We start from the raw sequence: 115,343 nt of genomic DNA, 5'->3' as shown, positions 1-115,343 counted from the left end.
GATTTTTTATAAATAAATTTATCCATCTTATTCACCTCTTATCACCCTACTACAGCCAAATCATAATGGCAGCAGACACTAAAAAGAGTGTCATTATTACATTAACCATCTTTTCATGTTTCTGCAAAAAAGTTTTAAAGATTGCACCGAAAAGAACCCATGTAATAAATGCTGAAAATCCAATGATAGTTATAAATAGAGCACTTATTGTCAACACAGACTTTGAGTTATAGAAGGGCAAAATAAAGTTAGGAAAAACAGTCATTGTAAATAGTACAACTTTAGGATTTAAAAACTGCATAATGAAACCTGATTTAAAGGTACCACCTTTATTTCCAGTTGAGTCTGATGAATCCATTTTATAAATTTGATAAGCGAGATAAAGCATATAAATACTTCCGATAATCTGCATAACCATTAATATTTTTGGTATAACCGTTATCAGTGCTGTATTCAACATAGCAGAAATAATAAGCAGGGCACCAAAAGCAATAGTCGCACCATATGTATATTCCAAGGCTTTTTTTACCCCGAAATTATGTACTGTAGATAGTATGACGATATTAGTAGGTCCTGGTGTAAATGTAACAATAAAACAGTAAATTATAACAGAAGCAATATTCATACGAAAACTCCTTTTAAGGTATTATCATATAATTATTACACCTGAAAACTAATTACATATAGTATATTATTGCAGGACTATATACAGCTTTTCTTCGAATTAAGAAAAAACGCATTGGATAAATTCTACCCAATGCATTTATTGAAATAAATATTATTGTACTTAAAGTCTTTGTTTGTTGAAGATAACTTATAGAACTCAAAGTATAACACCTGAGAATTCCCCTTTTAATACTTCTTTTTCATTTTGATTTTTACATACAAAGGAAGCGATAATAGCTGTTCTATTATTTGCTTGCGCTTCGTATTTTTCAATTTTCACTTCACAAATAATTGTATCTCCCGTATAGACAGGTCTTAAAAATTCGAAATTCATATTTCGAGCTAATACGTTATGATCTCCACCTACTTTTGTTGGTAGAGTTGCCGTTAATAACCCTTGAATAACAAGTCTTCCCTGATCATCAGGTGTTCTATGATGAACTCCTTCATCTCCTGAAATTTCTGTAAATAATTCAACATCCCTAATTGTGAAAGTTCGTTCAAACGAAATGATATCTCCTACGTTTAATGGCATTTAAATCTCCCCTTTTAATTAAATGAGAAAATCTTGAAGTTTCCAGTCTTTCGGTTTAATGTTCTTGTCCATCCAACTCTTTTGTGGTGTTTGGTATGAAGTGGTAGCGATTAAATAATTATTATGCCAGCTGGCAGCAGCCGAACGAATCATTTCATCGAGCAGGATTTGGATAAATTCTTCTGGCTGAAGCTGAAAAGAGTAGCGTGCAAAATCTTGGAACCAACCACACTTGAGTAGGTAGCTACTGACTTCTTCTTTTGCCAAACCGTTTTTTATGATTAATGTGAATGAAAAAATTCTTTTGCAGGCATGCCATGAAATTTTTTCTGGTGTCTTTAGCCACTTTTCAAACCGTTCTCTTGCAGCATCAATAGAAGCCTTAGGATTCTCTATTTCAGATCCATGTCCTGAATATGCATGTTGAATCCTGATTGTCGACAACTGATCCAAACTTTCAAGTGATCGTTGGATAGACGAGACACCCTCTCGAAAGACATTTAGCCAACCGATGTCATTTTTATGAAAGAGATCCCCGCATATTAACATCTCTTCTTCAGGTTCATATAAAGAAATATGCCCTAACGTATGTCCCGGTGTGTGTAAGACTCTCAGAAATCTACTTCCTGTATGAATCTCATCATTATCCGAGAGCTTTGTATCCACTCGATAAGGTTCTACAGGTTGATCTAACCATTCTGCACTACAAGATTCAGGTTCACAAGAATTAATCAAATCGGCGTCCCATTTATGAGCAGCAATCTTAACACCATAATTTTTTTGGAAATGATAATTGCCTCCTACATGATCACTATGATAGTGCGTATTCACAATTAGGTGTAATTCTTCTGGTGATACGCCTTCTTGTTTAATTAATTCCTCGGTCTCCTTCACATCACTCCCAAAACCTGTATCAATTAGGATTGGTAGTTGATCTTTAATAAGAATCATATTGGCACTCGGAAATTTTCTTTCAAAGAAAATAATACTAGATTTACCCATTAGTTATTCCTCCTAAATCTTGTGAACTATTCGATTCTGATTGAGCTTTCGTTCAATTGAATTTTATGTATTTTCAAAATAACTCATCTTTAGTTAAGAAATTCTGGATCTTCTTTTTGAAATTCGCCTATAATTCAACTTAACTTCCTTCACAAACTTCTAATTTACATCAATATCAAATACCAAAGTAGTTTCACCATTTTTCCATTTCCCTACAACTTCATATACATAATAGCCTTCTTCAGAAGGAACTGTTAATACATTTTCGTCTAATTGAACTTCTTCAACTAATCCATCTTCATTCCATTGATACACAGTAATAGACGTAGTTTTATTCTCAAGCACAATTTCTATTTCACTATTCTTTTCAACAGTTAAAGTGTCAAATTGGTCTGCAACTTCAACTGGATAGAAATGGTCTAATTTTTTACTTTCTACCGCTTCATCCTTGTATGTATAGAATCCTTGTATCAAATTATATTCTTCATTATCAATAATTACCTTACCCTCTAAATACATTGAACTTGCTGTATTTCCAGCAAGTTGACTACATCCCACAAGCATAAAAGGAGTTAAAAATAATAATAAAAATCTACTCATTTGAATCATCCTTTTCTAACAGTTGTTAATAAATACTTCGATATACTATTAAAAATACCTCTTTAATATACAAACAACTTCAATATTAAATCACCTAACCTTCTTAGATTAACGCTCACCTCGTATATAATTACTCCTATTGAATAATTCACTTAATGGCATAGGCAATGAACTAAAACATATACATTACATAATATAGATATAGGTATGAAATATAAAAAAAGGATGATGTATAAAATGACATTGTTGATATTGTGAGTATTTCAGTAATGGGAACCCCTTTAGGTAACGGAGGAATACCTGCAGATTGGGAAGATGAATACTTGGACATTGATCGTTGGGAGAATGATGGCGGTAGTAGTCTTCGGACAAGAATTGATCGCATTCGTGAATGGAAAAGTAATATCTTCTAAGCATACTACAACTCATAAATATTGTCAGAAGATGCCAATTAAGCGTCATTTCAGAACAAAAGAAAACTCATTTACAATTTATCATTGCAAATGAGTTTTTTTCACTGAATAACAGCTAGCTCTTTAATTAAATATTACTTTTTATTATTTTGCTCAAGGAATTGGTATATCGCCATCATCTCTTGTTTATTCAACTCACGAATACGACTAAAAATTGGAATATGTGCAACTGCCTCAAGATTTAAGCCTTCAGAAACAACATCACTTACATTGCCAGTTAACCAAGTTTGCACGGTTATGCCTTCGACAATTTCCTTACGCCCTTCATCATTGATACCACTTTCATAACAACTTACACATGGTACCGATAATTTATATACGCCATCATGGAGTCCATCTTCGGAAATTACTTTCTTCCCTTTACAGAAAGGACATTGATGACTTTTTTTAATTTTATTTATGAGAGTAACAATTTTTTTGTAACCTAACGCTTCATAGACATAAGTAAGCTTTTTGTATTTTCCATTGGTGAAATATTTATCAATGATCGTTTCTCTCGTTTCGGTAATATTGTCAAAATCACAAATTGTAATTCGATTACTTTTGCTGATGGATTCGATATTGCCGCTAATACTGCCCCAGAATGGAAGGACATTTTGTAAAACCATTTCATAATGGGCAAAGCTTCCCTGCTCCAGCTCAAACATTTTTAGAGCAACTTGTGTATCTCTAGGTAATAGTGAAACATCTTCTGTCAAAGTCATGTCACTACCGACGATAGCCTTTAGTTTTTCAAATATCGGTAACTTACCAACTGTTTTCATAACTTGATCAATAGGTAGCTTAATAATTTCACGAATATCGGTGTCGTTAAATTTTAGCTTTTTATGATGATTTAGAACGGTTCCTTTACAGATTGGACAGGTAATCATTTCTTTGCTTGCTTTCATTTGCTCTTTAATGATTGATTTCGAAACAACTATATAACGTCCGATGATGAGATTAAAGCCTTCCCATGTCCTTCTCGCCTTTCCTGCTTTATCATAAAATGACTTTTCCCAATAGCCATATAAAAAGGTATGCTTTTCATCTTCCGTCATGTCATTATAACTTTTAGTTAGATCCTGACCGAGTTCATTCTTAATCTCATCAAACAGAAATTCCAATTTTGGATATTGATAGTATTTTAAAACCTCCATTACTTCTGGATAGAATAGTCCATCCCAGAATGGCACGTTTTTATCTTGAATAACAATGTCAATATCAAATTTTTCAATCACTTGTCGGCCCGAGCAGGAAGGACAATGGTTTTCTTGATTATAGAAATCAAATCTATTCGTATTTTTATTGGTCGGATGAGAAGCCACAATATGGTTGATCAAGCCACCCATTTCATATAGAAAACTATATTGACTATACAAATGCCGTTCGAAATCAATGGCGATGACTGGTGCAATAGTTTCAGATTCGTATTCACCATAAATCAAACGTGCCATTGATGATAAGCTTTTTAAGATACCACCCTTATAAACGTTTTCAGCATTGTTAAAATAGGATATATGATTTTCTGTTAAGTAAGTTACGCCATTTTGTTGATTGAGTGTTGAAGAAATTTGTATTGGAGCAACTCCTTCTTCACTGTTTTTTCGACGATAATATTCTTCATGACTGACAACATCTAAATGTCGCACAGGTGCAAGCTGTCTTTCACCAAAATCAACTATAAAATCAGAGTTTTCAAGCATATATGCATTATGTTCAATCATTATTATGGAGACTGATTCATCTTGCAAAATGCTTCTAAGACTATCGATGAATTGATTTAAAATATTTTGTGATAAACCTTTTGAAGGCTCGTCAAAAATAAAAAGAGTATGTGGATTTCTAGAGTTGGTAAACAACTCAGAAACTAAATGAACACATTGAAATTCACCCGTCGATAAGGACTGTGTTTTTCTTTCTAAAGTCAAATAACCAAGACCAAGTTTGATCAATAAACTCAAGCGTTTATGAGCGATATCACCTTCTGGGAGTTCATCAATAATGTCTTCAATCGAGCGCTGAAAAATATCATCAATATCTTCACTATATTTTATGAGCTTTCTTTTAATATCAAGAAACGTCGCAACTGTTGACCGGCTCGTTATCGATTGGTTTCGTTCCTGCCCAACCATGACAATTTTATCTTTTGGATATCGCTTCAAAAAGTCTTTAGCCATACATTCATTAACAAGAGTCGATTTTCCACATCCTGATTCACCCGTAAAGGTTACAAGTCTATTTTTAGGAATCTGAATTTCTTCCATTTGAATATTACGACAGTAGAGCTCCTTGAATTGATAGTACTCTGTTGGAAATGCATCATTTCGTTCCCAAATGATTGGTTTTGGACGTGGTGATTCTTCGACAATTTTCCCGCCGTATTTTCCACTACCTGGACCGAAGAACAATTGCTCATCCGTTGTGTCTAGTACCGTGTCAGAATGATCAATGAGCCAAATTTGATTCTTATAGCCTAATTGTTTAATCTGTTCTAAAATTTTCAAAAGTGTTTGGTGATCAAGGCCAACTGATATTTCATCAATAATAATAACGGTATTATCACTGGCTGCCATGAATTCTGCCAAGTATAGTCGTGTTAATTCTCCTCCTGACAGTGTACCCATAATACGATTTAATGTTAAGTAACCTATGTTCATATTGATCATATTATTGAGAATATGTTGTTTACCTTCACTAATATTTAAAACTTCTGCAAGTGAAATAATAGATTCAATACTTAAGTCGTTAATATCGGCAATATTATGTGGTTTATCAAATAAATCAATCATATATTGCTTAACTTCTTGATTATAGCGCTTCCCCTGACACTTAGGACATTCGACATTTTTAGTTGTTCCACGACCTTTACAACTTGGACACCAACCTAACTCATTATTAAATGAAAAAACTTCTGGAGACAGATTGAATTTTTCAGCAAGAGTAACACGAATGTCTTTAAATACACCTGTATGTGTGCCAATTGTAGAACGTGGATTAGAAGAGATAGATGATTTTCCAAGGAAAAGGACTAAAGGCATTTCTTCCATCTTGATGGCACTAAAATTTGTATCCATAATTGTAGGAAATAAATATTGATATTCAGCTTTTGGTAATAAAGAAACGAGACGCTTCTTGGATTCTTCGCCAATTGTTTGACAAAAAGTCGTTTTACCAGATCCAGACAAACCAGCAATTCCTATCGATTTATCTACTTGTAGTACGGCATCTAATTTGTTAATATTATTTGCAATTAATTGATTGATTTTCATAGTGATGCCCTCTCGATTCTATAAATTTAATAATGCCATTATTGTAAAATTCCAATTGAATTTGTTGTGTTTTTTGAATCGACATTCACATCCTAATTGTATAGGAAGATTTCTAAAACCATTTTGAAGAAACAATGTAATGGGTCAAATCCAGCAATTCGTGATCCTTTATTAAACGTAAGACATTCCATTAAACATGAGGCATTGGACACACTTAAATTGCTCATTTAAATTATTTTTTGTTTTTCCATAAGGTGAGAAATAAAAGGGCTTCTTTCTTTAGAAATGCCTATTATCATAAAGAAAGAGCACAATTCTAGCTACAGAATTGCGCCCGATTGTTAAAGAATAGTTAATTAGTATGAACGATTAATATTTATCATTTCTATTTGATTGATATTTTCAAGTACCCATTCAAAATGGTTAGTACTGAATATCAGAGAAGCTAGATAATGAAGAAATCATTTTACAGTTCTGCTAATACTTTTCCGAGCTGATCACCCATATTTGTCCAAGCATATTTAGCTCCCTCGATAGCTCCTTGGCGTGCTTTTGTTTCTTCACTAAATCCAGATTGATCTAGATGTAGATGGATAATTCCATCTGAACCTTCTTTCAAAGTCCATGTAATAGTTGTACTTTCCCCGGCACTTAACCAAGTGTAAGATAATGTATGAGGCTCGTCCACTTTAAGTACCTCACAGTCTACAATTCCATCCCACCACTCATTTGGCTCAGCTCGGAATTGAAATTTATGTCCCACGATTGGTTTGAAATCATTTTTCCATATCCATTTCGCTAGTGTATCCGAATCTGTTAAAGCATTCCACACCTGCTCTATCGAATTTGTAAATTGAAAATCTAATGATACATCTGGTTTCATTTTTTGTTCCTCCAATATAATATTTAATTTAAAAATTCTTTCTTTCCAGAATTCTTCGTAATAAGATACCCAATCTTTTATTTCTTTCAACGGAGTGGCATTCAAGCGATACCTCGTCTCTCTACCAACCCTTCGAGCGATTACAAGATCAGCATCTTTAAGAATAGCCAAATGCTTAGAAACTGCTGTACGGCCCATTTGAAAATGAACCGTTATCTCATGTAGGGGTAATTCTTCAACATCTGATAACATTCGAAGTAATTTTCGTCTTGTTGGATCAGCAACAGCTTCATAAACATCCCTTACTTGGCTTTTATCGTTCAAAATCACCCCCACCTTTTCATTATTATTTCCTGTAATGTCATCGATTAAACTTCATATTACCCTAATAGGACACCTTATAGTGTCACATTGATTATAGGACACCAAAAGGTGGCATGTCAAGTTCACGCTACTATTTCAATATCTGACCATTTTATAGAACAAGTACTGATATTCATGGGGACTTATCGCACAATAATTCCGAATTTACCTGAAGATACTGGGAATAATAAAATCTTATAGAAAATACGAGGTGGTGAAATATGAAAAAGATTATGCTTCTGTTTTTTTTTTCATCTTGTTCCCTGCTCTTTTTTATGGTACCTGCAATAGCACATGATAAACCAAGTCCTTATGAAAAGATATATCCCGAGATTGGATACAAAACCGTAGTAGCTGCTTTAAACGAATTTGAACAACATTATAAAGAAAAACTGGAGTTACCACTTAGAGTGCCACCAATAAGTTTTACTCATTATTTTTGACGCTTTAATGATTTAGAAGGTGACAACAATGATTCATTTGAATTGGTTTATATTAATGATAAGGCTTCTGAAAATCATTATAAAATCGGTATTCGACCTATCGAAGCGAAAATTCCTAAAAGAAAGAAATATGTACTGAATACTTATGAACTTAAAAATGGAAATGAAGCAACATTGATGAGAATTTCCGGTTTTAATGTACTTGTTTTCGAGAGAGGGAACTGGCAGTATATGCTAAGCATAGATAAAAGGGTTTCAGATAAGGTGACACCTGAAACTTTAGTGGAAATAGCTAATTCTATTGACTATCCAAATGTAAAAGATTGATCGTAATTCATGCAACAACAGTCTGAATAAAAAACTAAGTTAGATCTAGTCAGTCTAACTTAGCTTTATGTTGATTTGTCTTGTTGGCATTGAAAACTGCATTCCATATTAACAATCATATTAGTCTCTATTTTGACTTATGAAATAACTAATAACATTAAAAAAACTAATGCCAACAATCGCTATAAATACATAGAAAGTAATCGTATCTCCACCTAAATTAAGTTCGTCCACAATAATACCATCCACAAATAATAATTGAGTAGAAAATAAAACGTTGACGATGGATATACTTACAACTGTAAATGTATTAATATAGCGTTTCCGAACTTTTGGTAAGATGATTGCTATAAAAAGAAGTATTGATATCAAAAGAATTGTTATAAAAAGTGGCCTAAACAGCGTAAATACCCCATCAATTTCAAACATTTCATATGTATACATTATGTTACTCTCCTTTTATTTTCCCTCTGATGGTACTTAGATAAAACGATAGCGTACCCTGCATTATTCATACAGAATACGCCAATCTTTACTTATATTTTTCAATAAACCCAATGTCGTCAATTGGCCAAATCGTTATATCGGCATTTCCTACTATTTTATTCATTGGAACTAAACCAACGATTCGGCTATCTGTGCTATTTCTTCGGTTATCCCCCATTACAAAGACATAGCCTTCTGGTATTACAGACATTTGCGTATATTCTTCTAGTGTAAAGTCTTCAGTTAGTGGACCTCCATCCAAGAGACTGCTTTTATATTTGTTTAAATAAGGCTCATCATGCGGTTGTCCATTTATATATAATTGGTCGCTACTATACTCAATCTGATCCCCTGGTAAGCCTATTACTCGTTTTATATAGTCCTTGTCTTCAGTTGCATGAAACACAATTATATCAAAACGATCAGGATGACCAATTTTACTGACTATCATTCGTTCCCCACTTTCTAGAGTAGGCATCATTGATTCGCCTTCTACAATAATAGGAGTGAATAGAAAGAAGCGAAATATAAACGCTAGTCCAACTGCAATGAATAAGGCTTTTGTCCATTCCCAAAGAGAATTTTTTTCTGCTTTCACATTTGTCATTTATTTCTCTCCTTTTAGTATCACATATAAGTATGCCTTTTATGGAGGATTTCATTAGTTTCACTCTTTGCCATTTATTTAATATATGAATAGAAAAACACTTCATTCATTTAACCCTTATATATACCGGCTTCATTTAGTAAAATGGTCCAAAAAATTTTTCTGATAATATTTCATTCCATAACTTCTTCCTTTTACAAAACAATTGATTTACATGATAAGATAATAATGGTATATAATCCGTTTTCGATGTGATTAAACTATTTATTAAAAGGTAGAACAGATTTTGTGGAGAGTTACCTTAACAAATAACAACTTAGAGAGGTTTTTAAAATGAAAAAAACGAACATTCTAATGGCAAGTACGATGAGTCTTTCATTACTATTAAGTGGCTTGTCAGCAACTAGCTCATCTATAACACCAGAAACAACATCTATTACGGCTGGTGCTGAATTGCATAGACATATTACTAAGGTTAGTGCACCTGTAAAGAAGATTCAGACTTTGTACATATCAAACGTTCGTGCGAATGCAGGGACTAAATATAAAGTGATTGCTTCAGCGAAAAAAGGCAAAGTTTTCACTTCATATGCTACAAAAAAAGTGGGTTCTACAACTTGGCATAAGGTAAAGGTGAATAACAAAACAGGTTGGATTTCTAGTACTGTCGTCAAAAGCTATTCAAGTAAAACATTGAAAGTACCTTTTGTAAGTCAATTATCACCTGTGAATGCTCCATTTGGCTGTGAAGGAGCAAGTTTATTGATGGCTTTACAATACAAAGGGTATTCAAAAGTCGGCTTACGTACATTTTTAGATAATATGCCTAAGGACAAAGGTGGCAATCCGTATAAAGGTTTTGCTGGTGGCAATCCTTATGCTAACCAAAATGGTGTATTCCAATCCATCTTCCCAAAACCATTAACGACTTATGGTAAAGAATCTAGCAGTAAAGTAGCAAATGTATCTGGCTATTCTACTACTCAAATCAAAAAAGAATTAGATAAAGGCAATCCAGTCGTAGCCTACGTTACTTTAGATTTTAAAAAGCCAGTTTGGGCCAAGTGGAAAATGGGCAGTGCAGGTACAAAGAATATCGTTGATAATATGCATGTTGTCACAGTCATCGGATACAACAGCAACGGCTCATACTATGTGGCAGATCCAAATAGTAAGAAGGAAAAATATTGGGTCAGCAAGACGAACTTTGAACGCGCATACAATGCTCTTCAATGGGGCGTTGTAGTACGTTAAAAATAGTTAAAACAAGCACACTACTAAACTTTTTGGTAGTGTGATTGTTAATTTTAGTTTTCAATTAGAGGTCTTTATTTTAAATAGCAAGGATGTTATTGCAACATATCATGATTAATGCTTAAAATTAATACCGGAGGACTAAAGTATTCTCCTACCACATCAAAAAAATCATACTGTGCAAATATCCCCTATGTTTTAATTATTTCATGACCTTGTATTCCTAATTGTCGAAAAGTCCTCTGCCTCTCAGGTTTGCGGAAACAGGTTCCTTTCCTATTTCACGTGCCCATATAGATAACTGCCCTATGTGGTGAATTTCGTGGACAATTACATGTCGTATAATCTCTCCGTGTGTACATTCAATGACTCGCTGCCTAATTGGCGCATCTCTAGAGCTAATTGGTTCTTCATTGAAATCAGTTTCTGAAAGTTTCCGAGATTCCTTTTCGTTTGTCCAAGATATCACAAATGGTTTCACTTTCTCATGGTATTGAGCTGAAAGGTTTTTCAATTTTTGTACACTAGCATAATCCTCAAACAATGGCTCCTCAGGCACTGGTTCACCTCGTAAACCTAAAATCCACATATATTCCACATCTACAATGTGAAACAGGGTATGTAGGATACTTTCGAATCCACCGACCCGATTCTTTAATAGTTCTTCATCCGATATGTCTTCACACCATGTAAACCACTCATCACGAACTTGCCAGTTATATTGAAACAGTTTCAACATCACAACAACCTCCATCTTTTATAATTGCATTATTTTTACATACAGCAATCGTTTATACTATGCAACATCTAAGTGAGTCAAAACAAATTCATAAAGATAAAACAACTAGCAATATGGGTCTCGTTACTAGTAATAACAGTGAAATTCATTAGTGTATACGAAATTTCAAAAGGATAGATAAAGCGATTAAAAAATGCTTTATCTACCCTTTTATTTTTCTCATCGATTTTCTACATATTTTACTAGATTTCCTATTCTTACACTCTTTGTGGCATCTCCAATGCCCAGGACTAACAATATAGAACTTAAATAATGTATTAAAGAAACTCTAAATCTAGTCATTATTATCTACCCTTCATAAATTCATAACTGAATTCATATTAACTTATAGACAGACAATCCGTTAGGCTGAGTGAGGATGATATAGTGAGTTTAATTTATGTTATTGGGTATGTTTACACTGTAGGTGGCTTTAGCCTTGGTGGCATAATTGCGTGGATATTAAAAGGTGTACAAAAGAAAATTGATATTACTTACGGTATTTGTGCAGGTTTAACTCTCGGTTTGTTAAGCTTTGAGATTGCTCCTGAGGCAATCATTCTCGGAAGTTGGATCACGTTTATCCTTGGTTTCTTTTCAGGTGTGATATTGTTTCAAATTGCTCATAAAGTTTTGCATGTTCTATTTGGCGCTACTAAAAATCATGGAAAAAATGGAGCATTACAAACTGGGATATTGTTAGTGCTAAGCATTACATTTCACAATTTACCTATCGGAATTGTGCTGGGAGCAAACCAAAACAGTGTAGTCAAGGAATCGCTGTTACACACTATCCTACTTCATAATATACCTGAGGGCATAATTGTATTTACCCCTTTATTTATAGCTGGTCTTGGAGTATGGACTTTGTTCTTTTTAACTTTGATTATTTCTCTCCCAGTTGGCATTGGTGCTTACATAGGTAATTCAATTGGTATTGGCAATCCAATGTTTTGGTCGTTTGCTATTAGTTTAGCCGCGGGCACAATATATATGGTCACAATCAAAGAAGTATTACTTGAGTCTATTAAAGATTATTCTGGTATTTTACTAATCGCTGTCCTGAGTTTTTTTGCAATTGGTGGATTTCTTTTTCTTATTTAACTTTTAAAAGAAAAAAATGCTAGTGTGAGTTGAAGTGATATCCACAAAGTTAATAGATCTTAGAAATAAAGCTGGTCGATCTCCCTGACCAGCTCGCTAAAATTATTTAACTAGCACCAAAATAATTAAAAATACAGGTAAAAGAAGTAGCTGTAAAATATTTCTTATCAATACCCCATTATCTTTATATAAACGCCATCCAAATAATAAATCCATACTAGAAAATAATGCGATGAAAGCACCAAAATAAAAATAGCTGATGGCTACCATATTTGATTGATAGATATTTACTAAACTTAGAGCAACTACAGATATCACTATTGAAACAATTATTTTAAAAGGAGTCTGTTTCACTCGTACTTTAGGAAAGGGAATTTTAAACACTCTAATTAAGAGTGTTTTGATTAAATATTGAAAAACTAAAACTAGTCCTAGTCCTAGAAAAATATTTCTCAATTCATTATTTTGTTCTTCGATTTTTATTAAATCTTCAAGTATTAATAGGTCATTTAGTTGAAACATTTCACGTGTTTCCCAATTTTGCACAAATAACTCATGCGTTTTATTCTCAAATATTTTTAATTTTATTTCTTGATCTTTATCAACTATTATTAAATCTGCAATAGCCGATAATTGTTCATTGTCTATTTGTGCTTTTTCATTATTTTGTATATGAGTGATAATGGAATGTATATATGAGGAATCGGTTACTTTTTGTACATTAAAATAGGCTTTTGATCTTTTGCCATAAAACTTTTCATTTTTTGTTTGGTTATTTTCAAGACCTAGCGTATAAATCGCTTCAATCTGTTGACTTGATACTCCTTCTAACGCCATTGATGCATTCTGATATGGACTTTCACTATTATTCGGACTTAATGTAAGTACTGTGATTAAAAGCACAAAACAAGTCACAATGAGGATAAAAGGATATTGGAGGCGTGGCCAAAAATTCATCTTTGTATCCACCTCTTCAATTTTTTGTAGTAAGTTATCATAAGTTTCTTGCTGTTTACGTAAATTACGAGGAGGATTCTTTAACTTATTGAATTCTGAATCAAAGTTCTGTGACATATGTATATCCCCTTTCCTCATATATCTTCTGCAATGCCTTTAATGCTCTAGCAGTATTGTTTGTTACTTGCTTTTCAGAGCACCCAAGAAAATCAGCCGCTTCTTTGACACTCAACCCGTCAATCTTCCGTAAAACAATAGTTTCTCTATATGGGAGTTTTAATTCTTTAAGTGTCTCATATAAAGTGGCTACTGCTTCTCCCCGTTCTAGAATATCGCTGGGCGTCTCTTTTTCAACTCGATCATCAGCATGTACAAATGGTATAAACTTTACAATTTGCTTGCGTCGAAAATGATCATAGACAAGATTACGCGCAATACGCTTTATCCACGTTTTCACATCCGCTTCTTCACGAAATGTATCAAACTGCTTATACGCCCTATAAAATGTTTCTTGGGTCAAATCCTCTGCCAATTCTTTGTGCTGAATAAGATAAAATATGTATTGATAAATCGCATCATTATGCGTTTGATAAACTTGTTGAAATGACATTTTGTCCATAAAACCCCTCCCTCTTAACTATAGACGAGTGAGCTAAAATTACTACTCAGTTTTATGTAGTTTTTAATTAACTATGCTTACTACTCATTTCATTTGCCTCCTTTCTATACTTTCAACTAAGCTCATAAACTAAAAAAATATGTTTTTATAACAAAGAAGAGAATTAAAAAGGAGAAGGTTATTAACCGTCAGTAAAAGGTTTTTAGCTTTTTCTCTCGAAGTATAGAACTAGGATAGTTACATTAGTTTTATTAGAGAATTACTCTTTGTACATTTAACTTAGATGGTAATAGTACAATCTCATACTATGTTAGGAGGATTTATTATGATATTTGATAATCAAAATAAAACAATAACAACAAATAGGCTAGTACTGAGACTCTTTCAAAAATCTGATGCAGAAGATGTTACTAAACTTTGTAATAATTATAATATTTATAAAAATACATTGTACCTACCCTTCCCATACTCTATAGAGGATGCTATATCATGGATTGAACATCATCTAGATAATTTTAATGCTAATAAATCATTTGAATTTGCTATAACAGATAAGAGTACTGGCGAATTGTTTGGAGCTATAGCACTATCTAACAATCAACAGTTTAATCATGGTGAAATCGCCTATTGGATTGGTGAAGAATTTTGGGGAAAAGGATATGCTACGGAGGCAGCGCAAGCTATATTACAATTCGCATTTGATGAAAAACAATACCATAAAGTTTTTGCTCGTTACTTCAATTCAAATCCAGCCTCAGGAAGAGTTATACAAAAATTAGGTATGAAACAAGAAGGTATATTAATCGACCATGTGAGAAAAGAAAATCGATATGAAGATCTAGTATATTATGGGATTTTTAACTCAAGAGGGGTATTAAGGAAGACTCAATTACAGTGATAGATACTATAAGGAAGGCAAAAAAAACACCTGCAAATTTGTGGTGTTTTTTTATTACACTAAATAATTCCTACTCTAATGGAATAATGCCTCCTATCTACTTTAGATGAGTTAATACTTAGGTGATTTCTTCTTAAAAGATACATCAACATAGTAAGACTACTTTTTCGCATATAATTCTCCACTCTAGGCTTACCTCCGAATACTTTTGTGCAATCTTTCACAGAATAAATCAATGTTGGTCTTGATTTAAATTAAGATGGGTATATTGCAAAAATGTTAATTATCGCTGAAATCCTATAAGTAATAAAGGAAATATTCCACCTTACGTCGAAACTGCATTAATAAGAAAAGTTTGAGGAGGTAATATATGCGAAAGAAGATTTGGGTATTATTTGTTTTTGGTTTTATGTTGCTTACAGCTTGTTCAAATTCGAATGGTTTTGTAGAACTTCAACATGCAAAAGCTAATACTGATACACCTAAGGAAAATGAAAGCAAATCTGAAAATTCAACTCAAACAATAAAAAAGCTTAAAAAAGAAATTGCTGTTTATAAAATGGAAAAAGAAAACTTCGCAATTATAAGTAACTTATCTAGAGACTTTGTTCAAGCGCAAAAAACAGGTAATCAAAAGCAACTACAAGCATTAATGGCAAAGGAATTAACGTTAAAAAATAAAGATAATGGGTTATATGTCATCATTGATAATGTAGATTGGCTTTTATATACTCTTGACGGTAAAAACTATTTAGATGATTGGGTCATTCAAGGTTATGATTATAATAAAGATAATCAAACATTTAACATCTTTATTAGAGAATTTTATAAAAGCAATAATGTAGAGCTTGTTAGTCCTCCAACATTCTTACATTTAGTATTTAAAAAGGTGAATGATGAATGGAAAATCGTTAATTTAGAATTCGACGTATAGATCTGAACCGAGATAATGACAAAGGGCTACCCTAAAAGTTGTTTTCACCGACTTTTAGAATAGCCCTTTTTATACCTATAAATTTATATTAAAATTTTCACTTAGCTCTATAAACAAACATTCTGCTCGTTATTCCCATGATGACAACGAGCACAAGGAAATACAATGGCATAATTATTAAAGAACCTGTATGCAATTGGCTCATTCCCCAAATAATCATTGTAACTAATAAATAATAGCCTAAGCTAAATATAGCTCCTGCCGTTCCAACAACATCTTGAAAATTTACAAGTGCCAAGCTGAGGCAATTAGGTAGAGCGATTCCTATCCCTAGTAAGAGCATGAAAATTGCTACCAGAATTACTATTGCGTAGAATACTGTGGGATTCGTTCCTGTAAGTACAATAACTGACAAGAGAGTTGCCCCAACTATCATTACTAGACATCCTATATAGATTATCTTTTCTGGTATATAAACAGCTAATAAACGTTTTGATAAGTTAGCTCCTATTATTGAAGACAAGGCTACTACTATCCCTAAAAAACCATATAAACCTGGAGACATTTTAAAATACTCAATAAAGATAAATGGTGCTTCAGCATAATAGCTAAACAATATACCGTTTGTACCTCCTATGAGCAATCCAAATGCAATAACCTTCGAATCAGAGATGATCCTCTTTAAAACAAGAAAAATACTTATTTTATTTGTAGTAGAAGAGGCTTTTGTTTCGGGTAATGCTGTAAATGCATACACAAAGATCCCAATACTCATTACAACTAATGTGAAAAACACTGCCTTAAAACCAAAGGCTTGATCTACCCAACCGCCAACTAATGGTCCTACTGCGGGAGTAAAAGCAATGACTGCAGAAATTTGTGCGAACATCACATGACGTTTATGGCCATCAACGCTTTCACGAAGAATCGTTTGCGTGACAACTGAACCTGTGCTTGCTCCAAATGCTTGAAGAAATCGGCTAATTAATAAAAGTTCAATTGAGTTCGCCATAAAACATAAAAGACTACCTACGCCATATGTTACAATTCCCCACAGCATTGCAGGACGACGACCTATTATATCAGACAACCATCCCCAACAAAACACCCCTAAAGCAAAGCCTGCAAAGTATATACTCAGTGTCAATTGAGTAGCATTGCTGCTGACATTTAAAGCCTTAGAAATATCGGGTAACGATGGTGTATAAATTGTTTCACTAATTTGTGGAAATGCCACAAGAATAATCATTAACATTAACGATGGTACTGAGACTTTTTTCATTTCTAATAACCCTCCTATAACTTAGAAAATCTCAGGTATTACAAATTATCGTAGCTATGGAATTGGAGGGACCATCATTTTAACTCGTTCAAAAAATAACATGAGCTTACACCTACTTTAATTATTTTGATTACGTATACCTATAGGAGGGTATTAACACTTATAGAAATTAGGTTTTTCAAACATATAATCTATTATATGTTCCCTTTTTTAGTAATACAATATGAATAGGTAATTTATATGGTAGTATACTTAAATGAATTTAACATTTTCCTTTACTTACACGTCTCCATTTTTCTCTTTTATCAAAGTATTGTTGAGAACACATAAATTCTGTTATTTAATTGTGTTGATTCACATCTATACCTATTACAAAACAAAAAATACCCCAGCATTAAATGCTGAGGTATTTTAATTTACTCATTATTTGCGATAAGAATTGATTAGACTTTGCTGCCATGATTGGAATTTATCTTTATAATGACTAGACTTTTCTTTAAATCCTTGCCATCTACTTGCCGTTTTTTGCTTCATATGAGCAAATCTTAATTTGAAATTGGGTTTGAATTCAGGTTTCTTAAAGAGTTTTAACTGACCTGTTTCAAGTTCTTGCTCAAGTATTTCAATCGCACGATCTATATTCGCCTCTTTCAATCCTATTCGTGAATCCAAAAGAAGCAAAGGGATCATACATAGAATCACGAGTACAAGTAAAAGCAGAATTAGCATATCTCAATCCCCCTCCGTCATAAATTTCTTAATTAACATGTATTTCCCTTTTTTGTATACCTAGAAACATCATTGGGAAGTTCATCATTATTTATTCGTCGAAATTCAGATTATTAGGGCGATTTAGAGTATGGTTAGTGGATGATGACGATTAACATACAAATCATTAATAAGTAAATAATCATTTGTACACTTAAATACAACTTATATTTTTGTTGTACCTTTGAATCATGATGTTTACGAATGAATATCCAATCGAAATAAAATTTGTTCAAAATAGCTAATGTTAGGATAGATAATAGTACTAGGATGTTAATTGGATGATAGTAAAGAGCTAGATATATAATAGTGAGTAAGCTAATAATCCAAATGACCAATTTAACAACACGATCTCGATTTTTTCTTTGAAGTTTTGGAATGCTAGGAATAAAAGTATTTTTAATCGCTATATATTGTACTAAAATTACTAATGCTGGAATAACGTTTACAATTATACTCAAATAGAACTCTTTTATATTTTTTTGTACAAAGACTGAATTTAGTAAATCCTCATCAAATTCCCTAGTATTTTCTTTAACCTGGAAATATTGATTAGTTTGCATGTCTCTTAAAACTGATGGTTCTCCTGGTTTTTTATAGATTTTAATATGCCATTCCCGTCCATCTACTGCTACCAAAACGAAGTCATTAAAAGGTTCCAGTTCATTCTTATTTATATGCTGAACTTCTTTTAAATGACTAAAATAATGGCTGAATGTTGAAAGTTGTTGTTGATCTTCAATAGTATTCATATCCAAGTAAAGTTTTGAAGCTCTTGCAAGAAAACTGTCAAAACTTATATTATTAGGCCAATCAACATAATATATGCGTTTTAGCTCCACTGTAGAAGTAAAATTGTTTAATGGCTCAGTAGCTGTTGTTAAAGCTGTCTTTTGTAAAGGCCCATTAAAAGTTGTCAGAAGTAAGATGATACAGACAACAACAGTAGACGCAAGTACTACAGGAACTTGCCAATTTACTTTCTTTGTAGGTATCCTGTCAATCCGATTCGAAAGTTTTTCAAGTGTCTGTAACTTCTCTTGTTGTGAACGCTTTATTGTATTTAATTTCTGTAATTTGTCATCTAAACGATCCATCTTCATGACCCCCTTCTTGTAAAATCTTTTGTAGTGCTGCGATTGCACGAACTGTGTTATTTTTAACCTTTGCCTCCGTGCATTCAAGGAACTTGGCAGTTTCTTTCACTGATAATCCTTCGATTTTACGTAATATAATGGTTTCTCTATGATTTAATTTCAACTTTCTTAATGCCCCGTAAAGAATCGCCATTTCCTCACCTGTTTCAAGTACTTCAATCGGCGTTTGTGTATCGTCTTGATAATCCATCTTATGAGTAAGAGGTATGAACTGAATTAATCGTTTCTTGCGATAATGATCATAGACTAGGTTTCTCGCTATTCGCTTTAGCCAAGTAGTGACAGCGGCTTCGTTCCGGAACGTTTGAAATTGCTTAAATGCTTTAAAAAACGTTTCCTGCGTCAAATCTTCAGCTAGTTCCTTATTATTGACCATGAAAAATATGTATTTATAAATGCTATCACTATGTAAAATATAGAGCTTCTTAAACGGTTCCTGCATCATCAAATCCCCCCCTTTCATTCATAGACGAACGATTTTGTATTCGGAATCAATTAATCATGAATTTTGAATTAGATTTTTTATTTCATAGCAAATAAAAAGAAACTATTTTGAACAAAAACCGTTCAAAATGTTTCTTCTAAATGAACTGTTAAATTAACTTTATAAAAAAATATTAATAAAAAATAAAACAACATTGCACTATGTATGCCTTTATTAAATCGATTTAGACATTGATATATTCGTAATTTCATAGCCTAACTTTTCATATAATCCACACGCAATTTTGTTATGGCCAAATACATGTAGTCCAATTTTGTATATACCTAGCTTTTTAGCAATAATTTCGGCTTCTTTCATAGCTTGCTTACCATATCCTTGCCCTTGATGTGGCTCATAAATGATAAAGTCGTAAATAAAGCCTTCATTTGTAGTTGATGTTTGAGCAATCCAAATCATTCCTACTAATTGTTGGTTGTGAAAGATAGAGAATAAATGATTGTGCTCTGATTTCTCATCTTTTGGCAACAGACGAGAAAATTCTTTTTTAGAGAGATCAATTGCTTCATCTTCACTCCAATTGCCTGATGTCACTTTGTCTTTTGCAAAGTCTTCAATAGCAAAAGACAGATACTGCTTAAATTCTTCTTGTTTCATAGGTTTTAATGTAATCACTTATTCCCCCCCTAATATTTCGATAATTCTACCTTTTTATCATAACATATTAAAATACTATAAAAATTAAACCGCACATTATTAGAAGGCTGCTTAAATGAAGGGGATGAATTATTAGAGGCTATTCAATTATCTCAAGATATAAAATCCCTTTCGGATACTTAAATAACCACCTAAACCGTTGGAAGATCAACGTTCGAGGTGGTTATTTTTGCTAACCGCACATACTTATGGAACGGTTCACCGTAACACCGGTATCAGCAATCAAGATTAATATATTTATTTTTTGAAAATTGTTCCTGAATAAATACTATTAGTTCTTACCCCTGGTTTAATTTCTCCATTAATAGAATAAATATTATTACCCATTAAAACTAAGCCTTCACCACAAGGAGCATCAAATGGAACCTTTCCTACTGACCTCCAAGTATCCTTTTTTGCATTATATATTAAAATATCTTTATTCCAGTTAAAATCAACAGGATCAGTATTAAAGTATTTAGTTCTAAAAGCTAATAACTCTTCCCCTTGTAATGTGCCTAAATTTTTAACTGCATGATCATATATTTCTTTATTAAATCCGCCTATTACCATCATTTCATCTTTGTTTAATTTGACTGAGTTTGCTCCCAATAAAGATATTTCTTTCTCACCTAAGTTTACTGAAGAAACTTTTGACCATATATTTTTTTCGATATTATATTTATACCCATCTGTATAAGCAACAGATCCTCCACCACTAAATACATATAGACTTCCATTTAATATTTGAGCTACACTTTGATTTCGAACAGCTTCTCCTGGTATTGGTGCTAATTCTCGAGTTTTTGAAGTTTTTAGATCATATTCATATAATTTATTACTCTCTTTTCCATCTTGCTTACCAAGCCCAATATACAATTTTCCGTCTTTCTCAGTTGCTACTCCATCACTGATAGTAAATGGTAAATCTCCTATTTTTCTTACTTTCAACTTTTTATTTTGGTCAACAGTTAGCAAAGTAATATCGTCTGCATATTCTTTTTCAGGGCTACCTCCAATATAATAAACCCCTTTTTCCGTCGTTATGGAAGAACCATAGCCTATTTCATGATCAAGATTAGTATGTTCTACCATCGTTAATTTATTATTACCCTTTTTTAATACATATATATCTGAGTAATGTTTCTTTGCCCCTCCATTTAAAACTGATTCATACGGGAAATTTGCCCCTCCCCCAACGATTACATAATCTTTGTAAGATCCTGATAACAATCCTGCTGTACCAACATTCTTGTCAAATCCCTTTTGCGCCTCTAGCTCTCCTGCATGTTCCCATGCTATTCTTCCTACCGATTTCTCACTCTCAGAAGCACTCGCTTTCCCCGCGACATTACCACCTAAAACCAACATTGATGCAATTGCTGCTACCAAAACCTTTTTATTCAAATTCTCTCCCCCTTGTATTTTATATAAATAAAAATACTTATGAGCCAATTACGTGTCCTTAAGTATTATATTTAACATAGAAAACTTGTTCAAAATAATATTTAATCGTTTAATTTCACCATTCAATCTTGCGAATCCCTAATAATTGATTTTGAATATTCAGATAAATGAAGTTAAAAAAAACGTTTTTTAAAGTCATATTTTGTATTAGAAAACTATTACGAACAGCCCAAAAAGTAATGCCTATTCGTAATAGCTTGATAACTTAAAGATTTACCTTCTAATAATAATCTTTTCTTTGAGTTGGATTGCTTCTTCATTTGCTTGGAATTGTTCACCATAAACATTATAAACTGCAAGATTATCTTCAAACTTAAGTTCAGCAGTATATGCACTTGGTTTAATATTTGGGATGGTTCCTTCAAAAATGAAACGAGAATTCTTTGTTTTTTCCACTAAGTCAAATTGTATATTTTCTCCACCAATAATGCCGTTAATACGTTTGTTTCCGATTAACATAACAAAATCATCAAATACAACTTCTAATCGGATTTTCTCCCCTGGACGATAAGGCTTTGGCTTTTTAGATAAAAGAGTAAATGATTTTATTACTGGCTCTGGTGCTTGCTTGTATTTCTGCCATTTTAAATACTCCATGTTAAATTTAATATAGTCCATTTTAGTATTGGCTGTTCCTTCGTAAAACAGACCGATATCACCGTTTGATAAATTGGTGAGACTAGAATATCCATAAGTATCTGGTTTCACGAGTTGACTATATTTCCAGTTAAAAGAATATTTCACCTGACCATTTTCATATGTCCCATCTTCCTCGATTAAACCGACCTTAACAGTTCCATTTACTCTACTAACGTTATCACTTGCGCTGGAGAAGATTACTGCTTCCTTACCATCAACCTGTCCCGTATAACGAATAGCTGATATTTGACTGTATGGTGCAATTAAAGCTTTCTCAGTTACTACTTGTGAATCCCAGCTTTCTCCACCATCAAAGCTTGTAGCAATTTGTGCATAACCCGAGTAATTCCGCATGAATAACTTAAGTTGTCCATTCGGCATTTCTACAACTTGTGATTCTGTAATTTCATGGGCAGAATTGGTAAAGTACCTTTCATTAATGATCTCTTCCCCAACTACCCTTCCTTCATTTGGAGATTCTCCTCGAGTCCATGTTTTACCGTGATCATCACTATAAATAAGCGCACTAGCTTGTCTGTTATATTCATTTAAAAAATAAACCGGAAAAACTAGCCTTCCTTTATGAGGTCCATTGTTCAACTGAATTCCATTTCCTGGACCTGTTCCTAAAAAGATCATCCACTCTTCTTTTACCTCATCATTTAAATCAATAGGTTCTGTCCATGTTGCTCCCTCATCATCGCTGTAATATAGTTCAAGATAAGATGTTTTAAGAGGTTTCAAAGGAGAAGTTTGGCTGAAATAGTTATCTGTTTTTTTACCATTTACATATAAATTTCGATTTTCATCAACTGAATACTCGGTTAGTTCACCAGTTTTGTTATAAATATTTCCTTCTTCCCTAATCGTGTACTCATTCTTATTTTCATCTGTTAGTACCATGTACTTTTTACCTTCTATAGTTTTAAATCCTGTCCCTTTAAATGCATTTGTACCGAATCCCCCCATTAGTCCACCCCCATGAGGAAACCCATCAACAAGTGCAAAGATTCTTTCATTCGTTTCATCCTGTAAAAGTGACAAGTCAATATTAGATGCTTGGTCCGGGTAATCATTGATAACGATCCCATTTTCTTCCCATGTCATTCCTTGATCATTACTTCGGCGAATTACAGCATCAATATTGTTTGGAGAATCTCCCCCGTGGACAACTCGACGGTCTATACCAGCAAGAAGTGTTCCTTTTTTACTATAGAGTAAGGCAGGTATTCTATAATTATTGGAATCCATAAATCCTGGATAAAAAACACTTAACGGGTTTGTTATTTGTGCTGTATCAGGCATAGGGTTTACTAATAATTCAGCTGATGTCTCCCCAGTAATGGTAGTCAATGCCTCATTAGGAAGTGGCTCATCGAAAATCTTAACAAAATCAACATTTCCACTAAATTGATATTGATTGCCTGATGACCTTTCTGTTCTTCCTATTTGTGAACTATTAGGTGCATAAATGTTGCTTAAAAATTTCCTCGGAGACTGAGAATCCTCTTTTATTAATTCACCATCTAAAAAGTACTTATACCCTTTTTCTTTATCTAAAACCATCGCAAGGGTATAAACTTTATTTTCTTTCAAATTCACCTGGGCTTTAACATGCACATTCTCCTTTGATGCCCCTGGTTTCTCAAAGCGATTCTCGCTTCCTATAGTTGTAGGGGATATATATAAATGAAAATGACCATCAGGGACTTGATTATTACTTAAAGAAAATAGTGACATAATGGACGAGCCTGTATATTGAAATCTTACAATAATTGTTCCTTCATCCATTCTTTTTAGCGTATCAACTTGATTATTTAAGTTAGTAAAGTATCCGTCTTTAATCCTCTGATTTTCTATGTGTAAAATGGGTTCAGTAGATGACATAGCAGAAACATAATTCTCCTTTGCAAAAATGAAAATAATTAAAAGGAATGAAAATACGAACATTGAAATTCTTTTCATCAAAATTCTCTCCCTTCCTATCTTATCTTTGAATTCATTTAACTGATTGTGTCTTTACATTTTTACAGCATCTTCTCAATAACGGCCTTTGCAGTTAGTTCTTTGTTGTGAACTGCTTCTTTATTTGTTCTTTTAAAATATTCAAAATAGAGCAAATCTAATAGATAAAGCTGTGCTATTTTTGCAGTTAAACTCCCCCCTTGAAGCGGGCCTTCATTCGCACCGCAAAGCAATGTGATATCCGAAAAACTTGTCAAAGGAGATTTAGCAAATCTAGTGATCGAAATGATCTTTGCTCCGCTTTCTTTTGCTACTTTTGCCACTTCAATAGTATCTTTCGTTGAACCAGAATAGGAGATTAAGATAGCTACGTCTTTCTCTGTCATTAAAGCAGCGGACATAACTTGTAGATGTGAATCTAGTGAACATTCCGTTTTATTCGTAATCCTCATAAACTTATTCTTCGCTTCCATTGCTGTCATTAAGGAAGAACCTACTCCAAAAAAATGAATTCTTTCTGCTTGAACCATACTTTCAACCGCATTGGAAATATCATTTTCAGTAATTAAGTTATACGTTTCTGTAAGTGCATTTACATTTGAAGATAGTACTTTAGATGCTAGTTCCCCAATTGTGTCTTGCATTGTAATCATGCTGGAGAGTTGTGGAGTTTCGTTATCCAGGGAAATGCTATGAGCTAAAACAATTTTAAATTCTTGGTATCCTTTCAGATCCATCGTTTTGCAGAATCTAAAAACACTTGATTCCCCCACATTACATGCATCTGCCAAATCAGTGATTGACATGTAAAGAACGTCTTTTATATTTTCAAGAATATAATCAGCTACTTTTTTTTCAGTGTTAGTAAATGAATTGTACCTTGAATGAATGAGTGAGAATATATCCTGGTTTGCCATGTTGGAACTCCTTCTTCTTATTTATTTCATCTTAAATGTAGTGAGACTGCACCAAGAACTCCAGCTTTATTTCCAAGGGAGGCTTTCATAATTTTCACATCTGAAAAGCTCTCCATAGTTAACTCTAGAACTTTACTTGATATCATCTTTACAAGATTTTCTTGATCCATAACCCCACCACCTATAATAATAGCTGGGGGGTTAAAAATGTGGATAAGGGAGCTGAGACCCAATGCTACTTCTTCAATCCAATCGTGAAGAACCATTGCTAGGGGTTTATTCCCTTGACTAAGCTTGTCAAAAATGACACGACCATTTTTAAAATCAGGATGTATTTCCTTTGCTCTTTTTATCAAAGCTGTTGTAGAAGCATATGTCTCATAGCAACCAGCCTTACCACAGTTACACTTGTTTCCTGAAGAATGGGTAATAATGTGCCCGAATTCGGCTGCCAATCCATTATGGCCTTTATAAATTTTAGAATCTATTACAATGGCACCACCAATACCTGTACCATATGTTAAACAAAGAAAATCATTAAACTCCTTTGCGACCCCAAAGTACTGTTCCCCTAGTGCAGCTGCATTTACATCGTTTTCTACTTTAACAGGAACCTTAAATTGATTCTCAAGAATCTCCTTTAATTTCGTACCTGTGTAGTCAGGAATATTCTCATTGGCATAAATGATCGAACCTTCTATACTATTAACCTGCCCTGCAGTGCTTATGCCAATCGCATCAAAGTCCTGGAATTCACTTATTATCTTAATTAGTTTTTCAACTAAATATTTTCCGCCTTTTTTACTTTCCGTATCGAATTCTTTAAATACTTCTATCTTGCCATCTTTATCAGAGATGCCAACTTTAATAGATGTTCCACCAATATCGGCTGCCAATATTTTCACTTTAGTCATCCTCTACACATATCCTTTGTGCAGAATAAACTCTTTTTTTAAAAGGGCCTATTCATTAAAAAGTTTTAATTCTTAATAGCCTTAATAAATCTTTTTGTAATTTCCATTGGTCTAGTAATTGCAGTACCAACTACTGCTGTATGAACTCCTAAATCGAAAACACACTTCAGTTCCTCTGGTGTCCAAATTCCACCTTCAGCAATAACCGGAATCGGGAAATCTTGAACTAATAGTTCCATCAAAAGTAAGTCTGGTAATTGATGATGCTTTGTATAATCTGAATAACCACTTAATGTTGTGCCTAGGCAATCAAATCCTAATTCATACGCTTCTTTTGCTTCCTCATAATTAGAGCAGTCCGCCATGAAAATGAGGCGATAAAGTTTGTTGTAATTCCTGTGAAAAGTGGCTAAGTTCCTCTGAAACCTCTCGGCACATAAAAAACACAATCCTTTCTTTGACGGTACCCTTAAGAAAATACTTTTAATACGTTTCATTTATTTCCTAGATATTGCACTCTTCTGAAAATAGCTTTTGTTTTTTACAGTGGTGCCTTTCATTCCTGAAAGATACCACTCAACAGTTATTACTTATTGATTATCTCTGATAATTCTACTTTTCTATCTTCAGCTAATGACTTAGTACATGCATCTGCTGTCGCTATTGCTTCAAGCGCCGCTACACCATTTGTCAATTTTTCAAATTCCTCCGTAACTTCCCCACCTTTTAGAATATCGTGTAAATAAATCATTTCTTTGTCAATACATGTTTCAAGCCATAGTGGTGCTCTTGTTCCAGGTTTACCATAAGCAATTGCACCATCCATTCCACGACCAGTATAAATGTCTGTCCGGTCATTATCTTCTTCCTCACTATCATGTATTAAGAATGTACTCTCTCCTAGACCATCTACATGTAATGTGCCTCCACAGTGGAATAAGTCTAATTTAATTGCACCTTTTGTTCCTTCGATTAACACATAGTGTTCTCCCCAACGGAAAGCTGAGCCATATTCCATTGTTGCATACCTTTTATTATCAAATTCTAAATTTAAAATCAGCATATCATCTTCATCGCCCCAATTCTCATGTTCGTGAGCAACATTTCCACCTACCATTGTTACTTTCTTCGGCATTCCACCCATAATAAATTGTATACAATCTAATTCATGGATGTGGTGATATAAATGCCCTCCTGATTTATCACGGAATTTCTTCCAAGATACTTCTTTTTGAATTGGTTCCCATCCAGTTCTAGCTGCCTTACAATAAAGAACGTCACCAATCACACCATCTTCAATCAATTTTTTTGCATGGTGAACTCCATTAAAGAAGTTCATAATGTGTCCTGCCATAAACATTACATTATTTTCTTTACAGGCATCTACCATTGCTTTACAATCTTCATAAGATAGAGAAATCGGTTTCTCACAAAATACATGTTTACCGTTTTCAGCAGCTTTTACTACTGGTTCACGATGTAAATAATTTGGTGATGCAACTATAACACAATCCACATCTTCTCTTTGCACTAATTCATCTAGGCTTCCACATACATTTGCGCCTAACTCTTCAGCTACCGATTCTGCATTATATGGATCAAATACTGCTGTGATTTTTGCATCTTCTATTTTATTCAATGACCTTGCTAAATCTGCTCCAAAATATCCAGTTCCAACTACTGCATACTTTATCATTTATATCACTACCCTTTTATTGTAATAATTCTTCAATTGTAAACGACATGTACCGTGTTACATCTTTCATGTGCAAATCGTTGCGTGACCATGAATCAAATTTTTCATAGAATAATACAATGTCATTATTTGGTGATTCGGTTAATGCTGAATATGAAAAACCATATTGGGAGTAATCTTATTGCTGATATTCTCGGATATCTCCATTTTCACTTTTGAAGCTTGTTCATAGTTTTTCATGGTGATTTCCGTGCAAATGAGATCAATTAAATAAAGTTGAGTGATTTTGGCTACTAATGAACCGATGTCTAATGGGATTTCCTTTACAAACGTCAGTAAAATATAATCCGCGTACTTTGCAAATGATGAATTCACCATAGTTTGTTAATACAATTACTGTAGCATTCTTTTCATTTGTTATTTTGACAGTATCGACAATATCCTCTGTGCGGAATGTTCATCTAATTAGGTCGCCCTCATTATCTGGAAGTGAGGATCTGTGACGACTTAGTCATCCTCTGCCTATAACCTTTAGATACCTTTTGAAAAAGGACTTATTTTTGATCAATTGACTTGAATTGCATGAATAAATTTTTTTGTTATCTCCATTGGTCTAGTAATCGCTGTACCCACTACTGCTGTATGAACTCCTAAATCGAAAACACACTTCAGTTCCTCTGGTGTCCAAATTCCACCTTCAGCAATTACGGGAATAGGAAAATCCTGAACTAACCGTTCAATTAACTCTAGGTCTGGCAAATGATTATGCTTTGTATATTCGGTATAACCGCTTAACGTTGTTCCTAAGCAATCGAACCCTAATTCATAAGCCTTTTTTGCCTCTTCATAGGTTGAGCAGTCCGCCATGAAAATTTGTTCTTTATATTTTTTCCTGATTTCAGGAAACACTTCACTTATTGTCTTTCCATCTGGTCTAATCCTTTTTGTAGCATCCAATGCAATAATATCTACCCCCTCCTGATAAAGAAGTTCAATCTCTTTATTAGTCGGTGTTATAAATACATCAGACCCTTCATACACCTTTTTAATAATTCCGATGATAGGTAATCCAACCATTTCTTTTATTTCCTTAATATCTTCAACACTATTTGCTCTAATCCCCTTAGCCCCTCCAAGCATTGCAGCATATGCCATTTTACTCATAATAAAAGGACTATGAAGAGGTTCCTCTGGAAGTGCCTGGCATGAAACAATTAGTTGTCCATGAATGAGATCAAATATTTTCTGTTTTTTATTCATTTACATACATCTCCACCATCTCCACTTATAAAAATATTACTTATCCGATCCAAGTGTAATTCCTTTTGTAAAATACTTCTGGAAGAAAATAAATATAAGTAACATAGGAATTGCTGCTACAGTAGCACCAGCCATCTTATAAGCAAAGTTTGGATTTAAGTCTTGCATCAAGGTTGCAATACCTACCATTAATGTTTTCGAATTTGCATCTTGACCGACTATGAGTTGCCATAAGTAGTCATTCCACACCTGAACAAAGTTAAGAATAAATAGTGCACCAATACCTGGTTTAACTAAAGGTAGCATGATTTTATAAAAGATTTTAAATTCACTAGCTCCATCCATTTTTGCTGCTTCCCTTAAAGATTCTGGGATTGTATCAAAGAATCCTTTTAGTAAAAACACCCCAAATGCAGTTGCGATGTTAGGAAAAATCATCCCACTAAGAGAGTTAACCATACCAAATTCTTGAATAAGTCTAAATAATGGAACTATCATAACTTCTTTTGGAATCATTAGACTTGAAATAAATATAACGAAAATAATATTTTTCCCTTTAAATTTAAGCTTTGAAAATGCATAGGCTGCTAGTGTACTTACAATAATTAAGGCAAACGTAGAAACCAAAGCTACAAATAAACTATTATACGACCATGTAAAAGCAGGCTGATTGTTAAAAACATCCGTATAGTTGCTCAAAGTAAAGGTTTTTGGAAACCAATCTGGCGGCATTTTAACAACATCGGAGCTATTCTTAAAAGAACTTGTCACAAGCCAGTAAAGAGGGAAAAGACTTATGATAGCAAAAAATAGTACAATAAAATTGGATACTATATCAATTTTTTCTTTCTTCTTGGTCTTATTTCTTAACATACTTTATCACCCCTAATCCTTCTTAAACATAGCTTTTAGCTGTGGAATCGATAGTGCTAGTGTAATTAAGAACATAATTACACCTACAGCAGAAGCTAGACCAAGCTGATTATACTTGAATGCATTATTATATAAGTAGTACATAAGAGTTGTAGAGGAATTGTTTGGTCCCCCACCAGTTAATAGCTGGATAACAACAAATATCTTTAGGACCGCAATAATATTCATAATAATAATGTAAATGGTTGTTGGTTTAATCATTGGAATGATAATCTTAAAGACAATTTTGACTCTATTTGCCCCATCTATTTCAGCTGCTTCAAAAAGTTCCTTTGGGACCCCAATCATAGAAGCTATGTATAGGATGATAGCCTGACCAACATTCGTCGCAAATGTTACGAATATAATCACGGGTAGTACCCACTTTGGATCACCTAAAAAATTAACTGTTGAAAGTTCCATTTCCCTTGCCATAAAAGGGATTAGACCATTGGCAGGATTCAGTAAGAAACTCCAAATCATACTCATAACAACCATGGAAACCATTACAGGGATATAGTAGGCTCCCCTTATAAAGGACACATATTTAGCATTTTTATCAAAAACAGCAGAGGCAACGAAAAGTGCAAAGACAACTGTTAATGCCACAATGCATATGACAAAAATCACTGTGTTAATAGTAGATTGAACGAATACGGGATCACTAAATAATTTCCGATAATTTTCAAACCCAATAAATACTTCATCTTGATAGCTTATTTTAAATAAACTTAATCTTATTCCATCAATGATAGGATAAACTAGGAATACTAGAAAAAGTAAAATTTGAGGTGCGATAAACAGGTATCCTGATATATTTTCTTTATAAGAATCTTTAATGATTTTCATTAGCATCATTTACCTTTCTACAATTTTAAGCCCCAAAAAGAAGGGGCTTAAATTGTTGTAAAGTCATATACATTTAAGGCTACTTATTGTAAATAACCGAATCAGCTTTTGATTCTTCAATTACTTTATTACCATTTGTTTGGTAACCCTTCACAGCATCTTTTGCTGATTTTGCACCAGTATATAAAGCCTGTAGTTCTGGGTAAAGAACTTGTCGTAATTGGCTGTAACCTGGTACATTTCCAGTAAAGTTAAACGCGTATTGATCGTTAGCAGAATATGCTGCGAAGAAAGGCTTTTCTGCACTAAATTCTTTAACAACAGATGTTCTAACTGGCACTCCATTTTTAGAAGCCTTCACAAGTTCAGGATCCGTTGAGACAAATTTCACAAAATCCTTACTAACTTTAATTCTAGTTTCGTCCTTCGTATCAAAAACAGTTGCACCTGTCACATACGTGAATGTTAATGGATCGCCACTTTCAGAAGGAATATTAGCAAGTCTAATATCAAATTTAGGAGCTTTACCACTTTCCATATCAGCTTTTGCATTATTGAATAAGATTGCGTTAGTAAAACTAATTGCAAGCTGTTGATTTTGGAACATCGCGTTCACATCATTTGAAGAAACAGATTCTACACCAGGGTTTGTTAAACCATTATCGTAAATTTTCTTTAACCAATTTGCTGCTTTAACACCATTTGCATCATCAATAATTAACTTGCCATCTTTATCAAAGAATTGATTTCCAAACATTCTTAAATAAGCAAGATTCCAAGTATCTCCTTGATTATTCAGAGCAAATAAGCCCATTGGGTATGCATTTGAATATTTGTCTTTTGGTAATTTCTCTTTTAAAGCATTTAGAATTTTTTCATAGTCTGCTAAAGTCCAAGTTTTGATTTCTTCTTCTCCACCAATGTACTTTTCAAGTCCTGCAGCTTTAAACATCTCAGCGTTATAAGCTAAAGTACCTGGGTTTTGTGAGAATGGGTAGAAGTAAATATCATCACCAAAAGTAACATTATCCCAATGACTTTGTGCAATATCTTTTTTAGCTTCATCATCAACGATATCATTTAAAGGTACTAAGGCGCCTCGATGAGCATAATCCCCCATAGCGAAAACGCTCTCAAAGAAAACATCTGGAGGAGTTCCACCATTAAGATTTACATTTAAAAGCTCATCCCTTTGTTCACTTGCAACTACCTCTACATTTACCTTAACCTTATGATCCTTGTACTCATCAGCAAATCTCTTTGCTGCATGCTTGAAGAAACTATCATAGTCAGCTCCCTCTTCAGAAGCATCTAAAACACCTTTCCACTGTGGAGTTAACCAAACTTTTATTTCTACCTCATCATTTGAAGCAGATGATCCCCCAGACTTACTATCTTCTTTTCCTGTACAACCTGCTAATACTGAAAGTACAAGCGCAATTGCTAAAGTCATTGTCAGAAAGCGCTTTCTAAACATGAACTACTCCCCCTTATCGATCCAATTAACATAGTAAAATGCTTTTGATTTTATTAAAAACAAGATGTGATAATAGCTTATGTCCTTCTTCATCAAGATGCATGAAATCAATCTTATTCATTGATACAAATCCCTTTGTATCAATTAATTCTGTACCTTGAATCTCCAATAGTTCCATTAAAAACTTTGGCATTTCCTCTGATTTAACATCACATTCTCTTCCCATTGATTGACTTACTTCAGTTTCGTAATATCCTTTTTCAATAGGAGGAGGCGCAATGACTAATACTTTTGGAAAGCTTCCCTTTAGAGCTGCTGGAGTATTTTTGACTTTAGATGAAAGCCTTGCAATTCCTTGAGCTATATTATAAGAAGTTAAATGAAACCTTTCCTTTGTATCATTTGTACCAAGCATAATAATGACAAGCTCTAATGGTGCATGGCTCATCAAGCAAGGATGGATGTAAGTATAACCATTTAATCCTTCGAATAATGGATCATCTACTACACTCGTTCTACCTGATAATCCTTCCTCAATTACTTGAAACTCATCACCTAGCATTCCAGCTAATAAGCTAGTCCACCTTACACCTTCTGGAAACCTCTCCATAGTTCTAGCATTAAAGCCCCATGTATTAGAATCCCCAAAGCATACTATTCTCCTTTTCATTTTGTTACCTTTAAATAGGAAGAAATAGCTTTGTCAATCAACTCTTTAATTTCGTTTATTTTGTTTAGGTCTTCCCCTGATACTGCCTCTAATGGTCCTCTTACACTTCCAATATTAATTCCTCTTAATTTTAAGACTTCTTTAATAGCGGAGTACATAGAACCATTTAATGAACATAAAGCGATAATAATGTCATTGATATCTCTTTGAATTCTTCGAGCATCATTGAAGTTTCCCGTTGATACAAACTCTTCTGCCATTAAGAAAAGTTCTGGCATTACTGCATACGTTCCGCCTATTCCTCCATCAGCACCAATTAATCTCCCAGAAACATATTGTTCATCTGGTCCATTAAATACGATTAGATTTTCTTCAACCGCTTTGAATCTTTCAATATCCATTACAGGCATTGAAGAATTCTTGATCCCAATGACCTTTGAATTTTCTAATAATTCCTTAAATAGTTGAATAGACAGGCTATATCCCGTTGTTTGCGGAATGTTATAAATAATAAATGGTAGTTCAGTTGAATTCATGATTTCTGTCCAATACTTAAAGATTGAACTTTCAGGCAATTTAAAATAGATTGGTGGAATAGCAGATAGTGCATCATATCCTAATTCACTAGCATATTTTGCTAGAATCACACTTTCTCTAGTGGATGGTGCTCCAACATGAGCGATTAACGTGCATTTCCCTCTTAAACTTTCTGCAACATATTTTAATGTCGCTTTTCTCTCTTCCAGGTTTTGATAGATGCATTCTCCTGAACTACCACCAACGTAAAGTCCTTGGACTCCTTTATTGTACAAATAGTTGCACAATTCTTTTGTTCGATTCTCTGAAATTTCTCCTACATCATCATAACAAGCATAAAAAGCAGGAAATATTCCTTTAAATTTTTCTAAGTTCACTTTGACCCCACCTAAACTTAATGTAATAACTTCTTATGTTAATTAAATGCAAAATAAATAATTCCCTCTATCCCCCCTTAGGGCAAAACTCCATTTAGACTTTTAATTCTTGCCTAAATTTACCCTGTTAGCGCTTACGAGTAATCATATAACATAGAATGAGATATGTAAATAATTTTCTGAATTTTTTATATTTTTGAAAAAAATTTTCAAAATGAAAAATATCCCACTCTAATTTCATTTCGTAAATATTCCAAATTATATCTTTAAACACAAATAAAAGCTGAACTAATACAAAAATTAGTTCAGCTTTAATAAAATTTGTTATAATGTTGCACATTGTATGGAGAATAAATTCTTGTTATTTGTGTATTACTTTAAGCTCACTTTTAATTAAATTTTACTTTTAATAGGTTCATATTCTAACAGCATTCCTTCATATACCACTTCAAATCCGGGTAAATTTCTAAAATCATTTGGTGTAACTAATGATGTTCGTTTATCCCAAAAGATAATACCCGCTCTATTTAAAACTTCCCCTACAAACTGAGAACAAAAAAATGAATTCCGTGGTTCAATAGGTTCATTAAATGCCACACCTACTATTCCTAGTAAATTATAATAATAAAGGTCTTTATTTTTCTCGAATTTATCTATTATGCTCTTCAATTTTTCTAATTTTTCTTCATCCACTTCAAATTTATATAGTACACATTTTGTTTGTGGGAATGCTCTATATATACCTTCTAATACATCTTCTTTCACAAAACCACTATTTATAGGGTTTCTTGGATTCCTTCTTCCGAAACTGTACATTTCATTTAAATTCAAATCAAAAGCGATGGATGCGTGATTGTAAGGAGCTTTTGTATATTGTTTTATGGTTTTCGAAAAAAGAGTACCCGTATCTGTTAATAGAATATAAATATATTTCTTTTTCAAATTGAGTTTCCTCCACTTTACCATCTAATTGATATGAGATATAAAACCAAACAAAAAATTTAGATAATTTCTCATTATCGTAATTTCCAAGATTCTTTCTTACATGAAATAACTAACTTAATTCCACTAATCATCAATTGCTAATAAAAATTAAACTTTTGTATAAGTGCGATACCAAAACGTGCATTCAATAATATTAACTCAAATCCTATTTACATTCTTTAGTATGTTGGTATCTTTATTATAATTACGAAATCTTAAAAATACCTTAAGTCAAATAAAAGAATTCTTAAAATGAACTTGTAAGATTTAGTTTGATTTTTATTCAAATTTATCTTATCCGTTTAGCCACATATGAAAAGAACCTATTTTGAACAAAGATTGCTCAAAGTAGGTTCTTAATTATGGCTATTAATATTTCCAAAAATATAGTTAAATCATTCTATACATTATGCTTTCACAATATGAATTGGTCTCCCTATAATTACCTCAGCTGCTTCCATTGTAATCTCACCTAAAGTTGGATGAGCGTGTATTGTTAATGCGATATCTTCGGCAGTCATACCCGCTTCAATCGCAACAGCCATTTCTGCAATCATATCAGATGCACCAGTACCAACGATTTGAGCTCCAATTAATAAATTATCTTCTTTACGTGCAACAAGTTTCACAAAACCTTCAGTTGCATTTAAAGCTAATGCACGGCCGTTTGCAGCGAATGGGAATTTTGCTGTTTTCACTTCGATATCTTCTGCCTTTGCTTGCTCCTCATTGAAACCAACAGTTGCAAGCTCTGGATCTGTAAAGCATACGGCAGGTATTGCTAAATAATCTACGATCGAATTTTCGCCAGCGATTGCTTCGGCAGCCACTTTACCTTCATAAGATGCTTTATGTGCAAGTTGTGTACCAGATACGATATCTCCAATTGCATAAATGTTAGGTACTGAAGTACGACATTGTTTATCTACTTTTAGTAAACCGCGTTCAGCGAATTCGATACCTGCTGCTTCAAGACCTAATTGATCCGTATTTGGACGTCGACCTACAGTTACTAATACATAGTTAGCCTCAACTGTTTTTTCTTCTCCATCAGCTTCATATGTTACAACTACGCCGTTTTCATTTTCTTCTACGCCTTTAGCCGATGCGCCAACCACAACTTCTACGCCTTTTTTCTTTAAACCTTTTTTCACAACTTCTGTCATTTGCTTTTCGAAACCAGCTAAGATGTCTTTACCCCCTTCAATGATTGTTACTTGAGAACCTAAATTCGCATAAGCAGAACCTAGTTCAGTACCGATGTAACCCCCACCAATGACAACTAATTTTTCCGGTACTTCTGGTAAAGTAAGAGCATCAGTTGAATTAATTACTCGTTTAGTGAATTTAAATGTTGGAATTTCAACCGGTCGAGAACCTGTTGCAATGATTGCATTTTTGAATGTGTACGTTTGTTCACTGCCACCATCAATTACACGTACTGTATTTGCATTTACGAAGTATGCTTCACCGTTCACGATGTCGATTTTGTTGCCTTTTAATAGACCTTTAACGCCGCCTACTAATCTAGAAACTACGCCGCTTTTGAATTCTTGCACTTTTGCCCAGTTAAGTTTTACTTCTTCTGCAACAACACCCATATCACCAGAATGCTTTGCTTGCTCAAAACGGTGACCTACTGAAATCAGCACTTTTGATGGGATACAACCGACATTCGAACAAACTCCTCCTAAATACTCTCTCTCTACAATAGTAACATTTTGCCCCTTTTGAGTAGCGCGAATGGCTGCCACATATCCTCCTGGACCTGCACCAATTACAAGCGTATCAATATACTTCATCTACTGTATCCCCCTCATGATTTGCTATAAAATAAAAAACGTTATCCCAAAAATTTTTATCTTTTACACAATTGTGGTGGCCTTTTGTTGCAACTTTAATTACTTGTTTAAAGTTGCTATCATTTAATAGGACATCCACATTTGAAATCGCTACTTTTTTATCCTGAATAGAGTGTACGGCAAGAGATGGAGCCTGTTGGTTTTTTAATATTCTTTCTAAACACCATTCTCTTCTAGCTTTTAAAAAAACACCTCCCCGTAAAAGAAACCAGCTGACAAATAGCCATCCAAACGGAATATATGGAAGTGATACTTTCTCAGCCATTGAATTGCTAATACTTTTTAATGATGTAGGCATTGAATCTGTAATAAGTGCTTTAATCCTCGAATCTGTAGAATTCACAATACTTGCAGCTACCCCACCCATTGAATGCCCTAAAATATAGATTTTTTTACTATTAATATCTGGCCTCTTCGATAAATAATCAATCGTTGCTGTTATACTTTGGACAAACGATTCAATACTCACTTGTTTTTCTGATGACTCACTTTGCCCATGACCAAGAACATCTACAGTTATCACGTCAAAACCGTTAGCTAATAAGGGATCGACATATCGTAACATGTCTGATTTATTAGAACTCCATCCATGTACCAATAGAAAGCAACCTCTTGCCTGCTCACTTTTAATAAGCCATCCTCGCATTGTTCCAATACTCAGCTCAATTTTAATGTCTTCATAAGTTGAATTCGGGTATTTTTTATCCACCTTTACTTTCGGTGTGAAAATATGCTGTATGATATATCTCCTCAAAAATAAAATAATTACTACGAAAGCAATGAATACTATATATTTCATAATAATCCCCCTTAAAAAAGATACCTTTCAGTCTCTTTTTGGTTATAAAAAAGACGGCTTTATTGCCGCTCAGTCGCAATCATTGAAATATATTGTTTCAAATTATTGCTTATGATCTTTGTTAATTGTACATCATTCTTTAATCGGTCTAATACGAGCCCACCTTCTAATGTTGAAACAATATATATCGCCGTATCGTATGGCTTTACAGACTGCTTCAACTCCTGATTACTAATACCATCCTCTATAATTTTAACTAACCAATTTATCATTATATCCATTGCTTCATTGATAGATGGCAGTAACGCATTCCCGTCTAAATCATCCATTTCTATAGCTGCATTAAAAATAGGACACCCACCTGCTATCGGTTCTCCTAAACTTAATTCTAAAAAGGACTCAACAAATGCGAATAATCTGTCCGTGGCATTCTCGTGTTGTGAAACACTCGCCTGAAAATGATTTTGCATTATTTCAGTAGAAAAATGAAAAGACTCGACCATAAGCTGCTCTTTATCTTTAAAATGGCGATATATCCCTCCTTTTTGAATATTAGTTTCCTGAATAATGTCATTCATCGATGTTGTCATGTAACCTTTTTTGTTGAAAATTGTAGCAGACTTCAGAATAATATTACGCCTTGTTAATTCACCTTTTCTCATTATAACCTCCAAAAAAGATACCCTTTAGTCTCTTTTAATATATAGGAAGTAAGATACAAATTCAAGCACTTTTTTACAGAAATCAAATATTAAGCTGTATCTGGTGCGAAGAATCTTCACTACTCGTTTTTTAACCTTGGCCTACCATGAAAATTAAATTGAAATCATTTTCATCTCTAGATTTCTCTTATAATAAATTGATATTCCAAATGGATATTTATGTTAAAATAATTTCAATGATTGTGACAAAAATATTTTAACTAACGAAGAGGTGGAATTATTATGTACGGATTAATTGCAATTTTTGATGAAACAACAGAACAGATTATTAAAGATATTTGGAAAGAGTTAAAAGAAAGGTCGATTTCCTTTTATGCATATGAAGTGGAAAATAGGATACCGCACATTACATTAGCAGGCTATAATGACTTAAACCCATCTTATTTTACAAAACAAATGGATGTCTTTTATGAAGGTAAGCAGGCGATTGATATTACTTTTAATACAATTGGTTCGTTTCTTAATTCGGGAGCATTGTTCTTATCACCTACCGTTACAACAGAATTGAATGAATTTCATTTTAACCATCATAAAAATTTCGAACAATTTAATGATGACCCGAATTCATTGTACCTTCCGAATCGTTGGATACCACATTGCACTATAGCAAATAGATTGTCTCCAGAAAAGTTATCTAAAGCATTTGATTATTGTTCAAAAAGAAATGCTACTATAGTTGGACAGATAAAAGAAGTCGCTCTTATTGATGTATCTAATAAAAATAAAGCACCCATTATTTACTCAAAAAAATTCGGGAAATAGTGATATTCAGAGCTTGTGAAGGATAAAAGTTCTCTTACATTAGGTTGAATAGATGTCGATTTAATCTCTTTCATAAAACACGTCCCTTCTTGCAATAAACTGCCCCGTTATCAAAGCATACATTACCCCTGACGTACTATTTTTTCAAACATTCGTGGTCGATGTTTTTCAAAACCTTCTATTAATTCTTTTCCGAAAATAGTTATAGTTCTTTCCCAAGGGTCACCTAAATATCCCCATTCAAAATCCTTATGAATAAAAAAGTAATAATCGCCATTTGGGAAGATCGGTACTGTCCAATTATCGAATTCATTTTTTTGAAATTCTAGATAGGGATTTATCCAATGACACTCATGCTGCCAATCTAATGCATAAATATATTCATCTACTGACGTGCATTCTTGAAAAACAAGTAATGCTTTTTCCTCTAAGTCATCATAGGCATCCAAACCTTTATATTTTCCAAAGTATAGTGAAATATCGTAGATAATAAAAGGGGTTGGTACTTTAAAAGATGGAAGATTGGTAGTGCTTGGTTCAAACTTCAATTCGTCGAATATTTTATTCCACACTTTTTCATCCTCTGAATTTGTTAGTTCAACCCAGTTTTTCATTTAAATGACTACCTTTTTTAGTAGCGTCTATTATAACATTTCTTATCGAACTAACCCGCCCCGTTAGTTAAATAAAAAAAGAGCTGCCTGAACAGCTCCAAAATATTCTACTAAAGCCCCCGTTTACTTAACGGGCTATCATTAAATTATTTTACATATTTAACGGTTATTCAATTAAATATAGGACGCATAAAACTTCTTTCATAACTTAAAATACATTTATTATCTTCTGCAAATTTAATTGCTGCCTGACATTCTTCATCCAATGCCATTTTCATTCGGTATTCTTCGTATGCTGTTAAACTCGGGAAAGTGAATAAGGCATAAGCAATATTATTAGCACCTTCGTGTGGAAGAAAATAGCCATGATGTGTACCACCTAATTTATTTACAAGTGGAATCCACATCTTACCGTATTCTTCAAATTCATTTACTTTATAAGGGTCAATAACGTACTTCAAATAGCATGTTACCATTTTATTCCTCCTAAAATCTTTTTCTAATCATAACATATACTTCTCATTAAGATGCTATTAATCAGTAGCTGAACATAGTAAGGGATAATATTATTTCATGTTATGGTAACTACACATTGTGCAAATGAGAACTGGAGGAGGAATACGAATGGATAACTTATAGTTGAACCATCTTTATAAGGCTAAATTTTAGTTTGACGTATCTTTCTTCCAATATAAACCACACTAATTGTCCACTACAATAAAAGGGTGAAAACATGGAATATAAAATAGTCGTATCCATTATCGTATTCATTTTCTTGATAGTTTGTCTTGCATTTGCCTTTTCAATGTCGCCTTCAAAGGATATTAGCAACACTGTTATCAATATAAAGCAAAAACCAGTCATACTCATCACTGTAGACTCTCTTATGAGTCAGTCTATCCAAAAATCTATTCAAGAAAAAAAAGCACCTGCCTTTTCATTTTTAATAAAAAACGGACAATTCTACCCAAAAGTAATTAGCTCTTATCCCACAATGTCCGTTGCGATTGATAGCACTTTGTTGACTGGTACTTATGCTGATCAACATAAGGTTCCAGGACTTATTTGGTTTAAGAAAGATGAAAATCGCATTATTAGTTATGGGAGTGGGATAAGTGAAATTTGGAGCCTTGGAGTTAAAAATGTTGTCTACGATGGTATTGTAAATTTAAACAAAGTGCATTTGAGCAAAAATGTTCAGACCATTCATGAAGAGCTCTCAAAGAGTAACATTCAATCTGCCTCTATTAACGGACTTTTATATCGTGGAAGTTTTCAACATCAATTAAATGTTCCGAAACTAATATCAGCAATGGGACTTCTACCAAGTAAAATAAATACCAATGGACCATCACTACTTTCTTTGGGAACATTGTCTCAATATGATCCCAATAATGATCGTCAAAAGTTCGCCTGGAAAAGTATGGGCATAAATAATCAATTTACTGTTAACGAGTTGAAATTTTTAATTAAAAATAATAAAATGCCCGCATTTACTCTGGCCTATTTACCAGATGCAGACAAGGATTTACACAAAAACGGGCCAGAATATATAGAGCCAATTGAAAAAGCAGATCAATATCTTCAAGAACTACTCAATTCTTATCCGACTTGGGAAGAAGCGATTAATCAGGTAATTTGGATTGTGCATGGAGATAGTGCCCAATCTAAGATTATTAAAGATAAGAACATTTCGCTAATCGACTTAAATGATGTCTTAAAAAACTATACTTTTTGGGAACGTAAGAAGAATGGTGATATTGCAATCGCGATAAACGAGAGAATGGCGTACATTAACTTAATTAAAGAAAACATTGAAATTTCAAAAATAATAAAGACATTAAAAAAAGATAACCGAATTGGTATTATTGCATGGAAAGATGGAGGAACAAACTATGTTACTTCTCCAGAATCCGATAAGATTTTCACATTTTCATCAAATGGACCCTATAAGGATCTTTATAACCAATCTTGGAAGTTAGATGGTGATCATTCCATTTTAAATTTGGAAATTGATAATCAAGGGCTTATCGAATATGGCGATTATCCAGATGCTCTCGCAAGACTTAATGGTGCTCTGCATTCACATGAAGGTCAATTTATTATTGTAGATGCTAAGCCACACTTTGAATTCATAGAAAAACATAGTCACAACCATGCTGGTGGAGGAGCACATGGTTCTTTACACAAAATCGATTCCCTTGTCCCGCTAATAATCACTGGTACACATGAAAAACCTGAATACAATAGACTTGTTGACATTAAAAAATGGATTATTAAATTAACAAAGTGACTCCAATCCCAATCAATGTATCGAATAGGTATAAGCCGATTTGGACAGAAATGGACTTTGTTGTTTTTGATTATAATTGAAATATAAATTCTGTATAACCTGATATACGTCCCCCTCTCTCCCCAACTACTGCTGCAAACCGTTCTGGTAGGTTTTATTTTTAAAAACCTTCAAGTTCAGGTGCTTATTTCTTTAAAGAGTAGATTAACGAAACCGTTATTTAGAATCGAAGTTCAGAAAAAAGAACCTGAGCAAATGCTCAGGTTCTAATCTTTATGCATTAACTTAAAAATAAAGCTTACGATGAGTATCAATATTATTGAACCAAGTAAAGCCGGGAAAATATAGAAATCACTTAAGGTTGGTCCCCACTGACCTAATAATTTCCCACCTATCCAAGCTCCAATAATACCTGCAATAATATTGCCTATAATTCCACCTGGGATATCCTTACCAATAATCATGCTTGCTACCCATCCTAGAACACCACCAATAATTAAGAACCAAAGAAAACTAAACATGATATTTAACCTCCTTTCTAAACTTCACTATTCTGTATAGCTTAAGTAATAAAAGAGGAAATATACGAAAATAACTTTTGAAATATTTGCCTTTACTAATAGTGTAAATCTTGAGAAAGTCGGACCATATCTATACATTGAATACCATTTTCAAAAATTGGCTCTGCATAATGTCGTATAAAGAAGTCTCTATCTATATGTGTGATACGGAATCCGCATTTTTGGTAAAGAGCAATTTGTGAAATGCTCGAATTGCCTGTTCCAACTTCTATTGTCTTATATTTTTTTGACTTGGCAGTAGCAATGGAATGCTGAATTAGCATTTTACCTAAGCCTTTCCCTTGCTGCTCTTCTTGAATAGAAACATTCACTAACTCCGCAGTTTCGGGACGTGTAGGGATTAAAACATATACACCAATAATGCTATCTTCATCCTCCAACACGAAGCATTCCCCTCTTTGTAAATACTCTAATACAATCTCTTCGGAAGGATCGGCTTGTAATAATAAATCCATTGGTATATTGTCTGTCGCAACTAATCTTCTTATTTTCATTAAACTCACCTTCATTTCAAGTTTTTCCTGCACTAAACTTTTTAATAATTGTAACTTATTTTAAGGCAAAAAAGTCATTAATATCTATATACTTCTCAAAAATTGAGAAGTATTGTAGATAACGAGATATCCATTAACAGAATAAATATATCAATATATGTATACATTTTAATTTTTAGTATATTATATTAACATGCAAAAGATGAAGAAGGGATTGTTAAACATGAATAAAAATCAAAAATATTCATACCCAGAAAAAATCATAGTCTCTAATATTTATCCAGAAGCAGATAATACTATACGTTATTTTTTGCAACTTAAAACTCCACTTCAATCAAAATCAAGCGCTACAGTAATAATGATGAATCCTCATAACGCGAGTAGAGAAAATTCTGATCCAACGATAAATAAAGTTTGCTCTTTTTTCAGAGATAATAATCAATTTCAATATGGAGTCATCAATATACTAAACTTATTCCCTTTCTATGAACCAAACTCACACTTATTGGTTCACGAAATAGAAAACAATACTAAATCTTTCGAAAAAACGATGAAAAATAATTTCAAAAAAATAAACGAAATTATTAGATTAAGCGATATCATAGTTTTAGCTTGGGGAAATGTACCAAAGAATAAATTTTCTAAAGTGCTGCACGATAAAGCTGTCCTATCCGTATCTACCCTTCTAAAGAAACATAAAAAAGAAGATTCTCTGTATTTGTTTAAGTATAAAGATATAAGCTCCCTAACAACCAAAGGAAATCCTGGCCATCCTTCACGTAAATCAATTGAAGATCTTCTTAAAGTACGTGATATTAAAATCACAACTAAATCAAGATTTATCATATAAAATTACATGTAAATAGAAGTAAAAGAAACCAGACTATATTTATTACTTTTAATTTACTTTGTTCAACTTTTCTATTGAGTTAAAAGACTTACATATAATAGTTCCTTTAAATTATAAATAGTTTTAATATCAAGTGTTTTTAGATAAAGTATTACTTATAGTTGAAAATGCACATAAGCAAACACCCCAAGAATAACCTTCTTGGGGTGTTTGCTATTTGAAACAAAATTATGCTTTTAAATGTTCTCCGCTGAATACTTTAAGGTCCATTGGTGCAGCCATGAAAGCTTGAGCTTTTTGAGTAAAAGCAGTGAAATGTTCACTAGTATTATGGATTGCAATAGCTTCTGCATCTTTCCATAGTTCGACCATTGTATAATGGTAATCTTGTTCAGTAGATTTCATCAAATCATAGCTAATGTTACCTTCTTCAGCTCTTGAAGCTTTAAGAAGTGTTTTTGATTCTTCCAAAAATGCTTGTTCTTGGTCCGGTTTTACTTGAAGTTTTGCGTGAATAATAATCATTGTTAGCCATCCTTTTATTTAAATTGATTGAACTAAAATCTTACATTTGATAAGATCCAGTTCATTTGATTTAGTGAATCAAAATTTCAGTATTCACTAATATTATTTTGCATACGATTAAGCATGTCAGATAGAGCTTCTAATTCTTCTGGGTTAAAATCAAGAAGCATTTGGTTCACAAAATTAATCTTTTCTTTTTTGTAACCAACAATTCGCTTACGCCCTTCCTCTGTAAGTCGAACAAAAATCACTCGATTATCGGTTGGATTTCTTCGTCTTGTCACCATACCGTTTGCCTCAAGTTGTTTTAGATGACGGGTAATAGCAGCACTGTCAATATTAACAGCTTTTTGAAGGTTGGACTGATTAATTTCTTCTGTTTCAAAAAGCTGATGTAGCAATTCAAAGCGTGTTGAGCTAATGCCTGTACATCGCTCAAATTTAGGGCTAATTTGATTATTAAGTCCTTTAAGCAGATGTAAGATTTGTTCTTGATTTGAAAGTGAACATTGCATCAACTGACCTCCTAAGTACTTTATGAAGTCAACATATAAGAGTGCCTATTATTTTATTGAGCGCTCAATCATTGACTCCTCAATAAAGATAATACAAAACCGTCTAACTTGCAAACCTGAGGCTAATTTACCAATACTTGTTTGTTATCTATATATATGAAATATACCAATTTGTTTTCAATTACTTCTAATGAAGTTATTAAATACAACCTCAATGTTACTTTAAATTGTTGTACTTACATCTTATTTCCATTTTGTGATTGTATCTACTGGTAAGCGATATGATTGGAAACCATCATTGATGGCTTTACCGATAGAAATTAACATAACCGGAATATAGCGATCTTTATCCAGTCCATAGGCTTCAGCAATCTGGTCTTTCTCATAACCACCGATAGCATTCGTGTCATAACCGTAGGCACGGGCTACAAGCATGAGTTGCATTGAAACAAGACCAGCATCGAGCATAATAGTATCTTTCATTTTTTCATCGGACATCTTTTCATAGAGCGGTTTAAACGCATTCAATTGAAATTCTTTAACTTCTTGAGGCATATATCCAAGTTCAACGGCTTTGCTGTAAATTTCTTCGGCATAATCAAAGTTATTTAGGTCAGCGAAGACAGCGATTACAGCAGATGAGCTCATGACTTTATCCTGGTTGAATCTAGAAAGAGGAGCTAGTATTGCTTTCCCTTCTTCACTGTCAATGACGACAAAGCGCCAAGGTTGCATATTAATTGAAGAGGGTGCTTTCGTAGCTTGAGCTATAATTTCACTCATTTCTTCACGGCTAATTTTAACCGTAGGGTCATATTCCTTAATAGAACGGCGACCATATACAATTTCATTGAAATCATTCGTTTTTTGATATTTGTGCATGATATAGAGCTCCTTTTTCAAAATTCATTTTACTTGATGCATCAATGTTTGATATATCAATAGTTGATGCATCAAGTAATATAATATAAATTTGAGAAATATGCAACAAGTAAGTTTCACTTACCGAAATTTAACAATATGCAAAAGTGACTCAACTCAAAAAAAGAGCATTGGTTTAAAATTCCACTTCTGAAATATTGCGTTGGAAATTGAATAAGTTTTTCACTTTAAAGCCAACTGGTTTTTTCAATAAAAAAACATCCCTTAAAATTCAAGGGATGCTCTGTTCGACTAATTTATTCACTCTTCCACTTCTATTTTTCAGTTTAGAATTCTAGATCAAATGGATAAAACACTTTTGCTTGAAGTAGATGGTCATTTAGACAGATTCCTTATCATATATCATTATGTATGTTCTTATTTGGCAAGTAGTCCAATGAAAGGAGTTTACGTAATGGATAATCCTAACGAAAATATAGAAGACACTATACCTCAGCCTATTCGAAGTAACGGCGAAGGAGGATATGATACTGGACCCCGAGATATTATGAGAGATCTTGAAAACCCTGATATGTTAGTGCCACCAAAGACAGATGCTGGTTTGCTCCCTAATATGCGTTTTTCATTCTCAGACACCTCCATGACTTTAAATCATGGTGGGTGGTCAAGAGAGGTTACTGTTAGAGAATTGCCCATAGCAACTACTCTTGCTGGTGTAAATATGAGCTTGACGGCTGGTGGTGTTCGAGAATTACATTGGCACCAACAAGCAGAATGGTCTTTTATGATATCCGGTCATGCACGAATTACATCCATAGATTCTGAAGGTCGTAATTTCGTTGCTGATGTAGGTCCAGGCGAGCTTTGGTACTTCCCACCTGGGCTACCACATTCAATACAAGGTTTAGAACACTGTGAATTCCTGCTCGTTTTCGATGACGGTGCTTTTTCCGACTTGAATACTTTATCCATCTCGGATTGGTTTGCTCACACGCCAAAAGATGTATTGTCTGCTAATTTTGGCGTACCTATAAGTGCGTTTGACAACATACCTACAGAGCAGGTGTATATTTTTCAAGATAAGGTTCCAGGTCCCCTACAAAATGACAAGGTTCAATCCCCTTACGGAACAATTCCTGAAACGTTCAAGCACAAGTTATTAGCGCAAAAACCAATGCAAATACCTGGGGGCACTGTACGTATAGTAGACTCTACAAACTTTCCTATCTCAAAAAAAATCGCCGCGGCCCTTGTCAAGATTGAACCGGGTGCAATGAGAGAACTGCATTGGCATCCAAATAACGACGAGTGGCAGTATTACCTCTCTGGACAGGGACGCATGACGGTATTTAGTGGCAACGGTATAGCTCGAACATTTGATTATCGTGCTGGAGATGTCGGTTATGTGCCATTTGCTAATGGACACTACATTCAAAATACCGGTACTGAAAGTTTGTGGTTTTTGGAAATGTTCAAGAGTGATCGGTTTGCTGATGTATCTTTAAACCAATGGATGGCGCTTACCCCTTCTGACCTAGTAGAAGACAATTTGCATGTTGGACCAGAACTATTGAATGCCCTACAAAAAGTAAAATATCCTGTTGTTAAGTTCCCTGGATTTTCTTACTATCAAAGGTAAGAGATCTTTAGCTCTTACTTAGTATAGAAAATCGAAGAACCAATTCTTAAGTCGCTTTAGTCGTTTTTTAATATTTTATAACTTATAAAAGGATGCCCCACGTTACAACGTGAGACATCCTTTTTCTGTATTTAATGGTTTCATCCACAATTTAGAGAAATCAACATAGCCAAAATGCTTAATTGTTACATTTTGAATATCTGTTGAGAAGGGAATAATACGTTTTTCATAATATAAAGGAATTAAAATAGACTCATCGATACATTTTCTTTCTATTTGTAAATTTAGATTGGTCCATTCTTCAAATGGTGTTTCAACATATTTTTGAATTAGATCAGTAATTAATGGATGGGCGTGTACTACATCAGAAGCAGCAGAATTATCACTTGTCATAAATTGAAAGAATGAGAGCTGTTGATTTAACTCAAATATCTCTCCATGTATGATAATATCGGCTTTATTTGTTAAACAACGATTATTTAGTTGATCTTGAAATGTCACATAACGCAGTTCTACCGGAATGCCTTCGTGTTCTAATAGGTTTTTCAACCATATCGTTAGATCCTTTGTATAATTTACATACTCTATAACTAATGGTTTTTCTACTTTTGGACACACGACTTCTGTAATTGTATATGGCTTACTGTGACCAATTAGGAAGCCATTATGATTTGGAGAATAATTATGATGATATTGATTTAAATCTACAATTTCTTCTCGATGTCTTGCTATTATATGGTGAATAAACTGACGTAACGCTTTATTTTGAATAGCTGATTCGTGACAAATATTTAATATGACAATTCCAAAACCAGAGTCACTTTGCACATCTATAGTATCTGTGGATACTGTAGTTTGAGATGAACGGTAAATTTTATCAAAATCCTTTGGTACAGTAACAAATTCAACAGTATCTAACAATGGCCTCTCTTGAAAATATTCTGAAAAGGCTTTTAAGATAGTTATCGAAGGGGAACTTTTTTCTAAAAAGAATGCACCTGTACCATATAATTGATTTTTGGTTTCTTTGAAAATACTTGCACTAATTAATCCTAAAAGCTGTAAACAATAACTACATGTCGTATGCAGTTCCACCACTAGAGGTGCTGGAGAAACAATTGCTTCTACTGGTGCCCATATTTTTTGATAGGTTGGATGTTTTCGTAGTTTATTGAGGCAATTCACTACGTCTTTTGCAGTTAGTATCGACCCATCATGAAATTGGATATCTTTTCTTAAATAAAGTCGTAGTCTGCCGTTAGCCTGCTCCCAACTATGAGCAATTTCCGACGTTACATCACCGTTAGCATCAACATGGACTAGGCGGTTATATAAGTTTGATACAAGATTTGCACTATAAGCATCGGCTGCTTCTATTGGATTAATTGTAATAAAGGGATGCCTTTTAGGAATGATTAATTTGTCTGTTCCGTCTTGTTCGTAACCGAATCTTGATTGAAAAATCTTTGTAAGTCTTTGTTTTGCTCCTGCAGACCAATCAAAGTTTAAATACTTCGCTGCTTCTTCCACTGATTCATTTTTTAATTTAGCTTGCATTTCACCTTCATAATATTCCTCTATATTACGTAACCAACTCAAAGAAGATTGAACTCCCCTCCCCTTTCCAGGAGTATAGTTAAGCCACCCTTCTTTCTCCCATCTATGTAGTAATCTCGATGTTTGCTTCACACTTAATTCAAGTAATTCTGCTAACTCCTTTTGTTTTACTGTCCCTGATTGAAATGATCGATAGATTTTTAGTAAAGCTGCTTCCATAGTAGTCACCTCTAAAAGTGGACATAATATATAAAATTGTCCCTTTTTTAACTTATTAGTCCAGTTTAATATAAAGTAAATCTAGGAGGTAGACAATATGAAATTGAAAGATTTACCACAAAATATTAAATTGAGATTAATAACTTCCTTTTTTAATCGAATAGCTTTTAATGCTGTTATGCCATTTATCGCTTTGTTTTTTGCTCATGAAGTGAATAAAGTATTTGCTGGCTCACTGCTACTTCTATCAGTTGGAATTAATTTTGCTACTAATTTAGTTGGAGGTTATATTGCGGACCGTTTTCGCCGAAAAAAGGTGCTGTTAATAACTTCCTTTACGACATTCGCACTATTATTATTGATGACGCTTTGTTTAATTCCAAATAAACGTCTAATTTGGTTGTTTACTGCGTTGTATCTTATTTATGTTATATCTAGTAATCTTGGACGACCTGCCATGCAGGCGATAATATTAGATTCTACAACAGCTGAAAACCGGAAAGCTGTCTTCGCGATTGATTACTGGCTTTTGAATTTATCAATTAGCTTTGGTGCAATTTTAGGTGGGCTTCTTTATATGAATCATCAAATTATGTTATTTAGCTTTTTGACAGTAACTACTGTTTTTATCGCAATTGCATATCTTATTTGGCTGCAGGACGATTCTATACCAACAATAGAAAAACAGCATGATAATATCTTGTTAGATTTAATTAGTAATTATAAAACAGCTTTAATGGATCATCGTTTTGTGAAATTGACACTAGCTATGATGTTTATCTTTTCTGCGGAATTTTCTTTAAGTAGCTATATTAGTGTTCGGCTTGCGGAAACCTTTAAATCGGTGAAGATTTTTGGCTTTGAAATTGAAGGAGTTCGAATGTTCAGCTTGCTGAGCTTTGAAAACACATTACTTGTAGTATGCTTCACCTTTTTAGTATCAAGATGGACAAATACAATGAATAATAAGAAATCAATCCTATTAGGGCTTGCAGTGTACGGATTGGGTTATACCTTCTTAACCTCTTCGAATCATTTCTATCTCCTATTACTTTTTGGAGCATTAGCAACTTTAGGTGAGCTCATGTATTCGCCTGTATTTCAAGCGGAGCAGGCTAATTGTATACCGCCAGATAAAAGGGGGTCATATCTTGCTTTCTCTGGTCTAGGATTCAATGGAGCGAGTATGATTAGTAGTGGTGCTCTTATATTAGGAGCGTTTTTAGCTCCTTGGGAGATGTCTATCTTCATAGGTATTATCGTTATGTCAGGAATTGCTTTAATATATAGCGCATTATTTTATACAGGAAAGATTAGTTTGATCTTAAATAGATAATATGTCTGTACAAATATATATTAATAGGTTTAAACGATGTGCCTCATTATTGTAAATAGTACTTTCGTTAACTTGTTTTTAATACTGCAAAGAAATTGTTATTTCAATGCAAGGATAGGTGAGTAAAATATATTTACTCTCTCTATCCTTTTCTTGTACTTTCAAATGATTTCATTTACTACTACAACATAATCATTTATCAAAAAGATCTTAATTTTATCTTTTTTGTAGCAATCGCATTAGTGAAATATTCATTATGGTCTACTCCAATCATAGTTGGTTGAGATCTCTTTATCGCATCTATCATTTGATTTATCACGAACATATCTAAATAGTTGGTTACCTCATCCCAAATAAACAACTCATTTTCTCCTAATAATGCATTTGCTAAGAAGACTTTTTTCTGTTCACCAGCACTCCAATTTTCACTAGATTTATCGGAAAAACTAGAACGTTCAATTCCTAATTGATATAATAGATGCCAATATTCTTCTTTTGCTTCTTTCGAAGGTAATTGATTAAGCAGTGAAAAATAATCTATTTCCACTTGATTTTTTTGACTTAGTATTGATAGATGTTGAGGTAGACTTATTCGATATTCACCCATAGTTTCTAGCTGCTCTCTTCCAAGTATAAAATTTAATAGAGTGGACTTACCTACTCCATTTTCCCCCTCAATAAAAAATCGTTCGGTTGGATATACATCTATATTGATTGGTTCAAAAAGAGGTATCCCTTCTCTTAAAATCGAAAAATCCCGAAAGAATAAAACCTGTTTTCTTGGCTGTTTAACTATCATTTTGAGTTCAGAAACATTTTCGATATTATGAAGAAGACTTTCCTTTTCTTCAATCATCGCTTCTGTTCGTTTTTTCACTGCTTTCGCTCTCTTCATTTGTTTTGCAGCTAGTCGTCTTGCTGAGGCATCTTTTGTACTATTCTCTCTTTTTTGCCCCCACGTACTCATTTGTTTGGAAACATCATTTAGTCGACCAATTTCCGTTTTTAGTTTGGCATTCTTTTCCTCAGAAAGCATATCTGCATTTGCTTTTTCATATTTCCACGTATCCACATTACCTCTAATCATGTCAATCGATTCTTTATTGATGGCTAAAACATGATCCACGAATTGATTTAAAAAAGACTCATCATGGCTAATAACTATAAATCCCTTTTTCTTCTCTAAATACTGACTGACGATTTTCCTGCCATTCAAATCTAAATTATTTGTAGGTTCATCAATTAAAGGAAATGAATTTTCATTCAAAAATAACTCAATTAGCAAGAGTTTTGTTTGTTCACCACCACTTAATACATTAAAACTTTTATCTAAAATGTCATGCGATATATCCATATAAGTTAATTCACGTTCAACTTGCCAAATATCGATATGTGGGTTTTGTTTCAGTAACACTTCTAAAGCGGTTAAATTTTTATGAATATCTGGATATGACGGGAAGTATTTAAAATCTAATGTTGATTGTATAGAACCTTTATACTCAAGCTGGTTTAAAAGTATTTTTAAAAAGGTTGTTTTTCCTCGCCCATTCCTGCCAACAAGTCCTAATTTCCAATTTTCATTGATGTTTAAATTTACATTTTTAAAAATCGGTTTTAGCATCGATAAGTATTTAAATGTCATATTTTTTATAAGAATATTCTCTGTCATTCAAATCACCTCTAAGATGAGAGGAAACAAAAAATCCCCCCATTAATTTGGAAGGATTAGTCGATTCATATATTTATTCATGACAAATAAACCTATTTTTTCGTATTAGGTTCTTCGAAATATGATAAATGAGCAGACTAATCCAATTTTACAAGTACATGTATATACTCTTTTGTAAAAAATAGAATTAGTTTAACATTGTCCACTCATCTTCCCTTCAAAGTTATTACACGAAATATAGCATAAAGTAAATTCCAGTGTCAATAAAATTTAACTATATATGAAAATATTGGATATAATAGAACGGGTTTTGATTTCATAATAACAGTAAAACGAACTTAGTATGTAAATATTGATTTTAGAAAAAGGTCAATTGTAGATTTAGAATTAATTTTAACTATTTCACTTTCCCTTGGATTTACATATATTAATCCGCAAATGCTAATATCCTTTTAAATCTTTCAAAAAATTTAGCAGGTTTTTTTGTTTGGTCTTTGTCATTTTCAATTACCTCTGGATTATGATAAGGTAAATTAATTTGTTCCCATTCAAACCCTTCATTTGTACATTTGATAAACAAATCATAGGCTTCCCCATCAGAAGGAAACATTGTTACTCTCGACTCTTCATTTTCTAAAGCAACTTCAATCGCCTCTTTTATTCCTAGTAATGCAGCACGATTCGCAACCATATAAGCATTACCATGCCACATTTGTTGACCAAATAAATGACAATAATTCGATTCCTCTTCCATATCTTTTTCTTTTTGGAACAATTGATTTAACTTCTGCTCTGTTTCCTCGTGATTATGAACATCTAAATATACGTCAATGCTTAGCTCATTTGCATCTTTTTCCTTTAGATGAGAAACAAATTGTTCAAATATTTCATTGTTTTCAATAAAAATATACGACTCAATCCCGTCTTCATCCTCTAATAGAAATGCATAGCTATAAATTTGTATTCCATTGCGTTCATAAAGATACTGCATTACATTATTAGATATTACCTTAGATTGAATGAGGGTAAAACGATTTGATTTCTCTTTCATTTTTAAATGGTTTTTTAATCCATTGTTACCTGAAAGACTAAATGCGGTAAATAGCGTATTTCCCATATGAATCACTCCCATTTTTCGTGTTAATACAAGAATAATTAACATTTTAATGCATTCCTTGATCAACCAAACAGACCTTTTTGTTTAAGTATATTTCTTCACTATCTCCACATCAACTTTAACATAAAAATACAATAAAAAATCACCTCTAATAATAACAAAAGAGGTGGTTTTTATAGAACTTTAAAAGACTTTTAGAGTTAATTTAGCCTTATCTTTTTATCATTAATTTCTCTAACTCATTTATAACTGCAGATAATTCTGCATTCATTTCAAATAATGCAGCTGTACAATAGACACCCTCAATAAACGAGACGTCCATAATCTCAATTTCTTTCTCTGAGAGTTCCGCAGCCATTTCAAGATTCATTTTGGCACTACCTAAATCATAAAAAGCGAACAGTCGATCATTTGTATTTTCTTCAATTGCTTGTTGAACTGTTTCAAAGCTGGTGCCAATATCACCATCCACTGTCCCACCTACAAATGTGATAGACACATTAGGTGCAACTTGGTGTATTAAGTCATATAAACCTTTTACGATATCCTTACTATGTGACACCATGACTATGCCGATATTAGTCGTCATTTAAATCACCTGCTTCTAATAGTGCTTCAAAAAACAGTTTAGAGGAAGCGGCACCTGGATCTACTTCGTTTATAGACCTCTCCCCTAAGAAGGATGCCCTACCTTTTGTTGCCTTTAAAGCAGTAACCTTTGTTAGGGTTGTTTCTAATATCTCTGTTGTTAGCTGTTTTTCTTCTATGGATTCAATAGCTGGTGCCCATACATCTAGCATTGTTTTCTGGCCGATATCTGATTTTCCTCGTTTTTTTATCCCATCAAATCCGGCTTTGATTACATTTATTAATTCATCATGCTGTAACTCTTCTTTCGTGCCAATGGCTTTTGCCATTTCTAGAAACGCTGTACCATATAGGGGCCCTGATGCTCCACCTACCCCGCTAATCCATTTCATCGCAGCATGCTTGAATACATCTGCTAAATGAGGAGGTACAGACTCTTGCCATGAAGTGAGTAATTGTTGCGCTCCCCTTGCCATGTTCATGCCATGGTCTCCATCACCTATAATACGATCGTATTCACTTAATTGTTCTTTATCTTGAATTACTTTTTCTGCAAATACGGTGAACCATTTTTGTGCAAAATCTTTTGTGATGATCATTATAAACTCCCCCTTACCAAGCAGGCGCTAGTGTACTTTCAGTTAAATATTCAAGCCATTTCGGATCTTCTAATTGTAATAATGTTAAAGAGACACCTGCCATATCAATAGCAGTCATGTAATTCCCAACTTTTTTAAATTGTACTTTGTAGCCTTTTTCTTGCAATAGATTTAAACAATCATGCGCGAAAATATATTGCTCCATAAGTGGCGTAGCACCCATACCGTTAATAAGTACAGCAAGAGTTTGATCCGTCGTCCATTTGGTTTCTACTTCAATTTTATTAATTAACTCCTCTGCAATTTCACGAGAAGTTTTGATTTTTTCACGGCTATAACCGGGTTCTCCGTGTATCCCAATACCAAATTCCATTTCATCCTCATCTAAGTCAAAACCAGGCTTACCAACCTCAGGTACAATGGCAGGTTTTATAGCAACGCCAACAGTGGCAAGATGTGCTACGACACTTTCTGCTAGCGTCTTAATGTCTTCAAGTGAAGCCCCTTTTTCTGCGGCAGCACCGATAATTTTATGAACTAGTATTGTGCCGGCAACTCCCCGACGCCCCTCTGTATAGCTACTATCGAATACAGCCACATCATCATTGACTATAACGTAGTCTACTGCAATACCTTCTAACTCTGCTAGATCCTTTGCCATTTCAAAATTCATGCAATCCCCACTATAATTCTTAATGACAAGGAAAACACCAGAGCCTTGATCTGCAGCTTTTATAGCACTAAATACTTGATCGGGTGTAGGAGAGGTAAAAACATGTCCACATACAGCCGCATCTAGCATCCCTAGACCAACAAAACCCGCATGTGCAGGCTCATGCCCACTTCCACCACCACTAATAATGCCGACTTTATTAGATGTAAATTGAGCGCGTGTAATGACATGTGTATCTTCTAAATACGTCACGTCATCGTGCACTAATTTGTATCCAGCTAACATATCAACTAGCACTTGTTCAGGTTGATTAATAATCTTCTTCATCCTTCATACCCCCTATGAAAACTGCATAATCTTAAATTGTTGCACAAATAATATCTTTCATTCTACTATTTGTCTGCTATCACCAATCTATGCAGTTACCCGGGAAAATAGGCGAACTCTAATACAATTCGCAGTAATAAATTTGTGAATGCAACTAGTTGGCTTCTTTACATAGAGATAACTGATTCAAAATATTAAAATTAAAAAAGAGATTATTATTTTAATAAAAATAATTTATACTATAGAAAATGTTTTAATAATCTATAAACTATAGAAACATTAGAGAGAAGATGAATACAATCGAAACTTTCCCAGAAATGTATGAACTGATTGATATATTTGAATCAATACCAGAAATATTAGACAAAGACTTGGATTGGTATTATAACGAAAGCACATTAGTATTGAGACGAGATAACGAAATACTTGAAGTAATTATTGAACCTTCGATAAATCGCCTAAGAATAAATTGGAGAGACGAAAAAAGGATACGAATGGAATTGGATTTAGAAGAAGTAGCAGGTTTAGCCATTACTAAAAATAATGGCGGGGAATCTATTCAAGTATCATTCAATGATTCTTTAATGAAAGATTTGATTGTTAATACAAAACCATATATTTCTGTAGTATGGGGCACACTCCAAGATATTTAAAGATTGATAAAAGAGCTTGTTGATTTTACAAAATCACAAGCTTTTTTTCTACTATTGTAGAAACGTTATCATTGAAGTGTTGTATCATGCTGTTGGATAAGTTATTAATTGAATATCAGTAGGGGAATTTTTATCCTTTGAAGATGTGTTCGAGAAGTGCATTTTGGGATCTTTAAATAAAATTAGGGGGATTCAATAAAATATTGAATCCCCCATTTAAACTAAACTTAACCTAATATAAAGAACATTTAAGCATCGATATACTCAATGATTTCATAACCTACATAATCTGTTATAGCTGGATATTTACTTCGATAATTACAATTCCAATAACTGATTACTCTACTTTCAATTGTATTATAAAATGTTGCATTTTCTGCAATAAACTCTTTTATGATACTCTTATCAATACTATCTAAATTATCTTTGATCACTTGTAAAATTTCGATTACATACTCCCCTGTAAGTTGAATTATATATGGAATTATCCAAATGTAGTAATTACATTGATTAATTATCTTTTTTAAATGTTCTTCCCTAATAAACCCATCATGATGTCTTGTAAATAAACAATTTAATACTACTTGTTGTCTATCTGTTAATGTGTTGTATTGCAATAAGGAAGGTTCATTAATATATATGCGTTCAGGAATATTCAACTTACTTCCTCTAAAATTAACCTCAAAACCATATGAAAAGTCTAGCTTGTTTGAATGGTCAATTATACTTAAAACTCTAATCACATCTTCCTTTAATTCCGTTGGAAATGCTTTTAATAATTTATTTATATTTCTTGACATATTATCACCAACTTTAATTTGCTCACTAACTGGTCTGCCTTTTTGTCAATATAGTAGAATTTCAACATTTACTAAAATTCAACTAATAGAGGCATTACCATATTAATGAATAATCCGATATTGATTAACCGGTCTACCTACGCCTCCGTATTGAATATCGATGACGACTTTTTGCTGTTTTTCTAAGTAATCAAGATAACGACGTGCTGTGACTCGTGCTAGCCCTACACCATTGGCAACTTCTTCGGCAGAAATGGCTGCTTCCTGTTTTTCAATATAAGAAACAATTTTCTCTAAAGTGGAACCGTTTAGACCTTTTGGTAAGTTGTTCGGTTCTTTTCTAGTATTTTGTTGATGATGTAATAATTCGTCTAGTTCACGTTGAGTCAATTCGTTTTTTAAGGATACTTTTTCTTTAAAATGCATGTAATTTTCAAGAGTATGTTTAATGCGTTCGTATGTAAATGGTTTCATAATGTAATCAAATACTCCGAGTTGTAACACATGTTGAATCGTTTTCATATCGTTAGCTGCTGTCACTGTGATGACATCCACCTTTGTATCACTTTCACGAAGCTTTTGCAGAGTTTTAATGCCGTCTTGTTCTGGCATGAATATATCCATGACGACTAGATCTGGCTTCAACTGTTTAATCTGTTTCATTCCTTCAATACCGTTCCCTGCAGTACCTACAATACGAAACCCTTTGACACGCTCTATAAATTGGCGATTTACTTGACGCACCATTGGGTCATCTTCTACTAATAACACAGAAATGGGAAGCATATTCAAGCCCCTCCTTTACAAATAAAAAGTGATGAAAAAGCTTGTACCTTCACCAGGTGTACTCGATACTTCGATAGTACCGTTTCCTTTTTTCACAATTCCATCAATTAAGTATAACCCGATACCGTGATTTTTTTGAGCTTTTGTTGTAAAACCATTTTGAAAAATTTGCTCCAGTTTATCATTTGGAATACCAGCCCCGTTATCCTCTACTAAAATAGATAAGGTATGTTCATCTTGATCGATACTTATTAAGACATGTTTTTCTTCCCGTTCTACATTTAATAGTGCATCAAATGCATTTTCAATTAGGTTGCCTAGCAAGATTACAAAATCATTGAATGCTAGACTTTCTGGTAAATAGGACAGTTGGCTATTCATATCGATTTCAACTTCGATGCCAAGTTCTTTACCATGATTAATTTTACTTAATAATAGACCGGAGATATTTTGGTTTTTAATCCGCTCATCTAAAAAATTCGTAATATCATCTTGTTGCTCTTTAACTTTAACAATATATGCTAGTGCTTGATCATAGTGGCCAAGCTGTAGTAACCCTGCTACTGTATGCATTTTGTTTTTGTGTTCATGATTTTGAATACGAAGTGCTTGTACAAATTCTTGAACCCCTGTTAATTCTTCAGCAAGCTTATTCACTTCGGTACGATCTTGGAAAATAGCAATAGCCCCGACCGTTTCATTATTCACTTCTATTGGCACGCGATTACTCATAATACTATGCTGATTAATGAAGAGTTCTTTGTTATAAACAGGTTCATTATAATCAAGAATTTCGGGTAAACGTGTATCAGGTAAAATATGATAGATTTTCTTGCCGATAAAGTCGTCACCTTCTACTCCTAGAATTTGACGTGCCTTTTTGTTGAAGATGGTTACTGTGTTTTCTTTATCAATCGCGATAATCCCTTCATGCATTGCATTAAATGTTTCTGTTCGCTCTACATAAAGTCGTGCAATTTCATGAGGTTCTAAGCCAAACATCTGCTTCTTCATATGACGGCCTAATACCCATGCCCCCCATGCTCCAAAAAAGAGACTCAGCATTGTAGCAATAATAATTTCATTTTGAATGCTTTTAATAATCTCAAATACAGTTGGCAGACTATAACCTACGATTACAACACCTACTTGTTTGTGCTCTTCGCTCATAACAGGAACAAAGGCACGCACTACATTACCAACTTCACCTTTTGCTTTAGAAATATAATAATGTTCAACAAAAGCTGCATTCTCATCAACTGTATTAGATGTCTGTCCTATCATGCTTTTGACAGGATGTGATAACCTTCTATGCTCCATATCTAGAACAACAATATAATCAGCCTTATTTATAACACGGATACCTTCTACGGTTTGATTGATAGTAGCAGACTTCTTCTCAAATGATCTATTTGAATCAAGCTGCTCCCTTATTTCTGGTAGCTTTCCGACCGTCCTAGCTATTAACATTGCTTCGGTACCTAGCTCTTTTTCTTTAGTTTTCATTATATTTCCGAGTACGAAAATACCTGCAACTAATAATGAAAAAACGATGAGGAAAAAGGTGAGCGACATGATCTTGCTATTCATCGAAATTTGCTTTGTTTTCATCGCGCCCCCCTGAATAATTTATAGAATGACTCCATTGTAACATTTGAAACTATGTTAGAATGTAAGAAAAAAGTCAGAATTTTATGGAGTACATAAATGCGTTTATATATTACTACAGCTTTCATCACTTTAATAGTACTTATTGGTATCATCGGCTATCAACAACAATTCGGCTTAGACTCGACATTACCAATTGATGAAGAACAAGGCGGGTTAAATGATCAAATCGTTATTAATTTTAGTCATATAGTGGCGGAAAATACACCTAAAGGACAAACTGCTATAAAGTTTGCTGAATTATTAGAGCAAAAAACTGATGGGCGTATCCGCGTTGTGATCTATCCAAACGGTATGCTATATAACGATAACAATGAGTTGAATGCATTGGAAAATGGCGATGTTGAAATGATTGCACCATCGTTTTCCAAAATGACTAACACGTTGCCAACATGGTCAGTGCTTGATTTACCTTATTTATTTCATACAGAAGAAGATGTGGAGCGAGTTTTAACAGGGCCTTTCGGTGAGCAATTACTTAATCAACTTGGTCGCTACAATATTAAAGGGCTAGCTTTTTGGAATAACGGTTTTAAGCAAATACTGACGTCTGGTAAACCGATACTTGCCTCTGGAGATTTTAAGGGACTTAAAGTACGTGCCATGCCAAGTAAGGTGTTGCAACAACAATTCACTTTATTTCAAGCAACCCCCGTTGCAACATCATTTGATGAACTATATACAGAACTAGAGAAAAAAGAACTGAATGCACAAGAAAATACAATTTCCAACATTTACTCCAAGGGCTTTTATAAACTACAAAAGAACTTAACGATAACTAATCACGGCATACTTGGTTACGCTGTTATGATGAACGAGGATTTTTATAACAGTCTGCCAACTGATTTGCAGGAAAAAGTAATAGAGGCAATTAATGAGGCTACCGCTTGGAATTTTGAACATTCGAAGCAAATGAATGATAAGGATTTGGAAAGTTTACAGCTTTTGTCTGATGTTCATATCAATACGTTATCGAATGAAGAACAACAAAGATGGCAAAAACTATTCAAACCGATTTATAATGACTATCGTAAACAAGTAAGCGAAACCTTTTTACAGGAAATCGAAAAAGAAATTAACAATAAATAACAACAATTACACAACTGTACTAGTACAAAACATATTTTCTTATTTGTGTATTAAAGTTTTTTAAAGCCTTGGATTACTCCAAGGCTTTTTCTTATCCCTTGATATGACTGCATTTTGGAGCGAATCTAAATTTTAACACAATTCGTGACCAATATGACCAAAAAGAGTTTTAAAACCATAACATTAAAAACATTTACAACAGCGTTATGATGGAATCGTTGTAAGCGATACCAAATAAAATTACAAAGAAGGCCAGTCGTATGAAAATCAACTTTAAAAACTTAACAGTTCAAGTCATCTGTGCAATCATTCTTGGTATTATAGTAGGCGCATTGTTCCCTACTTTCGGGTCTCAATTAAAAGTACTTGCTGATATTTTCATTAAACTAATCAAAATGTTAATAGCACCAATTATCTTCCTTACTGTTGTAATTGGCATAGGAGGAATGGGCAACCTGAAAAAGGTTGGATCAATCGGTGGTAAAGCATTAATCTATTTTGAAATCGTATCTTCTATTGCTCTAGCAATAGGATTGATCGTTGTACATATTATCCAACCTGGTAAAGGTTTAGATACTTCTTCTGCAACTGCAGGTGATGTTGCACAATTTACAAAACAAGCTGCTGAATCTGAACATGGCATCGCAAGTTTTATCATGGGCATTATCCCGGAGAATTTCTTCGGTTCTCTTGCAGCTGGCGAGTTACTACCTGTATTATTCTGTGCTGTGTTGTTTGGAGTTGCTACAGCTTCAATCGGTGCCCCTGCAAAACCAATTATTAAATTATTCGAACAGGTAGCAGATATATTCTTTAAAATTATAAGCATGATTATGAAATTATCACCAATAGGTGCATTTGGTGCTATGGCTTATACAATCGGTAACTTTGGTCTTGGCTCATTATGGTCATTAAGTAAACTGATGTTATCCGTTTATATTACGATGTTCTTGTTCGTGATTATCGTATTAGGCTCTATAGCAAAATATTACGGCTTTAATATTTTCAAATTCATAAACTATATAAAAGATGAGCTATTGATTGTACTCGGAACTTCTTCATCTGAATCAGCCTTACCGCTTATTATGCGTAAATTAGAGAATTTCGGTTGTTCTAAGCAAGTAGTCGGTTTAGTTGTACCAACTGGTTATTCATTTAACCTTGATGGTACGTCAATTTACTTATCAATGGCTGCTATGTTTATCGCACAAGCTTATGACGTGCCTCTTTCTTTCTGGCAACAAATCACTTTGCTTGGGATATTAATGCTGACTTCTAAAGGGGCCGCTGGAGTTACAGGTTCTGGATTTATAACGTTGGCCGCAACATTAGCTGCCTTCCCAATGATTCCAGTCGAAGGGATTGCCCTTCTTATCGGTGTTGACAGATTTATGAGTGAAGCGCGTGCGATTACGAATATTATCGGTAACTCTGTTGCAACAGTAGTTGTTGCGAAAATGGAAAATGAATTCGATCCAACAAATGGTTATAAAAATGAATTGGATTCTGAAAATACTGCACATTAACTAGTATACAAATGTCCTATATAGCACTCGATCTGCTAGACAAGACTTTCGTATATAGCCACTTGGGTTTATCTCAGGTGGTTTTTTTGTTCTGATAAACAAACTCCTGTACTAATACATAATGATTTTTATTCTCTGTACTATAAAAATAAATTAATAGCTTTCAATTAAAGGCTAAACCCGTAAACCCTTGCCCTATATACATTTGTAAACTTTTTATAATTTTTGGGGGAAAAAGACCAAAAGGACCGAAAAGAACATTATCACCAAAATCTATGAAAACGTTTTCTTTGCATTTATGATAATAGCAATGAAAACGATATCAAAACACATTATAGAAAGAAGGTACACATTTGAGAATCAATTTTAAAAACCTAACTGTACAAGTAATTATCGCCATTTTACTTGGTGTTGTCGTAGGAGCAGTGTTCCCCGAATTTGGCGCCAAGTTAAAAGTTCTAGCTGACATTTTCATCAAAATGATAAAAATGTTAATCGCACCAATTATCTTCCTTACTGTTGTCATCGGTATTGGGAATATGGGTGATTTGAAAAAGGTTGGTAAAATCGGAGGGAAAGCGCTACTTTACTTCGAGGTAGTATCAACGATCGCATTAGCGATTGGTTTACTAGTCGTTCATCTTGTACAACCTGGTAAAGGTTTAGATACTTCTGCAGCAAATGGAAGCGATGTGTCAGCATATACGACTGCAGCTGCTGAAAGTGAAGGCTTAGTTGGTTTTATCATGAGTATCATTCCGGATAACTTCTTCGGATCTCTTGCAGCAGGACAGTTACTACCGGTTCTATTCTGTGCTATTTTGTTTGGTGTTGCTTCTGCTTCACTTGGAGAGGCTTCAAAACCCGTCATTAAATTATTTGAACAAACATCAGAAATCTTCTTTAAAATTATCGGTATGGTGATGAAGCTATCTCCTATCGGTGCATTCGGTGCAATGGCTTATACTATTGGAAACTTCGGTGTTAAATCACTATTTAATTTAGGACTTCTTATGGTATCTGTTTATATTACAATGTTCTTATTCATCGTCCTAATCTTAGGTGCGATTGCAAAATACTTTGGCTTTAATATTTTCAAATTTATCGCCTATATTAAAGATGAGATTTTCCTAGTAATAGGTACTTCATCTTCTGAATCAGCATTACCATCAATGATGAAGAAACTTGAAAACTACGGGTGTTCGAAGCAAGTAGTTGGATTAGTTGTACCAACTGGCTATTCCTTTAACCTTGATGGTACGTCCATTTACTTATCAATGGCTGCGATGTTTATCGCACAAGCTTATGACGTGCCTCTATCAATTTGGCAACAAGTTATGTTACTTGGGGTGTTGATGCTAACGTCTAAAGGAGCTGCAGGTGTTACAGGCTCAGGTTTCATCACGCTAGCTGCAACTTTAGCTGCCTTCCCGATGATTCCTGTTGAAGGGATTGCTTTACTAATAGGTGTTGACCGCTTTATGTCTGAAGCTCGTGCTGTAACTAACTTAATCGGTAATGGGGTTGCAACTGTAATCGTAGCAAAATCAGAAAATGAATTCGATCCAACAGGTGCTCAAAATAATGTAACTTCAGATACATCAGTCCAAAATGTCCCTGTTCTATCGAAATTAAACACGCAATAAACATGAATGAGGCTGGGACAAACAACTAACCTCAAATATGAAAAGCCTCGAAAATTTTACGATTAGTAAAATCTTCGAGGCTTTGTTTTTTAGTTTACTTCGTAGCCGTTGTTCTCCGCTACGGCGGACGCTTTCCGCGGGCACGGCTCCAGCTTTCTCCCTCGCTTCGCTCAGTCCGGGTGCTTCCGCTCGTGCTGTTCCCGGAGGAGTCGCCGCCTTCGCTCCGAACAACTAATGAAACACTTCTATTTCAATTAAATCTAGTCATAATTTTAGGGATAAAAAAAGACATCTCCATAATACCAAATTCATACAATATTCTGTGTTATCTAGTTTGGAAAAGGTTTTAGTTGCTATTTCTACATTTGATATCGTAAATCAAGAACATCTATATAGCTCATATTATTATTGAAATCATCCATCTATCATGTCAAAATAACCAGATTCACACTTTATTTATAAAAGTTCACGCGCCAATAAGCGATATACTTCTAAACGCTTCTCTTGGGAATTCGGAATACTACAGATCATCGCTTCATCAAAACCATACTTAGCTTGTTCTGCTTCCAAAAAAGTTGCTATTTCTTTTACAGAACCGACCTGATGACGTCTTCGGTTATCTTGAATTTGCATTTTCTCCATTTCCGTCAATGGATAATTTTGTACTTCTTCTGGCGTCATCATTGGTATAATCTGGCCGCGCATAAAGAACAAGCTAAACAGATCATATGGTCCTGCTTCAAATTCAGCTTCTTCGCGCGTTTCAGCAGTTGTCACCATATAACAAACATTTATTTCGGATTTTTCCATATAGACAGATGGTTTAAAACTTTTTCTATAAGTATCTAAAATTTCCTTCGACATCATTCCGTTAAAAAATTGCGCGAAGGAATACCCTACACCATAAGAGCCAGCTTTTAAGGCGCTATTACCACTAGAACCTAATAACCATGCTTCGGGTAATACGATACCAGATGGTGCAGCAATTGTTTGCTTATACAAATCTTCTGCAGGTACTTCATCATTAATTAATTGAAGGGTAGTTTCAAATTTCTCGTACATATTGTGATACATTGGCTGACGACCTTCTGATAAAGCTAATATCGAAAGTTGATCTCCCCCCGGTGCACGCCCGACCCCAAAATCAATACGTCCAGGTGTTAGTGCACTAAGTGTTTTAAAGACTTCAGCCATTTTTAGCGGTGAGTAATGCATCATCATTGTCCCACCTGTACCAACTCTAAGATTCTTAGTTCGTGATGCTATATGGCTAACGATAATTTCAGGTGCTGCACTGACGAAAGTCCTTGAGCTATGATGCTCAGCCATCCACATACGATGATATCCTAGTTCATCAGCAAGTACTCCCAGTTCTACCGCCTTTGTAACGGCATCTTTTTCTTCATGTCCCCCAGTAACAGGTGCTTGGTCTAATACGCTTAATCTCATAGTGCAAACTCCCCTTTAATCGTTGGATTCAATTTTTCTTTCAGAACGTAATTTTTCTGGAGTTACATCGTTTCCTAGTGGATCCATAACCTTCATCCCTGAGAAAGTTTCAAGTACTTGTCCACGAATTTCACGTAAGTAATCTTCTCTTAATACTTGTTGCTCTACCTTTTCAGCAGCTGTCAATTCACTCTCACGTTGTTTTTTAGCTAGTTCATTAATACGCTTTAAACTTGGTATCATTTTTTTCATCTCTTTTCTCTTTTTTAAAATTCGACTTACTATATTTATAGTTAAATGCATAGTGCTCTAATTTCGACCATTTAAACAAAGTTTCTATTTAATAGCCGGGAACTTTGGAACAACAAATTCACCTAACTCCTGAATGACTTCTGCAGCAGGACGCTGACTATACTTCAATCCAAACATAATATGATTAACACCTGCTGTCTCGTATGCAGAAAGATAATCAACGATAAAATTCCGACCTGCTCGGAATCCGCCTTGAATTGGTTTTGGTGCTTCATTGGGGTTGGCAGACAAATCAATTGTGATTGGCTGAATAAATGGCTTAAACGTGTCAGTAGCATGGCGCCATTTTTGAATTAAGTTGCGCTGACTTGTTACATCTTGTGGATAGAAGAGCCAGCCATCTGTATTCTTTGCTAACCATTCTAACGTCTGTCCTGAATAACCTGTACCAAATACGGGTATATCCTGTAAAGCAGGCTTAGGTACAACATCGCCGTGTGTCAATACAACATGTTCAGTTTTAATTTGTGGAAATGTCTCGTTCCACACGGTCTTCATAACGGAAATACTCTCTTGATACAGGGCTGATCGATTCTCTGATTCTACTTTAAATGCTGGGAACTCAATCGGACGATCCCCTGTCGCCGTGCCAAACAAGAAACGCTGTTTTGACAATTGATCTAATGTTGCCGCTGATTTTGCTAAATGCAATGGATTTCGCAACGGTGTCACAATACTCGACGTTCCAAGTGCAATCGTTTTTGTATTCGCTGCGACATATGTTAAAAACATTAGCGGATCATATAGAAAGCCGACGTCACCAAAGTTCGGATCATAAATAGGGGCATCTCGCACAAATAACGCAGCAAATCCGTAATCTTCTGCTTGTTTCGCTAACTTTATTTGATCATCAATATCCATTTGAGGAGTGCTCCCTGTATATGCCTCTAAAGGGAAAGCTAAACCTAGTGTTAATCGATTTTCCTTAAATGCATGCGAAAATCCCTGATGTGACTGAAAATGATTCATATTTACTTCCTCCAAAAAGGGTGTCTAGGTCTTATAAAACCATCTTTTCTTTCACCCATTGTTGTAACATCTCAACTTCTTTTGCAAAACGTTCTTGTTGTAATTCTTCTGATAACTTCGCGATGGTTTTGTTCTTCAAAACTGACTGCCATGCCGTTTCAGCTTCATCCATGATTTCAGTAATCAAACGACAACTACCTTTCTCCTTTAAATTCAATACATCATCTAGTACATCACTTGGTGCAAAATGCGATTGCTGTCCCTCGATTGCAAGGTATATATCATAGATTCGAATATCCTCAGATTTTTTATTTAATCGGAAACCACCCTTTACTCCAGGTACGGACATGATTAAATCAGCACATACTAGTTTTCTTAGTAATTTTCGAAAATAAGTCACGGAAGTTCCCAACTGTTCACTAATGGCTTCTCCTGGTAATACTGCTTTATCGGGCAATAGATTGAGTATAAGAATAGCCGAGATAGACTGTTCCACTCCTTTTTTCATTTGCATAATGTCACCTCTTTTTTTTCTAAATACATTTATAGGTTAATTTACTTAAGAACTTTCAATACAGTCTAACTTGGATAATGTTTGTCGCAATTAGATAATAATAATTGAAGTCTTTAATAATGTAAACTAATTGGCTCTAACCAAGAGTTACCTAAGTGTGTTTCAAACAATTAAAATGGGGTGTTAAGTACTCTATGTATTGCTTCTATCTCTATCTTCATGTATGCTAAAGGCAATTCAAAGAAGGAGTGATATCATTTGGCTATCTCAAAAGCAAAACGTCGTAGACAGCATGTATTACGCAATTTAGGCAAAGATGTAACAACACAACGCGGAGAAGTGGCATTTAGTACACATACAAGAACTACTAAAACAAAAAAAGACAAATTACAAGTTCAATTCCATAAACACAAAAAGCATTTCCAGGGTGATCATTATTCCGATGGAGATGCTTTTTTAGTTGTTTCAATATCATGTTTTTCTAGTTAAGTTGTTGTAGCATTGGAGTAAATTTTATTCAAAATGGGATTAAAACTCCTGTAAATATCAACCTCCTAGCTGTTTATCAGTCTACCTTAATCTAAAATTTTGAATATATCTTCTTCTAATATCGGATTATTCAGTACATAATAAGTACTATTGATGTCAATTTCATCACCTAAAAAGGTTATGTTAAATTCTTTATTGCCTGAATATAGAACAGCACTATAAATATATCCCTTAATTTTTTCATGATTTTTCAATTCTTTATATTCTCTTTCATTTAGAAGCTGGTATAACTGCTCTATCTTTTCATTTTCAGTTATATTATGTCTTTTCCCAGTTCGCCCATCAATAACTTCAATTTTAGATACCGATATATCACCAATAATTTCAATAAACTGTTTACTTTCTTTTGAAGTTGTTTGAGAGCAACCACTAATCAATATTAAAACTATAAATACGATAATATAGTTTTTCATTTTGATTCCCCTTAATTTATTATGTACGTATATTGTATTTAGTGAAATCATGAATTATTTAGTTAGTTATTATTATTATAATTATCCTGCTTCTGTGTACTATCTATTGCATAAGCAATATAAGGGCTTCGGGTATATAGCGGAGTTCACTACTGTATGAACTTATAAAAGAGACGTGAATACTGTATTGGACTAGCGCATATATTACTAATAGAACGGGAATAAAGTACTTCAAGCAAATCAACTAAAAATACATGTTTAAAATTAGTAAAAGCACAAAAGGATGACCTTTTGTGCTTTTACTCTTCTTGCTTTGGATTGAATGTTATATATTAATCCTATTTGGTACCACTCGCTCCAAAACCAGTTGTTCCACGTACCGTCTGAGATAACTCATTTACTTCAAGTAGTTGAATTGAAGGGACAAACTGAATAACCATTTGAGCGATACGCATTGATTTTTCTACTATAAATGTTTCTTTACCATGATTGATTAAAATAACACCGATTTCTCCTCGGTAGCCTTCATCAATTGTGCCTGGACTATTAAGAACAGTTACACTATGTTTTAATGCTAATCCACTTCTCGGACGAATTTGAGCTTCCGTTCCTTGTGGTAATTCAATTTGCAAACCTGTTTTAATTAGTTTGGCTTCTCCCGCTGGAATTTCTACAGCTTCGATTGAGTAGAGATCCATTCCTGCATCACCAGGATTGGCTTGCATAGGAAGCAATGCATCAGTGTGTATTCTTTTGATTTTTACGTCTAAGTTCATTATTATTCATCCTTAACGATTAAAATTAAATGTGTCATCTGTAATAGGTGCTACTTTTGCTTTTGCATACGTAGAACCCTTTTGTGAAAAGAAGTCATATGTGGAGCCTTCATTACGAATACCATTCATAACAATTGGATTAACTTCTTCTTCTGGGAACATTGATTCAAATCCGACATTCATTAACGCTTTATTGGCGTTATAGCGTACATATGCTTTTACCTCAGGAGATAAACCTGTTTCAGCATAGACGTCATCGGTATAATTCATTTCATTTTGATATAAATCTAGTAATAATTCATATCCCCATAATTTTAACTCTTCTTGTTTCTCTTTTGAAAACTGCTTAAATAAATTTTGAGCAAAGAATCCAACTGCTACACCATGAATTGATTCGTCGCGTAAAATAAGCGAAATGATTTCTGCACTATTTCTCAAGAAACCTTGTCCGCCTAAATACAATGGGTAGAAAAAGCCAGAGTAAAAAAGGAAAGACTCGAGCATAACGGACGAGAACATTGCTTTCCATAAACTCTCTGAATCTCCTTCTTCAATACTGTTATAAATATCCCCAATTTTATTTGCCTTATATTGTAGATATTCATTTTTCTTTACCCATTCAAATAGCTCATCTATTTCTTCGTTCGTACAAAGCGTAGTGAATATATAGGAATAGGATTTGGCATGTATCGCCTCAAAAGCATCAAAAACGGTAAGAACAGCCTTTTCTTGTAAATCAGTTGTATATGCTGCAACACGATTCATCCCGATATTTGTCTGAACTGTATCAAGTAACGTTAATCCTGCAAATACTTTTTTATACGTATCCTGATGCTCAAAACTTTGCCACTGTTTGACATCTTTACTTACTGCTATTTCTTCAGGGAACCAAATTTGCTTCCATTGCTGGTCCCAAAATACTTGTGCAAGTTCACTCGTTGGCTTATTCCAATTGACCGCCTCGTAGATTAAATTTGACATGCTACACACTCCTCTAAGCTTTGTAATCGTTGACGAACATAGTAAACGGACTTAATCCCTTTTGTCCATGCATAAATGTAAATTTTCGCCAATTGTTCTGTTGTCCAATTGTCAGTTACATAAAGCGTCATCGAAATACCTTGATCTACGTGTTTTTGAGAAGCTGCGTATAAGTCGATTAAGTCGTATGGATTAACATCGTATGCTTCTACATATAAATGACTATTCTCATTTGTTAAATGTGGCATTGGATAAATTGTTCGGCTATCCGCATAATCACGTACCTCTACACGCTCTGTACTTGGAGCAATTGATGCCGTACAACTACGAATATATGAAATGCTACCAGTTGGTGCAATAGCTAAACGATATGAATGGAATAAACCGTATTGCATGACATCTTGCTTTAACGTTTCCCACATCTTTGTCGTTATGATTGGAACATTTCCAAGTGCTTTTAACACAACAGGTGATACTTCTTCTTCGATTTTATTTACATATTGATCGAAATAGATACCTGAAGCATAATCACTATCCTCAAATCGGTAGAATGATTCGCCATTTTCTTTGGCAATTTCCATTGATGATTTGAGAGAATAATAGTTCATCGCTTCCATAAAGCAATCCATAAAATCAACAGATTCTTTCGAGCCATACATGATTCCTTCGGTAACAAGATGGCCATGTAGATTCATGCAACCAAGCCCTACTGAATGCATTAATTTATTTGCTTTTGCGACAGACGGAACATTCTTTATGTGCGTCATTTGAGACACATTTGTTAAAAGGTGCATAGCTGTATCGACTAACTTTTCAAAATCCTTTACTTTACTCGCTGCATGGATATCAATTGAACCTAAGTTACAAGATACATCTAGCCCGTATTCATTTGGTTTATCTTGGTCAGTAATAATGCTTGTTTCCTGTACTTGTAAAATTTCTGTACATAAGTTTGACATTTTCACTCGACCGATATTTTTGAGTGGATGTACTTCGTTAACATTATCATCAAAAATTTCAAACGGATAGCCCGATTCAAATTGCGCTTTTTTTACTTCTGTATAAAGTTTACGCGCATTCAAACGTTTAATCTTACGGATATTCGGATTATCTAGTAACTCATAGTACATCTCTGTAATTGAAATCTCAGACATACGCTTGCCATATTCTTTATAAATATCGTAAGGACTAAATAATACAATATCTTTATCTCGTTTCATAAGTTCAAAGAAAATACTTGGAATAATAATGCCTGTTGATAGAGTTGCTAGACGAATTTTATCATCCGCATTCGGTTTTTTTGATGAAATGAAATTTTCGATATCCGCATGGAATACATTTAGATAGACAACTCCCGAACCATTTCGTTGTCCAAGCTGATTTGAATAACTGAATGAATTTTCTAGTAGTTTGGCTACTGGGATAACACCGCTTGCACGATTTAAAATCTCTTTAATTGGATCACCTAATGGACGTAAATCCGTTAAGTTCACCCCAACTCCTCCACCTAGGCGTGAAAGTTCCAAACAATAACCAATATTTTCAGCAATACTATTCATGGAGTCATCCATAGATAGTTTAAAACAGCTAACTAATTCGCCACGTGCTTTCTTCCCACTATTTAATGCTGTTGGCGTTGCAGGTTGATATGCTTCCATCATAGCTTCGACGGAACGTTCTGCTAGTGTAGTGTCACCTTGTGCTAAATACAAAGCAATAATGACAATACGGTCCTCATATTTTTCTAAAATTTCTTCCCCGTCACGACTTTTCATTGCATAGCTATCGTAAAACTTACTTGCACTCATGAAGGATGGGAAACGGAAATTATAATCATATGCTTTTTTGTACAGCTGTTTAATAAATTCCATATCATACATATCGATAAATTCTTTCTCATAGTAACCTTCATCGACTAAATAGCGAATTTTTTCTTCGATATCAATAAAGTAACGTAAACGCACATTTACATATTCTAAAAAGTAACGGCGCGTTGCTTCACGATCTTTTTCTAACTCTAATTGACCAGTTGTGCTATAACTATTCAGTACATCATTATTAAGTTTTAAATATGTTTTCATCCCATCACCCTCGTTTCATAAAACGTTTGTATTGCTTCATAATCAGCTTGATATCCCCTTAAATCTAGCTTACGCACTAAGGGAACATGATAAGTTGCTGCGATTTTCTCACCAGCACCTCCAAATACCGCATGTCCGAAGTTACTGTTGCCACTGACAACTACTCCCTTACACAATTCCTTGTTTTCTTCTAAAAAACGAGTCACTTTTACAGGGATATCACCTAAACCGTCAGTATATGTAATTAATAGATAAGGCTCGCTCAATAATAATCCCTCAGAGATTTCAATTGATTCTACCTTTAGTTTGGAGACTATATTTCGGACATTGCCAGTACGACTTGCATAAACAATCATTGTGCAATCAGCTCAATTTGAGAAACAATCTCCGTTACATCTCCTATAAATGTTTCGTTATATTCAAGAACAGGCACGCTTAAAAAGCCTGCATCAATAATTGTTTGCTTTGCTTGTTCATCGTGATCAATGTTCACAATTTCTGGCTCAAGTCCTGCACGTTGTAATTCAGATTTTACCCAAAGACATTTAGGACAGATTGTTTTCGTATAAAGTTTCATATATATACCTCTTTTCATTATATAAAAAGGCTATCTCTAAGAGAGACAGCCTAAGATGGGAACGTTAAAAATACATAAGAATGTTTACGTTCCCACTTCTTATTCCCCGAAGAAATGATTGATTTGTTTCATATAGGCAGGTCTCCTGGCTTTGCTTCATTCTTTGATCCCCTTCCCATGCGAATGCACAGTGGCTTTAATCATCGTCAGCTTAACAGTTGCGGGGACAGCGTCGGTATTGTACCGAACTTCCCTTTTAAACTACATATAGTAGTACCTTAATAAAACGAACACAATATATTGTTATTCAACAGAACTAAGTGTACCATTCTTCAAATAAAAAGTAAATCTAGAATTGGGAATTTCTCAAAGTGAGATTATTCAATATTATCAGCTGAACAATTCGCGTAACAAAATGCTTAAATCCGTCTCACTCCGGCAATACATGTTTAGTTCAGCGTAGCCGATAATTGCAAATCCGTATTAACTTCTCCGTAATAAGACGTTATTGTTGTTAAACTTAGATTTTCAAACGACTTTATAGAAATATTTTAGTGTAGTTTTTAACAGCTGATTGATAAATGAAGCATTATTTTATGCGAAAAATGGAGCTATAAATAGCATTGAAATAGCAAAAATAGTACACGTATAGCTCATTATTTTTGGTAATTTCACTTGATTCTTGGCCTTATAGAATCCTGAAAACTGAAGTTTATTACGATACAAGACAAATAATAGCATAAGAATAGAAATCCCTACTAACCAACCACCAGTAGTATTATCTACATTGATATCAAATTGTGAGTAAATTTGCTTTACAATGCTTCCCATAATACCACCTAAAAGTAAAAAAATAAAAATTATACGAATCAGTTCTAATATAAGCCTCATCTATCTACCTCCTGCGTTGAAGTAAGAGCAATTTATAAGTTCATTAATATATTCTTTTTGGAGTAATATTTTCTTTGAATTAGTTAATTTAAGCAGCACTTGTGTTGTATGAACGCTCTTACTTTATTTTTCACTACAAACTGCGTAATTTAAAATAAGGTTTAATATATTTTTTTATCAATATAATAATAAAAGCACATAATAGATAATACTTATAAACAAGATGCCTAAAAAGACTAATGGGGAACCATAACCTATAAAAGCGAATACCAGATCCGTTTGAACAACAGGGTCATATTCGTTTAATATATTTGGCTTGTAAAATTTTGTTTTAATATATCCCCAACAAAAGTATAGATGAATAATATTATATGTATTATCAATGAACAAAAAAATGCTTGTATAATTGTCTTCATTACATTTCTACTTCTATTCGATTGATGCTTAGGAAGGAAAGAAATTTAACCGTTTTTCTCTCTTACGTAATCTTCTACGATGATATTAATAACCTTGTATGATTCTTCTACTATGGCTCTGTTAGTATTTTTATTTCCCGAGTATGTTATTAAAGCCTTCCAGAGAGCCCAACCTCTTGCTCTTCTCCACGTTTCTTTATCCATATTCAATGTATTTTTGAATGTCTTTCTACTCTTTTCATCAAAAAATGTCCAAGCCATTGCAGCATCACAAGCAGGATCTCCCACTCCTAATATTCCAAAATCAATTACTGCGCAAAGCTTACCGTCTTTAACTAATAAATTACCTGGTGCTACATCACCATGAACCCAAACTGCTTTTGAATTCCATTTAGTAGCCAAGGCCAGATCCCAAATCTCTATTAATAAGTGTTCATCAAAAACATCTTTATTACGCACAATAGCATCTCTAGATTCTTCATCGTAAACAGCTAAAGATCCACCTCTATAAAAATTATGCTCGCCAGCTATAGGGCCTTTACTAGCATCAATCGATTGTAATTCAATTAAAAATGCTCCTAAGTCCTTTGCCAATTGATTAATGTCATGAATGTTTTTGTGAGTCAATGACTCTCCCTCTAACCACTCATTGATAGACCAAGGCCAAGGATATTCTTCACTAGGATTACCTTTAGCTAATGGTGTAGAAATTGGTAAAGAAAGATCTTTGCTTAAGATGGGTAGCCATTTTTGTTCTTTCTCCACTTGAGGAACATAGCTGGCCGCACTTGGCAGCCTTACGCTCATTTGCTCACCTAAATGAAAAGTTCTATTATCATGCCCACTAAATTTTACAGGTTTGATTGCTAGATAAGACCATTTGGGGAATTGTTCATTTATCAATTTCACAACTAAATCCACGTTAATATTTTTCATTAAATACCTCTCTAAATGTTATTCAGAATAAGTTTGTTAGACAATTCTTTTCCTTCTCCTTCAAGCCCTAGTTGTCTTTGCAAATGGTTTGGAAGTATACAAGTGAAATTTTTAACAATTTTAACAGTTATCTCTTCTTGATTTGTGTAACCTGTAATTTCTTCACCTATCATTGCCAAATCAAATGGTGAATTGGCGAAAATGGTTTCTGCTAATCGCGTATATATCTCATCAATTTTATTCAACCATGGGTTTAACTTATATGTAAGGGGATATTTATATGGAAAAATCTTTTCAAATGACGCTTGTGGTATAGCGATGTCTAACCAATCTGACTCAGTCTCTATTCTTGTAACAAAAATAACACAAGGTAACTCAATACCATTTGATAGAGATAATGTTCCGTAAAATTGGCTATTACTTTGATTTTCTATATGTATAGGTAAAGATATTGATTGGTTTGGGTAATCCCCTTTTTCTTTCCATAGACCTTTAACTAATGCATTTTTACACAATGCTTCGAGAGCTATATTGAGCCTTTTACTATCCCCTGAAGGAAAATATTCCATCGAAAGCTCATAAAAACCACCAATCCAAGTTTCAGGGTTATTGTAGTAATCATACTCCACTTTATTCTCAACTCCATTTAGATCTTCTCCACCATTATATCATGATGCCTTCACCTAAATAGCTACTTTTCTAGCAAATCGCTTTTATATGATTGGTAGAAGGAAGTATATAAATCGAAGTTAGATATAAACTCCCCTTGGATGTTTCTAAATTGTCTAGTTAAAGTACTCCTAGAATTATTTTGAGAATTTTGCAAATATCGAATACTTTCTTCAAGATCTAAGCAACTTTTTATACTTGCTTTCAGATAATCCTTTGTTTCATGAGAATATGTTTCTCGGAAAGCTAGTTCAAGTAATATTTCTCTTGTTTCTTTTACCTCCATTATGATGGCTTCTAAGTCATTCATTTTCAACCTAACAGGCTTTTTACTTATTAACCATTCCTGTTCATACATTTGAAGAATATATTGTGTGCGTTCGGTAGTTAAATTAAACTCAGAACTAAACTCATAGTTTTTCGCAAAATCATTTAATTCTTCCGTGTATGCTTCAACAACAATATTATTAGCATCAAATGAAAGTGTCTTTTGAACGCTAAAAAAAGAATAAGGATAAAACCAATTTACACCTATTAGAAAAAGGATTGACACACATACCCAAACATTAATTCTTGTTTTTTTCTGCATATAAACCTCTCTTTATAAATATTTTATTATCTTTAACAATAATTTCATAGTTAGAAAAATTATTCAATTATAATTTCAAAAGAGAGATTTTTAAAAGTATTAAATTGCACTATTAATTCCCGACTATACAAGTTCTGTTTATATATAAATGGGAATTAAAGGTTTTTATAAATTAGAAGAGAATATAATTGTTTAATAAGGGAGGTGGAATATTAGTGCTAAAAAAGAGTTTAATTATAACCTTTGTTATATTCACTATCTTAACAATTATTGGTTGTAATAAGAAGGAGGTTTGGAAAGAAAGTTCTTTATTTGAATCTGGTGGATATACGATGATTGGTGAAAAAGGAAAACTTGGCTTTATATACGATGAAAGTGAAGTAGTTAAGTTTTATCCAGATAAAACTCAAAAGTATATGTGGCATTTTTGGGGACCGAAGGAAGAGCTAGACCGTCCATTAAAAGTATTAGCTACCCATGAAGATGGTGGTGATCCAATTGTATTAATTGGGGGCAAAAATACTGTAAATCCTCATAACGGTGCTGATATGAGTATGCCATCGAATATGTCGCTACCGGAAAGTGGTATGTGGAAAATGGATGCTTTTTTTGATGACAACTTATTTGGTACTGTATATGTAAAGGTGCATGAAAAGAAATAGATAATTGGTACTTTATTATTGAACGCAGTTTGAAAATAAAAAAGCATTTCAACAGAAATGCTTTTTTAATACCCTAATTCATATTTAACATGTTATTCAGTCATTACAGTAGTTTTATTAATAGACAAACCATTCAATTGTTCAAAGGGTACACCGGTTTCAGTGTAGCTTCTAACATGTTTCCAACCATTGTTTTTAAAACGGAAAGTTTCAAAAAACAGATTAGCTGGTAGAGGACTTTGACCTTCGAGTAAAATCGTTGCTGAAAGTATTGCCATGTATTCATCTTTACCTAAAGGAACTATACCTATTTCTCTTACATCCCATTTTGCTTCCTTACTTTTCACAAAATTAAACCCTTGAGCCCAACCTTCTAATGATTCACTATAACCATAATCGGCTATCCCATTTTGAGTAACCTCTCTTGCTTGATAGTCTTTGGAAATGAGTGCTTTCATCTCTTCAAATGAACATGTTCTCCAGATTTCTAAATAGCAATCTAAAAACTGTCTAAATGTTTGGGGCAAAGTAATCCTCCTTACAGATTGTAGTCTTCTTCAAGAATTCTATGAAAAAAGTAAAAATCCTTTTAAATATAGAGAATTAATTTTTATTTTTGCTATATTTGCTCAGCTTCAATCTGAACCCCACCACGTCTAATCTGTAACCAATAATAGGACGTTGTCAGTACGCTAATAGCGCCGAATACTAGTACCATGAATTGCAGTCCAATAAAATCTAGTAGTGCGCCTGTGGACAATAAGACGATTTGAAACATAATCCGATCTAGCATATTTCTGAAAGAAAAGAAGCGTCCGTGAAATTCTTTTGGTACTTGTTTTTGAAATATCGTCATTACTGTTGGGAAGAAACAGCCTAAGGAGAATCCGAAGAACGCAAATGTTATTAATGTAAGGAACGAACTGCCAGCAAAATACAACAGCATTTCCCCACTTCCAATGACAATGAGACAAACAAATAAGATTCGCTCTATACTCCATTTCTCCCCAATATATTTGATGGCAAAGGAACCTACCATAAAGGAAATGCCCTCAACAGTATAAATCATCCCTTTAATCATCGCAGAATCTTGAAATTCACTTATCTTAATGACTAATAAATTAAATGAACCTAAAAATAAGAGAGGTATAAACGATAAAATAAACGTCATTTTCACACTCAGATTAGCTTGTAGCATTGGGAATACTTCTTTAAAGCCACTACCCTTTTTAGTATTCTCTTTAAATTGAATGGTCCTTTGAGATTCTTCTTTTGGGATTTTTAACATAAAAGTAAAGAGAAGTATGGCAATATAAGCTACGAATGAGAGCAAATAAAGTGTACCTATAGCCGAATATACTAATATCAAACCCGCTAATGCGGTTCCTGCAACACGAGCAATTGTAGAAACATTCATATCCCAACCATTTAATTGCAATAAATCCTTCTCACCAACAATTAATGGTAAAGTAGCTTGAAGTGCTGGAAAGTAAAAAGAGGCAGAAATTTGTAAAAGTACTAAGAAGACAACCATCCACCAAATAGATCCTGTCGCTAATGCAATAAACATAAAGACAACACTTACAACACGCCCAGCACTCGAGTAAATTAACACAGTTTTTTTACGGGATTGATCGATGACACGACCAGCTAATGGTCCCACAAGTACGCCAGCTAGTAAACCACTTGATAGAATAAGTGACTTAACGAAGTCAGAAGGTACTTTTTCTTGCATGAATTCTAAATTACCAATAATACTTGCCCATAATCCAAGTCCTGCAATTAGTTCTCCAATTAAAATAATCCAAACATTCCGATTTTTCCACATATTATTCTCCTTAAAAAGAAAGGAGCTACTATGAGCTCCTTTCTTCCTGTAAAGTTACATATATTATTTTGTAGGCTTCATTTTTACAACTCTTGTAAGTTCACCGTCAGTATCAATATCTACAACAAATGAACCATTTGAGTAACGGTCTGCATTACGATAATTATCTTCATGTACTTGCTCTTGAACACCTTTTTCAGTTTCTACAAGTAAAATGTCACCTTTATGAACATAAATGACTGTAAAGACGCGGTGTGGATTTTTTTTCAATTCGCGTACGGTTACAACTCCGCGTTTTGGACGACCGCTCACTTCAATTTCAGAGACATCCATTTTCTTCACTGCACCGCGATGTGTAACAAGCATTAAATCACCTTTATCATTTTCAGGGATTATATTTGCCGCTACAATGTAATCTTCTTCTTTTAAGTTAATGGCTTTAACGCCAGCAGTTTTAACACCAGTAACAGGTACATCTTCCATTGGGAATCGCACGGAATAACTGAAATGAGTAGTCAAGATGATTTCATCTGTAATCGACACAAGATCCGCATAAATTACTTCGTCACCTTTTTTCACGTTCATTGTTTTAATTGGTTTTGAATAACGTTGAACAACATATTCATTCAGTGGTGAGCGTTTAATTTGTCCACCTTTAGTGATTGTCATAACAAATACGTCCGGGTCAAATGTTTCTACCCCGCGTGCATTGATAATTACTTCATCCGAATCAATTGGCACAATACTTGAGATGTGCTGACCTAAGTCTTTCCAACGTATATCTGGTAGCTCATGTACAGGTTGATAAATATAATGTCCTTTGCTAGTAAATAGCAATAGATGTTGTTGCGTATTAATTTGGGATTCGTACAATAGATGATCGGAATCCTTCATCGCAAAGTCTTTACCATTCGAAGCATTGTAAGAACGCTGACTTGTACGTTTCACATAACCATCTTTAGTAACTGTCACAACAACGTCTTCACTTGGAATTAAAACTTCTAAATTCAGTTTTATTTCTTCAATTTCAGCTTCAATAATTGAGCGACGTGGTTCAGCAAAACGTTTACGCACATCTTGTAGTTCTTTTCTTATAACACTTATTAGTTTTGCTTCGCTTTCTAAAATGCTTTGTAATTCAGCAATTTTCGCTTTTAGTTCTTCTTCTTCCTCACGTAATTCCGTAATATCGGTATTAGTTAAACGATATAGCTGTAATGAAACAATTGCTTCAGCTTGAATTTCTGTGAATTTGAATTTTAACATCAAATTGTTTTTAGCATCTCTTTTATCTTTTGACTGACGGATTGTATGAATAACTTCATCTAAAATTGATAATGCCTTCATCAATCCTTCTACGATATGTAGGCGATCTTTCGCTTTCTTCAAGTCAAATTGAGAACGTCTTGTTACTACTTCTTTTTGATGATCGATATATGCATCTAATAATAATGGCAATGTCATCATCGTTGGACGACGTTTATAAATCGCAATCATATTAAAGTTATACGTAATTTGAAGGTCTGTATTTTTATATAAATATTGCAGAATTGGTTTTCCCGGTACTTCTTTTTTTAGTTCAATAACCATTCGTAAACCTGTACGATCTGATTCATCACGTACTTCTGCAATTCCCTCAAGACGTTTATCTAAACGCATTTCATCAATTTTCTTGACTAAGTTTGCTTTATTAACGTCATATGGTATTTCAGTGACAACAATTTGCTCTTTGCCACCTTTAAGCTCTTCAATTTCCGCTTTTGCGCGAACAATAATTTTACCTCTACCTGTTTCATATGCTTTTTTGATTCCTTCCACACCTTGGATAATACCGCCGGTTGGAAAATCTGGACCTTTTATAACAGTCATAAGCTCATCAACAGTCGCATTTGGATTTTTCAATCGCATTAATACAGCATCTAATACTTCATGTAATGCATGTGGAGGAATATCCGTTGCGTAACCTGCGGAAATACCAGTAGAACCGTTAACTAGCAGATTTGGGAATCTTGCAGGTAAAACTGTAGGCTCCATGTCTTGGTCATCAAAGTTTGGTACAAGATCTACTGTCTCTTTCTGAATGTCACGGAGCATTTCAGCTGCTATAGCAGATAGACGTGCTTCTGTATAACGCATTGCTGCCGCTGAATCACCGTCGACAGAACCGTTATTACCATGCATTTCAATTAGCATATGACGCGCTTTCCAGTCTTGGCTCATACGTACCATAGCTTCATAAACAGAACTATCACCATGTGGGTGGTAGTTACCGATTACGTTACCGACAGTTTTTGCTGATTTACGGAAGGGTTTATCATGTGTATTACCTCCCATAAACATTGCATATAATATACGGCGTTGTACGGGTTTTAAACCGTCACGTGCATCAGGTAAGGCACGATCTTGAATGATGTACTTACTGTATCGACCAAACCGATCGCCGATGACTTCTTCTAGTGGTAAATCTTGATAACTTTCGGTCTGTGTCATACTAGGTCCTCCTCATTTTGAATGAATTCATTGTCAAGAATATTGGAGTCTTCTTCTAGACCAAAATCAACGTTTGATTCTATCCATTTACGACGTGGCTCTACTTTATCGCCCATTAACGTTGTAACACGGCGTTCAGCTCGTGCACCATCGTCGATTTTAACACGGATTAATGTTCTTGTTTCTGGATTCATTGTTGTATCCCATAATTGGTCGGCATTCATCTCACCAAGACCTTTATAGCGTTGTAGAATATAGCCTTTACCAATTTTATCAATCGCTTGTTGTAAATCCTTTTCAGTCCAAGCATATTCCATTACTTCTTTTTTACCTACCCCTTTTGAAACTTTATAAAGGGGTGGTAGTGCAATATATACTTTACCCGCTTCAATTAACGGTTTCATATAGCGATAGAAGAATGTCAGTAATAAGACTTGGATATGAGCACCATCTGTATCGGCATCGGTCATGATGATAACTTTGTCATATGCAGCATCATCAATAGTGAAGTCAGCTCCTACACCTGCACCAACTGCATGAATAATCGTAGCGATTTCTTCATTTTTTAAGATATCTTGTAATTTTGCTTTTTCAGTATTGATGACTTTACCACGCAAAGGCAAAATCGCTTGGAATGTACGATCACGGCCTTGTTTTGCTGAACCGCCCGCAGAATCACCTTCGACAAGATATAATTCGTTTTTAGCAGCGTTACGAGACTGTGCTGGAGTTAGCTTTCCAGATAATAGTGCACTCGATTTTTTGTTTTTCTTACCGTTACGTGCGTCTTCACGTGCTTTACGCGCTGCTTCGCGCACTTGTTGCGCACGAATTGCTTTACGTACAAGGGAAGCACTTAGTTCAGCGTTTTCCTCTAACACGTATAGTAATTTCTCAGACACAACTGAATCTACGACACTTCTCGCTTCACTAGTACCTAACTTTCCTTTCGTTTGTCCTTCAAACTGTAGTAAGTTTTCAGGAATACGAACGGAAATAATAGCCGCTAAGCCTTCACGAATATCTGAGCCGTCTAAGTTCTTGTCTTTTTCTTTTAATAAGCCAATTTTACGTGCATATTCATTGAATACACGTGTCATGGCTGCTTTGGCACCGGTTTCATGTGTGCCCCCGTCACGAGTACGAACGTTGTTAACGAAAGATAAAATTGTTTCAGAATAGCCATCGTTGAATTGGAACGCGAATTCGACTGCAATTTCGTCTTGCGATCCTTCAACATACTTGACTGGGTGTAGAACATCTTTTTCTTCGTTTAAGTATGCAACGAAAGCCTCGATACCGTTTTCGTAATGATACGTTTCATGATTGCCTGTTTGTTCTTCAATTAGCTCGATTTTTAAGCCTTTTAATAAAAAGGCAGATTCTCGTAACCGTTCAGCAAGGGTGTCAAAATTATACTTTGTCGCTGAAAATATAGTGTCATCTGGTAGGAAATGTATACATGTTCCCGACTCTTTTGTTGTACCTATTTTCTCTAATGTAGTAGCGGGTTTACCACCATTTTCAAAGCGCATTCTATATTTTGTGCCGTCACGGTGAATAGTGACTTCAAGCCATGAGGATAGTGCATTTACTACGGAAGCACCTACACCGTGCAATCCTCCACTTGTTTTGTAGCCACCTTGTCCAAATTTACCGCCTGCATGCAGAATGGTAAAAATAACTTCCGGTGTTGGTTTACCTGTTTTGTGCGTTCCTGTTGGCATACCTCGACCGTAGTCACGTACACTTATACTTTGATCCTCGTGAATTTTCACAATGATATGTGAACCAAAGCCGGCTAACGCTTCATCGACTGCATTGTCGACAATTTCATAAACAAGATGATGTAATCCTCGGCTATCAGTCGAACCGATATACATACCTGGACGTTTACGAACAGCTTCTAATCCTTCCAGTACTTGTATTGCATCATCATTGTAAGACATGACTGTTTGTTTATCTGTCAAAAAAATTCCCCCTAAATACAAACACCCGTTCCACTTAAAATTATATTACGCACTTTCTCTTTTACTGTCAACAAGCGGTAATTTAATTTCATATAGAGTTTATTGTACCAATACGTTGAATCTAAAGCAAAATAAGAATAAGATATTAATCTAAGAAGATGAGTATATTGTGTACCAATATAGTATTATGATAAACTATTAGTACCAACTACTAAATAAGAAGGAGTTTTTTTATGAATATGATTCTATTAATCATTTTGACATACTTGATAGGTTCAATTCCTTCAGGTTTATGGATCGGTAAATTATTTTATAAAACCGATATCCGCGATCACGGCAGCGGAAACTTAGGTGCTACGAATACCTTCCGAATTCTCGGTAAAAAAGCAGGTATTGTTGTAACACTTATGGATATCTTAAAAGGAACGATAGCGACGCTATTACCAACACTAACTTACTTTGCAGATAGTGGCATTCATCCTCTGATTGCCGGAGCAATTGCAGTTGTTGGTCATATGTTCCCTGTTTTCGCAAAATTCCGTGGTGGTAAAGCGGTAGCCACTTCAGCTGGTGTTGTTCTAGGTTACCATTGGCCAATTTTCATCATCTTATTTATTGCATTCATACTTTGCTTAAAAGTATCCAAAATGGTCAGCTTTTCTTCTATGTTTGCTTCTGTAGTAGCTTTTGTTTATGCTATTATATATACGTTCTTTGAGCAAGACTATTTTTTATTAATCATCATTACAATATTAGCTGTCTTTATTTTTTACAGACATCGTTCAAACATTGTACGTATTAAAGCAGGCACTGAGCCTAAGGTAAAATGGTTGTAAACTACAAGGAGTGTACATCACATGAAAATTATCGTATCAGATGAAGCACTAGAATGGTTTGAAAAAGAAATGGATTTAGAAGACGGGGACCAAATTCGTTTTTATGCTCGTTATGGTGGCTCTAGCCCTTTTCATGAAGGTTTTTCACTAGGTATGAATCGTGAACAGTCTACGAATCCTGCGGTTAAAGTTAAAAAGAATAACACACTTTTCTACATCGAAGAAGATGATTTGTGGTTTTTCGACAATCACGATCTACATATATTGGTGGATGAAACACTTAATGAAATTAAATACGATTATACTAAAGAAGCTTAATAAAACAAACGAAAAGCATGGCGCCAAGTGCGCCATGCTTTTGTTATGCATAAAAGCGATTGTACTGCTGAAGTTGCCCTTCATTTAACAAAATCCGGCGTTCAAAGTCGCCAAAAAGATCGAAATGCGGGTAATGCTTATAATCGATCCATTCAGGTTTTAAACCATAGTTTGCTCCCCATTTGATGAGTTTTTCGATGTCTGCACAACCTGCTTTTGTCACAGTTTTACAACCTGGGAAACGCTCGTCCTTCCAATAATGCATAAGAAAAGCGATTTCACCTGCAATCACACGCTCTTTCCATAATTCCAGCTCAGCTCTAGTGACACCTAATGCCATTAAGCTTCTTTTCTTTCAATTTCTTTATATTTTCTATCCCATATAGGGTCTACTTTTCCTAAAGAAACCGGTCTAAAACTTTCTTTTTTCACTAAAATATGTTCTGATTTTGCGGTTACTGCTACAGTGCCATCTTCATGAAGAACCTCATAGCCATATACTGTACGTAACTTCCCGTGGGATTCAATCCAAGTTCGAACTGTCGCAACTTGTCCATATCTCATCGCAGCTTTGTATTGAATGGAAATATCCATCACTGGCGATACATAGCCATCTGCTTCAAGTTGGGTCACTGAAAATCCTAAATCATGGATTAACTGTGTACGTCCCAATTCAAGCCAAATGATATAATTTGAGTGGTATACCACACCCATTTGATCTGTTTCCGCATAACGGATTTCTATCTCTTTATTACTAACAAACATTTATTTCACCTCATAACTCTATTATACAGAAGTCTAACTGAAATTACTCATAAAAGCCTTATATATAGCGTAATTCGACATCAAACTATTAATTTTATATCCTTCTAAAACAAAAAGACGAAGCCAATAGCTTCGCCTTTTTGTTATCGTTTACTAGCTTCTTTTGATGCTAACAAACCAATTGATTTGTTTTTATTCCATACATTATTCCAATGTTTATGGGAAACTGGACCTTCACCTGCATATGGTGCAATTTCAACAGTAATACCAGGTTTTTTCTGTGACATGATAAACCAATCAGCAGAAGATCCACTACCTCGAACATAAAGAGGAGGGATGATTGAATACCCAGTTACACGACTAATTTGACGTGTTAATGCTAAATCACGCTTATAGTTGGCGCTATTTTGGAAGTTAAACCAATAGAGAATTTGACCAGATGAGTGATATGAAATATCGGACTTAAATTTATGACGTTCGACAAAAGCTTTTAGTGCCTGCGATTCAGGCTCTGAGAATACACGTGGACCTTTGTAACCTTTATAGGTTTTCGAAGTGAAAGGTACATATTTCCATTCGCCATCGAAATTTCGATTTAAATCGACACCACGTGCATTAGCTTTCCAACGTTTGTAATTTGAGCTTTTATTGATCTGCTTAATCAGATTCTTATTTGCCATACTATTTATACCATTTTGTACTAATGTCACACCATCCGGATTAATCATTGGTACAAACCAAATACTTGTTGTATCAAGGGTTTGACGCACATTATAACCTGCAAAGCTTGTCTTTTTATTGTAGCTATAAGAGTAGTTGTCTATCATTTCCATTACTACATTTGTAGTCATATGTTCACGAGCATGAATGGCTGCATCTACTAAAATTTCTTTCTTACCATTCCCTACTCTTAACGCATAAATTGCTCTTCCCTCTACAGACTCACCAATTTTCTCTAGAGATGTAAATTCAGGATATAATTTAGCGAAAACTTTCACATAGTACGAGTATGCCTTATACGTGACGTTTTTTGTCGGATTAACGATGTTTTTGTGATAATAATTAGCTAAATCGACATACCCAGATTGACCTAAATATTCAATTATACCGTGACCTTTTGATATACCTTTTAAATGTACAGTTTGTCCTTTGTTTAAAGAACCGATTTTGATGCCATTTTGATCGTACACAGCTGATGCTTTTTCAGCATATAAAGTGATTGGATAAGTTGCTGATTTCAGCGTGGCTAAAGAGTTTGCCTTCTTTGTAGGCATTGTGCCAGCAATTGGAACAGCGTATTGTTTGCCACTTTTCTTAATGTAATGGTACTTACTAGTTGTTTTTGTCGGTTTAAAAATAGCACCTTTTGTTAATGTACCGATTTTTTTGAACTTACTATTTACGACTGTATATAGTGTCACTGATTTGTTTGCGATTTCGACTTTATCAGACGATTTAAACGATAATTCGACATCTTTAAATGAGATATAACCTATTTGATTGCCTACGTTTACAACGAAGTAATTGTCGACAATATTGATTGTTTTTAACTTTGTTGCTTGTGAGCCTTTCGCTAATACAGTCGAAGTTGTGCTTGGCTTGTTATAGATTTTGAAGGAATTTTTAGTTGTAATACTAACTGTCTTTTTCACTTCAGGAACAACAATTTCTATGTTTGCTTCACTTAGGTTTTCACGAGCAACCCAATATGTACTTTGACCAATTGATAATTCATACCAATTATCGTTATCTGCACGATTTACATGGTAAATAGTTGATGCATCAGTTAATTGTAACAGAGCTTTTGTAGTTTTATTTGGTTCGAATAATAAACTGCCTGCATTCACTGTTACATATGTATATATAGCTTCTGGTGATTCTACAATCGTTTCTTCTTCGGTTGTTTCAGTTTTTTCGGGAGTTTCTACAGATGATTGTTTTTCTTGTTTTTCTTGTTTTTCTTGTGTTTTGGGTTCATCTATATCCGATGTTTCTTTTATTGTAATTACTTCTTGTGGTACGACCGTCTCATCTATTTCAGCTTCCTCATTGTCCTCTTGCTGTTGCTCTGATGGTGCTGCATGAACTGTATTAAAGTATGCAACCGGCACATTAAGAGCAAGAATGAAGGCAAGTGAAGACACGAAAAGTTGAAGTCTCTTCTTTTTCATAAATTCCAATTGGTACACCTCTACTATTTTTTTCTCAATTTGACTCAAAAAATCCTTTATATTCCATATGAAAACAGAAAAATACATGTGTAGCATACTAATTAGATACGCTACACATGTATACAAGAAAGGAAAACTCTTAAAGAATCAAACCTAACTTATTTTGTTAATTTGTTACGAAGTACCATTTGTAGGATACCGCCGTTACGGTAGTAGTCTACTTCTACTTCTGAGTCGAAACGTGCAAGAGCTTTGAATTCTTTAACAGAACCGTCTTCAGCTTTAGCAGTTACAGTTAAGATATCTTGAGGTTTAACGCCTTCAGCGATATTAACTGAGATTTCTTCTTTACCAGTTAAGCCTAAAGATTCAGCGTTTTGTCCATCAACATATTGTAGTGGAAGAACACCCATCATTACTAGGTTTGAACGGTGAATACGCTCGTAAGATTCAGCGATAACTGTTTTAACGCCTAAAAGGTTAGTACCTTTCGCAGCCCAGTCACGTGAAGAACCCATACCGTAATCTTTTCCAGCAAGTACAGCTAAACCAGTGCCATTTTCAGCGTATTTCATAGCTGCATCGTAAATGTACTCAACTTCGCCTGTTGGCCAGTAAGTAGTGTAACCACCTTCTGTACCTGGAGCAACTTGGTTACGGATACGGATGTTAGCGAAAGTACCGCGCATCATAACTTCGTGGTTACCACGACGAGAACCGTAAGAGTTGAAGTTACGTGGTTCTACACCGTTAGCACGTAAGTATTGACCAGCTGGTGTATCTTTACCGATCGCACCTGCAGGAGAGATGTGGTCAGTTGTGATAGAGTCACCGAACTTCGCAAGTACACGTAAGCCAGAAAGTCCTTTAATGTCTTCTGGTTTTGGTGCAAGGTTTTGGAAGAATGGTGGGTTTTGAATGTAAGTTGATTTTTCATCAAATGTGTATAGAGAATCAGTTGATGTTTCAATTTCATTCCATTTTTCGTTTTCGTCGAATACGCGAGCATATTCTTTTTGGAATAAATCACGAGTTACAACTTTGTTAAGAACATTGTTGATTTCTTCAGTTGAAGGCCAGATATCAGCGAAGAATACATCGTTGCCATCTTTGTCTTTACCGAATGAATCATTTTGAAGATCTACATCTACAGTACCAGCTAATGCATAAGCAACAACAAGTGGTGGTGATGCTAGGTAGTTAGCTTTAACTAGTGGGTGTACACGACCTTCGAAGTTACGGTTACCTGAAAGTACAGAAGTTACGAATAAATCATTTGAAGTAATCGCTTCTTCGATTTCAGGAAGTAATGGACCTGAGTTACCGATACATGTAGTACAGCCGTAACCTACTGTGTTGAAACCGATTTCGTCCAAGTAAGAAGTTAAACCAGAATCGTTTAAGTATCCAGTAACAACTTTTGAACCTGGTGCTAATGAAGTTTTAACCCATTTAGGAACAGTTAAACCTTTTTCAACAGCTTTTTTAGCTACTAAACCAGCAGCGATTAATACGTAAGGGTTAGATGTATTTGTACATGAAGTGATTGCAGCGATTGCTACAGCACCTGCAGGGATTTCTACATCGCCTTCAGCGAATTTAGCAGTTGCAGTTTTTTCGAATTCTTTTTCAGTTAAACCGAAACCTTGAACACCTGAAGGAGCTACTACTACTTCGTGGTAACGTTTTTTCATGTTTGATAGTGGAATTAAATCTTGCGGACGTTTAGGACCTGATAAGTTAGGCTCGATTTCAGCAAGGTTAATTTCAACAACGTCAGTGTAAACTGGTTCTAATTCAGGGTCAAAGAACATGTTGTTTTCTTTCAAGTATTTTTCAACAACTTGGATGTGCTCTTCGTCACGTCCAGTTAAACGCATATAGTTTAACGATTCTTCGTCAATTGCGAAGTAACCACATGTAGCACCATATTCTGGAGCCATGTTCGAAATTGTTGCACGGTCAGCTAATGGTAATTGAGGGATCCCAGGACCGAAGAACTCAACAAATTTACCTACTACACCTTTAGCACGTAGTACTTGAGTTACTTTAAGAGCTAAGTCAGTAGCTGTAGTTCCGTTTGGAAGATCGCCTGTTAATTTAACACCGATTACTTCTGGAACTGGGAAGTATGAAGGTTGACCTAACATACCTGCTTCAGCTTCGATACCACCTACACCCCATCCAAGTACGCCGATACCATTGATCATTGTAGTATGTGAGTCAGTACCAACCACTGAATCTGGGAATGTTTCGAAAGTTCCGTCTGCGTTTTCATTCACGTGTACAACTGGAGCTAAGTACTCAAGGTTAACTTGGTGAACGATACCAGTTGCTGGAGGTACAGCACGGAAATTGTCATAAGCTGTTTGAGCCCATTTTAAGAAGTTGTAACGCTCAGCATTACGTTCAAATTCAAGGTCCATGTTAGCTTGTAAAGCTGTTGCAGTACCGTATTTGTCAACTTGTACTGAGTGGTCAATTACAAGGTCAACTGGAATTGCAGGGTTAATTTCGTTAGCGTCTCCGCCCATTTCTTTCATAGCAGAACGTAGAGATGCTAAGTCAACAACTACTGGTACACCAGTGAAATCTTGTAGTACTACGCGTGATGGTTTGAAAGGAACTTCAGCATTAGGGTCTACATCAGCGCCCCATTTTGCTAATTGATCAACATGATCCTCTTTGATTACATAGCCGTCGTATTGACGTAAAACAGATTCTAATAACACTTTGATTGAATAAGGAAGGCGTGATACTTTTGCGATACCAGCTTCTTCGATAGCGGCTAAACGGTAGAAGTTATACTGTTTACCATTTACCTCGAATGAAGCACGGCTGTTATGCAAGTTTTTGATTGCCATAGGTTGGTTCCCCCTCTAATTAACTAATGAAAAGGCTTTTATAATAGCTTCTTTTCTCCACCAACAATAATATACTAATTAGATACATAAGTAAATTACATTAATATTATAGTATGTGATAAGTTATATTTATGACCTTTTTCTAAATGCCATAAGCACTCTCGAAAATGTTGTTTTTTCATTTTAACACAGAATACATCAAATTTTATGAAATTAAAAACATGTCTACAAATGTAACTGTAGACATGTTTTTAATTATCGATCCTCTACTATTATATAAGTGGCTTTTATTGGTCCATGAACACCAACTACAAGATTCATCTCAATATCAGCCGAATTACTTGGTCCAGATATAAAATTAATACATGGTGGTACTGTTTCCCCGCTTTGCACTTTTTCAGAGATAATTTGTGCTGCTTGCGTCATTCTTGGAACAATTGTGCTTTTTGGAATAATCGCAATATAGGTTTGTGGAAGCAAACTGACTGATCGTCCTTGACCGCCCGTTGAAAATAATACAACTGTTGCAGACTCGGCAAGTGTTATATCACTAAATGTAATACCCACATTCGCCTTTTCTGCAAGTTTAATATTGTCATCTCCATTTTCTATATCCCATTCATTTACCTCAACACTTGCTTGTGGCCACTCTTCTACCAGTAGATTACGTAGACCGAATGTGTCGAAGCGTTCATCTTTCCAGATAGAAACAGGTCCACCTCCATACATATCTACACGATTTGCTAACACCTCTTTTAATTTGTCTGCAGTTGTTTCAATATAGTCTGTATGAATATTGTTACATTGTTTCTGAAACACTTGCACTAGCTCATCTTGAGATAAATCAGTAAGTGTTTTTGCTTGCGGATTGTACTTCCAGTGTCGTTCAGGCTTTTTTGTTGTATTCATTTCACGGCCAAGTGCTGTTGCGATATTTTTTATAAATGGTGCACGTTGTTGGATCATTTCTTGTCTCCTCCTTCACGGTTTTTAAACCAGTCGCGGAAGCGTTCATTTTTTGGTGCAGGGAATTCGCGAATCATCGTCCATTCTTTTAATGGTCCCGGCCCTTTTGATATAAATTCTTTGTCTTTCATAAAAGGCTTCATAACTTTTGTTGCGATTTTCGTTCCCGTTGTATATAGCGGATTAGAGGCTGCCCCAATACCAAATGCCTTCATCATCAAACCTTCAGAAATTGGTGCCTTACCTTCATTTTCTACTATTATTTGTCGATGCTTGTGTAGTAACTCATGCAACGGAATCTTCACTGGGCATGCTTCCGTACAAGCACCACATAATGTAGAGGCGTAAGGCAGTTCTTTAAAGTCATCATATCCTGCAAGTAACGGCGTCAATACAGCTCCTATTGGTCCTGGATAAATTGAGTTATATGAATGACCTCCAATATGCCGATATACAGGACATACATTTATACATGCTGCACAACGAATACATTGTAATACTGATTGAAATTCTGTACCTAGAATTTTTGAACGACCATTATCTACGATGACGAGATGGAATTCTTCAGGACCATCAGCATCTCCTTCACGGCGTGGACCTGATAATACCGTGATATAACTCGTTAGTTTTTGCCCAACAGCACTTCGAGTCAACAAACTAACGAGTACTTCTAATTCTTCGAACGTAGGCACAATGCGCTCCATACCCATAACCGTAATTTGCGTTTTTGGCACAGTTGTAGCTAAACGTGCATTCCCTTCATTTGTTACTAAACTAATCGAACCAGATTCAGCAACAGCGAAGTTACAACCTGTAATACCAACATCTGCTGTTAAAAATTCGTTACGTAATGTTTCCCGTGCATGTCTTGCCAATTCTGTTGGATCATTAGATTTTTTATAATTTATCTTCTCTTCGAACACCTTACGAATTTGTTCTTTGTTTTTATGTAAAGCAGGTGCGACTATATGGGATGGAGGGTCGTGTTCGTCAAGTTGTAAAATATATTCCCCTAAATCAGTCTCAATCACAGTACAACCAGCTTTTTCTAATACTGCATTTAGGCCGATTTCTTCAGTAACCATTGATTTTGATTTAACGATTTTTTTTGCTTCTTTCTTTTTTACAACTTCTTCAATATAACGATTAGCATCATCAGCCGTTTGTGCAAAGAAAACGTGACCACCAAGCTTTTGGACGTTGTCTGAAAGCTCTTGTAAATAATAATCGAGATTTTCAAGTACATGTTGGCGAATTTCTTCTCCGTGAGAGCGCCATTCTTCCCAGTTTCCAAGTTCCTCAGCGTTTTCTAATCGGCGAGAACGAAGGCGATCCTGTGCACCAGACACTGCACCGCGCATAAAGTCATCTTGTAAATTATCTTTTACTTTGTCTTTAAAATTCCCATCCGTAATTTTTACAGCCATATGCTCACCCCTTAATGTGAATTTAATACTTCTGCAATATGCATTACTTTCACTGGCACCTGTCTACGTTGCATTCGTCCTGCAATGTTCATAATGCATCCGCCGTCAGATGCTACTAAAATCTGAGCGTTTGTAGAGATTGCCGCATCTACTTTTTCATCAACCATTTGTTCCGAAATATTCCCCATTTTCACAGAGAATGTCCCCCCAAAGCCACAGCAATTATATGCATAAGGTAAGGGTTTCATTTCTAGTCCCTCTACGTTCGATAAAAGTGTATAGGGTGCATCTTTAATTCCTAATAAACGTGTCATATGGCATGAAGGATGATAAGTTGCTTCTCCAGTCAACTTAGCACCGACATTTTCTACCTTTAATACATTAACGATAAAATCAGTCAGTTCGTACGTTTTTTCAGCCAGTAGTCTTGCACGTGCAGACCAACCTGGCTCATCTTTTAAAATTTTAGGATATTCATGAAACATTGTTGCACAGGATCCTGATGGCGTAACAACAACTTCTGCTGCCTCAAATATTTCTATCATTTTTTTAATAGCTGCTTTCGTATGCTCAACATACCCTGAATTGTAAGATGGTTGACCACAGCATACTTGAGCTGTAGGAAAATCAATTTCACAACCAAGCCGCTCCAATAACTCCACTGTTGCTTTCCCCACATTTGTTTCGAACATATCTACAAGACATGTTACAAATAGTGTTACCTTCATGTACATACCCCCCTCAAAGATATGGTCATCTGATGACTTGTTTTTTACTAATGATACAGGAATAAACAATTATTTTCCATTCTTTTTATTGAAAATACGAATTTTTCTGTTTATTAAATAAAGAAGAATGACCTACAGTTCAGTCATTTTCCTCTTGAATATATTGTGCTAAAACTGACTCTACAAATTGCAAATGAGACTTCATCGCCTTTGCAGCAGCTTCTGAATCTTGTGCTTCAATTTGTTTGTAAATCAAATGGTGTTGTTCGTTTAATAGATCTAATGTTTGTTTTTCATCATATAAACAAATACGACGTGTTTCACGCATAGATTCAGACATTAAATCAGACACATGTTGCATTAATGTACTAAGTAATACATTATCCGCAGCCTTTGCAATGGCTAGGTGGAAGGCTAAGTCAGCTCGCTCCCCTAGATCAGAATTTTTTGTGTGATTGATCATTTCTTTCAAATGAACACGCATCACTTCCAAATCTTCTGCTGTTCTTTTTTGCGCGGCGCTTGCTACAATACCTGTCTCTAAAATTTGACGTACTTCCAATAACTCTTGAATATTTTTATTCGTCATGAGCATTGCACTTTGGATAGGATAAGCTAGATTATCTGCCGTGAATGTTTTCACGAATGTCCCTTCCCCTTGTCGCATTTCAATCAGTCCCATTGCTCGTAAGGAAGTTAATGCTTCACGAATTGCTGATCTACCAACTTGAAAATTGATTGCCAACTCTTGAACAGAGTCTAATTGGTCTCCTGGTTTCAACTGACCTTCTTTAATCATTTCTAATAAGATATCAGCCACTTCTTCATAAATTTTTTTACGGGTAATCTTTTTATAGTTCAATTGTATATCACCTCTATTCTATTATAACCATTGGAAATACTATTTTAATAACTAATGTTAAATAATTATTGTGGATCATCTTAAACTATATATAGTTGCTTTGTTGTCTATGCTATAGGTTATAGGAGAAATTTCTATTAAAAATAATCAGAATAGCATTGTTTTCTTTCGAAGTTGTGATAAACCTTCTTATTTATTTGGTGGTAGAAGTATGTATGAGTTAATGATAAATTTGAGGAGCAGCGATGTAGTTATAATATAGACTAACGAGGTTTATATATATTCTATTATTAGTTGTATAGTATAAAAACATAGTTATTTTAGAAAATAAGTAGTCAAAATCAAATGTTCATATGCTACAACTTCCTTTTATCAATTAATCATAGCTTTGTATATTGACAAAAAAACCGTCTGGACGGTACAATGAAAACACAAAAAAGACCGTCTGGACGGTTTTGTTGAAAGTGAGGTTTCACACATGGAATCAAAAGCAACAATTAAGCGCAAACATATTCTGAAATCTGCTAAAGATTATATTTTGGACAATGATATAAACTCACTAACTTTAGATGCAGTCGCAAAGCAAGCTGGGATTAGTAAAGGTGGTTTATTGTATCACTTTCCAAATAAAGAAGCATTATTGTTGGAAGTAACTCAATATATTTTCGAAGATTTCACTTCTCGATTTAATGAGCACGCTATGAATGACTCGGTAGGTAAAGGTAGATGGAGCCGCGCTTTAATAGAGGCAACAAAAGAGGATTTGAATCACAATGCTGAGTTAAATGTAGGACTACTTGCTTCTTCTATGTTAAATCCAGATTTATTAACAACCATTTCTCAAAGCTATCAGTATATGCAAAATAAAGTGGAGCAAGATAGGATCGACCGAGTAACAGCAACTATTATTCGATTAGCAATAGATGGGCTTTACTACTCAGAACTGTTTAATATAGCTCCATTAGATGAAAAATTGCGTGAAAATGTAATACAAGAATTAATCAACATGACAAAGTAGGAGGTATTCATCTTGAATCCATATATCATTTTGGCAGTAGCCATTATAAGTGAAGTATTTGGTAGTTCTATGTTAAAAGTTTCAAACGGTTTTAAAAAGCTGTACCCTTCTATTGGCGTAGTTATTGGAATGTTTTCAGCTTTTTATTGCTTATCTTTATCACTTAAAACCATTCCACTAGGCACAGCTTATGCAATTTGGTCAGGGGTAGGTACAGCCTTAACCGCCTTAGTCGGTGTAATCGTATATAAGGAAAATTTTAATTTGAAAAAAGCTTTAGGATTAGTGCTAATCATTGGTGGAGTTGTTGTATTGAAACTCTCAAGTGGTAGTGTTCATTAGTCTTTAGATAATCGGGGGTAATAGTATGAAAGGTTATATAGCTTTAAGTATTTCCATCATTAGTGAAATATTTGGTACAACAATGTTAAAATTATCAGAAGGGTTTACAAATATACTCCCTTCTATTGGTGTAGTAATTGGTTTTGGAATAGCATTTTATTGCTTATCACTATGTCTTAAAACCATTCCATTAAGTTTAGCTTACGCAATTTGGGCAGGAATAGGGACAGCTATAACAGCGGTTATTGGTGTATTGTTATGGGATGATCCATTTAGCATTATGACATTCTTTGGCATAGTATTAATAATTGGAGGAGTAGTTTTATTAAATGCTTCAAATAGTCCTGAAAAAGTAGAAAAACCATCAAGTTAAAAGCTTGATGGTTTTTCTTTATTCCATTTACCAAATAAATCGATTTACGGTAATAATCTTTTGCGTTCATCTACACTTGGTAAGTGACAACTAGAAGGTGCTTTCATTAATTTATGACGATTGCGAGCTACTAGGCGATATATTGGATTTCGTACAAATAAGGGAATTAATTTTAGAATAGCGAACAAAGAAAAAGGTGCTTTTAAATAAGGAAGTAGAAAAAATACCGCCTCTGATTCAGTCATTATACCAGTGGAACTTTTCACTACAACTGAATCGAGGTTCTCTGTAAGATTTGGTGACAATGTGTTTTTTGCAGTTTCACCCTGTAAAGGAGCAAATAGAATATCATGATTCCGTTCATGTTTTAAGACGAACTGCACTGCCCACTGACAGAATCCGCAACTACCGTCATAAAACAGAATTGGATTTTGATGACTGGTCATTACGCTCCCCTCATTTCTCTATGTATTACTATTAATTGTACAATATCTTAGCCATATTAACAAAAAACCGTTTAGAATCTGAGATAACTCAACAATAATTCTACGATTCCAAATACAAAAAGCGAATTGTTTATAACTTATCAATTCGCTTGATACCCTTGAATTATTTTCAGAAAATTCAATTCTGTTATATATGATTTCCCAGGCAATATGGTTATGCGAACTCTCATATTAGTGCTCTTATTCCATTAAAAAGCGATCAAATTACGATCTAGAATTTTATTTCCTATCTCATTTAGTTTTCTAGTTGTATTTATTTTCTAGTAAAGAGTAAATATTCGTATCATGTGGAACACCATCTTGATACATATAATTTCTCAAAACTCCTTCTTTTTCAAAGCCTAGTTTCTCCAATAATTTATTCGAAGAAGTATTTTCCACAAAAACAACCGCTCCAATACGCTTTATGCCAAGATTTTCGAAACCGTAAGTAATTACTTTCTTCACACCTTCCGTTGCATACCCACTTCCCCAATGTTCAGGAGAAAGTGCGTAGCTTATATCTGCTCTCTTATGTTCATGGGACCACTCTTGGAACCCAATTGTTCCAATAATTCCATCTACATCTTCTCGCTCAATCCCCCATTTGATGCCTGCTTTTTTCTCGTAATTATTAGAAAAATTGCCGATAATTTGCTTCACCTGATCTAAACTTGTTAGTGAATTTTGACCATAAAAACGTAATACATCAACATTTGAGAAGCAATCTAATATAGCCTGAGCATCATCTTCAACTAGTTCTCTCAAAATTAATCGTTCTGTCTTTAATATTGGAAACATTACATTACACCCCTTTTCAAAAGTCAACTAAAAAAACTAAAGAAAATAGCTTTCCCGAGAATTGCAAAAACTACCTAATGCCAAATTAGACACTAGGTAGTCTATATACTTATTTAAAACGCTTTGCGAGTCGCTTCATATTTCGTAATTTGCTCATCATATTGGAAGGTTAAAGAAATCTCATCCCAGCCATTTAATAGCATTTGTTTATAGTAAGGATCAATTGCAAAATTGTATACTTTACCATTTGCTGTTACAGTTTGAGATTCTAAATTCACTTCTGTTTCAAGTGGTGAAGCTTCACCTGCTGCAAGTAATTCTTCTACTTCAGAAACCGCTAACTTAATAGGTAAAATTCCGTTTTTGAAACAGTTATTGTGGAAAATATCCGCAAAACTTGGTGCAATAACTACATTGAATCCATAATCTAAAATTGCCCATGGTGCATGTTCACGCGATGATCCACATCCAAAGTTTTCGTGCGCCACTAGAATTTTCGAGCCTTGATATTGTGGTTGATTTAATACGAAATCTTCAATTGGTTGATCATTCTGATCGAAGCGCCAGTGGTAAAAAACAAATTGACCAAAACCTGTACGTTCGATGCGTTTTAAAAATTCTTTAGAAATAATTTGATCAGTATCTACATTTTTTCGATTAAGTGGTGTTAGTACGCTATTCACTACATTAATTGGTTCCATCCTCTACGCCTCCATTACACAGGTACATTTAAAATTTCGCGAACATCTACGAAATGTCCAGCGATCGCGGCAGCTGCTGCCATTTGTGGGCTTACAAGATGGGTACGAGAACCAGCACCTTGACGCCCTTCGAAGTTACGATTAGATGTTGAAGCACATCTTTCTCCAGCTGGAACAACATCTTCGTTCATCGCAAGACACATACTGCATCCTGATTCACGCCATTCAAAGCCCGCATCCAAGAATATTTTATCTAAACCTTCTTCCTCTGCTTGCTTCTTAACTGTCACTGAACCTGGAACAACAATCGCTTTTACGTTTTCACTTACTTTTTTACCTTCAATAACTGCTGCTGCAGAACGTAAATCATGTAGTCGTGAATTCGTACATGATCCAATGAACACATGTTGAATAGCAATTTCAGTTAATGGTGTACCCTCTTGTAAATCCATATATTGTAGTGCTTTTTTAAGTGCCTGTTTATCTGATTCATCTTCGAAGTCATCTGCATAAGGTACGTGGTTTGATATACCTGATCCCATTGAAGGATTTGTACCCCAAGTGACAAATGGTTCGATTTCATTTGAATCAATTTCAAGAACACGGTCATATGTAGCATCAGAATCCGAAGCTAATGATAGCCAATACTCAGTTGCTTCCTCGAATGCATCGCCTTGTGGAGCATAGTCACGACCTTTAATATAATCAACAGTGATCTGATCCGGACTGATTAAACCCGCTTTTGCTCCTGCTTCAATTGACATATTACATATCGTCATACGTTCTTCCATAGATAATTGATGAATTGTATCGCCCGTAAATTCAACGATATGACCAGTACCTACATCAATACCAAACTTCGCAATAATTGCTAAAATGATATCTTTTGCTGTTACGCCAAAGCCAAGTTCACCGTTAACACGAATTTCCATCGTTTTTGGTTTGTTTTGCCATAATGTTTGAGTTGATAATACATGTTCTACTTCACTTGTGCCTATACCAAATGCAATTGCACCGAACGCACCGTGAGTAGATGTATGTGAGTCGCCACAAACGATAGTTTTACCTGGTTGTGTTAAACCAAGTTGCGGACCGATTACGTGAACAATCCCTTGATCTGGATGTCCCATATCTGCTAACTGAACACCAAATTCTGCACAGTTTTCAGCTAATGTGTTAATTTGTTTTTTTGCAATTGGGTCATTAATCGTCGTTAAATTCTTAGTCGGTACATTATGATCCATCGTTGCAAAGCATAGGTCAGGACGACGTACTTTACGATTGTTTAAACGAAGTCCTTCAAACGCTTGTGGAGATGTTACTTCGTGAATTAAATGCAAGTCGATATAAAGCAAATCCGGTTTCCCTTCCTCTTGATATACGACATGTTGATCCCATACTTTTTCGATTATATTTTTTGCCATATAATATCACCTTTTCTTAGATATATGATGTCATAATGCTATCTGAAACGAAGCTAGTGTCTAGTTCATTGATGACTTTTTCAGTCCACTCAGCTGTTGTTAATACGCGACTTCCTGGAGTTGCAAGATCTCCTGTGAAATAACCATCTTCGAATACTGCAGCTACAGCACGTTCAATTTCAGCAGCTTCTTCATTTAAGCCAAATGAATATTTCAACATCATCGCAACAGATAAAATCGTTGCAGCTGGGTTCGCAATGCCTAACCCTGCAATTTCAGGAGCTGAACCGTGGACAGGCTCATACAATCCAAAATTATCAGAACGAATACTTGCAGAAGGTAACACACCAAGTGAACCCGTAATTACCGAAGCTTCATCACTTAGAATATCTCCAAACATATTTTCCGTTACAACAACGTCATACGCTGCTGGGTTCGTTATTAATTTCATTGCTGTAGAATCGACTAAACTATGTTCAACTTCAACATCTGGATAACCAGCTTTCTTTTCATCTACAATTTGGCGCCATAGTCTTGAAGATTCAAGAACGTTTGCTTTATCAACAGATGTTAATTTCCCTCTACGTACACGCGCTAATTGGAAAGCACTATCAACGATACGTTCAATCTCAAATCGTGTGTACACTAATGTATCTAAAGCTGCTTTTTCCGTACGTTGACGTGGTTCGCCAAAATATAAACCACCAGTTAATTCACGAACAATTAATAAATCAACATCTTTCACAATATCTTCTTTTAGAGGAGAAGCTTTTAAAAGTGACGGAATTGCTTGCACTGGACGTAAGTTTGAGAATAAATCAAAATGCTTACGAATGCGTAGTAATCCTTTTTCTGGTCGCAAATCAGCTGGGTTTTGATCCCATTTAGGACCCCCAACTGCTCCAAGTAGAATTGCATCACTTTGTTCGCAAAGAGCAATTGTTTCTTGAGGTAACGGATCGTTATGTTGATCGATTGCTGCCCCACCTATTGCACCATAAGCGATGTGGAATGTATGATGATATCTTTTACCGACTGATTGTAATACTGACACGGCTGAAGCAACAACTTCGGGACCAATGCCATCACCCGGTAGTACTGTAATTTTCTTTTCCATAAAAACTCCTCCTCTATATGATTAACTAATTAATTCTTTAACTCTTAAACTTGATTGAATTATCTGTCTATTAATAGCGTTTAGATATGCTTTTGCCGAAGCTTCCAAGACATCTTGCGCTGCATCACGGCCAGTAACTTTTTGGTCATTGTACGTTAAGTTTACAACCGCTTCACCTAATGCATCACGACCCTTACCTACAGAAGTTACACGGTAGTCTAAAATCTCGACCTTAGAATTAATCAGTAATTCCAAAGTATTGAAGATTGCTTCAACAGAACCCGAACCAGTTGAAGCTACTGTTACTTCTTCACCATCTGGTTGAATTACTTGCACCGTTGCAGTTGGAATGTTCTCAGTACCATATTGAACTTGAACGCTTTTTAGCTCATATACTGGTATTTCTTCATGTTGGATTTGTTGATCTGTTAGTAATGTTAATAAATCTTCTTCAGTAATTTCCTTCTTACGATCAGCTAACTTTTTAAATTCCGCGAATGCGCGATTAATTTTATCGTCGCTTAAGTCAAAGCCCATCGTTTCAGCACGGTCTTTGAAGGCGTGTCTTCCGGAGTGTTTACCTAATACGAGAGGAACCGCACTTTCTCCAATTAAAGCTGGTGTAATAATTTCATATGTTTCAGGATTCTTTAACATACCGTCTTGATGAATACCTGATTCATGAGCGAAGGCATTCTTACCTACGATTGCTTTATTTGGTTGAATAACGACACCTGTAAGTTTACTGACGAGTTGACTCGTACGTTTAATTTCTTGCAAGTTAATGCCAGTTTCGATTCCGTAAATGTCTTTACGGATGTGCATTGCAACAGCTATTTCTTCTAATGCTGCATTCCCAGCACGTTCACCGATTCCATTAATTGTACCTTCAACTTGATTGGCGCCATTTTCAATTGCTGCGATTGAGTTTGCAACGGCCATGCCTAAATCATCATGACAGTGAGCGGAGAAGTTGACTTTGTCACTACCTGTGACATTTTCTCTTAGAAATTTAAATAGTGCACCATATTCGGCAGGGCTTGCATAACCTACTGTATCTGGAATGTTAATAGTAGTTGCACCAGCTTTAATTACCTCATTAATAATGCGTACAAGGAATTCACGGTCAGAGCGGAAAGCGTCTTCTGCAGACCATTGAACTAGTGGAAATATATTTTTTGCATATTTGACAGCTTCTACGGCTGCTTCTACAACTTGATCTGGTGTTTTATTAAGTTTATATTGCATATGGATCGGACTTGTAGCAAGGAATACATGAATATGTGGTTGTTCCGCTTTTTTTAGAGCGTCCCAAGTAATATCAATATCCTTTTTAATTGCTCTTGCAAGACCTGTAACGATTGAGTTTTTAACTGTACCTGCAATACGTTGTACAGCTTCGAAATCGCCAGGGGATGAAGCAGGAAAACCTGCTTCAATAATAGATGCCCCAAAGCGTTCTAGCTGTTTCGCAATTTCAAGCTTCTCAGCGGTATTTAGGTTAATACCCGCTGATTGCTCGCCATCACGAAGTGTAGTATCAAAAATTTCAATTTTGCGCACTATGAACCACTTCTTTCTCAATCTTTTTACCGTTATTTACGAAAGGCATCATTTCACGAAGTTTATCTCCAACTACTTCGATTTGGTGCTCAGATTCTGCTTTTTTAATAGCATTGTATTTAGGACGGTTTGTTTCGTTTTCGTTAATCCATTCTTTTGCGAATTTACCTTCTTGGATATCTGTTAAAACGTCTTTCATGCGTTCTTTTACAGATGCATCAATTACGCGTGGACCAGATACAAAATCTCCCCATTCTGCTGTATCTGAGATTGAGTAGCGCATGTTAGCTAGACCGCCTTCATACATCAAGTCAACGATAAGTTTTAGTTCATGCATACATTCGAAGTAAGCGATTTCTGGTTGGTAACCTGCTTCTACTAAAGTTTCGAAACCTGCTTTTACTAGAGCTGTTGTACCACCACAAAGAACTGCTTGCTCCCCGAATAGATCTGTTTCTGTTTCTTCTTTGAAAGTAGTTTCGATTACACCAGCACGTGCTGCACCGATACCTTTTGCATAAGCTAGTGCTAAATCTTTTGCGTTTCCAGTTGCATCTTGGAAAATACCGAACAATGCTGGTACTCCTGCGCCAGCTTCGTATGTGCGGCGTACTAAGTGTCCTGGTCCTTTAGGAGCTACTAAGAATACGTCTACATCAGCTGGTGGTACGATTTGGCCAAAGTGTACATTGAAACCATGTGCAAATACTAGTGAATTTCCAGCTTGTAATCCTGGTGCGATTTCTTCTTCATAAACAGCTTTTTGGCGTTCGTCTGGAAGTAAGATCATGATAACGTCTGCTTCTGCAGCTGCTTCTTTTACAGTTTTAACTTTTAAGCCATCTTGCTCTGCTTTATCGAAAGATTTTCCTAGACGGATACCAACTGTAACGTCGAAGCCTGATTCATTTAGGTTTTGAGCATGTGCATGACCTTGTGAACCGTAACCGATTACTGCGATTTTTTTACCTTGTAAAGTTGCCTCGTTGATATCATTGTTATAGTACATTTTTGCCATTTTAAATTCCCCCTGATTGGTTTAGTAGTTTTTTGAAAATCTTTTTATTGTAAAATCGAAAGTTGCGCTGTTGGTTTTACTTGTGCATCACGTACAAATGCTGTTACACCAGTACGTGTCAGCTCTTTTATACCATATGGTTGGATCAACTCAATGAATGCGTCAATTTTTTCTGGGTTACCGACGATTTGATAAGTTACAACATTTTTACCCATATCGATGATAGAACCACGGAAAGGTTCAACAATTGAGTTAATCTCCATGCGCAAATTCGGTGGAGCAACAATTTTAATTAGTGCAAGCTCACGTATAACTATTGATTTGTCAGTGATATCATTTACTTTGATCACATCAATTTGTTTTGAAAGCTGTTTGACCAATTGTTCAATTTTGTTTTCATCTTCTACATGTACGATGAAAGTCATTTTAGAGATATCCGGCTGTTCTGTGTGACCAACCGTGATACTTTCGATGTTAAACTGCCTTTTCATGAGTAGACCTGTAACGCGATTTAAAACCCCACTTTGGTTAATCACAGTTACTGTAATAACTCTTTTCATCCTTTTTTCACCCCAATCATTTCATCTAGTCCTTTCCCAGGTGCTACCATTGGATTAACAACTTCAAGTTGTTTTACACGACAATCGATTAGTACTGGTTCATCTGACAATAGTGCTTCAGTCAGTATATCTTCAGCCTCATGGATTGTATTAATGCGGTAACCCTTCACACCGTAAGCTTCAGCTAGTTTCACGAAATCTGGCTGAACTGGCATTAAAGAAGATGAATAACGCTCTTCATAGAACGTTTCTTGCCATTGACGAACCATCCCTAAACAGCTGTTATTTAAAATAACAATTTTCACTGGTAAGTTAAATTCTTTCAATAAAGCAAGTTCTTGAGATGTCATTTGGAAGCCTGCATCACCTACAATAGAGATTACTCTTTGATCAGGCTTAGCAAATTGTGCTCCAATTGCAGCTGGGAAACCAAAGCCCATTGTTCCAAGTCCGCCAGACGTTACCCAATTATGGTCGGTTTTAAATTTGTAGTATTGTGCTGTCCACATTTGGTGTTGCCCTACATCTGTTGTAACGATTGCTTCACCATTTGTAATACGATTAATCAGCTCCACAGCTTGTTGCGGATAAACTGTATCTGGCTCTTTTGCGTCATACCATAATGGGTATTCCGCTAAGCATTCATCCAAATACTCGTGCCACAGCACCGTATCAGGTGTTTCAATCTCTTGTTTCAATAGTGCTTTTAATGCTTCTTTTGCATCTGCAACAATTGGAATATCAGTTGGAACGTTTTTGCCAATTTCGGCTGGGTCAATATCGATATGAATTATTTTCGCTTTTTGAGCGAATTTGCTTAGATCTCCTGTAAGACGGTCATCGAAGCGGGCCCCAATATTGATAAGTAAATCACAGTTACTAATCGCCATATTAGACGTAAATGTACCGTGCATACCTGCCATTCCTAGGAAAAGCTCGTGTTCACCGTTAATACTGCCAAGTCCAAGCAAAGTATTAGTTACCGGAATATTGTGTTTTTCAGCAAATTCAGTTAATTCAACTGATGCATCTGCAGCTAGAATTCCAGCACCCGCTAAGATCAAAGGTTGTTTTGCTTCACCGATTGCTTGCACAGCTTTTTGGATTTGCAAAAAGTTCGGATGCAATGTCGGCTGATAGCCTGGTAAATTAATCGGTGCATTATCATCTACTTCTGATTCAAAGATCGTGTTTGCGATATCTTTTGGAATATCAACTAGTACTGGTCCTTTACGACCAGTTGAAGCAATGTGGAATGCTTCCTTTACGATTCTTGGAATATCATTAATGTTCTTCACTTGATAATTATGCTTTGTAATCGGTTGTGTAATGCCAACAATATCAGCTTCTTGGAAAGCATCAGTCCCAACGACTGTTGTTGCAACCTGACCTGTAAATACCACAAGTGGAAGAGAATCCATCATCGCATCTGTAATACCTGTAACAAGGTTGGTAGCTCCCGGTCCAGATGTAGCAATAACTACGCCTGCTTTGCCTGATACACGAGCATAACCTTCTGCAGCGTGAATTGCTCCCTGCTCATGTCTGGCGAGTATATGTTTAATCGGGTCTTTGTATAGTGCGTCATATAATGGTAAGACAGCACCACCTGGATATCCGAAAATAATTTCAACATTTTGTTTCTTTAACGATTCGATGAATAATGCAGCACCATTTTGTTGCTTTTTAATTACTTGCTTGGCCTCTTCCGGTGCTGATTCTCTACTCTTTACTGGAACTTGTGCATTCATCATATAACTCCTCCCTAAATTTTTATATAAAAAAAGCCCATTTCTCCGCACGCAAAGAAAACCTTTACGTAGGGATGAAAATAAGCTTTTCATGGTACCACCCTTGTTCATAGTCAAAAGACTACCTCTTGAATAGACGAATCTATTCTTTATCTAACGAGCGCAATTGGTTGCGCCCGGGGTTACCTAATTACTTACGTGTTTAGCAACCCACTCCGAGGGGATGTCGGATATAGTTGTATTACCGGCTCCCAGCACTACCGGCTCTCTGTGAATACTAAAATCTATAACCTTTAACCTCATCAACGATTTCAATATTTAATTGTCAAACTAAATTTTCATAACGCCACCAGTAGAAGCGCTCGTTACTAGTTTAGAATATCTTGCTAAATAACCTTTTTTAATTTTTGGTTCGAAAGGTTTTAAGTTTTGCTTTCTTTCAGCTAAAATTTCAGCGGAAACTTGTAATTCTATCGTACGGTTTGTTAGATCAATAGAGATTGTGTCACCATTCTCTACTAATGCAATCGGTCCACCATCAGCAGCTTCTGGAGAGATATGCCCTATTGAGATACCTCGTGATGCACCTGAGAAACGACCATCTGTTATAAGTGCTACCTCTTTCCCTAGACCACGCCCCATTATAGCTGAAGTTGGTGCAAGCATTTCAGGCATTCCTGGTCCGCCTTTAGGTCCTTCATAACGAATAACTACTACATGACCTGCTTGAACTGTTCCATTATCGATGTTTTCTTGAGCTTCCTCTTGAGAATCAAAGACAATAGCTTCACCTGTGAACTCCTTGATAGAAGGATCCACAGCACCTACTTTAATAACAGCCCCTTCAGGAGCAATGTTACCGAATAGTACTGATAAACCACCTACAGGACTATATGGATTATCTTTTGTTCGTATGACATCTGTATTTGTTATTTCATACCCTGCTACATCTTCAGCAATTGTTTTACCCGTGATAGTGATTCGATCTTTATGAATGGCCCCATCAATTTTACAAAGCTCATTGACGATTGCACTAACACCACCTGCAAGATGAACATCATGCATTGAATAATTTGAAGCTGGCATAATTTTCGATAAATATGGTACGCGTTCAGCAACCTTATTAATATCTTCTATGTTGTAATCAATTTCTGCCTCATGAGCGATTGCTAATGTATGTAAAACAGTATTAGTTGAACCTCCCATTGCCATATCAAGAGCAAAAGCATCATCGATTGTTTCTTTCGTAATGATATCGCGCGGTTTTACATCATCCTTAATCATTTGGACTAAATGTTTTGCAGCGTCTTTGATCAATTGATGTCGTGCATCAGACGTTGCTAAGATCGTACCGTTTCCTGGTAGAGCCATCCCTAGCATTTCCATAAGAGAGTTCATAGAGTTAGCAGTGAACATCCCTGAGCATGAACCGCAAGTAGGACACGCGTTATCTTCAATGTCCTTTAATTGCTCTGCAGTCATTTGACCACTTTTATAAGCACCTACGCCTTCAAATACAGATGTTAATGAAAGTTGCTCTCCTGTAGAAGAAACACCTGCTTCCATAGGGCCACCTGATACAAATACTGAAGGAACATTCGTACGAACTGCTGCCATCAACATGCCCGGTGTGATTTTGTCACAGTTTGGAATGTAGAATACACCATCAAACCAGTGTGCATTAATAACTGTTTCTGCAGAATCTGCTATTAGTTCACGGCTTGGTAATGAATAACGCATTCCGATATGCCCCATAGCAATCCCATCATCAACACCGATTGTATTGAATTCGAATGGAATCCCGCCAGCTTCTCGAATAGCTTCTTTTACAACTTCTGCAAACTTTTGAAGATGAACATGACCCGGAATAATATCAATATAAGAATTACAAACTCCTATAAATGGTTTATCTAAATCTTTTGTTTTAACACCTGTTGCATATAGTAAACTTCTATGTGGAGCCCGATCGACTCCCTTTTTTATCATGTCACTTCTCATTTTAAACGCCCCTCATTACACTACTGTAGTTTTTTCGTCGTATGCTTTCACGCCATCTTGTTCAACGATTGCACGGAAACCTTCTAAAATGTCATTTGTCACTTTACCAGGTGTACCGTCGCCAATGACTCGGCCGTCTACCTTCACTACAGCGATTACTTCAACAGCTGTACCTGTTAAAAATACTTCATCAGCTACATATACATCATGTCTAGTAAACACACCTTCAATTGCTTCGTACCCTTTATTAGCAGCAACTTCTAAGATCGCATTACGCGTAATCCCTTCTAAAGCACCGATATAACCTGGAGGTGTGATTAATTTATTGTCTTTAATGATAAAGATATTATCGCTTGAACCTTCAGCCACATAACCTTCACCATTCATCATTAACGCTTCAGAAACACCTGCTAAGTTAGCTTCTATTTTAACTAAAATATTATTTAAATAGTTTAATGTTTTCGTTTTTGGACTTAATACATCAGAACGGTTACGACGGCTTGAAGCTGAAACAATCTCAATACCAGTTTCGTAAAGCTCTGCTGGGAATAAAGCTAGTGGCTCAGCGATTACAATTACGCTTGCTTGTTTACAACTTCTAGGATCTATTCCTAAGTTTCCTACGCCACGTGAAACGATTAAACGGATATAAGCACTTTGTAGAGAATTTACTTTAATTGTTTCTTTCACTACTTCAGTCATTTCTTCGATTGTGTATGGAATTTCTAGTAAAATGGATTTTGCTGATTCATAGAGTCTTACTAAGTGTTCTTCTAAACGAAAGATATTTCCGTTATATGAACGAATACCTTCAAACACTCCGTCACCATATAAAAAGCCGTGATCGTAAACTGATACTTTCGCATCTTCCTTCTTAACAAAATCTCCATCAAGATAAATTAACTGGTTTCCCATACCTATCACTCTTTCTTTAAATAACATAGTCACGTTTTTGAATGTTGTCTCAAACGTTTTTTTAAATTGTTGCTATCATAGTACGTATTTGAACCCACGTCAACCTTATTTTTTGAATTGTTTATCAATTTAAAATATTTAATTATTCGTGTATGCGTTTTCATTCCCTTTTAGTTTGCTTTTTGCTGAATTATGAACAATTTTTAAATTTTTAGAAAAGTTTTTAAATTGTATTAATTTAGATATTAAAATAGCCCCATCCCATTGTTATGTTACGAATGGAATGGAGCTAGGAAGGTGTTACATTATTAGACTTTCGCACTCTACTTTTGTAAATAACGTCTTAAAATAAGCTGTCATGAAAACGTTATTTGGATCATATTTGTCACGTTGATTTAAAAATTTCGGCAAATTCGGATATAATTCTAGCATTCTTTCTGAAGTTAATGCGTTCACTTTTCCGAAATGAGGTCGACCGTTATACTTCGTCATTAGATGTTGTACCCATCTAAAATAAGGCTTCTCATCCATTCCCTTATACATATGGAATGCTAAAAATGCTGATTCTACTCCTCCTGTTGGACTTAAATAGCCCATCTCACCTGCCGCCGTTCTGCATTCAATCGGAAAATGTACACGGAATGGATGTGATAGTAACGTATAATGGATCTCTTCCATACATGCTTCAAAGTGTTCTAATGGTATCGCATATTCACTTTCTAAAAACTTAACATGACGGGGTGTTGGGAAAATCTCGTAACTAAGTCCAGTTTTTACACCGTTTGGCACACTAGAAGCAGAAATTTTACTGACGAGCGCAGTTCTTTTTGGTTGTTTTCGGCACAGCTCTGACATCAAATAAAACAAACCATTTTCTACAAATTGAGTTTTAACACTTTCAATAACTTTTGATGATTTCGATTGTTCAATTATTGGTATCATGTTCATCATCTTCACTTGTACTTTCTCACTGCCAGGGAAGTAAAACCATTCTAAATGGCGATTCTCTCGTATCAATTGTGACCAATCCTGTAATGCCACTGGTAAAATAGATTGTGTTGAAATACATTTCAAGCTATATAATGGAATAGTTTGAAGTGTAACTTGAACAAGAACCCCTAACAATCCTAGTGATAGATGTAAGGAATTCGACAATTCATCATCTGCCCTTTTATGTTCATGATATTCTCCTAGGCCGTCTACAAAACCCCATGCAATCACTTGATTTGAAATGGATCCAAGTGTGATACCTGTACCGTGTGTTCCAGTTGAAACAGCTCCTGCTATCGTTTGCTCCTGAATATCCCCCATATTCTGAAGCGCTAGTCCATATTCCTTTAGCATCGGCCCTATTTCATATAAATAGGTACCTGCCCATAAAGTTACTTCTCCTGATGCCTGATCGACATTGATTAATCCTCGCATATTGTGTAGAGATACCGCTATATCATCAGGCATTGCTACAGGGCTAAAGGAATGTCCAGCACCGGTTACTCGAAGCGTTTGCCCATTTTCACTCACCTTTTTTATTATTTGCGATAGATGTTCAGTAGAAAGTGGCAATAAGGATCTAGATGGTTTACTGACCACGTTGCCTGACCAATTTGTCCATTCTTTTTGATCAATCCAATCTTTTACAGAAAACATTTCCCGTCCCCCCTATAAGTTGCAAAACTATCAATATATTGATCTTTTCGTTTCGCTTCCAGACGAAGAAAGCGCTCACATAACTCTCCTGCCTTAGCATGACGAAAATAGACCTTATCCCCAATATTTATTTGATGACCACTTTGTGTATGAAGAGGCGTTTGCACCTCACCTGCACCTTCCAAATCAAAAAAATTATAATTTTCTGCATCATAAGGCATTGGTTGTTTGTCCTTGCCTATAGCACCAGAAGCAATATATCCTCCTCCATGACAAACAACGATATTCGGAGCAGGATTTCTCGTGACACGTAACGCAAAACCTGCTGCTGGCTTTAAATTCAACGTATGATAATGATCAAAAAGTGCAGGTGCAAAAAATGCAGATCCTACTGTCACCTCTGTCACTTCTTCTTGAGCTGCTGTGTATTGTAAACTCCCTGAACCCCCACCATTAACAATTTCTATCGTCGAAAAACGTTTCAATAACTCCTCAACAGCTTGTTTTCGAAAAACTGCCAACTTTTTCTTCGAGTTATTTTTCAAAAATCGGATCATCGGTGCTTGCCATTTTTGTAATGGTTTATCGATTACTCCAGCAATTTGCGCCTCATAGCCCATCAAGCCCTTCACTACAATATTCGGAAAATTTGATGTTTGAGAAAGGAATTGTGTTAATAGTGGTAAAGAATGTAACGATGAACGCCTTGTCCCAAAGTAAATAAAGGGAGTTTTCATTGAAAGATTGATATCGATACAAATATGTAAAGATGTGTCGTATTCACTTGCAATGTCTTGCAAAAATTGAATTTGTCTCACATCATCTACCATAAAGGTAATGTCCTTTCCATCTTTCACGTACGTTACTAGCTTTCTAGTACTCGTCGGTTCTAATACGGGATAGCCAATAAGAAAATGATCAAACCCCTCATTTATCAGATACAACGTCTCTTCAGCAGTAAATGTCATCCATCCTGAAAAAGTTTGTACCTTTGAAGCAATATAAGTAAGAAGATCTTTCGAGCGAATCGATTTTGTTGCAATTCGAATGTTTTTTCCGTTTGAATGTTGATTGATAAAATTGATATTTGCATCAAGTGCATCTAAATCAATCCACGCAAATGGACACTCCAAATGTTCAAAGGCACGATCAAACGTTGACATTGCCTCACACCCTATCTATATATTAAAAACAAAAATGCCCCTTTAGCGAGAAACCCATCTAATAATGATGTTTTACTTTTCCTGCTAAAAGGACATTTGAATAATCATAATCATTTTCAACTTGACAGCGACTAACGAATCTCCCATAAATCTACAGTAAGATTTAAGAAGAAAATTGTGTGTACTAGCACAAATACTAATCCTTGTTTATTAAATTTCTTCTTTAAGGTTTGATTCATAAGTACTTCCCCCTTCTTTTTCCATATTATAATCACAATCAACTTATTTTGCAAAAAATTCAAACTTATAAGTTTTATATGACAATTTCACTTCTCTATGTAATGATATATGTAAAGACATATTTGGAGGTCATTATAATATGAATAAAGCTTTACTTGTAATCGATTATACGAATGATTTTGTAGCAGATGATGGAGCTTTAACATGCGGAAAAGCTGGTCAAAAAATCGAACAAACCATTGCTTCACTAACAGAACAATTTATAAAAGATGGAGAGTTCATCGTTTTTTCTTGTGATCTACACGAAGAAAATGATGAATATCATCCAGAGTCTAAACTGTTCCCTCCTCATAATATTCGAGATACTGAAGGAAGAGAACTATTTGGTTCATTACAAAATATTTTTAAAGATCATCAAGATCAAAATAACATTCTATGGATGGATAAAACACGCTACAGCTCATTTGCTGGTACAAACTTAGATCAACTTTTAGCTGAAAGAGGCATTCGAGAAATTCACTTAGTCGGTGTTTGCACGGACATTTGTGTACTACATACTGCTGTAGATGCATACAACAAAGGATTCAAAACTTATATCTACGAAAATGGTGTTGCAAGCTTTGACGAAAAAGGTCACAAATGGGCGTTAAACCACTTCAAAAACACACTTGGTGCAGAGGTAATCGCATTTAAATCATAAAAAAGGTTTAAAATCACTTCATTAGGGCTATACGAATAATATACATCTAAAGGAGTGATCATAATGAGTGTTATTTTATATTTAATTGTAGGTGGATTAATCGGCTGGATTGCTGGATTAATATTAGGTAAAGATATACCCGGAGGAATCATAGGTAATATGGTAGCTGGGATTTTAGGTTCTTGGCTTGGTGGGAAATTGCTTGGTTCATGGGGCTGGGAAGTTCAAGGCTTCTACGTTTTCCCTTCAATTATCGGTGGCGTAATTTTAGTCTTCGTCGCAAGTTTAATTTTAAGAGGCATGAACAAGTAATGTGCATTTGGAAAGGATAGATAAGGCAAAATATATTTGCCTTATCTATCCTTTTTGTATTTATTATCTTCTCTAATTGCAAATATTTTTCCAAGGATATTTTATAGATTGAACTTATCTTTAATTATTGCAGCAACTATTTCAGCACTCATATTTGTATTATTAATTTTTATGTAATGTTCCTTCTTGATTTCACCTGCCACTGAATTCAACCTATAATTTTCCATTGTTCTTCTTAAATCAGTTTCAGATTCCTCTATATTTCTTTTTGTTGGTTTATTTTGTAGTCTGTAAGGGCTTTTGTTTCGGTCAATTCTTTCTTCTAAATCCGCTTCTAATTCTACAAAGTAAACCACACCACCTTTAGATTCGAAAAGCTGACAGATTTCCTGTACGTAATCCCAGTCTGCTTTAAGATCAAAAGCCCACACGTAGGTGAATATCAAACCATACAGATTACTTTTAGATACTTCTTCGAATATTTCCTGTCGAAATAATTTTACTAATCTATTCCCTTCTTTAGTTCCGTATTCAAAAAAAGGATTAACCAATTCTATTGTCATATGATTATGAAAAAGTTTTAAGTCAGAAATTTTTTCTAATTCATACCCTACTGTCATTTTGCCAACTGCTTGTGGTCCGAATATCAGAACAAATTTCATAATTCACCTTCCCTTAGTTAATAGTCTGGAAAATACATCCCCTATTCTTTATAAAGCAACTTGGTACTTAATTTCTACAATCATAATACATTCAACATCCCCTAAATAAACCCTTTTAATTTATTCATCTATTTCAAATTCGCTAAATATCAGTAGTGTTCAGCGACTAATATCTTTTATACAAAAAAAGCACACCACTTTATAAACAGCGGTGTACTCTTTTTAGTTTATTTTTTAGAAGAGCTAATGATACTAGCTCTATTTTTTTGAAGCATCTAAAGCAATTTTACTATTAAAAACGAGCTCTTTTTTATGTTTATCATAGAGTTTGTAATAATAGAGTACATTCTCTACGTATTCGTCATCATGATTATAATGATATACAGCCTTTTTTATCTTACCATTTGCTGCGCCGCTAGCTGCCAAATAATTGGCAGCACTATAAATAGCATCTTCAATATTATATGGATCTGCTAGTCCGTCCCCATTTGCATCTACTCCATAACCACCATAACTATTAATGATTTTAGGATCAGTCAATTCCTTCTTTTGAATATTGCCTTTTCCAAGGTCTTTACAAGAAGGATGTTTCCAGCCAACAAAAGTACAAGGCATAAATTGCATATGACCTACAGCGCCAACAGGTGATTCTAGCGTTTTCATTGTCGAAAATCGTGTTTCGATGCGATGATGTGCCGCAAGTAACGTCCAAGGAATATTGTATTTTTTTGCTGCCTTCTGATAAATTGGAATATATTTATTTGGAATTTCGATATCAAATGCTGGAATATCTTTCATATCTTCAGCACCAAGTTTTTTAATAATCGGCAATTCTTTTAACTGCTGCCACATGATGATTGTCGTTGTATAAAGTGCAATCGATACCGGGATTAGTAAAATGATCAGCCAGAGCTTCAATTTCATATGTAATTGTTGCTTCTTTTTATTTACCATTTTCTAAACACCTATCATCACATTATTAAGGAATATTATCGACTATTGGATTGGTTTCTTTCTTGCAATAAAGAACGCTAAAACAAATGCGATAATCGCAAATGCAAAAGAACCTGAATATACGACACGAATACCATTAGCTATTATATCGACCAGTTGACCAATTTCTTCACTAGAAAATATATTTGTATCGAAATGACCATTTAAATTGATGTCACCTTTACCAAAGCTAGCAAGTTTTTCGCTTGTTGCTAGATTAAACAACATACCAAAAATTGCTGCCCCAACGGATTGACTAAATGTATTAATAAAGGAATTCAAGCCTATAGATGTACCAAGCTGGTCTTTATTAGCAGAAGTTTGTACAGCAATGATTAACATTGGTGCTATTAAGCCCATACCAACACCTAATAACCCTGTACCAACATAAACAAGTATCTCATTTGAGTCGGCAGATAAAGTGGTTAAGATAAATGTAGCTATTACTAACAACCCTGTACCGATTTGAATAATCGTCTTATTAGTTAGACGCCCTATTAAATTCCCACCTAATATTGCTCCTACTGTCCACATAACAGATAATGGCGTCAACATTAAACCGGCCTGCGTTGCATTCTTGCCAAAAACCGATTGAGCAAATATAGGCAAGTATGCCGAAATACTAATGACAATCGCCATTACAAATAGCGTTAAACCATTTACTATATTTAAGCGACGATTTCTAAATAAAGAAAGTGGTACAATTGGTTCTTCGGCTTTTAGCTCCACTCGAACAAATATCAATAGTGCAATAGCTGCTACTGCATATAAAATAATCGATTTAGAGCCAAACCAATTTTGTGTATTGCTTCCCTCAATAATTGTATAGAGTAATGCAACCATCCCAATTGAGAAAAATAGCGCTCCAGCATAATCGATTTTACGCTTCGCTGTTTGTACTTCTTCCTCGTAGTATTTCGCAATCATGAAAATAGATCCTAAACCAAACGGTATATTTAATAAGAAAATATAATGCCAAGTTAATTGGTCAACAATAAATCCACCAACAAGTGGTCCTATTACACCCGATACGCCCCAGACCATACTAATCCAACCTTGGCCTTTTGCACGTTTTTTCTCAGTATCAAATAGTTCTCCGACAATCGTTAATGTAATCGGTAAAATCGAACCTGCACCAATCCCTTGAATTGCACGGAATACGATTAACTGCTCCATCGATTGTGCTAGACCACATAATAATGAGCCTAATAAGAAAATAGATATCCCGATAATGATCATCTTTTTTCGACCAAATAAGTCTGCTAATTTACCGAAAATAATCGTCGCAATAGCTGATGTTAGTAAATAAGCTGAGTAGATCCAGCTAATTAACTCAACACCTGACAAATCCGTAGTAATGCTTGGAATTGCCGTTGCCACAATCGTTCCTTCAATCGCTGCTAGTGCCGTTGCAAGTAATACGGCGATAAATACTTTATTCATATAAAACCTCAATTCTAAAAATGTAATACAGTCATACTAAACAAAATATTATAACACGAAATCAAAGAATTACCTATATGAGTAATTTTTCGCTAGTTTATGACAAAGAGGTTTGATACTATAAAAAA

116 protein-coding genes, 1 pseudogene and 1 riboswitch (1 of these 118 cut by a window edge) are annotated in these 115,343 nt (G+C 34.8%); of the genes and pseudogenes, 25 read left to right on the top strand and 92 right to left on the bottom strand.

Annotated features, from left to right (window positions below; translation table 11 throughout):
* From MHH85_RS09205 to MHH85_RS09185, 5 genes are all read right to left on the bottom strand, one after another.
* Window positions 1-26: the 5' end (the start) of an AraC family transcriptional regulator gene (locus MHH85_RS09205; RefSeq protein WP_340706793.1), read on the bottom strand. 751 nt of this gene lie to the left of the window's left edge; 26 of the gene's 777 nt are visible here — the first part of the coding sequence; it begins with the start codon at window positions 24-26; its stop codon lies off the left edge, out of view.
* A gap of 23 nt (window positions 27-49) precedes the next feature.
* Window positions 50-625, bottom strand: a complete 576-nt coding sequence (locus MHH85_RS09200) for a LysE family translocator (protein ID WP_340706792.1) — start codon at window positions 623-625, stop codon at window positions 50-52.
* 198 nt (window positions 626-823) lie between these two features.
* Window positions 824-1,201: a hotdog domain-containing protein gene (locus tag MHH85_RS09195; protein ID WP_340706791.1), complete on the bottom strand. Its 378-nt coding sequence runs from the start codon at window positions 1,199-1,201 to the stop codon at window positions 824-826.
* 18 nt (window positions 1,202-1,219) lie between these two features.
* Window positions 1,220-2,203 (bottom strand): MBL fold metallo-hydrolase, encoded by a 984-nt coding sequence (locus MHH85_RS09190; RefSeq protein ID WP_340706790.1) that lies wholly within the window; start codon window positions 2,201-2,203, stop codon window positions 1,220-1,222.
* Between the two features lie 159 nt (window positions 2,204-2,362).
* Entirely contained in the window at window positions 2,363-2,803 is a 441-nt protein-coding gene (locus MHH85_RS09185) for a hypothetical protein (RefSeq protein ID WP_340706789.1), read from the bottom strand.
* Between the two features lie 269 nt (window positions 2,804-3,072).
* On the opposite strand from MHH85_RS09185, the gene MHH85_RS09180 reads away from it, so the two are divergent.
* A complete protein-coding gene (locus tag MHH85_RS09180) occupies window positions 3,073-3,216 on the top strand; it encodes a hypothetical protein (protein WP_340706788.1) in 144 nt (47 codons plus the stop codon).
* A gap of 134 nt (window positions 3,217-3,350) precedes the next feature.
* Here the strand turns inward: MHH85_RS09180 and MHH85_RS09175 are convergent, their stop codons facing one another.
* The 3 genes and pseudogenes from MHH85_RS09175 to MHH85_RS09165 all read right to left on the bottom strand — a co-directional run.
* Window positions 3,351-6,527 (bottom strand): ATP-binding cassette domain-containing protein, encoded by a 3,177-nt coding sequence (locus MHH85_RS09175; RefSeq protein ID WP_340706787.1) that lies wholly within the window; start codon window positions 6,525-6,527, stop codon window positions 3,351-3,353.
* A 466-nt stretch (window positions 6,528-6,993) separates the two neighbouring features.
* Complete coding sequence (locus tag MHH85_RS09170; RefSeq protein ID WP_227752151.1) at window positions 6,994-7,410, bottom strand: SRPBCC family protein; 417 nt, start codon at window positions 7,408-7,410, stop codon at window positions 6,994-6,996.
* A gap of 138 nt (window positions 7,411-7,548) precedes the next feature.
* Window positions 7,549-7,662 (bottom strand): annotated as a pseudogene (locus tag MHH85_RS09165) (ArsR family transcriptional regulator); the annotation flags it as partial.
* A 332-nt stretch (window positions 7,663-7,994) separates the two neighbouring features.
* On the opposite strand from MHH85_RS09165, the gene MHH85_RS09160 reads away from it, so the two are divergent.
* Window positions 7,995-8,216 carry a hypothetical protein gene (locus MHH85_RS09160; RefSeq protein WP_340706786.1) on the top strand — a complete coding sequence of 74 codons (222 nt, stop codon included), beginning with the start codon at window positions 7,995-7,997 and terminating at the stop codon, window positions 8,214-8,216.
* Between the two features lie 42 nt (window positions 8,217-8,258).
* Complete coding sequence (locus tag MHH85_RS09155) at window positions 8,259-8,543, top strand: hypothetical protein (RefSeq protein WP_340706785.1); 285 nt, start codon at window positions 8,259-8,261, stop codon at window positions 8,541-8,543.
* A gap of 120 nt (window positions 8,544-8,663) precedes the next feature.
* Here MHH85_RS09155 and MHH85_RS09150 read toward each other — a convergent pair whose 3' ends face one another.
* Together MHH85_RS09150 and lepB are read right to left on the bottom strand one after the other, a co-directional pair.
* Window positions 8,664-8,987 carry a hypothetical protein gene (locus MHH85_RS09150; protein WP_340706784.1) on the bottom strand — a complete coding sequence of 108 codons (324 nt, stop codon included), beginning with the start codon at window positions 8,985-8,987 and terminating at the stop codon, window positions 8,664-8,666.
* 88 nt (window positions 8,988-9,075) lie between these two features.
* The gene (lepB, locus tag MHH85_RS09145; RefSeq protein WP_340706783.1) at window positions 9,076-9,636 is read right to left on the bottom strand and encodes a signal peptidase I; all 561 of its coding nucleotides are present in this window, start codon (window positions 9,634-9,636) and stop codon (window positions 9,076-9,078) included.
* Between the two features lie 333 nt (window positions 9,637-9,969).
* Here lepB and MHH85_RS09140 point away from each other — a divergent pair, with 333 nt between their 5' ends.
* Complete coding sequence (locus MHH85_RS09140) at window positions 9,970-10,890, top strand: C39 family peptidase (RefSeq protein ID WP_340706782.1); 921 nt, start codon at window positions 9,970-9,972, stop codon at window positions 10,888-10,890.
* 223 nt (window positions 10,891-11,113) lie between these two features.
* Here MHH85_RS09140 and MHH85_RS09135 read toward each other — a convergent pair whose 3' ends face one another.
* Entirely contained in the window at window positions 11,114-11,629 is a 516-nt protein-coding gene (locus tag MHH85_RS09135; RefSeq protein ID WP_340706781.1) for a DinB family protein, read from the bottom strand.
* A 426-nt stretch (window positions 11,630-12,055) separates the two neighbouring features.
* On the opposite strand from MHH85_RS09135, the gene MHH85_RS09130 reads away from it, so the two are divergent.
* Window positions 12,056-12,772: a ZIP family metal transporter gene (locus tag MHH85_RS09130; protein ID WP_340706780.1), complete on the top strand. Its 717-nt coding sequence runs from the start codon at window positions 12,056-12,058 to the stop codon at window positions 12,770-12,772.
* 102 nt (window positions 12,773-12,874) lie between these two features.
* Here MHH85_RS09130 and MHH85_RS09125 read toward each other — a convergent pair whose 3' ends face one another.
* Window positions 12,875-13,846 (bottom strand): hypothetical protein, encoded by a 972-nt coding sequence (locus MHH85_RS09125; RefSeq protein WP_340706779.1) that lies wholly within the window; start codon window positions 13,844-13,846, stop codon window positions 12,875-12,877.
* Window positions 13,830-14,348, bottom strand: coding sequence for an RNA polymerase sigma factor (locus MHH85_RS09120; protein WP_340706778.1), 519 nt, complete (start codon window positions 14,346-14,348; stop codon window positions 13,830-13,832). Before MHH85_RS09120 ends, MHH85_RS09125 begins: the two co-directional genes overlap by 17 nt.
* A gap of 325 nt (window positions 14,349-14,673) precedes the next feature.
* Between MHH85_RS09120 and MHH85_RS09115 the strand changes: the two genes are divergently transcribed.
* Both MHH85_RS09115 and MHH85_RS09110 read left to right on the top strand, forming a co-directional pair.
* Window positions 14,674-15,246, top strand: a complete 573-nt coding sequence (locus MHH85_RS09115; RefSeq protein ID WP_340706777.1) for a GNAT family N-acetyltransferase — start codon at window positions 14,674-14,676, stop codon at window positions 15,244-15,246.
* Window positions 15,247-15,616: 370 nt separating this feature from the next.
* On the top strand, window positions 15,617-16,180 hold the full coding sequence (locus MHH85_RS09110) for a hypothetical protein (protein WP_340706776.1): 564 nt from the start codon (window positions 15,617-15,619) through the stop codon (window positions 16,178-16,180).
* 97 nt (window positions 16,181-16,277) lie between these two features.
* Here MHH85_RS09110 and MHH85_RS09105 read toward each other — a convergent pair whose 3' ends face one another.
* From MHH85_RS09105 to MHH85_RS09005, 21 genes are all read right to left on the bottom strand, one after another.
* On the bottom strand, window positions 16,278-17,462 hold the full coding sequence (locus tag MHH85_RS09105; RefSeq protein ID WP_340706775.1) for a multidrug effflux MFS transporter: 1,185 nt from the start codon (window positions 17,460-17,462) through the stop codon (window positions 16,278-16,280).
* 423 nt (window positions 17,463-17,885) lie between these two features.
* On the bottom strand, window positions 17,886-18,191 hold the full coding sequence (locus tag MHH85_RS09100; protein WP_340706774.1) for a hypothetical protein: 306 nt from the start codon (window positions 18,189-18,191) through the stop codon (window positions 17,886-17,888).
* A gap of 134 nt (window positions 18,192-18,325) precedes the next feature.
* Entirely contained in the window at window positions 18,326-19,327 is a 1,002-nt protein-coding gene (locus MHH85_RS09095) for a hypothetical protein (RefSeq protein ID WP_340706773.1), read from the bottom strand.
* Window positions 19,311-19,832: an RNA polymerase sigma factor gene (locus tag MHH85_RS09090; RefSeq protein ID WP_340706772.1), complete on the bottom strand. Its 522-nt coding sequence runs from the start codon at window positions 19,830-19,832 to the stop codon at window positions 19,311-19,313. The genes MHH85_RS09095 and MHH85_RS09090 overlap by 17 nt, the downstream gene beginning before the upstream one ends.
* A gap of 213 nt (window positions 19,833-20,045) precedes the next feature.
* Window positions 20,046-20,504, bottom strand: coding sequence for a GNAT family N-acetyltransferase (locus MHH85_RS09085; RefSeq protein WP_340706771.1), 459 nt, complete (start codon window positions 20,502-20,504; stop codon window positions 20,046-20,048).
* Between the two features lie 279 nt (window positions 20,505-20,783).
* Window positions 20,784-21,932: a cyclically-permuted mutarotase family protein gene (locus MHH85_RS09080; protein WP_340706770.1), complete on the bottom strand. Its 1,149-nt coding sequence runs from the start codon at window positions 21,930-21,932 to the stop codon at window positions 20,784-20,786.
* Window positions 21,933-22,205: 273 nt separating this feature from the next.
* Window positions 22,206-24,596 carry a sialidase family protein gene (locus MHH85_RS09075; RefSeq protein ID WP_340706769.1) on the bottom strand — a complete coding sequence of 797 codons (2,391 nt, stop codon included), beginning with the start codon at window positions 24,594-24,596 and terminating at the stop codon, window positions 22,206-22,208.
* Between the two features lie 62 nt (window positions 24,597-24,658).
* Window positions 24,659-25,513, bottom strand: coding sequence for a MurR/RpiR family transcriptional regulator (locus MHH85_RS09070; RefSeq protein ID WP_340706768.1), 855 nt, complete (start codon window positions 25,511-25,513; stop codon window positions 24,659-24,661).
* A 26-nt stretch (window positions 25,514-25,539) separates the two neighbouring features.
* Window positions 25,540-26,427: an ROK family protein gene (locus MHH85_RS09065; protein WP_340706767.1), complete on the bottom strand. Its 888-nt coding sequence runs from the start codon at window positions 26,425-26,427 to the stop codon at window positions 25,540-25,542.
* Window positions 26,428-26,492: 65 nt separating this feature from the next.
* Window positions 26,493-26,924, bottom strand: coding sequence for a hypothetical protein (locus MHH85_RS09060; protein WP_340706766.1), 432 nt, complete (start codon window positions 26,922-26,924; stop codon window positions 26,493-26,495).
* An 89-nt stretch (window positions 26,925-27,013) separates the two neighbouring features.
* Window positions 27,014-28,123 (bottom strand): Gfo/Idh/MocA family protein, encoded by a 1,110-nt coding sequence (locus MHH85_RS09055; RefSeq protein ID WP_340706765.1) that lies wholly within the window; start codon window positions 28,121-28,123, stop codon window positions 27,014-27,016.
* A gap of 564 nt (window positions 28,124-28,687) precedes the next feature.
* Window positions 28,688-29,383 carry an N-acetylmannosamine-6-phosphate 2-epimerase gene (locus MHH85_RS09050; RefSeq protein WP_340706764.1) on the bottom strand — a complete coding sequence of 232 codons (696 nt, stop codon included), beginning with the start codon at window positions 29,381-29,383 and terminating at the stop codon, window positions 28,688-28,690.
* A gap of 36 nt (window positions 29,384-29,419) precedes the next feature.
* Window positions 29,420-30,256 (bottom strand): carbohydrate ABC transporter permease, encoded by an 837-nt coding sequence (locus tag MHH85_RS09045; protein WP_340706763.1) that lies wholly within the window; start codon window positions 30,254-30,256, stop codon window positions 29,420-29,422.
* Window positions 30,257-30,268: 12 nt separating this feature from the next.
* Window positions 30,269-31,153, bottom strand: a complete 885-nt coding sequence (locus MHH85_RS09040) for a carbohydrate ABC transporter permease (RefSeq protein WP_340706762.1) — start codon at window positions 31,151-31,153, stop codon at window positions 30,269-30,271.
* Between the two features lie 70 nt (window positions 31,154-31,223).
* Window positions 31,224-32,621 (bottom strand): ABC transporter substrate-binding protein, encoded by a 1,398-nt coding sequence (locus MHH85_RS09035; RefSeq protein WP_340706761.1) that lies wholly within the window; start codon window positions 32,619-32,621, stop codon window positions 31,224-31,226.
* Window positions 32,622-32,646: 25 nt separating this feature from the next.
* Window positions 32,647-33,291, bottom strand: coding sequence for a GDSL-type esterase/lipase family protein (locus MHH85_RS09030; RefSeq protein ID WP_340706760.1), 645 nt, complete (start codon window positions 33,289-33,291; stop codon window positions 32,647-32,649).
* The gene (locus MHH85_RS09025; RefSeq protein WP_340706759.1) at window positions 33,288-34,205 is read right to left on the bottom strand and encodes a dihydrodipicolinate synthase family protein; all 918 of its coding nucleotides are present in this window, start codon (window positions 34,203-34,205) and stop codon (window positions 33,288-33,290) included. The genes MHH85_RS09030 and MHH85_RS09025 overlap by 4 nt, the downstream gene beginning before the upstream one ends.
* Before the next feature lie 393 nt (window positions 34,206-34,598).
* Window positions 34,599-35,147 (bottom strand): hypothetical protein, encoded by a 549-nt coding sequence (locus MHH85_RS09020; RefSeq protein WP_227752066.1) that lies wholly within the window; start codon window positions 35,145-35,147, stop codon window positions 34,599-34,601.
* 449 nt (window positions 35,148-35,596) lie between these two features.
* The gene (lpdA, locus tag MHH85_RS09015) at window positions 35,597-36,991 is read right to left on the bottom strand and encodes a dihydrolipoyl dehydrogenase (RefSeq protein ID WP_340706758.1); all 1,395 of its coding nucleotides are present in this window, start codon (window positions 36,989-36,991) and stop codon (window positions 35,597-35,599) included.
* The gene (locus MHH85_RS09010) at window positions 36,978-37,850 is read right to left on the bottom strand and encodes an alpha/beta hydrolase (RefSeq protein WP_340706757.1); all 873 of its coding nucleotides are present in this window, start codon (window positions 37,848-37,850) and stop codon (window positions 36,978-36,980) included. The genes lpdA and MHH85_RS09010 overlap by 14 nt, the downstream gene beginning before the upstream one ends.
* Before the next feature lie 59 nt (window positions 37,851-37,909).
* The gene (locus MHH85_RS09005) at window positions 37,910-38,512 is read right to left on the bottom strand and encodes a TetR/AcrR family transcriptional regulator (protein ID WP_340706756.1); all 603 of its coding nucleotides are present in this window, start codon (window positions 38,510-38,512) and stop codon (window positions 37,910-37,912) included.
* A gap of 282 nt (window positions 38,513-38,794) precedes the next feature.
* On the opposite strand from MHH85_RS09005, the gene MHH85_RS09000 reads away from it, so the two are divergent.
* Window positions 38,795-39,334 (top strand): 2'-5' RNA ligase family protein, encoded by a 540-nt coding sequence (locus tag MHH85_RS09000; RefSeq protein WP_340706755.1) that lies wholly within the window; start codon window positions 38,795-38,797, stop codon window positions 39,332-39,334.
* Between the two features lie 122 nt (window positions 39,335-39,456).
* Here the strand turns inward: MHH85_RS09000 and MHH85_RS08995 are convergent, their stop codons facing one another.
* Together MHH85_RS08995 and MHH85_RS08990 are read right to left on the bottom strand one after the other, a co-directional pair.
* On the bottom strand, window positions 39,457-39,948 hold the full coding sequence (locus MHH85_RS08995) for a DUF2716 domain-containing protein (protein ID WP_340706754.1): 492 nt from the start codon (window positions 39,946-39,948) through the stop codon (window positions 39,457-39,459).
* A 170-nt stretch (window positions 39,949-40,118) separates the two neighbouring features.
* Window positions 40,119-40,424 (bottom strand): NIPSNAP family protein, encoded by a 306-nt coding sequence (locus MHH85_RS08990; RefSeq protein WP_340706753.1) that lies wholly within the window; start codon window positions 40,422-40,424, stop codon window positions 40,119-40,121.
* Between the two features lie 257 nt (window positions 40,425-40,681).
* Here MHH85_RS08990 and MHH85_RS08985 point away from each other — a divergent pair, with 257 nt between their 5' ends.
* Window positions 40,682-42,241 (top strand): alkaline phosphatase family protein, encoded by a 1,560-nt coding sequence (locus MHH85_RS08985; RefSeq protein WP_340706752.1) that lies wholly within the window; start codon window positions 40,682-40,684, stop codon window positions 42,239-42,241.
* A 266-nt stretch (window positions 42,242-42,507) separates the two neighbouring features.
* Here MHH85_RS08985 and MHH85_RS08980 read toward each other — a convergent pair whose 3' ends face one another.
* Together MHH85_RS08980 and MHH85_RS08975 are read right to left on the bottom strand one after the other, a co-directional pair.
* Window positions 42,508-42,762 (bottom strand): GlsB/YeaQ/YmgE family stress response membrane protein, encoded by a 255-nt coding sequence (locus tag MHH85_RS08980; RefSeq protein WP_193739666.1) that lies wholly within the window; start codon window positions 42,760-42,762, stop codon window positions 42,508-42,510.
* Between the two features lie 95 nt (window positions 42,763-42,857).
* Window positions 42,858-43,316 carry a GNAT family N-acetyltransferase gene (locus MHH85_RS08975; RefSeq protein ID WP_193739667.1) on the bottom strand — a complete coding sequence of 153 codons (459 nt, stop codon included), beginning with the start codon at window positions 43,314-43,316 and terminating at the stop codon, window positions 42,858-42,860.
* A 223-nt stretch (window positions 43,317-43,539) separates the two neighbouring features.
* Between MHH85_RS08975 and MHH85_RS08970 the strand changes: the two genes are divergently transcribed.
* Window positions 43,540-44,166 (top strand): DUF1643 domain-containing protein, encoded by a 627-nt coding sequence (locus MHH85_RS08970; RefSeq protein ID WP_340706751.1) that lies wholly within the window; start codon window positions 43,540-43,542, stop codon window positions 44,164-44,166.
* 228 nt (window positions 44,167-44,394) lie between these two features.
* On the opposite strand, the gene MHH85_RS08965 is transcribed toward MHH85_RS08970, so the two are convergent.
* From MHH85_RS08965 to MHH85_RS08955, 3 genes are all read right to left on the bottom strand, one after another.
* Window positions 44,395-44,691: a putative quinol monooxygenase gene (locus MHH85_RS08965; RefSeq protein ID WP_340706750.1), complete on the bottom strand. Its 297-nt coding sequence runs from the start codon at window positions 44,689-44,691 to the stop codon at window positions 44,395-44,397.
* An 86-nt stretch (window positions 44,692-44,777) separates the two neighbouring features.
* A complete protein-coding gene (locus tag MHH85_RS08960) occupies window positions 44,778-45,206 on the bottom strand; it encodes a MarR family winged helix-turn-helix transcriptional regulator (RefSeq protein WP_340706749.1) in 429 nt (142 codons plus the stop codon).
* A 243-nt stretch (window positions 45,207-45,449) separates the two neighbouring features.
* Window positions 45,450-46,088: a nitroreductase family protein gene (locus tag MHH85_RS08955; protein ID WP_193739671.1), complete on the bottom strand. Its 639-nt coding sequence runs from the start codon at window positions 46,086-46,088 to the stop codon at window positions 45,450-45,452.
* Between the two features lie 454 nt (window positions 46,089-46,542).
* On the opposite strand from MHH85_RS08955, the gene MHH85_RS08950 reads away from it, so the two are divergent.
* Window positions 46,543-47,727, top strand: coding sequence for an oxalate decarboxylase family bicupin (locus MHH85_RS08950; protein WP_340706748.1), 1,185 nt, complete (start codon window positions 46,543-46,545; stop codon window positions 47,725-47,727).
* A 102-nt stretch (window positions 47,728-47,829) separates the two neighbouring features.
* On the opposite strand, the gene MHH85_RS08945 is transcribed toward MHH85_RS08950, so the two are convergent.
* Window positions 47,830-49,503: an ABC transporter substrate-binding protein gene (locus MHH85_RS08945; protein ID WP_340706747.1), complete on the bottom strand. Its 1,674-nt coding sequence runs from the start codon at window positions 49,501-49,503 to the stop codon at window positions 47,830-47,832.
* Between the two features lie 97 nt (window positions 49,504-49,600).
* Here MHH85_RS08945 and MHH85_RS08940 point away from each other — a divergent pair, with 97 nt between their 5' ends.
* Window positions 49,601-50,839, top strand: coding sequence for an MDR family MFS transporter (locus MHH85_RS08940; RefSeq protein WP_340706746.1), 1,239 nt, complete (start codon window positions 49,601-49,603; stop codon window positions 50,837-50,839).
* Between the two features lie 199 nt (window positions 50,840-51,038).
* Here MHH85_RS08940 and MHH85_RS08935 read toward each other — a convergent pair whose 3' ends face one another.
* From MHH85_RS08935 to dhaK, 5 genes are all read right to left on the bottom strand, one after another.
* A complete protein-coding gene (locus MHH85_RS08935; RefSeq protein WP_340706745.1) occupies window positions 51,039-52,508 on the bottom strand; it encodes an ATP-binding cassette domain-containing protein in 1,470 nt (489 codons plus the stop codon).
* Between the two features lie 427 nt (window positions 52,509-52,935).
* On the bottom strand, window positions 52,936-53,625 hold the full coding sequence (locus tag MHH85_RS08930) for a hypothetical protein (protein ID WP_340706744.1): 690 nt from the start codon (window positions 53,623-53,625) through the stop codon (window positions 52,936-52,938).
* Between the two features lie 211 nt (window positions 53,626-53,836).
* Window positions 53,837-54,214: a dihydroxyacetone kinase phosphoryl donor subunit DhaM gene (dhaM, locus tag MHH85_RS08925; RefSeq protein WP_193739676.1), complete on the bottom strand. Its 378-nt coding sequence runs from the start codon at window positions 54,212-54,214 to the stop codon at window positions 53,837-53,839.
* Complete coding sequence (dhaL, locus tag MHH85_RS08920; protein ID WP_340706743.1) at window positions 54,204-54,812, bottom strand: dihydroxyacetone kinase subunit DhaL; 609 nt, start codon at window positions 54,810-54,812, stop codon at window positions 54,204-54,206. The genes dhaM and dhaL overlap by 11 nt, the downstream gene beginning before the upstream one ends.
* Window positions 54,813-54,825: 13 nt before the next feature.
* Window positions 54,826-55,812, bottom strand: a complete 987-nt coding sequence (gene dhaK, locus MHH85_RS08915; RefSeq protein WP_340706742.1) for a dihydroxyacetone kinase subunit DhaK — start codon at window positions 55,810-55,812, stop codon at window positions 54,826-54,828.
* A 290-nt stretch (window positions 55,813-56,102) separates the two neighbouring features.
* Here dhaK and MHH85_RS08910 point away from each other — a divergent pair, with 290 nt between their 5' ends.
* Entirely contained in the window at window positions 56,103-56,465 is a 363-nt protein-coding gene (locus MHH85_RS08910) for a hypothetical protein (RefSeq protein ID WP_340706741.1), read from the top strand.
* 248 nt (window positions 56,466-56,713) lie between these two features.
* Here the strand turns inward: MHH85_RS08910 and MHH85_RS08905 are convergent, their stop codons facing one another.
* From MHH85_RS08905 to MHH85_RS08895, 3 genes are all read right to left on the bottom strand, one after another.
* Window positions 56,714-57,265, bottom strand: coding sequence for a hypothetical protein (locus MHH85_RS08905; protein WP_340706740.1), 552 nt, complete (start codon window positions 57,263-57,265; stop codon window positions 56,714-56,716).
* A 102-nt stretch (window positions 57,266-57,367) separates the two neighbouring features.
* Window positions 57,368-58,051, bottom strand: a complete 684-nt coding sequence (locus tag MHH85_RS08900; protein ID WP_053415438.1) for a response regulator — start codon at window positions 58,049-58,051, stop codon at window positions 57,368-57,370.
* A gap of 15 nt (window positions 58,052-58,066) precedes the next feature.
* Window positions 58,067-59,662, bottom strand: coding sequence for a sensor histidine kinase (locus tag MHH85_RS08895; RefSeq protein WP_340706739.1), 1,596 nt, complete (start codon window positions 59,660-59,662; stop codon window positions 58,067-58,069).
* 96 nt (window positions 59,663-59,758) lie between these two features.
* Between MHH85_RS08895 and MHH85_RS08890 the strand changes: the two genes are divergently transcribed.
* The 3 genes from MHH85_RS08890 (at window position 59,759) to MHH85_RS08880 (ending at window position 63,980) form a co-directional block, all read left to right on the top strand.
* Complete coding sequence (locus tag MHH85_RS08890) at window positions 59,759-60,808, top strand: DctP family TRAP transporter solute-binding subunit (protein ID WP_340706738.1); 1,050 nt, start codon at window positions 59,759-59,761, stop codon at window positions 60,806-60,808.
* A 260-nt stretch (window positions 60,809-61,068) separates the two neighbouring features.
* Window positions 61,069-62,334, top strand: coding sequence for a dicarboxylate/amino acid:cation symporter (locus MHH85_RS08885; protein WP_340706737.1), 1,266 nt, complete (start codon window positions 61,069-61,071; stop codon window positions 62,332-62,334).
* 353 nt (window positions 62,335-62,687) lie between these two features.
* On the top strand, window positions 62,688-63,980 hold the full coding sequence (locus tag MHH85_RS08880) for a dicarboxylate/amino acid:cation symporter (RefSeq protein ID WP_340706736.1): 1,293 nt from the start codon (window positions 62,688-62,690) through the stop codon (window positions 63,978-63,980).
* 456 nt (window positions 63,981-64,436) lie between these two features.
* On the opposite strand, the gene MHH85_RS08875 is transcribed toward MHH85_RS08880, so the two are convergent.
* From MHH85_RS08875 to MHH85_RS08860, 4 genes are all read right to left on the bottom strand, one after another.
* Window positions 64,437-65,429, bottom strand: coding sequence for an MsnO8 family LLM class oxidoreductase (locus MHH85_RS08875; RefSeq protein WP_340706735.1), 993 nt, complete (start codon window positions 65,427-65,429; stop codon window positions 64,437-64,439).
* Window positions 65,430-65,444: 15 nt separating this feature from the next.
* Window positions 65,445-65,672 (bottom strand): DUF896 domain-containing protein, encoded by a 228-nt coding sequence (locus MHH85_RS08870; protein ID WP_193739686.1) that lies wholly within the window; start codon window positions 65,670-65,672, stop codon window positions 65,445-65,447.
* A gap of 93 nt (window positions 65,673-65,765) precedes the next feature.
* Entirely contained in the window at window positions 65,766-66,710 is a 945-nt protein-coding gene (locus MHH85_RS08865; protein WP_340706734.1) for an LLM class oxidoreductase, read from the bottom strand.
* Between the two features lie 31 nt (window positions 66,711-66,741).
* Complete coding sequence (locus MHH85_RS08860; RefSeq protein ID WP_340706733.1) at window positions 66,742-67,224, bottom strand: RrF2 family transcriptional regulator; 483 nt, start codon at window positions 67,222-67,224, stop codon at window positions 66,742-66,744.
* Window positions 67,225-67,482: 258 nt separating this feature from the next.
* On the opposite strand from MHH85_RS08860, the gene MHH85_RS08855 reads away from it, so the two are divergent.
* Entirely contained in the window at window positions 67,483-67,713 is a 231-nt protein-coding gene (locus MHH85_RS08855; protein ID WP_193739689.1) for a hypothetical protein, read from the top strand.
* Window positions 67,714-67,799: 86 nt separating this feature from the next.
* Here the strand turns inward: MHH85_RS08855 and MHH85_RS08850 are convergent, their stop codons facing one another.
* The 10 genes from MHH85_RS08850 to MHH85_RS08805 form a co-directional block, all read right to left on the bottom strand.
* Window positions 67,800-68,186, bottom strand: a complete 387-nt coding sequence (locus MHH85_RS08850) for a hypothetical protein (RefSeq protein WP_340706732.1) — start codon at window positions 68,184-68,186, stop codon at window positions 67,800-67,802.
* A 338-nt stretch (window positions 68,187-68,524) separates the two neighbouring features.
* Window positions 68,525-68,962: a dUTP diphosphatase gene (gene dut / locus MHH85_RS08845; RefSeq protein WP_193739692.1), complete on the bottom strand. Its 438-nt coding sequence runs from the start codon at window positions 68,960-68,962 to the stop codon at window positions 68,525-68,527.
* A gap of 12 nt (window positions 68,963-68,974) precedes the next feature.
* Window positions 68,975-69,943, bottom strand: coding sequence for a class 1b ribonucleoside-diphosphate reductase subunit beta (nrdF, locus tag MHH85_RS08840; protein WP_193739693.1), 969 nt, complete (start codon window positions 69,941-69,943; stop codon window positions 68,975-68,977).
* A complete protein-coding gene (nrdE, locus tag MHH85_RS08835) occupies window positions 69,931-72,024 on the bottom strand; it encodes a class 1b ribonucleoside-diphosphate reductase subunit alpha (protein ID WP_340706731.1) in 2,094 nt (697 codons plus the stop codon). Before nrdE ends, nrdF begins: the two co-directional genes overlap by 13 nt.
* Window positions 72,021-72,380, bottom strand: coding sequence for a class Ib ribonucleoside-diphosphate reductase assembly flavoprotein NrdI (nrdI, locus tag MHH85_RS08830; protein WP_053415452.1), 360 nt, complete (start codon window positions 72,378-72,380; stop codon window positions 72,021-72,023). The genes nrdE and nrdI overlap by 4 nt, the downstream gene beginning before the upstream one ends.
* Entirely contained in the window at window positions 72,377-72,601 is a 225-nt protein-coding gene (locus MHH85_RS08825; protein WP_053415453.1) for a glutaredoxin family protein, read from the bottom strand. Before MHH85_RS08825 ends, nrdI begins: the two co-directional genes overlap by 4 nt.
* Window positions 72,602-72,719: 118 nt before the next feature.
* Window positions 72,720-72,897, bottom strand: a riboswitch (cobalamin riboswitch).
* Between the two features lie 298 nt (window positions 72,898-73,195).
* Entirely contained in the window at window positions 73,196-73,492 is a 297-nt protein-coding gene (locus MHH85_RS08820; protein WP_340706730.1) for a hypothetical protein, read from the bottom strand.
* A 461-nt stretch (window positions 73,493-73,953) separates the two neighbouring features.
* Window positions 73,954-74,844 carry an aminoglycoside phosphotransferase family protein gene (locus MHH85_RS08815; RefSeq protein ID WP_340706729.1) on the bottom strand — a complete coding sequence of 297 codons (891 nt, stop codon included), beginning with the start codon at window positions 74,842-74,844 and terminating at the stop codon, window positions 73,954-73,956.
* A gap of 11 nt (window positions 74,845-74,855) precedes the next feature.
* Window positions 74,856-75,473 (bottom strand): hypothetical protein, encoded by a 618-nt coding sequence (locus MHH85_RS08810; RefSeq protein ID WP_340706728.1) that lies wholly within the window; start codon window positions 75,471-75,473, stop codon window positions 74,856-74,858.
* A 62-nt stretch (window positions 75,474-75,535) separates the two neighbouring features.
* Window positions 75,536-76,102, bottom strand: a complete 567-nt coding sequence (locus MHH85_RS08805; protein ID WP_340706727.1) for a hypothetical protein — start codon at window positions 76,100-76,102, stop codon at window positions 75,536-75,538.
* A gap of 215 nt (window positions 76,103-76,317) precedes the next feature.
* On the opposite strand from MHH85_RS08805, the gene MHH85_RS08800 reads away from it, so the two are divergent.
* Entirely contained in the window at window positions 76,318-76,764 is a 447-nt protein-coding gene (locus MHH85_RS08800; protein WP_340706726.1) for a hypothetical protein, read from the top strand.
* Window positions 76,765-76,856: 92 nt separating this feature from the next.
* Here MHH85_RS08800 and MHH85_RS08795 read toward each other — a convergent pair whose 3' ends face one another.
* The 4 genes from MHH85_RS08795 to parE all read right to left on the bottom strand — a co-directional run bounded on the left by MHH85_RS08795 (window position 76,857) and on the right by parE (window position 83,031).
* The gene (locus MHH85_RS08795; protein WP_340706725.1) at window positions 76,857-77,291 is read right to left on the bottom strand and encodes a flavoprotein; all 435 of its coding nucleotides are present in this window, start codon (window positions 77,289-77,291) and stop codon (window positions 76,857-76,859) included.
* Window positions 77,292-77,383: 92 nt separating this feature from the next.
* Window positions 77,384-78,592 (bottom strand): MFS transporter, encoded by a 1,209-nt coding sequence (locus MHH85_RS08790; RefSeq protein WP_340706724.1) that lies wholly within the window; start codon window positions 78,590-78,592, stop codon window positions 77,384-77,386.
* Window positions 78,593-78,655: 63 nt separating this feature from the next.
* Window positions 78,656-81,082 carry a DNA topoisomerase IV subunit A gene (parC, locus tag MHH85_RS08785; RefSeq protein ID WP_340706723.1) on the bottom strand — a complete coding sequence of 809 codons (2,427 nt, stop codon included), beginning with the start codon at window positions 81,080-81,082 and terminating at the stop codon, window positions 78,656-78,658.
* Complete coding sequence (gene parE / locus MHH85_RS08780) at window positions 81,079-83,031, bottom strand: DNA topoisomerase IV subunit B (RefSeq protein ID WP_053416754.1); 1,953 nt, start codon at window positions 83,029-83,031, stop codon at window positions 81,079-81,081. Before parE ends, parC begins: the two co-directional genes overlap by 4 nt.
* 254 nt (window positions 83,032-83,285) lie before the next feature.
* On the opposite strand from parE, the gene plsY reads away from it, so the two are divergent.
* Window positions 83,286-83,888 carry a glycerol-3-phosphate 1-O-acyltransferase PlsY gene (gene plsY / locus MHH85_RS08775; RefSeq protein ID WP_340706722.1) on the top strand — a complete coding sequence of 201 codons (603 nt, stop codon included), beginning with the start codon at window positions 83,286-83,288 and terminating at the stop codon, window positions 83,886-83,888.
* 21 nt (window positions 83,889-83,909) lie between these two features.
* Window positions 83,910-84,206, top strand: coding sequence for a HesB/YadR/YfhF family protein (locus MHH85_RS08770; RefSeq protein WP_340706721.1), 297 nt, complete (start codon window positions 83,910-83,912; stop codon window positions 84,204-84,206).
* A gap of 43 nt (window positions 84,207-84,249) precedes the next feature.
* Here the strand turns inward: MHH85_RS08770 and MHH85_RS08765 are convergent, their stop codons facing one another.
* The 8 genes from MHH85_RS08765 to MHH85_RS08730 form a co-directional block, all read right to left on the bottom strand.
* Window positions 84,250-84,546 (bottom strand): hypothetical protein, encoded by a 297-nt coding sequence (locus MHH85_RS08765; RefSeq protein WP_340706720.1) that lies wholly within the window; start codon window positions 84,544-84,546, stop codon window positions 84,250-84,252.
* Complete coding sequence (locus MHH85_RS08760; protein WP_340706719.1) at window positions 84,546-84,971, bottom strand: acyl-CoA thioesterase; 426 nt, start codon at window positions 84,969-84,971, stop codon at window positions 84,546-84,548. The genes MHH85_RS08765 and MHH85_RS08760 overlap by 1 nt, the downstream gene beginning before the upstream one ends.
* Window positions 84,972-85,114: 143 nt before the next feature.
* The gene (locus MHH85_RS08755; RefSeq protein ID WP_340708143.1) at window positions 85,115-87,142 is read right to left on the bottom strand and encodes a M14 family zinc carboxypeptidase; all 2,028 of its coding nucleotides are present in this window, start codon (window positions 87,140-87,142) and stop codon (window positions 85,115-85,117) included.
* A gap of 158 nt (window positions 87,143-87,300) precedes the next feature.
* A complete protein-coding gene (gene acnA / locus MHH85_RS08750; RefSeq protein WP_193739707.1) occupies window positions 87,301-90,006 on the bottom strand; it encodes an aconitate hydratase AcnA in 2,706 nt (901 codons plus the stop codon).
* A 255-nt stretch (window positions 90,007-90,261) separates the two neighbouring features.
* Window positions 90,262-90,972, bottom strand: a complete 711-nt coding sequence (locus tag MHH85_RS08745) for a LutC/YkgG family protein (RefSeq protein ID WP_340706718.1) — start codon at window positions 90,970-90,972, stop codon at window positions 90,262-90,264.
* Complete coding sequence (locus MHH85_RS08740; protein ID WP_340706717.1) at window positions 90,969-92,399, bottom strand: LutB/LldF family L-lactate oxidation iron-sulfur protein; 1,431 nt, start codon at window positions 92,397-92,399, stop codon at window positions 90,969-90,971. The genes MHH85_RS08745 and MHH85_RS08740 overlap by 4 nt, the downstream gene beginning before the upstream one ends.
* 11 nt (window positions 92,400-92,410) lie before the next feature.
* The gene (locus MHH85_RS08735) at window positions 92,411-93,127 is read right to left on the bottom strand and encodes a (Fe-S)-binding protein (protein ID WP_340706716.1); all 717 of its coding nucleotides are present in this window, start codon (window positions 93,125-93,127) and stop codon (window positions 92,411-92,413) included.
* 139 nt (window positions 93,128-93,266) lie between these two features.
* The gene (locus MHH85_RS08730) at window positions 93,267-93,989 is read right to left on the bottom strand and encodes a FadR/GntR family transcriptional regulator (RefSeq protein ID WP_340706715.1); all 723 of its coding nucleotides are present in this window, start codon (window positions 93,987-93,989) and stop codon (window positions 93,267-93,269) included.
* Between the two features lie 478 nt (window positions 93,990-94,467).
* On the opposite strand from MHH85_RS08730, the gene MHH85_RS08725 reads away from it, so the two are divergent.
* From MHH85_RS08725 to MHH85_RS08715, 3 genes are read left to right on the top strand one after another with little or no spacing between them, the layout of a single operon-like run.
* A complete protein-coding gene (locus MHH85_RS08725; protein ID WP_340706714.1) occupies window positions 94,468-95,007 on the top strand; it encodes a TetR/AcrR family transcriptional regulator in 540 nt (179 codons plus the stop codon).
* A gap of 12 nt (window positions 95,008-95,019) precedes the next feature.
* Entirely contained in the window at window positions 95,020-95,349 is a 330-nt protein-coding gene (locus tag MHH85_RS08720) for a DMT family transporter (protein WP_340706713.1), read from the top strand.
* Window positions 95,350-95,374: 25 nt separating this feature from the next.
* Complete coding sequence (locus MHH85_RS08715) at window positions 95,375-95,722, top strand: DMT family transporter (RefSeq protein ID WP_193739712.1); 348 nt, start codon at window positions 95,375-95,377, stop codon at window positions 95,720-95,722.
* Window positions 95,723-95,766: 44 nt separating this feature from the next.
* On the opposite strand, the gene MHH85_RS08710 is transcribed toward MHH85_RS08715, so the two are convergent.
* The 13 genes from MHH85_RS08710 to MHH85_RS08650 form a co-directional block, all read right to left on the bottom strand.
* Complete coding sequence (locus MHH85_RS08710) at window positions 95,767-96,168, bottom strand: thiol-disulfide oxidoreductase DCC family protein (protein WP_340706712.1); 402 nt, start codon at window positions 96,166-96,168, stop codon at window positions 95,767-95,769.
* 303 nt (window positions 96,169-96,471) lie between these two features.
* Window positions 96,472-97,008 carry a GNAT family N-acetyltransferase gene (locus MHH85_RS08705; protein ID WP_340706711.1) on the bottom strand — a complete coding sequence of 179 codons (537 nt, stop codon included), beginning with the start codon at window positions 97,006-97,008 and terminating at the stop codon, window positions 96,472-96,474.
* Between the two features lie 113 nt (window positions 97,009-97,121).
* Window positions 97,122-97,709 carry a 3-isopropylmalate dehydratase small subunit gene (gene leuD, locus MHH85_RS08700; RefSeq protein ID WP_193739715.1) on the bottom strand — a complete coding sequence of 196 codons (588 nt, stop codon included), beginning with the start codon at window positions 97,707-97,709 and terminating at the stop codon, window positions 97,122-97,124.
* A 14-nt stretch (window positions 97,710-97,723) separates the two neighbouring features.
* Window positions 97,724-99,133, bottom strand: a complete 1,410-nt coding sequence (gene leuC / locus MHH85_RS08695) for a 3-isopropylmalate dehydratase large subunit (RefSeq protein ID WP_340706710.1) — start codon at window positions 99,131-99,133, stop codon at window positions 97,724-97,726.
* Window positions 99,134-99,149: 16 nt separating this feature from the next.
* Complete coding sequence (leuB, locus tag MHH85_RS08690) at window positions 99,150-100,250, bottom strand: 3-isopropylmalate dehydrogenase (protein ID WP_340706709.1); 1,101 nt, start codon at window positions 100,248-100,250, stop codon at window positions 99,150-99,152.
* A 21-nt stretch (window positions 100,251-100,271) separates the two neighbouring features.
* The gene (locus tag MHH85_RS08685; protein ID WP_340706708.1) at window positions 100,272-101,813 is read right to left on the bottom strand and encodes a 2-isopropylmalate synthase; all 1,542 of its coding nucleotides are present in this window, start codon (window positions 101,811-101,813) and stop codon (window positions 100,272-100,274) included.
* Window positions 101,800-102,831: a ketol-acid reductoisomerase gene (gene ilvC / locus MHH85_RS08680; RefSeq protein ID WP_340706707.1), complete on the bottom strand. Its 1,032-nt coding sequence runs from the start codon at window positions 102,829-102,831 to the stop codon at window positions 101,800-101,802. Before ilvC ends, MHH85_RS08685 begins: the two co-directional genes overlap by 14 nt.
* A 44-nt stretch (window positions 102,832-102,875) precedes the next feature.
* On the bottom strand, window positions 102,876-103,391 hold the full coding sequence (ilvN, locus tag MHH85_RS08675) for an acetolactate synthase small subunit (RefSeq protein WP_100797133.1): 516 nt from the start codon (window positions 103,389-103,391) through the stop codon (window positions 102,876-102,878).
* The gene (gene ilvB, locus MHH85_RS08670; protein ID WP_340708142.1) at window positions 103,388-105,142 is read right to left on the bottom strand and encodes an acetolactate synthase large subunit; all 1,755 of its coding nucleotides are present in this window, start codon (window positions 105,140-105,142) and stop codon (window positions 103,388-103,390) included. The genes ilvN and ilvB overlap by 4 nt, the downstream gene beginning before the upstream one ends.
* 330 nt (window positions 105,143-105,472) lie before the next feature.
* Window positions 105,473-107,140: a dihydroxy-acid dehydratase gene (gene ilvD, locus MHH85_RS08665; protein ID WP_340706706.1), complete on the bottom strand. Its 1,668-nt coding sequence runs from the start codon at window positions 107,138-107,140 to the stop codon at window positions 105,473-105,475.
* A gap of 15 nt (window positions 107,141-107,155) precedes the next feature.
* Window positions 107,156-108,055 (bottom strand): branched-chain-amino-acid transaminase, encoded by a 900-nt coding sequence (gene ilvE, locus MHH85_RS08660; protein ID WP_053415482.1) that lies wholly within the window; start codon window positions 108,053-108,055, stop codon window positions 107,156-107,158.
* 300 nt (window positions 108,056-108,355) lie between these two features.
* Complete coding sequence (locus MHH85_RS08655) at window positions 108,356-109,702, bottom strand: D-arabinono-1,4-lactone oxidase (RefSeq protein WP_340706705.1); 1,347 nt, start codon at window positions 109,700-109,702, stop codon at window positions 108,356-108,358.
* Entirely contained in the window at window positions 109,690-110,865 is a 1,176-nt protein-coding gene (locus MHH85_RS08650) for an alanine racemase (RefSeq protein ID WP_340706704.1), read from the bottom strand. The genes MHH85_RS08655 and MHH85_RS08650 overlap by 13 nt, the downstream gene beginning before the upstream one ends.
* A 379-nt stretch (window positions 110,866-111,244) precedes the next feature.
* Here MHH85_RS08650 and MHH85_RS08645 point away from each other — a divergent pair, with 379 nt between their 5' ends.
* Both MHH85_RS08645 and MHH85_RS08640 read left to right on the top strand, forming a co-directional pair.
* Window positions 111,245-111,805, top strand: coding sequence for a cysteine hydrolase family protein (locus MHH85_RS08645; protein WP_340706703.1), 561 nt, complete (start codon window positions 111,245-111,247; stop codon window positions 111,803-111,805).
* A gap of 63 nt (window positions 111,806-111,868) precedes the next feature.
* On the top strand, window positions 111,869-112,117 hold the full coding sequence (locus tag MHH85_RS08640) for a GlsB/YeaQ/YmgE family stress response membrane protein (protein WP_193739724.1): 249 nt from the start codon (window positions 111,869-111,871) through the stop codon (window positions 112,115-112,117).
* Window positions 112,118-112,218: 101 nt separating this feature from the next.
* On the opposite strand, the gene MHH85_RS08635 is transcribed toward MHH85_RS08640, so the two are convergent.
* The 3 genes from MHH85_RS08635 to MHH85_RS08625 all read right to left on the bottom strand — a co-directional run bounded on the left by MHH85_RS08635 (window position 112,219) and on the right by MHH85_RS08625 (window position 115,215).
* Window positions 112,219-112,779, bottom strand: a complete 561-nt coding sequence (locus tag MHH85_RS08635) for an AAA family ATPase (RefSeq protein ID WP_340706702.1) — start codon at window positions 112,777-112,779, stop codon at window positions 112,219-112,221.
* 258 nt (window positions 112,780-113,037) lie between these two features.
* Window positions 113,038-113,733, bottom strand: coding sequence for a lytic transglycosylase domain-containing protein (locus MHH85_RS08630; protein WP_340706701.1), 696 nt, complete (start codon window positions 113,731-113,733; stop codon window positions 113,038-113,040).
* A gap of 42 nt (window positions 113,734-113,775) precedes the next feature.
* Entirely contained in the window at window positions 113,776-115,215 is a 1,440-nt protein-coding gene (locus MHH85_RS08625; RefSeq protein ID WP_340706700.1) for an MDR family MFS transporter, read from the bottom strand.
* Between the last annotated feature and the right edge of the window lie 128 nt (window positions 115,216-115,343).

Source organism: Viridibacillus sp. FSL E2-0187 (genome assembly GCF_038006425.1).
Taxonomy (GTDB): domain Bacteria; phylum Bacillota; class Bacilli; order Bacillales_A; family Planococcaceae; genus Viridibacillus; species Viridibacillus arvi.
This window is presented reverse-complemented; position numbering and strand designations above follow the sequence as displayed.

Coding starts and splice junctions, on each gene's coding strand:
- MHH85_RS09055 (WP_340706765.1), bottom strand. CDS start 28,123: ATGATAAAGTATGCAGTAGTTGGAACTGGATATTTTGGAGCAGATTTA.
- nrdE (WP_340706731.1), bottom strand. CDS start 72,024: ATGAAAACATATTTAAAACTTAATAATGATGTACTGAATAGTTATAGC.
- ilvC (WP_340706707.1), bottom strand. CDS start 102,831: ATGGCAAAAATGTACTATAACAATGATATCAACGAGGCAACTTTACAA.
- MHH85_RS09100 (WP_340706774.1), bottom strand. CDS start 18,191: ATGCTAATTCTGCTTTTACTTGTACTCGTGATTCTATGTATGATCCCT.
- MHH85_RS08710 (WP_340706712.1), bottom strand. CDS start 96,168: ATGACCAGTCATCAAAATCCAATTCTGTTTTATGACGGTAGTTGCGGA.
- dhaM (WP_193739676.1), bottom strand. CDS start 54,214: ATGACGACTAATATCGGCATAGTCATGGTGTCACATAGTAAGGATATC.
- parE (WP_053416754.1), bottom strand. CDS start 83,031: ATGTCTTACAATGATGATGCAATACAAGTACTGGAAGGATTAGAAGCT.
- MHH85_RS09040 (WP_340706762.1), bottom strand. CDS start 31,153: ATGATGCTAATGAAAATCATTAAAGATTCTTATAAAGAAAATATATCA.
- MHH85_RS08755 (WP_340708143.1), bottom strand. CDS start 87,142: ATGAAAAAGAAGAGACTTCAACTTTTCGTGTCTTCACTTGCCTTCATT.
- MHH85_RS09075 (WP_340706769.1), bottom strand. CDS start 24,596: ATGAAAAGAATTTCAATGTTCGTATTTTCATTCCTTTTAATTATTTTC.
- MHH85_RS08765 (WP_340706720.1), bottom strand. CDS start 84,546: ATGGCATTAGGTGTCACTAGAGCTGAGCTGGAATTATGGAAAGAGCGT.
- MHH85_RS09050 (WP_340706764.1), bottom strand. CDS start 29,383: ATGAATAAAAAACAGAAAATATTTGATCTCATTCATGGACAACTAATT.
- MHH85_RS08630 (WP_340706701.1), bottom strand. CDS start 113,733: ATGGTAAATAAAAAGAAGCAACAATTACATATGAAATTGAAGCTCTGG.
- ilvD (WP_340706706.1), bottom strand. CDS start 107,140: ATGAGAAGTGACATGATAAAAAAGGGAGTCGATCGGGCTCCACATAGA.
- MHH85_RS08900 (WP_053415438.1), bottom strand. CDS start 58,051: ATGCTTCCCATTTCTGTGTTATTAGTAGAAGATGACCCAATGGTGCGT.
- MHH85_RS08950 (WP_340706748.1), top strand. CDS start 46,543: ATGGATAATCCTAACGAAAATATAGAAGACACTATACCTCAGCCTATT.
- MHH85_RS08975 (WP_193739667.1), bottom strand. CDS start 43,316: ATGAAAATAAGAAGATTAGTTGCGACAGACAATATACCAATGGATTTA.
- ilvE (WP_053415482.1), bottom strand. CDS start 108,055: ATGGGAAACCAGTTAATTTATCTTGATGGAGATTTTGTTAAGAAGGAA.
- MHH85_RS08850 (WP_340706732.1), bottom strand. CDS start 68,186: ATGAAAAACTATATTATCGTATTTATAGTTTTAATATTGATTAGTGGT.
- MHH85_RS08820 (WP_340706730.1), bottom strand. CDS start 73,492: ATGAGGCTTATATTAGAACTGATTCGTATAATTTTTATTTTTTTACTT.
- MHH85_RS08760 (WP_340706719.1), bottom strand. CDS start 84,971: ATGTTTGTTAGTAATAAAGAGATAGAAATCCGTTATGCGGAAACAGAT.
- MHH85_RS08965 (WP_340706750.1), bottom strand. CDS start 44,691: ATGATTATTATTCACGCAAAACTTCAAGTAAAACCGGACCAAGAACAA.
- lepB (WP_340706783.1), bottom strand. CDS start 9,636: ATGACAAATGTGAAAGCAGAAAAAAATTCTCTTTGGGAATGGACAAAA.
- MHH85_RS08805 (WP_340706727.1), bottom strand. CDS start 76,102: ATGCAGAAAAAAACAAGAATTAATGTTTGGGTATGTGTGTCAATCCTT.
- MHH85_RS08860 (WP_340706733.1), bottom strand. CDS start 67,224: ATGCAAATGAAAAAAGGAGTGGAACAGTCTATCTCGGCTATTCTTATA.
- MHH85_RS08890 (WP_340706738.1), top strand. CDS start 59,759: ATGCGTTTATATATTACTACAGCTTTCATCACTTTAATAGTACTTATT.
- MHH85_RS08895 (WP_340706739.1), bottom strand. CDS start 59,662: ATGAAAACAAAGCAAATTTCGATGAATAGCAAGATCATGTCGCTCACC.
- MHH85_RS09135 (WP_340706781.1), bottom strand. CDS start 11,629: ATGTTGAAACTGTTTCAATATAACTGGCAAGTTCGTGATGAGTGGTTT.
- MHH85_RS08945 (WP_340706747.1), bottom strand. CDS start 49,503: ATGGAAGCAGCTTTACTAAAAATCTATCGATCATTTCAATCAGGGACA.
- MHH85_RS08955 (WP_193739671.1), bottom strand. CDS start 46,088: ATGCACAAATATCAAAAAACGAATGATTTCAATGAAATTGTATATGGT.
- MHH85_RS08885 (WP_340706737.1), top strand. CDS start 61,069: ATGAAAATCAACTTTAAAAACTTAACAGTTCAAGTCATCTGTGCAATC.
- MHH85_RS08745 (WP_340706718.1), bottom strand. CDS start 90,972: ATGATCCAACAACGTGCACCATTTATAAAAAATATCGCAACAGCACTT.
- MHH85_RS09105 (WP_340706775.1), bottom strand. CDS start 17,462: ATGAAAAAAGTCTCAGTACCATCGTTAATGTTAATGATTATTCTTGTG.
- MHH85_RS08640 (WP_193739724.1), top strand. CDS start 111,869: ATGAGTGTTATTTTATATTTAATTGTAGGTGGATTAATCGGCTGGATT.
- MHH85_RS09060 (WP_340706766.1), bottom strand. CDS start 26,924: ATGAAACGTATTAAAAGTATTTTCTTAAGGGTACCGTCAAAGAAAGGA.
- MHH85_RS08735 (WP_340706716.1), bottom strand. CDS start 93,127: ATGAAGGTAACACTATTTGTAACATGTCTTGTAGATATGTTCGAAACA.
- MHH85_RS08725 (WP_340706714.1), top strand. CDS start 94,468: ATGGAATCAAAAGCAACAATTAAGCGCAAACATATTCTGAAATCTGCT.
- MHH85_RS09000 (WP_340706755.1), top strand. CDS start 38,795: ATGTACGGATTAATTGCAATTTTTGATGAAACAACAGAACAGATTATT.
- MHH85_RS08705 (WP_340706711.1), bottom strand. CDS start 97,008: ATGTTTCCAATATTAAAGACAGAACGATTAATTTTGAGAGAACTAGTT.
- MHH85_RS09030 (WP_340706760.1), bottom strand. CDS start 33,291: ATGAAAAGGAGAATAGTATGCTTTGGGGATTCTAATACATGGGGCTTT.
- leuD (WP_193739715.1), bottom strand. CDS start 97,709: ATGGAACCAATTAATGTAGTGAATAGCGTACTAACACCACTTAATCGA.
- MHH85_RS09045 (WP_340706763.1), bottom strand. CDS start 30,256: ATGTTAAGAAATAAGACCAAGAAGAAAGAAAAAATTGATATAGTATCC.
- MHH85_RS09150 (WP_340706784.1), bottom strand. CDS start 8,987: ATGTATACATATGAAATGTTTGAAATTGATGGGGTATTTACGCTGTTT.
- MHH85_RS09170 (WP_227752151.1), bottom strand. CDS start 7,410: ATGAAACCAGATGTATCATTAGATTTTCAATTTACAAATTCGATAGAG.
- MHH85_RS08930 (WP_340706744.1), bottom strand. CDS start 53,625: ATGGGAAATACGCTATTTACCGCATTTAGTCTTTCAGGTAACAATGGA.
- MHH85_RS08985 (WP_340706752.1), top strand. CDS start 40,682: ATGGAATATAAAATAGTCGTATCCATTATCGTATTCATTTTCTTGATA.
- MHH85_RS09070 (WP_340706768.1), bottom strand. CDS start 25,513: ATGGCAAACCAGGATATATTCTCACTCATTCATTCAAGGTACAATTCA.
- MHH85_RS09065 (WP_340706767.1), bottom strand. CDS start 26,427: ATGACTAAAGTGAAAATATTGGCAGCCGATATTGGTGGAACATCTATT.
- MHH85_RS08995 (WP_340706754.1), bottom strand. CDS start 39,948: ATGAAAAACTGGGTTGAACTAACAAATTCAGAGGATGAAAAAGTGTGG.
- MHH85_RS09125 (WP_340706779.1), bottom strand. CDS start 13,846: ATGTCACAGAACTTTGATTCAGAATTCAATAAGTTAAAGAATCCTCCT.
- MHH85_RS09110 (WP_340706776.1), top strand. CDS start 15,617: ATGCGAAAGAAGATTTGGGTATTATTTGTTTTTGGTTTTATGTTGCTT.
- MHH85_RS09175 (WP_340706787.1), bottom strand. CDS start 6,527: ATGAAAATCAATCAATTAATTGCAAATAATATTAACAAATTAGATGCC.
- MHH85_RS09160 (WP_340706786.1), top strand. CDS start 7,995: ATGAAAAAGATTATGCTTCTGTTTTTTTTTTCATCTTGTTCCCTGCTC.
- MHH85_RS08790 (WP_340706724.1), bottom strand. CDS start 78,592: ATGTGGAAAAATCGGAATGTTTGGATTATTTTAATTGGAGAACTAATT.
- ilvB (WP_340708142.1), bottom strand. CDS start 105,142: ATGAATGCACAAGTTCCAGTAAAGAGTAGAGAATCAGCACCGGAAGAG.
- MHH85_RS08935 (WP_340706745.1), bottom strand. CDS start 52,508: ATGACAGAGAATATTCTTATAAAAAATATGACATTTAAATACTTATCG.
- MHH85_RS08715 (WP_193739712.1), top strand. CDS start 95,375: ATGAAAGGTTATATAGCTTTAAGTATTTCCATCATTAGTGAAATATTT.
- MHH85_RS08910 (WP_340706741.1), top strand. CDS start 56,103: ATGAATACAATCGAAACTTTCCCAGAAATGTATGAACTGATTGATATA.
- MHH85_RS09180 (WP_340706788.1), top strand. CDS start 3,073: ATGGGAACCCCTTTAGGTAACGGAGGAATACCTGCAGATTGGGAAGAT.
- MHH85_RS08625 (WP_340706700.1), bottom strand. CDS start 115,215: ATGAATAAAGTATTTATCGCCGTATTACTTGCAACGGCACTAGCAGCG.
- MHH85_RS09035 (WP_340706761.1), bottom strand. CDS start 32,621: ATGTTTAGAAAGCGCTTTCTGACAATGACTTTAGCAATTGCGCTTGTA.
- MHH85_RS08905 (WP_340706740.1), bottom strand. CDS start 57,265: ATGTCAAGAAATATAAATAAATTATTAAAAGCATTTCCAACGGAATTA.
- MHH85_RS08655 (WP_340706705.1), bottom strand. CDS start 109,702: ATGTTTTCTGTAAAAGATTGGATTGATCAAAAAGAATGGACAAATTGG.
- acnA (WP_193739707.1), bottom strand. CDS start 90,006: ATGGCAATCAAAAACTTGCATAACAGCCGTGCTTCATTCGAGGTAAAT.
- MHH85_RS09140 (WP_340706782.1), top strand. CDS start 9,970: ATGAAAAAAACGAACATTCTAATGGCAAGTACGATGAGTCTTTCATTA.
- dhaK (WP_340706742.1), bottom strand. CDS start 55,812: ATGAAGAAGATTATTAATCAACCTGAACAAGTGCTAGTTGATATGTTA.
- MHH85_RS09010 (WP_340706757.1), bottom strand. CDS start 37,850: ATGAAATATATAGTATTCATTGCTTTCGTAGTAATTATTTTATTTTTG.
- MHH85_RS09095 (WP_340706773.1), bottom strand. CDS start 19,327: ATGGATCGTTTAGATGACAAATTACAGAAATTAAATACAATAAAGCGT.
- leuC (WP_340706710.1), bottom strand. CDS start 99,133: ATGGCAAAAAATATAATCGAAAAAGTATGGGATCAACATGTCGTATAT.
- MHH85_RS09190 (WP_340706790.1), bottom strand. CDS start 2,203: ATGGGTAAATCTAGTATTATTTTCTTTGAAAGAAAATTTCCGAGTGCC.
- MHH85_RS08815 (WP_340706729.1), bottom strand. CDS start 74,844: ATGAAAAATATTAACGTGGATTTAGTTGTGAAATTGATAAATGAACAA.
- MHH85_RS08940 (WP_340706746.1), top strand. CDS start 49,601: ATGAAATTGAAAGATTTACCACAAAATATTAAATTGAGATTAATAACT.
- nrdI (WP_053415452.1), bottom strand. CDS start 72,380: ATGATTGTTTATGCAAGTCGTACTGGCAATGTCCGAAATATAGTCTCC.
- MHH85_RS09120 (WP_340706778.1), bottom strand. CDS start 14,348: ATGGACAAAATGTCATTTCAACAAGTTTATCAAACGCATAATGATGCG.
- MHH85_RS09200 (WP_340706792.1), bottom strand. CDS start 625: ATGAATATTGCTTCTGTTATAATTTACTGTTTTATTGTTACATTTACA.
- MHH85_RS08960 (WP_340706749.1), bottom strand. CDS start 45,206: ATGCAATGTTCACTTTCAAATCAAGAACAAATCTTACATCTGCTTAAA.
- plsY (WP_340706722.1), top strand. CDS start 83,286: ATGAATATGATTCTATTAATCATTTTGACATACTTGATAGGTTCAATT.
- MHH85_RS08635 (WP_340706702.1), bottom strand. CDS start 112,779: ATGAAATTTGTTCTGATATTCGGACCACAAGCAGTTGGCAAAATGACA.
- MHH85_RS09195 (WP_340706791.1), bottom strand. CDS start 1,201: ATGCCATTAAACGTAGGAGATATCATTTCGTTTGAACGAACTTTCACA.
- nrdF (WP_193739693.1), bottom strand. CDS start 69,943: ATGTCAAATTTAATCTACGAGGCGGTCAATTGGAATAAGCCAACGAGT.
- MHH85_RS09005 (WP_340706756.1), bottom strand. CDS start 38,512: ATGAGAAAAGGTGAATTAACAAGGCGTAATATTATTCTGAAGTCTGCT.
- MHH85_RS08875 (WP_340706735.1), bottom strand. CDS start 65,429: ATGAGATTAAGCGTATTAGACCAAGCACCTGTTACTGGGGGACATGAA.
- MHH85_RS09115 (WP_340706777.1), top strand. CDS start 14,674: ATGATATTTGATAATCAAAATAAAACAATAACAACAAATAGGCTAGTA.
- dhaL (WP_340706743.1), bottom strand. CDS start 54,812: ATGATCATCACAAAAGATTTTGCACAAAAATGGTTCACCGTATTTGCA.
- MHH85_RS08865 (WP_340706734.1), bottom strand. CDS start 66,710: ATGAATCATTTTCAGTCACATCAGGGATTTTCGCATGCATTTAAGGAA.
- MHH85_RS08980 (WP_193739666.1), bottom strand. CDS start 42,762: ATGTTTAGTTTTCTTTGGTTCTTAATTATTGGTGGTGTTCTAGGATGG.
- MHH85_RS08645 (WP_340706703.1), top strand. CDS start 111,245: ATGAATAAAGCTTTACTTGTAATCGATTATACGAATGATTTTGTAGCA.
- MHH85_RS08970 (WP_340706751.1), top strand. CDS start 43,540: ATGAATAAAAATCAAAAATATTCATACCCAGAAAAAATCATAGTCTCT.
- ilvN (WP_100797133.1), bottom strand. CDS start 103,391: ATGAAAAGAGTTATTACAGTAACTGTGATTAACCAAAGTGGGGTTTTA.
- MHH85_RS08870 (WP_193739686.1), bottom strand. CDS start 65,672: ATGATACCAAGTTTAAAGCGTATTAATGAACTAGCTAAAAAACAACGT.
- MHH85_RS08650 (WP_340706704.1), bottom strand. CDS start 110,865: ATGTCAACGTTTGATCGTGCCTTTGAACATTTGGAGTGTCCATTTGCG.
- MHH85_RS08770 (WP_340706721.1), top strand. CDS start 83,910: ATGAAAATTATCGTATCAGATGAAGCACTAGAATGGTTTGAAAAAGAA.
- MHH85_RS08990 (WP_340706753.1), bottom strand. CDS start 40,424: ATGGTAACATGCTATTTGAAGTACGTTATTGACCCTTATAAAGTAAAT.
- lpdA (WP_340706758.1), bottom strand. CDS start 36,991: ATGAAGTATATTGATACGCTTGTAATTGGTGCAGGTCCAGGAGGATAT.
- MHH85_RS08740 (WP_340706717.1), bottom strand. CDS start 92,399: ATGGCTGTAAAAATTACGGATGGGAATTTTAAAGACAAAGTAAAAGAT.
- MHH85_RS09185 (WP_340706789.1), bottom strand. CDS start 2,803: ATGAGTAGATTTTTATTATTATTTTTAACTCCTTTTATGCTTGTGGGA.
- leuB (WP_340706709.1), bottom strand. CDS start 100,250: ATGGAAAAGAAAATTACAGTACTACCGGGTGATGGCATTGGTCCCGAA.
- parC (WP_340706723.1), bottom strand. CDS start 81,082: ATGACACAGACCGAAAGTTATCAAGATTTACCACTAGAAGAAGTCATC.
- MHH85_RS08825 (WP_053415453.1), bottom strand. CDS start 72,601: ATGAAACTTTATACGAAAACAATCTGTCCTAAATGTCTTTGGGTAAAA.
- MHH85_RS09090 (WP_340706772.1), bottom strand. CDS start 19,832: ATGATGCAGGAACCGTTTAAGAAGCTCTATATTTTACATAGTGATAGC.
- dut (WP_193739692.1), bottom strand. CDS start 68,962: ATGAACTTAGACGTAAAAATCAAAAGAATACACACTGATGCATTGCTT.